General features: G+C 46.8%; 103 protein-coding genes and 2 pseudogenes (1 of these 105 running past the window's edge). 15 read left to right on the forward strand and 90 right to left on the reverse strand.

Translation table 11 applies throughout. The annotated features are described in order from the left end of the window. Window positions 1-241 precede the first annotated feature (241 nt). The 13 genes from uvrA to WKT10_RS00065 form a co-directional block, all read right to left on the reverse strand. Complete coding sequence (uvrA, locus tag WKT10_RS00005; RefSeq protein ID WP_066544053.1) at window positions 242-3067, reverse strand: excinuclease ABC subunit UvrA; 2826 nt, start codon at window positions 3065-3067, stop codon at window positions 242-244. A 93-nt stretch (window positions 3068-3160) separates the two neighbouring features. Further along, window positions 3161-3445 (reverse strand): DUF6809 family protein, encoded by a 285-nt coding sequence (locus WKT10_RS00010; protein ID WP_066544066.1) that lies wholly within the window; start codon window positions 3443-3445, stop codon window positions 3161-3163. Between the two features lie 124 nt (window positions 3446-3569). Continuing rightward, window positions 3570-5459, reverse strand: coding sequence for an ATP-dependent zinc metalloprotease FtsH (ftsH, locus tag WKT10_RS00015; protein WP_081422828.1), 1890 nt, complete (start codon window positions 5457-5459; stop codon window positions 3570-3572). Window positions 5460-5642: 183 nt separating this feature from the next. Continuing rightward, window positions 5643-6392 carry an amino acid ABC transporter ATP-binding protein gene (locus WKT10_RS00020; protein ID WP_066544067.1) on the reverse strand — a complete coding sequence of 250 codons (750 nt, stop codon included), beginning with the start codon at window positions 6390-6392 and terminating at the stop codon, window positions 5643-5645. Then, complete coding sequence (locus WKT10_RS00025) at window positions 6382-7074, reverse strand: amino acid ABC transporter permease (protein ID WP_066544068.1); 693 nt, start codon at window positions 7072-7074, stop codon at window positions 6382-6384. Before WKT10_RS00025 ends, WKT10_RS00020 begins: the two co-directional genes overlap by 11 nt. A gap of 181 nt (window positions 7075-7255) precedes the next feature. Beyond that, entirely contained in the window at window positions 7256-8098 is an 843-nt protein-coding gene (locus WKT10_RS00030) for a basic amino acid ABC transporter substrate-binding protein (protein ID WP_066544077.1), read from the reverse strand. A gap of 137 nt (window positions 8099-8235) precedes the next feature. Continuing rightward, window positions 8236-9081: a bifunctional 5,10-methylenetetrahydrofolate dehydrogenase/5,10-methenyltetrahydrofolate cyclohydrolase gene (locus WKT10_RS00035; RefSeq protein ID WP_179297072.1), complete on the reverse strand. Its 846-nt coding sequence runs from the start codon at window positions 9079-9081 to the stop codon at window positions 8236-8238. Between the two features lie 36 nt (window positions 9082-9117). Continuing rightward, window positions 9118-9747 (reverse strand): cyclodeaminase/cyclohydrolase family protein, encoded by a 630-nt coding sequence (locus WKT10_RS00040; protein ID WP_066544082.1) that lies wholly within the window; start codon window positions 9745-9747, stop codon window positions 9118-9120. A 236-nt stretch (window positions 9748-9983) separates the two neighbouring features. Beyond that, window positions 9984-10706, reverse strand: a complete 723-nt coding sequence (locus WKT10_RS00045; RefSeq protein ID WP_066544085.1) for a PHP domain-containing protein — start codon at window positions 10704-10706, stop codon at window positions 9984-9986. After that, on the reverse strand, window positions 10703-11035 hold the full coding sequence (locus WKT10_RS00050) for a hypothetical protein (protein WP_066544087.1): 333 nt from the start codon (window positions 11033-11035) through the stop codon (window positions 10703-10705). The genes WKT10_RS00045 and WKT10_RS00050 overlap by 4 nt, the downstream gene beginning before the upstream one ends. Continuing rightward, on the reverse strand, window positions 11032-12429 hold the full coding sequence (locus WKT10_RS00055; protein ID WP_066544089.1) for a [Fe-Fe] hydrogenase large subunit C-terminal domain-containing protein: 1398 nt from the start codon (window positions 12427-12429) through the stop codon (window positions 11032-11034). The genes WKT10_RS00050 and WKT10_RS00055 overlap by 4 nt, the downstream gene beginning before the upstream one ends. A 12-nt stretch (window positions 12430-12441) precedes the next feature. Continuing rightward, on the reverse strand, window positions 12442-12864 hold the full coding sequence (locus tag WKT10_RS00060) for an ATP-binding protein (protein WP_066544092.1): 423 nt from the start codon (window positions 12862-12864) through the stop codon (window positions 12442-12444). A 54-nt stretch (window positions 12865-12918) separates the two neighbouring features. Continuing rightward, window positions 12919-13266, reverse strand: a complete 348-nt coding sequence (locus WKT10_RS00065; protein WP_066544094.1) for a DRTGG domain-containing protein — start codon at window positions 13264-13266, stop codon at window positions 12919-12921. 220 nt (window positions 13267-13486) lie between these two features. Here WKT10_RS00065 and WKT10_RS00070 point away from each other — a divergent pair, with 220 nt between their 5' ends. From WKT10_RS00070 to WKT10_RS00090, 5 genes are read left to right on the forward strand one after another with little or no spacing between them, the layout of a single operon-like run. After that, entirely contained in the window at window positions 13487-13981 is a 495-nt protein-coding gene (locus WKT10_RS00070; RefSeq protein ID WP_066544096.1) for an NADH-quinone oxidoreductase subunit NuoE family protein, read from the forward strand. A 3-nt stretch (window positions 13982-13984) separates the two neighbouring features. Further along, window positions 13985-14542, forward strand: a complete 558-nt coding sequence (locus WKT10_RS00075; RefSeq protein WP_066544098.1) for an ATP-binding protein — start codon at window positions 13985-13987, stop codon at window positions 14540-14542. A gap of 35 nt (window positions 14543-14577) precedes the next feature. Beyond that, window positions 14578-14955, forward strand: coding sequence for a (2Fe-2S) ferredoxin domain-containing protein (locus WKT10_RS00080; protein WP_066544103.1), 378 nt, complete (start codon window positions 14578-14580; stop codon window positions 14953-14955). A 14-nt stretch (window positions 14956-14969) separates the two neighbouring features. Continuing rightward, window positions 14970-16760 carry an NADH-quinone oxidoreductase subunit NuoF gene (gene nuoF / locus WKT10_RS00085; RefSeq protein ID WP_066544112.1) on the forward strand — a complete coding sequence of 597 codons (1791 nt, stop codon included), beginning with the start codon at window positions 14970-14972 and terminating at the stop codon, window positions 16758-16760. Window positions 16761-16777: 17 nt separating this feature from the next. After that, complete coding sequence (locus tag WKT10_RS00090) at window positions 16778-18523, forward strand: NADH-dependent [FeFe] hydrogenase, group A6 (protein ID WP_340274627.1); 1746 nt, start codon at window positions 16778-16780, stop codon at window positions 18521-18523. A 102-nt stretch (window positions 18524-18625) separates the two neighbouring features. On the opposite strand, the gene WKT10_RS00095 is transcribed toward WKT10_RS00090, so the two are convergent. The 24 genes from WKT10_RS00095 to WKT10_RS00210 form a co-directional block, all read right to left on the reverse strand. Further along, window positions 18626-21154: a histidine kinase dimerization/phospho-acceptor domain-containing protein gene (locus tag WKT10_RS00095; protein WP_340274629.1), complete on the reverse strand. Its 2529-nt coding sequence runs from the start codon at window positions 21152-21154 to the stop codon at window positions 18626-18628. Further along, window positions 21126-21836, reverse strand: coding sequence for a response regulator transcription factor (locus WKT10_RS00100; RefSeq protein ID WP_296038482.1), 711 nt, complete (start codon window positions 21834-21836; stop codon window positions 21126-21128). Before WKT10_RS00100 ends, WKT10_RS00095 begins: the two co-directional genes overlap by 29 nt. Before the next feature lie 148 nt (window positions 21837-21984). Next, window positions 21985-24357, reverse strand: coding sequence for a right-handed parallel beta-helix repeat-containing protein (locus WKT10_RS00105; RefSeq protein WP_296038483.1), 2373 nt, complete (start codon window positions 24355-24357; stop codon window positions 21985-21987). A 22-nt stretch (window positions 24358-24379) separates the two neighbouring features. Beyond that, the gene (locus WKT10_RS00110; protein WP_296038484.1) at window positions 24380-25258 is read right to left on the reverse strand and encodes an alpha/beta hydrolase; all 879 of its coding nucleotides are present in this window, start codon (window positions 25256-25258) and stop codon (window positions 24380-24382) included. A 169-nt stretch (window positions 25259-25427) separates the two neighbouring features. Then, the gene (gene iadA / locus WKT10_RS00115; RefSeq protein ID WP_296038485.1) at window positions 25428-26594 is read right to left on the reverse strand and encodes a beta-aspartyl-peptidase; all 1167 of its coding nucleotides are present in this window, start codon (window positions 26592-26594) and stop codon (window positions 25428-25430) included. After that, complete coding sequence (locus WKT10_RS00120; RefSeq protein WP_340274633.1) at window positions 26591-28525, reverse strand: ATP-binding cassette domain-containing protein; 1935 nt, start codon at window positions 28523-28525, stop codon at window positions 26591-26593. Before WKT10_RS00120 ends, iadA begins: the two co-directional genes overlap by 4 nt. A gap of 236 nt (window positions 28526-28761) precedes the next feature. Continuing rightward, complete coding sequence (locus WKT10_RS00125) at window positions 28762-30180, reverse strand: serine hydrolase domain-containing protein (RefSeq protein WP_296038487.1); 1419 nt, start codon at window positions 30178-30180, stop codon at window positions 28762-28764. Further along, window positions 30177-31262: a dipeptide epimerase gene (locus WKT10_RS00130; protein WP_066544143.1), complete on the reverse strand. Its 1086-nt coding sequence runs from the start codon at window positions 31260-31262 to the stop codon at window positions 30177-30179. The genes WKT10_RS00125 and WKT10_RS00130 overlap by 4 nt, the downstream gene beginning before the upstream one ends. An 81-nt stretch (window positions 31263-31343) precedes the next feature. Then, the gene (locus tag WKT10_RS00135) at window positions 31344-32342 is read right to left on the reverse strand and encodes an ABC transporter ATP-binding protein (protein WP_066544145.1); all 999 of its coding nucleotides are present in this window, start codon (window positions 32340-32342) and stop codon (window positions 31344-31346) included. Further along, complete coding sequence (locus WKT10_RS00140) at window positions 32339-33331, reverse strand: ABC transporter ATP-binding protein (protein ID WP_066544148.1); 993 nt, start codon at window positions 33329-33331, stop codon at window positions 32339-32341. The genes WKT10_RS00135 and WKT10_RS00140 overlap by 4 nt, the downstream gene beginning before the upstream one ends. 14 nt (window positions 33332-33345) lie before the next feature. Then, window positions 33346-34254: an ABC transporter permease gene (locus WKT10_RS00145; RefSeq protein ID WP_096807389.1), complete on the reverse strand. Its 909-nt coding sequence runs from the start codon at window positions 34252-34254 to the stop codon at window positions 33346-33348. Window positions 34255-34261: 7 nt separating this feature from the next. Then, a complete protein-coding gene (locus tag WKT10_RS00150; protein ID WP_066544151.1) occupies window positions 34262-35194 on the reverse strand; it encodes an ABC transporter permease in 933 nt (310 codons plus the stop codon). 74 nt (window positions 35195-35268) lie between these two features. After that, window positions 35269-36879, reverse strand: coding sequence for an ABC transporter substrate-binding protein (locus WKT10_RS00155; protein ID WP_296038490.1), 1611 nt, complete (start codon window positions 36877-36879; stop codon window positions 35269-35271). 133 nt (window positions 36880-37012) lie between these two features. Beyond that, entirely contained in the window at window positions 37013-37438 is a 426-nt protein-coding gene (locus tag WKT10_RS00160; protein WP_296038491.1) for a hypothetical protein, read from the reverse strand. Window positions 37439-37444: 6 nt separating this feature from the next. Further along, window positions 37445-38380 carry an ATP-binding cassette domain-containing protein gene (locus tag WKT10_RS00165; RefSeq protein WP_066544157.1) on the reverse strand — a complete coding sequence of 312 codons (936 nt, stop codon included), beginning with the start codon at window positions 38378-38380 and terminating at the stop codon, window positions 37445-37447. Window positions 38381-38386: 6 nt separating this feature from the next. Next, a complete protein-coding gene (locus WKT10_RS00170; RefSeq protein ID WP_296038500.1) occupies window positions 38387-39427 on the reverse strand; it encodes an ABC transporter ATP-binding protein in 1041 nt (346 codons plus the stop codon). Window positions 39428-39452: 25 nt separating this feature from the next. Then, window positions 39453-40382, reverse strand: coding sequence for an oligopeptide ABC transporter permease OppC (oppC, locus tag WKT10_RS00175; protein ID WP_066544158.1), 930 nt, complete (start codon window positions 40380-40382; stop codon window positions 39453-39455). Continuing rightward, window positions 40382-41332, reverse strand: a complete 951-nt coding sequence (locus tag WKT10_RS00180) for an ABC transporter permease (protein ID WP_066544161.1) — start codon at window positions 41330-41332, stop codon at window positions 40382-40384. Before WKT10_RS00180 ends, oppC begins: the two co-directional genes overlap by 1 nt. A gap of 3 nt (window positions 41333-41335) precedes the next feature. Further along, window positions 41336-43315 (reverse strand): ABC transporter substrate-binding protein, encoded by a 1980-nt coding sequence (locus WKT10_RS00185; RefSeq protein ID WP_337434241.1) that lies wholly within the window; start codon window positions 43313-43315, stop codon window positions 41336-41338. 186 nt (window positions 43316-43501) lie between these two features. After that, window positions 43502-44194 carry a precorrin-2 C(20)-methyltransferase gene (gene cobI / locus WKT10_RS00190; RefSeq protein WP_340274644.1) on the reverse strand — a complete coding sequence of 231 codons (693 nt, stop codon included), beginning with the start codon at window positions 44192-44194 and terminating at the stop codon, window positions 43502-43504. A gap of 80 nt (window positions 44195-44274) precedes the next feature. Beyond that, on the reverse strand, window positions 44275-45726 hold the full coding sequence (locus WKT10_RS00195) for a 4Fe-4S dicluster domain-containing protein (protein WP_340274646.1): 1452 nt from the start codon (window positions 45724-45726) through the stop codon (window positions 44275-44277). 94 nt (window positions 45727-45820) lie between these two features. Continuing rightward, window positions 45821-46999, reverse strand: coding sequence for a SpoIIE family protein phosphatase (locus WKT10_RS00200; protein ID WP_337434046.1), 1179 nt, complete (start codon window positions 46997-46999; stop codon window positions 45821-45823). Window positions 47000-47002: 3 nt separating this feature from the next. Continuing rightward, on the reverse strand, window positions 47003-49006 hold the full coding sequence (locus WKT10_RS00205; protein WP_340274651.1) for a [Fe-Fe] hydrogenase large subunit C-terminal domain-containing protein: 2004 nt from the start codon (window positions 49004-49006) through the stop codon (window positions 47003-47005). A 2-nt stretch (window positions 49007-49008) separates the two neighbouring features. Further along, complete coding sequence (locus tag WKT10_RS00210; protein ID WP_066545236.1) at window positions 49009-49248, reverse strand: (2Fe-2S) ferredoxin domain-containing protein; 240 nt, start codon at window positions 49246-49248, stop codon at window positions 49009-49011. A 230-nt stretch (window positions 49249-49478) separates the two neighbouring features. Here WKT10_RS00210 and WKT10_RS00215 point away from each other — a divergent pair, with 230 nt between their 5' ends. Then, a complete protein-coding gene (locus WKT10_RS00215; protein ID WP_340274656.1) occupies window positions 49479-50336 on the forward strand; it encodes a patatin-like phospholipase family protein in 858 nt (285 codons plus the stop codon). A 101-nt stretch (window positions 50337-50437) separates the two neighbouring features. Here the strand turns inward: WKT10_RS00215 and WKT10_RS00220 are convergent, their stop codons facing one another. Beyond that, window positions 50438-51718, reverse strand: coding sequence for a TRAP transporter large permease (locus WKT10_RS00220; RefSeq protein ID WP_340274658.1), 1281 nt, complete (start codon window positions 51716-51718; stop codon window positions 50438-50440). 3 nt (window positions 51719-51721) lie between these two features. Next, window positions 51722-52210, reverse strand: a complete 489-nt coding sequence (locus WKT10_RS00225) for a TRAP transporter small permease (RefSeq protein WP_340274660.1) — start codon at window positions 52208-52210, stop codon at window positions 51722-51724. A gap of 294 nt (window positions 52211-52504) precedes the next feature. Between WKT10_RS00225 and WKT10_RS00230 the strand changes: the two genes are divergently transcribed. Then, the gene (locus WKT10_RS00230; RefSeq protein ID WP_340274662.1) at window positions 52505-53779 is read left to right on the forward strand and encodes an IS110 family transposase; all 1275 of its coding nucleotides are present in this window, start codon (window positions 52505-52507) and stop codon (window positions 53777-53779) included. A gap of 197 nt (window positions 53780-53976) precedes the next feature. On the opposite strand, the gene WKT10_RS00235 is transcribed toward WKT10_RS00230, so the two are convergent. Further along, entirely contained in the window at window positions 53977-55074 is a 1098-nt protein-coding gene (locus WKT10_RS00235) for a TRAP transporter substrate-binding protein (RefSeq protein ID WP_340274664.1), read from the reverse strand. A gap of 452 nt (window positions 55075-55526) precedes the next feature. Beyond that, complete coding sequence (locus tag WKT10_RS00240) at window positions 55527-55874, reverse strand: hypothetical protein (RefSeq protein ID WP_340274666.1); 348 nt, start codon at window positions 55872-55874, stop codon at window positions 55527-55529. Between the two features lie 139 nt (window positions 55875-56013). On the opposite strand from WKT10_RS00240, the gene WKT10_RS00245 reads away from it, so the two are divergent. From WKT10_RS00245 to WKT10_RS00255, 3 genes are read left to right on the forward strand one after another with little or no spacing between them, the layout of a single operon-like run. Beyond that, a complete protein-coding gene (locus WKT10_RS00245) occupies window positions 56014-56430 on the forward strand; it encodes a spore coat associated protein CotJA (protein WP_066544181.1) in 417 nt (138 codons plus the stop codon). Next, window positions 56427-56699, forward strand: a complete 273-nt coding sequence (locus WKT10_RS00250) for a spore coat protein CotJB (protein ID WP_066544183.1) — start codon at window positions 56427-56429, stop codon at window positions 56697-56699. Before WKT10_RS00245 ends, WKT10_RS00250 begins: the two co-directional genes overlap by 4 nt. Continuing rightward, a complete protein-coding gene (locus tag WKT10_RS00255; RefSeq protein ID WP_066544185.1) occupies window positions 56699-57316 on the forward strand; it encodes a manganese catalase family protein in 618 nt (205 codons plus the stop codon). Before WKT10_RS00250 ends, WKT10_RS00255 begins: the two co-directional genes overlap by 1 nt. 7 nt (window positions 57317-57323) lie before the next feature. On the opposite strand, the gene WKT10_RS00260 is transcribed toward WKT10_RS00255, so the two are convergent. The 10 genes from WKT10_RS00260 to WKT10_RS00305 form a co-directional block, all read right to left on the reverse strand. Then, window positions 57324-57911, reverse strand: coding sequence for an ABC transporter ATP-binding protein (locus WKT10_RS00260; protein ID WP_340274671.1), 588 nt, complete (start codon window positions 57909-57911; stop codon window positions 57324-57326). Window positions 57912-57923: 12 nt separating this feature from the next. Next, window positions 57924-58661: an ABC transporter permease gene (locus WKT10_RS00265; protein WP_417301358.1), complete on the reverse strand. Its 738-nt coding sequence runs from the start codon at window positions 58659-58661 to the stop codon at window positions 57924-57926. An 8-nt stretch (window positions 58662-58669) separates the two neighbouring features. Beyond that, window positions 58670-59785: an ABC transporter substrate-binding protein gene (locus WKT10_RS00270; protein WP_340274675.1), complete on the reverse strand. Its 1116-nt coding sequence runs from the start codon at window positions 59783-59785 to the stop codon at window positions 58670-58672. Window positions 59786-59985: 200 nt separating this feature from the next. Continuing rightward, complete coding sequence (locus WKT10_RS00275; protein ID WP_337434698.1) at window positions 59986-61713, reverse strand: carbon starvation CstA family protein; 1728 nt, start codon at window positions 61711-61713, stop codon at window positions 59986-59988. A gap of 104 nt (window positions 61714-61817) precedes the next feature. Then, complete coding sequence (locus WKT10_RS00280; protein WP_337434697.1) at window positions 61818-62261, reverse strand: type II toxin-antitoxin system PemK/MazF family toxin; 444 nt, start codon at window positions 62259-62261, stop codon at window positions 61818-61820. 150 nt (window positions 62262-62411) lie between these two features. Further along, window positions 62412-63893: an AMP-binding protein gene (locus WKT10_RS00285; RefSeq protein WP_340274681.1), complete on the reverse strand. Its 1482-nt coding sequence runs from the start codon at window positions 63891-63893 to the stop codon at window positions 62412-62414. A gap of 24 nt (window positions 63894-63917) precedes the next feature. After that, a complete protein-coding gene (locus WKT10_RS00290; protein WP_317438199.1) occupies window positions 63918-64151 on the reverse strand; it encodes an acyl carrier protein in 234 nt (77 codons plus the stop codon). Window positions 64152-64170: 19 nt separating this feature from the next. Then, window positions 64171-65586, reverse strand: a complete 1416-nt coding sequence (locus WKT10_RS00295) for a condensation domain-containing protein (protein WP_337434695.1) — start codon at window positions 65584-65586, stop codon at window positions 64171-64173. Further along, window positions 65583-66551: an alpha/beta hydrolase gene (locus WKT10_RS00300; protein WP_337434694.1), complete on the reverse strand. Its 969-nt coding sequence runs from the start codon at window positions 66549-66551 to the stop codon at window positions 65583-65585. The genes WKT10_RS00295 and WKT10_RS00300 overlap by 4 nt, the downstream gene beginning before the upstream one ends. Beyond that, the gene (locus WKT10_RS00305; RefSeq protein ID WP_337932424.1) at window positions 66548-67177 is read right to left on the reverse strand and encodes a 4'-phosphopantetheinyl transferase family protein; all 630 of its coding nucleotides are present in this window, start codon (window positions 67175-67177) and stop codon (window positions 66548-66550) included. The genes WKT10_RS00300 and WKT10_RS00305 overlap by 4 nt, the downstream gene beginning before the upstream one ends. Before the next feature lie 191 nt (window positions 67178-67368). Between WKT10_RS00305 and WKT10_RS00310 the strand changes: the two genes are divergently transcribed. The 3 genes from WKT10_RS00310 to WKT10_RS00320 are packed head-to-tail and all read left to right on the forward strand — an operon-like array spanning window position 67369 to window position 71105. Beyond that, complete coding sequence (locus tag WKT10_RS00310; protein WP_337932426.1) at window positions 67369-67986, forward strand: TetR/AcrR family transcriptional regulator; 618 nt, start codon at window positions 67369-67371, stop codon at window positions 67984-67986. Window positions 67987-67990: 4 nt separating this feature from the next. After that, entirely contained in the window at window positions 67991-70798 is a 2808-nt protein-coding gene (locus WKT10_RS00315) for a transglycosylase domain-containing protein (protein ID WP_340274688.1), read from the forward strand. Then, window positions 70791-71105 (forward strand): hypothetical protein, encoded by a 315-nt coding sequence (locus WKT10_RS00320; protein WP_066544217.1) that lies wholly within the window; start codon window positions 70791-70793, stop codon window positions 71103-71105. The genes WKT10_RS00315 and WKT10_RS00320 overlap by 8 nt, the downstream gene beginning before the upstream one ends. 82 nt (window positions 71106-71187) lie before the next feature. On the opposite strand, the pseudogene WKT10_RS00325 reads toward WKT10_RS00320, so the two are convergent. The 6 genes and pseudogenes from WKT10_RS00325 to WKT10_RS00350 all read right to left on the reverse strand — a co-directional run. Further along, a pseudogene (locus tag WKT10_RS00325) lies at window positions 71188-71724 on the reverse strand (shikimate kinase); the annotation flags it as partial. Between the two features lie 20 nt (window positions 71725-71744). Further along, window positions 71745-72326 (reverse strand): flavin reductase family protein, encoded by a 582-nt coding sequence (locus WKT10_RS00330; RefSeq protein ID WP_066544221.1) that lies wholly within the window; start codon window positions 72324-72326, stop codon window positions 71745-71747. A 19-nt stretch (window positions 72327-72345) separates the two neighbouring features. Then, window positions 72346-74016 carry a putative manganese-dependent inorganic diphosphatase gene (locus WKT10_RS00335; RefSeq protein ID WP_066544222.1) on the reverse strand — a complete coding sequence of 557 codons (1671 nt, stop codon included), beginning with the start codon at window positions 74014-74016 and terminating at the stop codon, window positions 72346-72348. A 316-nt stretch (window positions 74017-74332) separates the two neighbouring features. Further along, a complete protein-coding gene (locus tag WKT10_RS00340) occupies window positions 74333-75763 on the reverse strand; it encodes a cell wall-binding protein (RefSeq protein ID WP_340274691.1) in 1431 nt (476 codons plus the stop codon). Window positions 75764-75859: 96 nt separating this feature from the next. Beyond that, window positions 75860-77410: a 4-alpha-glucanotransferase gene (gene malQ / locus WKT10_RS00345; protein WP_066544224.1), complete on the reverse strand. Its 1551-nt coding sequence runs from the start codon at window positions 77408-77410 to the stop codon at window positions 75860-75862. 77 nt (window positions 77411-77487) lie between these two features. Continuing rightward, window positions 77488-78366 carry an AraC family transcriptional regulator gene (locus tag WKT10_RS00350; protein WP_340274694.1) on the reverse strand — a complete coding sequence of 293 codons (879 nt, stop codon included), beginning with the start codon at window positions 78364-78366 and terminating at the stop codon, window positions 77488-77490. Between the two features lie 132 nt (window positions 78367-78498). Here WKT10_RS00350 and WKT10_RS00355 point away from each other — a divergent pair, with 132 nt between their 5' ends. After that, window positions 78499-80769: a glycogen/starch/alpha-glucan phosphorylase gene (locus WKT10_RS00355; RefSeq protein ID WP_340274696.1), complete on the forward strand. Its 2271-nt coding sequence runs from the start codon at window positions 78499-78501 to the stop codon at window positions 80767-80769. Window positions 80770-80969: 200 nt separating this feature from the next. Next, complete coding sequence (locus WKT10_RS00360) at window positions 80970-81245, forward strand: type II toxin-antitoxin system RelB/DinJ family antitoxin (RefSeq protein WP_337434686.1); 276 nt, start codon at window positions 80970-80972, stop codon at window positions 81243-81245. Between the two features lie 72 nt (window positions 81246-81317). Here WKT10_RS00360 and WKT10_RS00365 read toward each other — a convergent pair whose 3' ends face one another. The 33 genes and pseudogenes from WKT10_RS00365 to WKT10_RS00525 form a co-directional block, all read right to left on the reverse strand. After that, entirely contained in the window at window positions 81318-82067 is a 750-nt protein-coding gene (locus WKT10_RS00365; protein WP_340274699.1) for a nucleotidyl transferase AbiEii/AbiGii toxin family protein, read from the reverse strand. Window positions 82068-82158: 91 nt separating this feature from the next. Further along, window positions 82159-82743, reverse strand: a complete 585-nt coding sequence (locus WKT10_RS00370; protein ID WP_340274701.1) for a type IV toxin-antitoxin system AbiEi family antitoxin domain-containing protein — start codon at window positions 82741-82743, stop codon at window positions 82159-82161. Window positions 82744-83051: 308 nt separating this feature from the next. Continuing rightward, complete coding sequence (locus tag WKT10_RS00375) at window positions 83052-83987, reverse strand: nucleotidyltransferase family protein (RefSeq protein WP_340274702.1); 936 nt, start codon at window positions 83985-83987, stop codon at window positions 83052-83054. Between the two features lie 15 nt (window positions 83988-84002). After that, the gene (locus WKT10_RS00380) at window positions 84003-86162 is read right to left on the reverse strand and encodes a hypothetical protein (RefSeq protein WP_340274704.1); all 2160 of its coding nucleotides are present in this window, start codon (window positions 86160-86162) and stop codon (window positions 84003-84005) included. 33 nt (window positions 86163-86195) lie between these two features. Beyond that, the gene (gene glmS, locus WKT10_RS00385) at window positions 86196-88034 is read right to left on the reverse strand and encodes a glutamine--fructose-6-phosphate transaminase (isomerizing) (RefSeq protein ID WP_340274706.1); all 1839 of its coding nucleotides are present in this window, start codon (window positions 88032-88034) and stop codon (window positions 86196-86198) included. Between the two features lie 29 nt (window positions 88035-88063). Next, window positions 88064-89416: a phosphoglucosamine mutase gene (gene glmM / locus WKT10_RS00390; protein WP_340274708.1), complete on the reverse strand. Its 1353-nt coding sequence runs from the start codon at window positions 89414-89416 to the stop codon at window positions 88064-88066. Window positions 89417-89433: 17 nt separating this feature from the next. Further along, window positions 89434-90618, reverse strand: a complete 1185-nt coding sequence (wecB, locus tag WKT10_RS00395) for a non-hydrolyzing UDP-N-acetylglucosamine 2-epimerase (RefSeq protein ID WP_340274710.1) — start codon at window positions 90616-90618, stop codon at window positions 89434-89436. 16 nt (window positions 90619-90634) lie between these two features. After that, a complete protein-coding gene (locus tag WKT10_RS00400) occupies window positions 90635-91855 on the reverse strand; it encodes a capsular polysaccharide biosynthesis protein CapF (RefSeq protein ID WP_340274712.1) in 1221 nt (406 codons plus the stop codon). A 104-nt stretch (window positions 91856-91959) separates the two neighbouring features. Continuing rightward, window positions 91960-92160, reverse strand: coding sequence for a hypothetical protein (locus tag WKT10_RS00405; RefSeq protein WP_340274714.1), 201 nt, complete (start codon window positions 92158-92160; stop codon window positions 91960-91962). Window positions 92161-92174: 14 nt separating this feature from the next. After that, a complete protein-coding gene (locus WKT10_RS00410; RefSeq protein WP_340274717.1) occupies window positions 92175-92726 on the reverse strand; it encodes a VanZ family protein in 552 nt (183 codons plus the stop codon). 10 nt (window positions 92727-92736) lie between these two features. After that, window positions 92737-93789 (reverse strand): polysaccharide biosynthesis protein, encoded by a 1053-nt coding sequence (locus WKT10_RS00415; RefSeq protein WP_340274719.1) that lies wholly within the window; start codon window positions 93787-93789, stop codon window positions 92737-92739. Between the two features lie 266 nt (window positions 93790-94055). Then, entirely contained in the window at window positions 94056-95000 is a 945-nt protein-coding gene (locus WKT10_RS00420; protein ID WP_340274721.1) for an acyltransferase family protein, read from the reverse strand. A 24-nt stretch (window positions 95001-95024) separates the two neighbouring features. Next, entirely contained in the window at window positions 95025-95405 is a 381-nt protein-coding gene (locus WKT10_RS00425; protein ID WP_340275165.1) for an NAD(P)-dependent oxidoreductase, read from the reverse strand. A gap of 216 nt (window positions 95406-95621) precedes the next feature. Further along, a complete protein-coding gene (locus WKT10_RS00430) occupies window positions 95622-97136 on the reverse strand; it encodes an oligosaccharide flippase family protein (RefSeq protein WP_340274723.1) in 1515 nt (504 codons plus the stop codon). Then, window positions 97120-98052 (reverse strand): hypothetical protein, encoded by a 933-nt coding sequence (locus tag WKT10_RS00435; protein WP_340274725.1) that lies wholly within the window; start codon window positions 98050-98052, stop codon window positions 97120-97122. Before WKT10_RS00435 ends, WKT10_RS00430 begins: the two co-directional genes overlap by 17 nt. Before the next feature lie 11 nt (window positions 98053-98063). After that, window positions 98064-99053 (reverse strand): hypothetical protein, encoded by a 990-nt coding sequence (locus WKT10_RS00440; RefSeq protein WP_340274727.1) that lies wholly within the window; start codon window positions 99051-99053, stop codon window positions 98064-98066. After that, window positions 99050-100279, reverse strand: a complete 1230-nt coding sequence (locus WKT10_RS00445) for a hypothetical protein (protein ID WP_340274729.1) — start codon at window positions 100277-100279, stop codon at window positions 99050-99052. The genes WKT10_RS00440 and WKT10_RS00445 overlap by 4 nt, the downstream gene beginning before the upstream one ends. Next, window positions 100276-101529 carry a glycosyltransferase gene (locus tag WKT10_RS00450; protein WP_340274731.1) on the reverse strand — a complete coding sequence of 418 codons (1254 nt, stop codon included), beginning with the start codon at window positions 101527-101529 and terminating at the stop codon, window positions 100276-100278. The genes WKT10_RS00445 and WKT10_RS00450 overlap by 4 nt, the downstream gene beginning before the upstream one ends. 16 nt (window positions 101530-101545) lie before the next feature. Beyond that, window positions 101546-102601, reverse strand: a complete 1056-nt coding sequence (locus WKT10_RS00455; protein ID WP_340274733.1) for an acyltransferase family protein — start codon at window positions 102599-102601, stop codon at window positions 101546-101548. 13 nt (window positions 102602-102614) lie between these two features. Further along, window positions 102615-103916 carry a hypothetical protein gene (locus tag WKT10_RS00460; protein ID WP_340274735.1) on the reverse strand — a complete coding sequence of 434 codons (1302 nt, stop codon included), beginning with the start codon at window positions 103914-103916 and terminating at the stop codon, window positions 102615-102617. Window positions 103917-103922: 6 nt separating this feature from the next. Beyond that, window positions 103923-104897 (reverse strand): glycosyltransferase family 2 protein, encoded by a 975-nt coding sequence (locus tag WKT10_RS00465; protein WP_340274737.1) that lies wholly within the window; start codon window positions 104895-104897, stop codon window positions 103923-103925. Further along, complete coding sequence (locus WKT10_RS00470) at window positions 104898-105830, reverse strand: NAD(P)-dependent oxidoreductase (protein ID WP_340274739.1); 933 nt, start codon at window positions 105828-105830, stop codon at window positions 104898-104900. It abuts the gene before it with no gap. A gap of 18 nt (window positions 105831-105848) precedes the next feature. After that, complete coding sequence (locus WKT10_RS00475; RefSeq protein ID WP_340274741.1) at window positions 105849-106985, reverse strand: glycosyltransferase; 1137 nt, start codon at window positions 106983-106985, stop codon at window positions 105849-105851. A 19-nt stretch (window positions 106986-107004) separates the two neighbouring features. After that, window positions 107005-107853: an aldolase/citrate lyase family protein gene (locus WKT10_RS00480; RefSeq protein WP_340274743.1), complete on the reverse strand. Its 849-nt coding sequence runs from the start codon at window positions 107851-107853 to the stop codon at window positions 107005-107007. Between the two features lie 14 nt (window positions 107854-107867). Continuing rightward, the gene (locus WKT10_RS00485; RefSeq protein WP_340274745.1) at window positions 107868-108470 is read right to left on the reverse strand and encodes an acetyltransferase; all 603 of its coding nucleotides are present in this window, start codon (window positions 108468-108470) and stop codon (window positions 107868-107870) included. Further along, on the reverse strand, window positions 108467-109129 hold the full coding sequence (locus WKT10_RS00490; protein WP_340274747.1) for a sugar transferase: 663 nt from the start codon (window positions 109127-109129) through the stop codon (window positions 108467-108469). The genes WKT10_RS00485 and WKT10_RS00490 overlap by 4 nt, the downstream gene beginning before the upstream one ends. A 22-nt stretch (window positions 109130-109151) precedes the next feature. Further along, window positions 109152-109505, reverse strand: a pseudogene (locus WKT10_RS00495) (DegT/DnrJ/EryC1/StrS family aminotransferase); the annotation flags it as partial. 250 nt (window positions 109506-109755) lie between these two features. After that, window positions 109756-111720, reverse strand: coding sequence for a polysaccharide biosynthesis protein (locus WKT10_RS00500; protein WP_340274749.1), 1965 nt, complete (start codon window positions 111718-111720; stop codon window positions 109756-109758). Window positions 111721-111942: 222 nt separating this feature from the next. Continuing rightward, window positions 111943-112623 (reverse strand): hypothetical protein, encoded by a 681-nt coding sequence (locus WKT10_RS00505; RefSeq protein ID WP_340274751.1) that lies wholly within the window; start codon window positions 112621-112623, stop codon window positions 111943-111945. A gap of 34 nt (window positions 112624-112657) precedes the next feature. Next, window positions 112658-113707, reverse strand: coding sequence for an LCP family protein (locus WKT10_RS00510; protein WP_340274753.1), 1050 nt, complete (start codon window positions 113705-113707; stop codon window positions 112658-112660). After that, window positions 113691-114452 carry a CpsD/CapB family tyrosine-protein kinase gene (locus tag WKT10_RS00515; protein ID WP_340274755.1) on the reverse strand — a complete coding sequence of 254 codons (762 nt, stop codon included), beginning with the start codon at window positions 114450-114452 and terminating at the stop codon, window positions 113691-113693. The genes WKT10_RS00510 and WKT10_RS00515 overlap by 17 nt, the downstream gene beginning before the upstream one ends. 3 nt (window positions 114453-114455) lie before the next feature. Next, window positions 114456-115202: a YveK family protein gene (locus WKT10_RS00520; RefSeq protein WP_340274757.1), complete on the reverse strand. Its 747-nt coding sequence runs from the start codon at window positions 115200-115202 to the stop codon at window positions 114456-114458. A 36-nt stretch (window positions 115203-115238) separates the two neighbouring features. Continuing rightward, window positions 115239-115343, reverse strand: partial view of a CpsB/CapC family capsule biosynthesis tyrosine phosphatase gene (locus WKT10_RS00525; protein ID WP_340274758.1) — the end only. The gene runs 618 nt beyond the window's last position; only the last 105 of its 723 coding nucleotides appear in the window; its start codon lies off the right edge, out of view; the stop codon is at window positions 115239-115241.

Below are 115343 nucleotides of genomic sequence, written 5' to 3' on the forward strand. Positions count from 1 at the left end.
CGTTTTTCATTTGTCAACAACTTTTTTAAATTTATTTTTTCTTTTTTTCAAACGCCCCTGCGCTCTCTCAGGCGCGAGATATATAATATCAAACATATCTTCATATGTCAACAACTTTTTTAAGATTTTTTATTTTATTTTTTCTCAACCAGGCGTTTCCCTGATTTGTGTGATCAAAAGCGAATATTTAGACAATTTCAGGCTTCCGAAGAAGCCTGAAACCCATCTGCGCCAAAGGCGTTTACAGAAGATATTTCTTTATATATCTCCCTGTATAGGATACCGGGCTTTCCGATACTTCTTCCGGCGTTCCCTTTGCGATCACCGTACCGCCCTTGTCTCCGCCCTCAGGGCCGATATCAATAATATAATCTGCCGTCTTGATCACATCCAGATTGTGTTCGATTACAACTACCGTATTCCCTCCGTCAGAAAGGCGGCGCAGAATCTCGATCAGTTTATGAACGTCAGCAAAATGAAGTCCTGTGGTAGGCTCGTCCAAAATATAGATGGTCTTTCCGGTTCCTCGCTTGGAAAGCTCTGTCGCCAGCTTGATCCTCTGCGCCTCACCGCCGGAAAGTTCTGTGGAGGGCTGTCCCAGACGGATATATCCAAGCCCTACATCATAAAGGGTCTGGATCTTTCTGGTAATGGAAGGTACATTTTCAAAAAACGTCAGGGCATCCTCCACTGTCATATTTAATACATCATAGATCGTCTTTCCCTTATACTTTACCTCCAGCGTTTCTCTGTTATACCGCTTTCCTCCGCAAACCTCACATGGCACATATACATCCGGAAGAAAATGCATCTCAATCTTGATGATCCCATCGCCGGAGCAGGCCTCGCAGCGTCCGCCCTTCACATTAAAGCTGAAACGCCCTTTGCTGTATCCCCTGGCTTTTGCATCACTGGTGGATGCAAACAGATCGCGGATCAGGTCAAATACTCCCGTGTAGGTGGCAGGATTCGATCTTGGAGTACGGCCAATGGGAGACTGGTCAATGGCAATAATCTTATCCAGCTGCTCTGCCCCCTCAATACACTTATGCTTTCCCGGTATGGTTCTGGCGCGGTTCAGCTTCTTCGCCAGAGCTTTATACAGAATCTCATTCACAAGGGAGCTCTTTCCGGAGCCGGATACACCAGTAACGCAGGTCATCACTCCCAAAGGGAAGGATACATCAATATTTTTCAGATTATTTTCCGCCGCCTTTCGCACTGTGATCCAGCCTGCTGGCGTCCGGCGCTTGTCCGGTATGGGAATACGGATGCGGCCGCTTAAGTAAGCCCCGGTAATCGAATCCGGATTTGCCATGATCTCCTCTGCCGTACCTACCGCTACGATCTTCCCACCATGTTCACCGGCCCTGGGACCGATATCCACAATACAGTCCGCTGCCCGCATGGTATCCTCATCATGCTCCACCACCAGAACACTGTTGCCCAGATCCCTCAAATGCAGCAGCGTCTTTAAAAGCTTGTCATTGTCCCTCTGGTGAAGGCCGATACTTGGCTCATCCAGAATATAGGCCACGCCTACCAGTCCGGAACCAATCTGCGTTGCCAGACGGATGCGCTGGGCCTCTCCGCCCGATAAAGTGCCTGTAGCCCGCGAAAGAGACAGATAATCCAGTCCCACATCAATAAGAAAGCTGATCCTGGCCCGGATCTCCTTTAAAATAGATTCTCCAATGGTCTGCTGCATAGGAGTCAGCTTCAGCTCATCCATAAACTCCTTAAACTTCACAATGGACATATTGGTGGCTTCATAGATATTCCTGCCTCCTACCGTTACTGCCAGAGATTCCTTTTTCAGTCTCTGTCCGCGGCACACCGGACAGGGCGTAATACGCATATATGTCTCATATTCCGCCTTGGACGCCTCAGAAAAGGTTTCCTTGTAACGGCGGCTGACATTTTCAATCAGCCCCTCAAAGGCCACATCATAGACGCCTTCGCCTCTCTGGCTCTTATAGCGTACCTTTACCTCATGTCCTCCGGTACCGTACAGCAGGATATCATGGATTTCCTTCGGATATGCCTCAAAGGGCGTATCCAGATCAAAGTGGTACTCTTTCGCCAGAGCATCAAGGATCGCCCTGGTAAAGCTTCCCTTATCCGTGCAGGACTGCCAGCCTAAAACCACGATGGCCCCCTGGTTAATGGACAGGGACGGATCCGGAATCATCAGGCTTTCATCAAATTCCATCTTATACCCCAAGCCAAAGCACTCCGGACAGGCGCCAAAGGGATTGTTAAAGGAAAAGCTTCTCGGTTCTACCTCATCGATACTGATATTGCAGTCCGGACAGGAAAAGCTCTGGCTGAAATTAACTGGCTCCCCTCCGATCACATCTACCGTCATCAGGCCGCCGCTTAAGGCCATAACCGTCTCAATGGAGTCTGTCAGACGATTTTCAATCCCTTCTTTCACTACCAGACGGTCTACCACGATCTCTATATTGTGTTTGATATTCTTTTCAAGATGAATCTCCTCAGAAAGCTCATAGAGATTTCCATCAATCCGTACACGCATATAACCGCTTTTTCTGGCCTGCTCCAGAACCTTTACATGCTCTCCCTTCCGTCCCCGGACCACAGGCGCTAACAGCTGCAGCCTTGTACGCTCCGGCATAGCCATAATCTGGTCTACCATCTGATCAATGGTCTGCTTGTGAATCTCCCTTCCGCACTTCGGACAATGGGGGATTCCCACTCTGGCATAAAGAAGCCTCATATAATCATAAATCTCTGTCACCGTACCCACCGTGGAGCGCGGATTACGGTTCGTGGATTTCTGATCAATGGAAATGGCCGGAGACAGGCCTTCAATGCTTTCTACATCCGGCTTTTCCATCTGTCCTAAAAACTGACGGGCATAGGAGGACAGGGATTCCATATAGCGTCTCTGTCCCTCTGCATAAATCGTGTCAAACGCCAGTGAAGATTTTCCAGAGCCCGAAAGGCCCGTCAAAACCACCAGCTCATCTCTGGGAATATCCACGGAAACATGCTTCAGATTATGTTCGCTGGCTCCCCGGATCTTAATGTATTGCTTTGCCATGGCGTAAACTCCTAAAATCATTTGATGCAATCAGTATATCACATCAAAGCCTGTTTTTCAAACATTTGTTCGATATTACAAAAAAGGAAATTCCTATCTGCACAGACATTCCCTTCCTTTAAAAACCTCGCACATAATTCCGGCTCCCAGACGAAATCCGTCACAGAAGGTCTGGCTTTTTTCTATATAAGTCAGCTCCAGATAATGCTCTAACAGCGCATCAAAACTCTTTCGGCTTTCATCGTCCAGCTTTTTTGAAAATTCCTCGATTTCCTGAACTGACTGTCTGCACAGCCGGTCATACTCCTCATTTCCCTGAATCACGTTTTCTGCCGGAGTTAAATCTCCCGCATACAGCTGCTCCAAAATACTGCTCATCTGTCTTACCTGCCTTTCTTAATTTAGTACATATGTTCGGGTATTTCATCATAACACAGCCCCGGAGCAAATGCAATCGAACAAAACCTTACGATTGCACCCGTCCGGGGCTGTAATCTTTCTTTTATTCTTCCTCTTTCAAGGTATTTTCCCCATCTGCGCTCTGTTTTTCAAAAATCTCCATAAACTCTTCCCCGGTGATCGTCTCCTTATCCAGAAGATAAGCCGCAATCTCATGGAGCTTTGTCTCGTTTTCCTTTAAAATGTGAATTGCCTTTTCATGCTGCTCCCGGACGATCTGAACTACCTTTTCATCAATCCGTTTGGCTGTTTCCGGAGAGCACATCAGAGAGGTATCTCCTCCCAGATACTGATTATTCACCGTTTCCATGGCAACCATGTCAAATTCATCCGTCATGCCATATCGCGTTACCATGGCTCTTGCGATCTTGGTTGCCTGCTCGATATCATTGGAGGCTCCTGTGGTAATAGAATGGAAAATAACTTCCTCTGCCGCCCGTCCGCCTGTAAAGGTGGCAATCTTATTTAACGCCTCATCCCGGCTCATCAGATACCGTTCGCCCTGATCAACCTGCATGGTATATCCAAGGGCTCCTGAAGTTCTTGGAATTATGGTAATCTTCTGAACGGGAGCGCTGTGGGTCTGACAGGCCGCTACCAGAGCGTGTCCCACCTCATGGTACGCCACGATCCGGCGCTCATCCGGCGGAATCACCGCGTTTTTCTTCTGGTAGCCTGCAATGACGGTTTCCACACTTTCCTGAAGATCCTCCTGGCACACCGCCTTTCTTCCAAAGCGCACCGCCCGCAGCGCAGCCTCATTGACAATATTTGCAAGTTCTGCGCCGCTGGCTCCTGCCGTAGCCCTGGCAATGGCATTATAATCTACATCATCGGACATCTTAACCTTCTGTCCGTGTACCTTTAAAATTGCCTCTCTTCCCTTTAAATCAGGCAGCTCTACCGGTACCCGGCGGTCAAACCGTCCCGGACGCAGCAGGGCCGGATCCAGGGATTCCGGACGGTTGGTTGCCGCGAGGATTACCACGCCCTTCTTTCCGTCAAAGCCGTCCATCTCTGTCAGAAGCTGATTTAAGGTCTGCTCTCTCTCATCATTTCCGCTCATACCGCCGCCGTCGCGCTTCTTTCCGATGGTATCGATCTCATCAATAAACACAATACAGGGAGCCTTTTCATTGGCCTGCTTAAAGAGATCTCTCACCTTGGCAGCGCCCATACCCACAAACATCTCTACAAATTCTGAACCGGAAATGGAAAAAAACGGAACATGGGCTTCGCCTGCCACAGCCTTTGCAAGAAGGGTTTTTCCCGTTCCGGGAGGGCCTACCAAAAGAGCGCCCTTTGGCAGATTGGCTCCGATATCCGCATATTTTTCCGGATTGTGAAGGAAATCTACAATCTCCTTTAAAGCGTCCTTGGCCTCTTCCTCTCCAGCCACGTCACGAAACGTAACGCCGGTTTCATTTTCCCCGTAAATCTTTGCATTGGACTTGCCAAAGGTCATGGCGTTTCCGCCGCCCATGCGCTTTGCCATCATCCGCGCCATAATCTGTCCGATGACTACAAACATCAGGATTGGGAAAATCCATGTCATCAGAAAATTAACCAGGGGGGATTCCTTGTGCGGGATCTGTTTGGTATAAACCTCCACCCCTGCCGCTGAAAGCTTGGCCTCCAGTTCATCTTCCGTAACCATATTTCCTGTCTTGTAGGTTATGGCAGACCACTGGGGTCTGGCTCCCTCCTCCGGCTTTAACGAATAAACAATCTCTGTATTGTCACTGCTTACATATGCCTCTTTGATATTTCCCGCATCCAGCTGAGCCGTAAACTCACTGAACGGCACCTCCATGGAGCGTTCCATCATAGACGGGAATACAAGTGCATTTAAAACCATCACGACCAGAAGGACGATGATGTAATAATAGAGAAACGGCTTTTTATTTCCGTCATCGCTGTTTTTTATACCCATACAGTTTCTTCCTTTCCCAGACCGGCTGCGCATATTTTACCACCGCCGCTGTATATAGCTAAGATAATACCAATTTTACCTTTTATCAATAGACTTTATCAAATATTCTCATAATTTATTGGAATTTAATCAAAAAATCCCGCAGCTGGCACATACAGCGCCGAAGCCGCAGGATTCCCTGTTTTATAATACCTTGCTTAAAAAACTCTTTAAACGCTCATTTTTAGGATTTGTGAAAAATTCCTCAGGAGCTGCCTCCTCCATAATATAACCGCCGTCCATAAACAGAACGCGGGTAGCTACCTCTCTGGCAAAGCCCATCTCATGGGTAACGACCACCATCGTCATCTTCTCTTCTGCCAGATCGCGCATAACGTTTAATACTTCTCCTACCATCTCCGGATCAAGGGCTGAGGTAGGCTCATCAAAGAGCATCACATCCGGCTTCATGCAGAGAGCTCTCACAATAGCGATTCGCTGCTTCTGTCCTCCGGAAAGCTGGCTGGGATAAGCATGGGCACGGTCTGCCAGCCCCACGCGCTCTAACAGCCGCATGGCCTCTTTTTCTGCCTCCTCCTGGCTGATTCCCTGAAGCTTTACAGGGCCGATGGTAAGATTTTTCATAATGTCCATATGAGGGAACAGATTAAACTGCTGGAATACCATTCCCATCTTCTGGCGATGCTTATCAATGTTTGTCTTTGGATCTGTGATATCGGTTCCCTCAAAGAAAATATGGCCTCTGGTGGGCTCCTCCAGACGGTTTAAGCACCGAAGGAAAGTACTCTTTCCGGAGCCGGAAGGTCCGATCACGAAAACCACATCGCCTTTATTGATATCTACACTGATATCCTTTAATACATCTACGGCTCCAAAGCTTTTCCCAAGACCCTGAACATGGATCAGCGCTTCTTCTTTCTTATTACCGCTCATTCTGACGCAGCCTCCTTTCCAGAATCTGGATCAGTTTTGTAAAGATCAATACAATCGTAAGATATACCAGCGCCACTGCGATCAAGGGCATAAATGCGCTGTAGGTCCTGCTTCGTATAATATCGCCGCCCTTGGTAAGATCCTGAATGGCAATATAACCCGAAACAGAGGTTTCCTTTAAAAGAGAAATAAACTCATTACACAGGGTAGGAAGCACAACCTTAAATGCCTGAGGCATAATGATGTAGCGCATGGTCTGAAAATAGTTAAAGCCAAGGCTTCGTCCTGCTTCCATCTGTCCCGGATCGATCGACATGATACCGCTTCGGAAGATTTCAGCTACATAAGCGCCGGAATTGATTCCAAAAGCCATAATCGCCACGATCACCTTGTCGATGCGTGCGCTGCCGAATACAACAAAATAGATGATCAGCAGCTGTACTACAACCGGCGTTCCGCGGATTACGGTCAGATAAATCTGACAGATCACATTGAGGAATTTAAGTTTTCCCGTTTTATCATGGGTGGAGCGGATCATTCCCACAATAAAGCCCAGCACAATACCCATAAGGCAGGCAAAGCAGGTGATGATCAGAGTTGTCTGCAGACCATCTGTAATATAACGCCACCGATCCTCAGATATAAAATTTAAATAAAATGCATTTGTAAAATTTTCCCACATTCCACTTTTCCCTTTCTTTTATGAATGTGTAAGCCAGAACAGTTCCTTCGTTCCGGAATCTGTCTCACCTCTGCTTGCTGCTCTGTGACGGGACGCAGACAGACAGCCGCCCGCAGCAGATTTCAGACAGGCTCCGGAAAAGACCCGGCCCGCACCTGGCGGACCGGATATTGGCTGATTCTTATTCTGCTGTGATGTATTTTGCTACGATCTCATCCAGAGTCCCCTCGGACTCTAACTCAGAAAGTGCGCCGTTGATCTTGTCAAGGAGTTCTGTATTTCCCTTCTTAACAGCAATCGCATATTCCTCCTCTGTAAAGGCCTCATCTAACATTTTGATGCCCTCAGTCTCAGCTACGAACGTCTTTGCCGGCTCGCCATCGATCACAACTGCATCGATCTTGCCCTGGCTTAATGCCTGAACAGCCTCAAAACCCTTGTTGTAACGCTCTACGGTCGTTCCCTCTGCCTCCAAATCGGAAACATAGATATCGCCGGTGGTTCCCAGCTGAACGCCTACTACAACACCCTTTAAGTCATCCGGGCCTGCAATCGCGCTGTCTTCTTTTACGATGATCATCTGGGATGCCTTTGCGTAAGTATCAGAAAAATCTACAGACACTTTTCTGTCCTCAGTTACGGTCATGCCAGCCAGACCCATATCGGCCTTTCCGGAAGTAATTTCAGGAATAACGGAATCAAATGCTACATCCTCGATCTCTAATTCCATGCCCATCTTATCTGCAATGGCTTTTGCGATCTCTACGTCAATGCCAACGATCTCGCCGCCGTCATGGTACTCATAAGGCGGGAACTCTGCGTTGGTTGCCATTACCAGAACACCGCCTGCTGCTTCGGTCTCTTCCTTAGCCGCTGTGGTCTCTTCTGCCTTTGGGTCCTCTGCCTTGGTATCCTCTGCTTTTGCCTCTGTCTTAGCTGCTGTGGTCTCTGCAGCAGAACCGCCGCAGGCAGTTAACGATGCTGCCATTAAAGCTGCTGTAAATGCAAGTACATATTTTTTCATAATGCTCTCTCCTCTTTCCGTTTTGCTTAATCATGCATATGTATGCATAAATATAAATTCAGTAACGTTTTATATTATAGACACTTTTTTCATTTTCGCAAGAGGTAATTTTTGATTCACCTCATTTTGTCCGGTTTTTACTGTAAAACATTGCTTCGGGCTGCCTGAATCAGATGCTTTGCCAGTACTGCAGTGGTTACGGCTCCTACGCCTCCCGGCACTGGTGTAAGGAGAAGGTTCCGGCTCTCCATGGATGCCTGATCCACATCACCGCAGAGTTTTCCGTTTTCGTCCACATTAATGCCCACATCGATCACCACCGCGCCATCTGATACCCAGCTTTCTTCCACCATTCCCGCCTTTCCTGCCGCAGCTACTAAGATCTCAGCCTGCCGGCAGATTTCAGGAAGCTCTTTGGTGCGCGTATGGCAGATCGTCACGGTAGCGTTTTCCTTAAGGAGCAGCATGGACAGCGGTTTTCCTATTACCATGCTCCGTCCGATCACTGCCGCACGCTTTCCTTCTATAGAAATGTTATTTGCTTTCAGTATCTCGATCACCGCCTCTGCAGTACAGGGTGCAAAGCCGGAAGGATCTCCTGAAAACACCTTTGCAATGTTTACCGGTGAAATACCATCCAGATCCTTTCCAGGATCGATCATGGCTTCAATCTCCTTCTCCTTTATCTGCCCCGGAAGCGGGCGCAGAAGCAAAATGCCCGTAACATCCGGATCCTTATTGATCTTCTGAAAGGCTTCTTTAAACTCTTCGTCTGAAATATCCTTCGGAAATACAAAGGTCTGCACCCTCAGCCCAAAGGCTTCCATCTTTTTTACAGCACTTCTTTCATAGGACATATCGTCCGGTTTTTCTCCTACCCGGATAATGGCAAGCTTGGGAACCGATCCCTGAAGCTGTTTTATTTCCTCCGCAGCCCACTCTCTGATGGCAGCAGAAACAGGAGCGCCCTTTAAAAATTCCATTTTCATTTCCTCCTCATGTTTAATGGTTCTGTGTCATCAGCCCTGAAGCTGCTTTACTATTTTTTCATAGATCCGATCCGCAGCGTCTGTCCCTTCTTTTGTAAGACGCTTCGCTTCACGGTTCAGTTCTTCTGCCCTTTTGCGATCCTTCATGGATCGGGTATTGATATACACGTTCATCACAGCCCCCAAAATGGCAGTACGGACAAACTGAACGCCTACTCCCACATCACTGACCGCCATAACGCTTCCCTTCTCTGCCAGCTCCTTTAAAATCCCCAGCATTTCTGCTGCCTTTTCCATGATTTCCAGAGGAACATAGCTGGCCTGTACAAGCCGTTCCTCCATTACCTTTTCCTTATATGCCTTTTCTTCCTCCGTTGATGAGGGGAGGCGGTAACATTCTGCCAGAGGGGCAAACACCTCTGCATCCTTATCTGCCAGCATCAGAAATTCCTGCTGAAGACGTTTCAGCTCTCTTTCATAGTTCAGCATATCCTGCTCTGCCTGCGCATACCTCTTCTTTCCCAGGGTCAGGTGTACCACCATCTGTCCCAGGCTGTCTCCCAGTGCGCCTGCAAGAGCAGAGGCTCCTCCGCCGCCCGGTACGGGGGCTTTAGATGATAATAATTCCAGATAATCTTTAATCTGTGCTTCTGCTGTCATGATCATATGCATCCTTTCTACTGTACTTTAATGCCTTAATCCTGTCCCCCATCATACCACGACCTGCCTCTGTGCCACAAGGACTTTTATACTTGAGTTTCCGCATTTTGCAGTGCGCTCTGGCATCTGGTGTTCAGGACGACTTTGAAGGCCATAAGAAAACCGGAGCCCTGAACACCAGACGCCGGAGTGCGGTGTAAAGTGTGGAAACTCAAGCTTTTATAAAAGAGATTTCCTTAAAAAAGCCCTCTGCGCAGTGTATCCACAACAGCCTTGGCAGACCGCTCTGCAGCCGGCAGCGTGAATCCCCGTTCGTTGATATGCTCCAGATAATGTGCGTCTGAATTACTGATGATGCGGCAGTGCTCCAGATAAGGGTGTTCCCGTTTCAGAGAATGAAGCTTCTTCATATCCTTCAGTTCCACAGTCTGAAAGGAGCTGTCCGGAGGAATAAAGCCCAGATTGGCAATGAGGCTGTTGGAATTTTTATCAATATGGGCCGGAAACATGACACCCCCGTAGGAAGCCGCCTTTTCCCACACCCCCTCAAAAGACAAATTAACGGCATTGATAAGCAGACAGGATTCTTCCCTGTAGACAGAATCATTTTCATCATAAATCTGCTGTTTTCCAAAAATTTCCGGGCGATTTTTTACCTTAATGAGACGGCTGTACACAAAGCGGTCAAATTCCATCGCCTGATAAAGCTCCGGAAACAGACAGACTGCGTGGACTTCCTCTGAAGTTGTCAGTTCCATCCCCGGAATCCCGATGATCCCGTATTCCTTCGCCGCAGCCAGGAACGCAGGGCAGTTTTTACAGCTGTTGTGGTCTGTGAGAGCCACTGCATCCAGCCCTTTTAACGCTGCCATTCCCGCAATATTGGCCGGCGTCATATCATCATCCCCACAGGGCGATAAGCAGGAATGGATATGAAGATCATATGCCAGCTCTGTCATTTTAACAGCTCCTTTACAGCCAGGGCCGTCTCAAATACCGGTTCCTCTGTCCGCAGCACCGTGATCCCCTGAAGAGCAGCCTTCTTCACAGCAGCCTCATCCAGCATGGCGCCCTCTGCCAGAATCACACAGGCCGCATCCGCAAGAGCTGCCACTGCCAGCGTATTTAAGTTTCCCATTACCGTAACCCAGGCACAGCCTGCCGGAGCCCGTCCCATGGCAATGCTTAAAAGATCGCAGCAAAAGGGCTTTGTGATGCTCCGGTCTGTATCGTCCCCTATATTAATCTCCTGAAAAACATTTTTATCAATCAGTTCCTGTACGGTCATTCTTCCTCCCCCTCTTCCCGGCTGTCCAGAGAAGACATCTCATCCGAAATCCGCCGTATGCACTCTTTTAATGTATTTAAGGTATCCTGGCTGCTTTTATCCTTGCTGTGAAGATCGTCTGCCAGTATGGCTACCTCCTCAGAAAGCCTGTGGAGATTTTCTCTCAGATAATACACGCAGTCGGTCTCACTGGCCTCTCCCCGGACAATGTCCTCCGCCAGGGCTTTACAGGTAGGAGCTCCGCAGGAACCGCAGTCCAGTCCCGGAAATTTCTTCACAAGCCGCTCCGCCTGATTTAAACGCAGAAAGCTTTCCATCATATTATTTCCCAGATTAAATACGGGTTCAAACTGGATCTGCGTTGTCCATTTTACCGCATCCAGCTCACCATCCTCCATATGGTTTCTGGCAACAGGCATATATTTGCGCAGGCGCTTTAGCTTCACCTCTGCCACATAGGGATTTTCCACCGTAAGCACACCGCCCACACAGCCTCCGTTGCAGGCGTTCAGCTCCACAAATTTCAGATTGGTAAACTTCTGATCTTCCATATCCTCTAACACACGGATCACATTTTCAATACCGTCCGCTGCCAGATAATTTTCCGTAAACAGCCCGCTGGCTTCCCCGCCGCTGTGCCCCCAGCTGATGCCGATTTTTCCGGAAGTTCCAATAGCTGGATAATCCTCTCCCGCTACCGACTTCATGGCTGCTAACAGTCTGGGATACACATCCTTGATAGCAAGCACCTTGTCCACCTGGCTCTTTTCCGTACCAAGAGGCGCTCTCACATAGGTTACCTTGGAGGGGCAGGGAGAAATAAACATAATTCCTATCTTCTCTCTGGGAAGCCCCGTTTTCTCCATGGCCCTTCTGGCCGCCAGAATAGCCGCTACCTCTACCGGGGGATTTAAAGGAAGCAGGTGAGGAATCAGGGATGGAAAACGCACCCGGATCAGCCGCACCACAGAAGGACAGGCGGTACTGATCAAAGGAAGCTGTTCCTCATGATCGGATATGTACTGTCTGGTGGCTTCACTGACCAGCTCTGCCGCCGCGCTGACCTCGAATACATCATCAAAGCCCATACGAAGAAGGGCCTTTAACACAATATTAGAGTCATCCAGATTGTTGAACTGGCTGTACAGAGACGGCGCCGGAAGCGCCACCGTATATTCGTACTGATTCATCGTATCCAGCTTATCGTAGGTTGCGTGTTTTGCATGATGAGGGCAGACGCGGATGCACTCTCCGCAGTCTATGCAGAACTTTTTATTGATGCTTGCCTTTCCCCCTCGGACGCGGATGGCCTCTGTAGGACAGCGCTTAATGCAGTTAATGCAGCCTTTGCACAGAGAAGGGTCAAGCCGCACGGAATGATAGAATTTATCCATTCCTCCACCCCCTCAGATATATACTGTCATGGTGATCTTTGTTCCCTCTCCGATCCGGGTATCGATCTCCATCTGGTCTGAATATTTTTTCATATTGGGAAGCCCCATCCCCGCTCCAAAGCCCAGAGAACGGATCTCATCCGGAGCCGTGGAATATCCGGCCTGCATCGCCAGCTCCACATCCTTAATCCCCGGCCCTTTGTCATCCAGGATCATATCGATCTTTTCCGGAGTAATCTCTACTGTAATCTCCCCTCCGTCTGCATGGATTACCATATTGATCTCCCCCTCATACATGGCGATGGCCACCTTCCGGATGGCCTCCGGATTCACCCCCATCTGCTTGAGCTTGCGCTTTACATCGCTGCTGGCTTCCCCTGCCCGTGTAAAATCCTCTCCGGATATGGGATATTTTAAAATAATTGCTTCTTCCATAGAAAATCTTTCCTTCCTGAATTTCCATATATCGTCGTATCAGCGCAGCACTCTCTAGATTGCCCCGCTGTTAAGCCCTGCCTGATAAAGCATTCCGCAGGAAGAAAACATCCTGTGTCCGGTGGCAAGAACCACAAGATCCCTCTCCCTTGCCATCTCAAGCATACTTTCATCCGGCTTTTTTCCTCTCACAAATATAATGCACACAATATCAAGCATCTCTGCTGTACGGATCACCTGGGGATTGCACAATCCTGTCAGCAGTACGGAATGATCCTTTGAAAATGCCAGCACATCGCTCATCATATCAGAGCCGCAGGCAGACCTTACCTCCCTGTCCAGATGCTCCTCTCCGGCCAGCACCCTGGCGCCTAATACCTCTCTTACATCTCTCACTGTCATACGCGTTCTCTCCTACCTGTTTGGTTCTGTGTTTCCGGCTACTGTCAGCATATCATTTATCCCCAATTCTTTCAATAAATATGTCTCTGTTTTTGCACATTTTATCCGCAATTCCACACAAAGTTTTTGACACATTTTCCCAGAAATGTAGATTTTTTTGACTATATGTGTTAGAATATTAACACATTGCATAATGTACAACGACGAGGAGGTAAAAACGATGGCGTGCAAAAAACAGACGGTTCCCTTTCGGGGAACACCTGAGCAGGAGGCCGCGCTGAAAGCGGTAATTGCTGATCTTAAAAGCCAGCCGGGCGCTCTGATGCCGGTGATGCAGAAGGCTCAGGAAATTTATGGATATCTTCCCATTGAAGTGCAGACCATCATCTCAGACGAGATGGAGGTTCCGTTAGAAAAGGTTTACGGCGTAGCGACCTTTTATGCACAGTTTGCCTTACAGCCCAAGGGACAGTATAAAATTTCTGTCTGTCTGGGAACAGCCTGCTATGTGAAGGGTTCCGGGGAAATCTTTCACAAGCTGGAGGAAATTTTAGGGATTACCAACGGTGAGTGTACACCGGACGGCAAATTCTCACTGGATTCCTGCCGCTGTGTAGGCGCCTGCGGACTGGCTCCTGTTATGATGATCAACGGAGAAGTTTACGGCCGTCTTACCCCCGACGACATTCCGGGCATTTTAGCCAAGTATAACTAGCCTATGATGCCGGAAATTTCCTTAAATATACTGGATGTAGCAGAAAATTCCACACGGGCAGGCGCCTCTCTTGTGACTATAAACGTCACAGCAGATACAGACGCCGACCGTCTGACCATACAGATCGGGGATAATGGCTGCGGCATGAGCGAAGAACAGCTTTCCCATGTAACAGACCCCTTTTACACCACCCGCACAACGCGGAAGGTAGGACTGGGCGTTCCTTTTTTTAAAATGGCTGCCGAAAGCGCCGGAGGGAGCTTTTCCATCCATTCCCAGATTGGAGAAGGCACAGAGGTGACTGCCGAATTTGGCTTATCCCACATTGACCGTATGCCTCTGGGGGATATAAACAGCACCATCCACAACCTGATCGTGTATCATCCGGACACGGATTTTTGCTATACATATACATACAACGGAGCTTCCTTTACCCTTGATACCAGGCAGATGAAGGAGATCCTTGGCGGTATTCCATTAAATACGCCGGAAGTATCCGCCTATATTTTGGAATTTCTGAATGAAAATCAGAAGGAAACCGACGGCGGCGCATCGCTGTGACCGCTGCCCCTTAGACAGAAGGAGGTTTATAACCCATGAAAACTCTTGCTGAATTACAGGCCATCCGCGAACGGATGCAGAGCCAGGTAAACCTGCGCGCGGAAGACCATAACCATACCCGCGTAGTAGTAGGCATGGCCACCTGCGGAATCGCCGCAGGTGCCAGACCTGTTCTCAATACCTTTGCCCAGGAGATCCAGTCCAGAGGCCTTACAGACCGCATCAGCGTAACTCAGACCGGCTGCATCGGGCTGTGCCAGTATGAACCCATTGTTGAGATCATGGAACCCGGCAAGGACAAAATTACATATGTAAAAATGAACCCTGACAAGGCCTTAGAGGTGATCGAGCGCCATCTGGTCGGCGGACACCCGGTTGAGAAATATACCATGGGCGCTGCAGGATTAAAATAAAGGAGGGACTATCTATGTATCGTTCACATGTGCTTGTCTGCGGCGGTACCGGATGTACCTCTTCCGGAAGCCCCCAGATCATGGATATATTAAAAAATGAATTAAAACGCCAGGGACTGGAGGAGGAAGTAGCGGTTGTAGAAACCGGCTGCCACGGCCTCTGTGCCCTGGGCCCGATTATGATCGTTTACCCGGATGCTACCTTTTATTCAATGGTACAGCCCGGAGACATCCCTGAGATCGTATCCGAACATCTCTTAAAGGGTCGTGTAGTAACCCGTCTTCTCTATCAGGAGACCGTAAGCCCCACTGGAGGCATCAAGGCCTTAAGCGACACAGACTTTTATAAGAAGCAGCACCGTATCGCCCTTCGCAACTGCGGTGTTATTGACCCTGAAAATATCGAAGAATACATCGGAACCGGCGGCTATCAGGCTCTGGGAAAGGTTCTTACGGAAATGACCCCGGAGGATGTGATCCAGACCCTTTTAGACGCAGGCCTGAGAGGCCGCGGAGGCGCAGGCTTCCCCACCGGCTTAAAATGGAAGCTCTGCCGTCAGAACGACGCAGACCAGAAGTATGTCTGCTGTAATGCAGACGAGGGCGATCCCGGCGCATTTATGGACCGTTCCGTGCTGGAGGGCGATCCCCATGCAGTGCTGGAGGCCATGGCCATCGCCGGCTATGCCATCGGTGCAAACCAGGGCTATATCTACGTCCGTGCCGAATACCCCATCGCAGTAGAACGCCTGCAGATTGCCATCAAGCAGGCCCGCGACATGGAACTTTTAGGCAAAAACATTTTCGGAACCGGCTTTGATTTTGATATTGACCTCCGTCTGGGCGCAGGCGCTTTCGTCTGCGGCGAGGAAACGGCTCTTATGACCTCCATTGAGGGAAAACGCGGTGAGCCAAGGCCCCGTCCTCCATTCCCGGCGCAGAAGGGCTTATTCGGAAAGCCAAGCATCTTAAATAACGTAGAAACCTACGCCAATATCCCTCAGATCATCTTAAACGGTCCAGAATGGTTTGCTTCCATGGGTACGGAAAAGTCCAAGGGCACCAAGGTATTTGCCCTGGGAGGCAAGATCAACAACACCGGTCTGGTAGAGGTTCCCATGGGAACCACCCTAAGGACCGTAATCGAGGAAATCGGCGGCGGCATCCCCGGCGGAAAGAAGTTCAAGGCCGCACAGACCGGAGGACCTTCCGGCGGCTGTATCCCGGCTGAACACTTTGATATCCCCATTGACTATAACAACCTGATTGCCATAGGTTCCATGATGGGCTCCGGCGGTCTGATCGTTATGGATGAGGATGACTGTATGGTAGACATTGCCAAATTCTTCCTTGAATTTACTGTGGAGGAATCCTGCGGCAAGTGTACTGCCTGCCGTATCGGCACCAAACGTATGCTTGAAATCCTCACAAAGATCACCAAGGGACAGGCCGATATGGCTGACCTGGATAAGCTGGAAGAACTCTGCTACTATGTAAAGAACAATTCCCTCTGCGGCCTGGGACAGACAGCCCCCAATCCGGTGCTGTCCACCCTGCGCTATTTCCGCGACGAGTACGAGGCCCATATCAAGGAGAAGCGCTGTCCTGCCGGCGTCTGCAAGGCGCTCTTATCCTACAACATTGACCGTGACAAGTGCCGCGGCTGTACTCTGTGCGCCCGCACCTGTCCTGCCGGAGCAATCATCGGCTCTGTAAAGAATCCGCACATTATTGATCAGAACAAGTGCATCAAGTGCGGTGCCTGCATGGAGAAATGTAAGTTCGGCGCAATCTACAAAAAATAAAAGGGAGGGAATAGACGATGGAAACGATCAAACTGAAAATCAACGGCATTGAAATCACTGCTCCCAAGGGCTCAACCATCCTGGAGGCAGCAAGACTGGCGCATATCGAGATCCCTACCTTATGCTTCTTAAAAGAGATCAACGAAATCGGCGCCTGCCGCGTATGTATTGTCGAATTAAAAAATGGAAAGCTGGTTACTTCCTGCGTATATCCTGCGGAAGACGGAATGGAAGTATTTACCAATACTCCAAAGGTCATGGATTCCAGAAAAAAGACCATCCAGCTTTTATTATCCAACCATAACCGCTCCTGCCTGTCCTGCGTACGCAGCGGACACTGCGAGCTTCAGGAGCTGGCACGAGAGCTTGGCGTAGAGGATGAGGGCTATTATGACGGCGAGACCACACCCTCTGAGATCGATACCTCTGCCGCCCATATGATCCGTGACAACAGCAAATGTATTCTCTGCCGCCGCTGCGTGGCAGTCTGCAGCGAGGTACAGGGGATTGGCGTCATCGGCGCCAACAACCGGGGCTTTGCAACTGAAATCGGCTCTGCCTTCGGTATGGGCCTTGGCGAGACCTCCTGTGTATCCTGCGGCCAGTGTATTGCCGTCTGTCCTACGGGAGCCCTTCAGGAAAAGGACTGCACGTCCGAGGTATTTGCAGCCATTGCAGATCCTTCCAAGCATGTGATCGTACAGACTGCTCCTGCTGTCCGTGCCGCTTTAGGCGAAGAATTCGGCCTTCCCATCGGCACCAATGTGGAAGGAAAGATGGCTGCCGCCCTGCGCCGTCTGGGATTTGATCGCGTATTTGATACAGACTTTTCCGCTGACTTGACCATCATGGAGGAGGCACATGAATTTTTAGACCGCGTGAAAAACGGCGGTGTCCTGCCTATGATCACCTCCTGTTCTCCCGGCTGGGTTAAATACTGTGAGCACTATTTCCCGGATATGACGGAAAATCTTTCCACCTGCAAATCCCCTCAGCAGATGTTCGGAGCCATTGCCAAATCCTACTATGCTGAGAAGATGGGCATTGATCCAAAGGATATCGTATCTGTCAGCGTTATGCCCTGTACGGCAAAGAAGTTCGAGATCGGAAGAGAGGACGAGGCGGCAAACGGCGTTCCGGATGTGGATATCTCCATCACCACCAGAGAGCTGGCCCGGATGATCCGCAAGGCAAGGATCCGCTTCCTGGATCTGCCGGATGAGAGCTTTGACGAGCCTTTAGGCCTTGGCTCCGGTGCAGGCGTGATCTTCGGCGCTACGGGAGGCGTTATGGAGGCTGCATTAAGAACTGCAGTTGAGACACTTACCGGCGAAGAGCTTCCAAAGCTTGAATTTCACGAGGTCCGCGGCGCTGCAGGCATCAAGGAAGCCACCTATCATGTGGCAGATATGGATGTAAAGGTAGCGGTCGCCTCCGGCCTTGGAAATGCCAGAGAGCTACTTAAAAAGGTAAAGTCAGGAGAGGCAGATTACCACTTCATCGAGATCATGGGCTGTCCCGGCGGCTGTGTCAACGGCGGCGGCCAGCCTCAGCAGCCGGGTTATATCCGCAACACGGTGGATATCCGCGGCTTAAGAGCTAAGGTTCTCTATGACAGCGATGAGGCAAATACCATCCGCAAATCCCATGAAAATACGGCGATTAAGGAGTTATATGCCACCTATCTGGGCGAGCCCGGAAGCGAAAAGGCGCACCATCTGCTCCATACCAGCTATGTAAAGAGAAGTATTAATCAGCACTGATCGGAACTAAAAACAGAGATGCCGGCGTCACTCCGGCATCCCCTTAAATAAAAAGCTTCCCCGCAGGACGGACCATCTGATCGTCTGCGGGGAAGCTTTTATTTATGGTTCATCCGTTTCCTTCTCTTCTTCCTGTTCCTCTAACATCTCATTTTTTTCAGGATCCCACCAGGTAAATGAGGCCGGAACCGGCGGACGTGAACCGGAAGGCTGCAAACCAGAGGGCTGCGAACTGACGGGCTGTACATCTGAAACCTGTGGATCGACAGGCTGCAAATCGGCAGATTTCAGGGAATCGGCTTCCTCCACTGGTTCCCTATGGACGGGAGGTTTTTCCATCTTCTCCTCCTTCCAGCGGACGGTAACCTTAAAGAGGTCATCCTCTGCTTCCAGCTTCATCGTACCGCCCTGGGCCTCAGTAAAGCTTCTTGCAATGGCAAGCCCCAGGCCGGAGCCTTCCGTATTGCGGGATTCATCCCCCCGTACAAAGCGCTCTGTGAGCTCATCCGGGGATACCGTTAATTCATGTTCTGAAATATTTCGCATAGAAACAGCCACATAGCCGTTTTCCTCCCGCCTGATCTGGATATAGGCTCTGGTTCCCTTCATGGCATACTTTGTAATATTTACCATGAGGTTTTCAAAGATACGGCAGGTTTTCTGACCGTCCAGATGAAGGTATATTTTTTCCTCCGGCAGCTGGAAACGGAAGTCCACACCGCTCTTTTCAATCTTGTCGGCCAGCTCGCAGCGCACCTGCTTTAACAAGCTGACAATCTCCACCTCTTCCAGGTGGAGGGTCACGGTACCGCTGTTTGCCTTGCTGACCTCAAAAAGATCTTCGATCAGCTCCTTCAAGCGCATGGCTTTGCGGTCTAGTACCTGGATATAGGAGCTGCGCTCCTCTTCTGACAGATTTTCCTGCTTTAAAAGATTGATATAAGTGATAATCGCCGTCAAAGGCGTCTTTAGATCATGGGATACATTGGTGATCAGCTCCGATTTGGTACGCTCGCTTTTTACCTCCTGGGACACTGCTTTTTTAAATCCGTCCCGGATATGGGAAAGCTGTTCCTTGAAAGGCTCAAAAATCCCCAGATCTTCATCAAACTCCACATCCAGATTTCCCTCTGCCATGGCATTAATGCCCTTTAAGAGAAGCTGATATTTTTCCTCCATTTTTCCCCAGTATTTCTTAAAAAGGAAAAACAGTACCAGAGAGTAGATTACTAACGCCCCAATCCCCCAGAACCACAGGCAGGAAATGAGAGCCAGAATAATAAAATTGGCAATCACAGCCTTTCCAATGATCCGCGTGGACTTTCCTTCCCAGTCTGTATTGGAAAAGAGATCCAGACCCTTCAGAGTCCAGCGCTTGCAAAAGCGCAAAAATCGTCCAAGCCAGGTGCGTTCCTTAAAATAGCGCCACAGTCCCAGAGTAAATACGGCCCGTATACAGGTAATTCCCCAGTAAAGAATACCGTAAATGATGATCCAGAACATGACATTGATCAGCAGCGTCATCATATGCGCCGCTCCATCTGTAAATCCGGCCTGCAGCCACTCTCTGGATAAACGGCCTTCCATGGTTGCATGGATCAGATCTACCGGAATACTGCTGATCACAGTAGCGAACCACAGCGTTCCACTGGCACATAGGGGTTCAAAGGACAAACGGCACAGTGCGCTGCGTCCTATCTCCAGGGAACGGATTCCCGGAAGTGCAAGAGCTGTGAGCGTAATCACTGCCGCGATCGCACATACAACGGAAAAATATCCGCCTCCGCTCTGGTAATCCCAGCTTCTAACCCCTGTTTTCTCTATATCACTGCCATAAAAACTGCTGCCCGCATTGGATAGATCACAGATAAAATGAATCTTCATATCCTTTGGCCCCTGAAACTCCACTCCGCTGCTGCGGTACTGGCTTCCCAGACGGGTCTCAATAGGATCATAAAACTCATAGGAGGTCATTGACTGGAACATACGGCTGCAGCTGTCCCCATCTCCCGCTATATCGGAAATACTTAATCTGCCTCCGGAAGCAAATTCCGCCGTAAACCGGATTTCATTCGCCCCGATTCCCCTTGAAAACACACTTTCTGCATCAATTACATTGCTGCGCAGACACTGTCCGTCAGGGCCTGTGACCATGTAACGGATCAGAGTTCCATTGTAGCGTTCATACATCTCTTCCCAGCGCCGTCCCAGTTCTTCGATCTGAGACTGGGCTTCATGCATCATTTCCAACTGATCCGTCTGCTCCGGGAGCTCATACTCACCCTCATAAGTGATGTCTTCTTCCATGTATGCGTCTTTCTCTGCTTTGGCTATCTTTTCATCCAGTCCCGGCAAAAAGGTCTGGGAATAGGTCAAAATCCCGCCCTTTTCCTCCTGCTTTTGCTGATGCCAGATCACATAGCTGAAATTCATAACCTGTGTTGCTAGATTGTCAAAGCGTCCGGTGTCATTTTCCCATTCCTGCCGGCTTAGGCTGCTCTGATTTACAGCTTTTTGTTTCATATAGGGATAAAATCCCACAGTTGCTGCCGCAGATACGATTACCAGTATCACGATCAGCAGTACGCCGATCCAGTGCCTGCTACGGCTGTTTTTCAATCTTGTATCCAACTCCCCACACCACCTTTAAATATTTTGGTTCTTTCGGATTTACTTCTATCTTTTCGCGGAGATTGCGGATATGAACCATAACCGTATCCGTATTGATGGCCCGTTCGTTCCACACCCGTTCATAAATCTCATCTGCCGGGAATACCCGGCCCGGATTGCGTATCAAAAGCAGAAGGATCTTAAATTCGATGGGCGTTACCTTTACCGGCCGGTCATCAATGGTAACGCTTACCGTATCCTCATTTACCTCCAGGCCTCCGGCCCGGTAAATCCGTGCGCTTTCTTCTGCCCTTGAATGCAAACGGTCCATAAAGCGGTGATAACGTCTCAGATGGGAATTCACTCTGGCTAAAAGCTCCATTGGCGTAAAGGGCTTTGTAATGTAATCATCCGCCCCCATGTTCAGCCCCAGTATCTTATCTACTTCCTCTGATTTTGCAGATAGGAAAAGTACTGGAAAGTCGAAACTTTCCCGCAGTCTTGCTACCATGGTAATACCGTCCATCCGCGGCATCATCACATCTACAATTGCAAGATCGATAGGCTGATTTTTAAGGATTTCCAGGCCCTCAAGGCCGTCGGCTGCCTGAAAAACCTCATATCCCTGGCTTTTTAAAAAGATTTCCACACCTTCCCGTATCTCTTTATCATCCTCCACTAACAGGATCCGATCCCCACTCATATCTGTTTCCTCCTTACATCCATATGATAAAATATAAAAACAAAAATAAGGTGTATAAAATATAAAAGACTTTCTAAAGATTGATTGTAGCATTTTAAAAGGACAGAGTCACCCCCTAAACAGGGATTCTCTGTCCTCTTTTTATGGTTTATTTTCTCTCCAGAAGTCCGTTTAACAGGAGGGAACCATCCTCTGCCCGTTTCGGCATCACAGTAGTATCCAGGGATACGAACCAGTCGTCCGTTACCTTCTCTCCCTTGCTGTTTTCGTAGGCCTTCGTGTCCTCATGATAGAAATAATTGGTTTCGCTGTAAATGCTGCTTTCATCCTGACCCTTCAGCTGAATGTCCTCACTGTGGCCTTCCCCTGTGCCATAGGAAATATTCCCCTCTGCCACATAGGCCGTATCTGCCCGGTTGGCGGTATAGATGGCAATATTAGGGCCTTCATTGTTAAAAGAAACATTATTGTAGATTTCAATATCCGGACAGCTGTTGGAATCAATGCCCTTTGCTTTGTTTTCGTAGGTAATGCTGTTTTTTAACACATGATGGCCACTGATGCCGCTGCCTCCCATTTTAAATCCGTTTCCGTTTCCAGCATCGATCACGCTGCCGGATTCATCATACACATAACCGTTTTTAAATGCCACGCAGTCCTCAATGGTCACTGCTCCGATTTTTCCTGTGGCGATCTTGGCAAAGAGATCCCAGCCGTCATCTGCATTATAGGCAGCAATGCAGCCCCGGAACACATTTCCTTCTCCGCAGGTCAGCTTGGCTGCAAAGCCATCTGCATCCTCCATGGCTTCATCGCAGTTATTATAGGAGGTACAGTTTAAGATCAGGTTGTCCGAAGGCCACATATCAATGGTCTCCTCGGATGTTCCGCTGACCTGAAGGCCGGTGTTTCCGTTATTATAGGTCTTAATTCCCTCTAAAATATTGTGATGGCCTGAAAGGCGGATTCCACAGTTTCCGTCGGAGGCATTGCATACGTCAATATTTTTAATATGCCAGTAATCCCCCCAAATCTGAAGGCCTGTGCCTTCCTTTGCAAAGTCCAGAACTGCCCTTTCTCCCTCTGCCGGAGCCAGAACAATGGGCGCATCCTCTGTTCCATCTACGCCGCGCAGAACGGTCAGCCCTTCCTTAAAAGTATAGGTACCTCCTTCCATTACAAAGCTCTGTCCGGGAGCCCCATACCAGAACGCCGTTGCCAGATCAATGGGAGCTTCCTTTGTTCCCGTCCCATCAGGTGTGCCGTCTTTGGAAATAAAGATGGTATCACCGGATAAGATACGGCAGCTTACTGTCTCATCAAAAGAAACAGTTCCGTAATTTGCAAGCTCTGTATATTCATTGATCTTATATCCCTCTTTGGGAGTAAATGCGATGATAAAATGATTTTCTCCCTCTTTTACCGGATAGGAAGCCTTTACCGGAACCTCTGCCTTTACTTCCAGAGTATCCAAAGCATTTCCTTCTTTATCGGAGATCACAGCCGTACCGTCTGCATTCGTCTTAAAGGAAAGGGGATACTCGCTGGAACCGGACGTATTGGAGGAAAGGAAGGTAAAGCTTACATTTTCCTTTTCTACAGGACGTTCCTCTGCAGGCGCATCTTTTGCCGGGTCTGTTACCTCAAATTCAATGTTGTTAAAAGTGGCATTGCAGCCTCTGGCTACAGCAAATCCTGCATAAACTGAATTATCAATTACATTCAGGTTCTCAGCACCATACAGGGTGCGGGAATATTCATTTCCCTCTTTGTCATAATAAGCTGCCTCATATCCTGTATTGGTCTTTCGCAGCTCCATGGTGTAGGTTTCTCCCGCTGTCAGCAGTGTTTCCTTGTCAAATGCCTCTGAATCCAGAGTCAGCTTTCCTGCCTCCGGCGGCGTAGTGTCCGATTCTACTCCTGTGATCATCCGGTATCCGATGCCGTCCTTCATGGAGGTCTTTGTGCCGTCCTCATCATAATAGCTTAAACTGCTTCCGATGACTGCCGCGGAATTTGTAAAAAAGGAGCAGTCTGCCACTGTATCCTCACCAATACTGTCTCTGGCAATAATGGCTACTCCCTCCTGGCCGTCCGGCTTGGGATTGATATAGTCAATGGTTACGTCTGCCTTTAAACGGAAATTCTCTGTTTCAGGGTCAATGACTGTATAATAAAAGGAAATGCCGTCATAGCCTTCTCCTGCTGCAAATTTTCCGCCTTTTTTGTCAATGCTTCCGTCTTCCTTTACCGTACAGGAGGTAAGAGAAATCCCATTTTTCAGGCTTCCTCCCTCTGCCATGGTATTTGACTTTTCGTTGGTAGATGTGCCGAAATATGTAAACTGCCAGGTGTGCTCTTCTGCTGTTTTCGTTTCAGAAGCTGCGTCCGTTTCTGCCTCTGTCTGTACCTGTGGTTTCTCTACGTCTGCCGCTGTTGTTTCCGCCGTCTGGCTGCAGCCCTGAAGGCCCGCAGCTGCCAGACCGATGAGTAGAAGCTTTCCTATGTCTCGTCTTTTCATGTCCTGTTTTATTTATCCTGTTCTAAAAATGCTCCAGCCATTTTTCCGCCAGAACGATCCAGCTCTGGCACTGTGGCTCTATATTGCTCTCCTGCCCGTCTGCCGTTTCCTCCGTCGCCAGGGCAAGTCCGTGGCGTCCAACGGGATAAAGGTGAAGCTCCAAAGAAACGCCGCTCTTTATCAGGGCCTCTGCCAAAACCAGAGCGTTTCTCACCGGAACCGTCTGGTCTGTTACGGTATGCCATAAAAACACAGGAGGTGTATGGGAACCGACCTGCTTTTCAAGAGAAATCAACTCTCTCAGCATTTCCTTTTCTTCCATCCCGCGCTCCGGGATCATCTGCTCCTCTTCCGTAAGCATCTGTCCCCACAAGAGACGTTCCACCGAGCCTCTGTGGCAGCCTTCTCCTGCCGTCACTACCGGATAGCAGAGGATAAGCCCATTAGGGCGGATCTGCTCAGGTGTTAATCCCAGAGGCCCTGACAGCCATTCCTTATCCCAGTGAGCCCCCAGGCTCAAAGCCAGATGGCCTCCGGCAGAAAAGCCAGATACGATGATTCCCTCTGAATCAATCCTCCATTCGTCTGCATGCTCCCGTATCTTTGCCGTAAGCAGAGCCAGCTCCCTTAAGGCTGTGGGAAACCGCTCCGGAGCCAGACTATAGTGAAGCACAAACACATGATAGCCCATGGCCAGATATTTCATGGCAATGGGTTCTCCCTCTCTGGGAGAAAGATGCTCATATCCGCCTCCCGGACAGATTATCACTGCTTTTCTCTTCTTTTCCTGTGTTTTTCCGGATTTTCCCAGAATCCAGGCTGTGTAGCTGGCCGGTTCCTTCTGCAGACGTTCCTTCCGCAGTTCTTCCGGCAGTACCAGATCCTCTGTCCACATGTTCATGGGTGTACCTCCTGTGTATGGATTCAGTGTTTTCTAAATATTCTGTATTGTAAGCGCTTACCTGAACTATCTTATATTTTTTTACATAAAAAGGAAACTGGTATCCTGCACAAAGATATGTTCTGTTTTTTGAGTATTTTGCCGGTAAGAAAAGACTTGACTTTAGAGATTAAAATGTTTCATACGTTCCCTTTACAAGCAGTTCTCCTGCCTCCATCATCACCCGCCCTCTGGCGATCACCGTATCCAGAGCAAGGGCTTCTCCCATTAAAAGCAGATCTGCGTCCGCTCCCGGCGCGATACAGCCTTTTTTCGGGAACAGCTCCAGGGCCTTTGCAGGATTGGAAGTGAAAAAGGAGAGAGCCTCTGAAAGTACAAACCCTCCGTTTAATACCAGCGAACGAAGCTGGGCATACATATTTCCCACATCCGTAACCCCCATTTCCACCAGGTTTCCATATTCGTCATAATTGGACCAGCTTCCCTGTCCGTCTGAGCTTAAAGTCATCCGCTCCATTGGAACACCGGCCCGGCGGGCTTCCTCTAAAAGTCCGATCACAGGATCCTTCCCGCCTTCGATCAAACCATGAGGAAAATCCTCACAGGTCAGATCAATGGTTCCTCCAAGCTTCGCCAGCTTAAGGCTGTCCAGAAACAGCTCATGATTACGGTTTACATGGGTGGGCTGAAAGGTTTTCACGGGAATCTCCGTCTCCTCCAGTGCCTCAAAAACCTGACTCAGCATCTTTTTTCCATCCCCCATATGAAGCACCACACAGCCGCACTTTCCGCTGATCATGCCTGCAGTCCGCACATCGCTTGCCAGACGGATCAGCTCCTCTGTGGAAATATTGGGTGCTCTGTGGTCGGAGACTGCCAGCTTTAAACCCAAAATCTCATCAATAAAGGCAATATCCTTCTTTATGCTTCCTGTAATGGCAGGGGAAGGCACACCATAAGCGCCGCAGAGGGCATACGCTGAAATTCCTTCCTCCTTTAAGGCCTTTACCTTGGCGATCAGATCCTCCGGCGTACGGCTTACATCATCTGTTCCCAGAAGGCCCACCAGAGTCGTGATCCCAGCTCTTATAACAGATGAAAGCTGTATCTGGGGCGTACGGGTATGAAAACTTCCTTCTCCGCCTCCTCCGGTCACATGGACATGGCGGTCAATCAGTCCCGGCGTCAGCTTTTTTCCCTCTGCATCTATGATCCGGCAGCCGCTTCCTCCTTCCAGCCCTTCTCCCACTGCCTCAATCTGTGCTCCGCATATCAGCACATCCTTAATCCCCAGATGCTCCGGTGCATATACGTCTGCATTTTTTATCAGTATCATTCTGCATCCTCCTTTGATTCCAAATCAGCGAACTTTTCCGGTTCAGGCGCCTCCGGCTCCGGGTGCAGCTCACTCCATATCTCATACCAGTCCATGCAGGCCTGATGCCACTTCTCCCACAGAGGCGCTATATCCTCCAACGGCTGGGCTTCCAAAGCGGAAGCTGGCTGCTCCTCGGCCTGCTCCCACAGACGTTTCAGACGGTTCTCCTCCCATACCTTCATCTGCTCCTCTGCCTGCCCTGCCGCCTCTTTCATGGCATCCTCTGCCATTTTAAGCCTCCACTGGTCATAGGCTTCTTCAGTGGGAATCTCTCTCAGCCTGTGGCGTTCCGCCCTGGGAACCGCCTTTAAGCCAGCGATCAGAGCCTGCTCCTCCGCCTGAATCCGTGCTGCCGGTGAAAGTCCTTCTTTTTCCTTTTCCAGCCGTTCCAGATAGTGCTCATATCCAAAGGGGTAATACATAGCCCTTGCGCCCTCAAATATAAGCACCGACTTTGCCACCTGCCGGATAAAATACCGGTCATGGCTTACAAAAAGAATGGTTCCCTGATAAGCCTGAAAGGCAGATTCCAGAGTTTCTCTTGCCTGTATATCCATATGGTTGGTGGGCTCATCCAGAATCAGGAAATTGGGGCGGCTCTGCAAAAGCTCTGCCAGCACCAGTCTGGCCTTTTCCCCGCCGGACAGGGAGCTTACTTTTCTGGAAGCCTCCTTTCCCAGAAAGAGATAGGAGCCCAGGATCGTCCGCACCTCCTTCTGGTTCAGGGACGGGAAAAGCTCTGAAAAATGCTCCGCTACCGTTTGTTCCGACTCAATGGCTGAGGAATACTGGTCAAAATAGCCGATGGTAATATTATTTCCAAGAGAGCAGACTCCATCCACCGGAGGAAGGAATCCGGCGGCTGTCTTTAAAAATGTAGTCTTTCCCGCTCCATTTTCCCCTAAAAGAGCGATCTTCTGCCCCTTTCTCATCCGTAGGCTCAGTTCCAAAAGCGGATGGCCTTCATAACCGATCTTTAAATGCTCCGCCTCAAGAACCCATTTGCTTCCGGGCACCGCAGGAAGGATCTCCCCGGTAAAAATGTGTGCCGTATCCTCTCTGGGCGCTTCCACCCGTTCCATGCGCTCTAACATCTTTTTTCTGGATCTGGCAAAGGAGGCCTTGGCCGGTTTGTTCTTAAACCGGCGGATCAGCTCCTCCTGCCGGGCAATCTCCTCCTGCTGGCGGATATAGGCCTTTTTCTGAAGCTCGTAATCCTTTCGTTTCTTCTCCCGGTAGGCTGTATAATTTCCCGGATATTTTGTAAGCTTCCTGTCCTCCAGCTCGTATACGATCTGTGCCGTACGGTCTAAAAAGAAGCGGTCATGGCTTACCATAACCACCGCCCGATCATAATTTCTTAAATACCCTTCCAGCCACTGAACTGTTTCCATATCCAGATGGTTGGTTGGCTCATCCAAAAGAAGGATATCCGGTTTCTCAAGAAGCAGTCCGGCCAATGCAGCCTTTGTCCGTTCTCCTCCTGAAAATGTGCTTAAAGGCCGCTTTTTATCTTCTTTTTTAAAACCAAGTCCTGTAAACAGGCAGTCATATTCCCGTTCGTATTCGAACCGCTCCCTGTCAAAAAGCCCTTCTGCCGGACAGCGGCTCATCAGGTATTCCTCCACGGTGCGCTCCTCATGGAGCAGCGCCTGCTGTCCCAGCATCCCGATCGTCAGTTTTCTGGAACAGCAGATTCCCGATCCCTGCCGTCTGTCATCCCGCTCCAGTTCCAGCTCTCCTGCAATCAGGCGCAGAAGGGTGGTTTTTCCGGCTCCGTTCCGTCCTACGACCGCAATTTTCTGGGCTCCCTGTATCTCAAAATCAATATGGGAAAGCACGGTTTCTCCGCCCAGAGAAACCGTTCCGTCTGTGATCTGGTATTTCATATGTATTCTCCGCATTAAAAATCTACAGCTGCCCCTTTACAGCCTGTTCCCATTATACAATAGCAGAAACCATTGTCAAGAAGCCCTGACAACGGGGCCAGGACCTTGGGAACAGCATACAAAAAGAGCCCCCATTCCAGCCCTCAGGCCGGGAACAGAAGCTCCTTTTTCTGTCTTTTATCTTTTTCAGTTGAATATGCTTTCTAAGTTTACGTCCTTCGTTCAGCCTGTAAATGTCAGGCCTTGGGGAAGATACGGCTTCCGTATCTGGCGGCAAATACCGTTCCGTTTTCATCTCTGAACGCGGTCAGATATACGTCGCTGTATTTCTTTCTTACCATTCCCTGCCATGGATAAACGGACTTCATCTCAATGGGCGTGCCGTTTACTTCCATGGAGAGCTCACCGTTTTCCAGCTCTTTGATGCTGAAACGGTCGCCTTCTCCGGAAATGTAATCGCCTGCAAGCTCACGTTTCTCCTCTTCACTCCAGAACCGTGGCATATGCTCTGTCCGCTCTGCCTCTAAAGGCAGGCCGCAGTACAGGCGGAGAGCCATAGTTCCGATGGAGTACACCGGCACATCCATAGTATTGCACAGTACGATCACTCCGATGCCCTTCTGGGGACAGAAGCACAGGTTTGAGGATACGCCCGGAAGGCTTCCGCCGTGCTCTACTAAAACCATGTCCTCCATCTGGCTCATTTCCAGACCGTATCCGTAGTAAACGCCCGGCTTTACGATCTGTCTGGGACGGCACATTTCCTCAATGGAATCACGGTCAATGACCTGGGTTCCGTCCTGGCTCTTTCCCTCGTTTAAGTACATGGAAACATACTTAAGCATATCGCCCAGAGTGGACTTTAAGGCGCCGCCTCCGTGGAGCACAAAGGCATCGTTTTCATAATCATGGTCTGCCCGCCATGTTCCATCCTCCAGAGTGTAAAGCGTGGCCGCATTTTCATCCAGAGAATTACGCAGAAAGCTGATATTGCTCCGCTCCATGCCAAGGGGCTTAAAGATACGCTCCTTCAGATATGCGCTGAAGGAACCGTATCCGGAATGGCGGCGTACAATATCGGACAGAAGGCCGAAGCCATCGTTGCAGTAGCTCATGCGCTGTCCGGGACGGCCGGTAAAATGGGTCTGGCTGTCCAGACGGCCTGCCACCCTGCGGATTCCTTCCTCCGCAAAGTCTTCTCTGTCCACCAGTTCCTCTTCCAGACTGTCTTTTATCCCCATTTCCTGAGCAGTTTTATCCACAACGATTCTTGGAAGGGGGAAGTAGCCGCCACTGTGGCTCATCAGATGGCTTAATCGCACCGGCTCCTTCTGGTTTTTATTGGTAAATTCTGGAATATAAGCGGATACTGCGTCATCCACGGACAGAATCCCGTCTTTTTGCATCTGCATGATGGAAAGAGCAGTAAAAGACTTTGTCACAGATGCCATTCCGAAAATAGTATCCCGGTTAATGGGAAGCTTCTTTTCCTCATCCCGGTAACCAAAGTATTTCTCATAAAGGATCCTTCCCGTCCGGTCTACCACGCCTACGGCAATGCCTCTGGCCTTTGCCTCCTCCATGATCTGGGCGGTATGGGCTTCCAGACGGCTGATCCCCTGTGTCATTTCTTCCTCTGTCACTGCCCTGCTCATTGGAACATTTCCTCCTTTAAGCGGACAAGTCCCAGTCCTGGATTCTCGGACAGAACCAGATCTTTTGTATTTTCAATGGTAAATCCACCCTCATAAGGAAGCGCCTTTAAAGAGAAGCTTGCATCCAGGTCTGCTCTTGTGATGTTGCCGAGAGCTGCGCCCAATGCCGCTGCTGCATTGATGGCGATTCCGCTCTCCTCTGCCATACAGCCAAGCATGATTTCTACGCCTGCTGCTTCAGCAATATTTACGATCTTCTTTGCTTCCCACAGGCCGCCGCACTTCATCAGCTTGATATTGATGAAATCCACTGCTCTCTCAGAGACAAGACGGAGGGCGTCCTTAGAGTCCCAGCAGCTCTCATCTGCCATAACAGGCACAGGGCTGTTGGCAGTTACATACTTTAAGCCTTCAAAATCAAAGCGGCGTACCGGCTGCTCTACCAGCTCAATATCGTATTCGTTAAGGCGTTTTAAAAGCTCTACAGCCTCCCGTGCATGCCATCCCTGGTTTGCATCCAGACGGATTTTCACATCATCGCCTACTGCCTCACGGATGGCCTTTACTCTGGCAATATCGTCTGCGATATTCGTTCCAACCTTGGTCTTTATCACACGGAAGCCTGCAGCCACATGCTCCTTTGCGGCAGCAGCCATAAGCTCCGGAGTATCAATTCCCACGGTCATATCCGTTTCAATGGTATTGGAAAGTCCTCCAAGAAGCTTGTAAAGAGGAAGACCAGCTGCTTTTCCCAGAATATCGTGGCAGGCAATATCCACTGCCGCCTTTGCAGTTCCCGCATAAGCAACCGCACGGTTCATCACAGCATTGATTCCCTCAATGTCTCTTGGATCCATTCCGATGAGCTTTTCACGGAACACACGCAGGGTCTCTACCGTCCCCGGCAGGTTTTCGCCTGTGATCAGAGGGCCTGGAGAACCTTCGCCGTATCCGGTGATCCCTGCGTCGGTCTCAATCTCCACCAGGCAGCTCACCGCATGGGTAATTACACCCAGAGAAATGCGGAAGGGACGAACCAGGGGAACCTGCATCATGTGAACCTTCATGTCCGTAATCTTCATAACTGTTGCCTCCTTCTTTGATCCGGCCCGTGCTTCCTGCTTCGGGTCGGTAATTTACATCATTTACAGCTTAAATCCATTTTATTTCTGGCATCCCCCGCAGAAATGACAGGCGCACATATGGCCGCCGCCGATATCTTTAAGCTCCGGCTTCTGCACAGAGCAGATTTCCTGAGCCATAAAGCATCTTGTATGGAACACACAGCCGGAAGGCGGATCTGCGGGACTTGGAAGATCGCCCTGAAGCAGGATCTTCTTTCTGGTGCTGTGGCGCTCCGGCATAGGAATTGCTGACAGCAGAGCCTGGGTATATGGATGGGAGGGATTGTCATATAACTGGTGTTTATCAGCCAGCTCCACCACATGGCCCAGATACATTACCATCACACGGTCGGAAATGTGGCGGATAACGCTTAAGTTATGGGAAATAAAAATATATGCCATTCCCATGGACTCCTGCAGATGGCGCAGAAGATTTAATACCTGTGACTGAATGGATACGTCCAGAGCGGAAACTGGCTCGTCACAGACAACTAAGGACGGCCCTAGTACAATGGCTCTTGCGATACCGATTCTCTGGCGCTGGCCGCCGGAGAACTCATGAGGATAACGGTTGTAATATTTCGGGTTTAAACCTACGACCTCCATCACCTCTAAAACATGGGCTCTCATCTCTTCCTTTGAAGCGAAACGCTTCTGGATCTTTAAGGGCTCCTCGATAATTTCACCGATGGTCATACGGGGATTTAAGGATGCGTATGGATCCTGGAAAATAATCTGCATTTCTGCACGCATTTTCCGGAGCTCCTGACCGGACGCCTTTTTAAAATCTTGCCCCTTATAGATGATCTCACCATCTGTAGGCTCGATCAGACGCAGTACGGAACGTCCCATGGTAGATTTTCCACATCCGGACTCTCCTACCACACCAAGGGTTTCTTTTGGGTTTAAGGTAAAGGAAACATCATCCACAGCCTTGATAAATGTCTTTTCTCCGGACCGGAATGTCTGTTTCACCGGGAAAAGCTTTCTTAAATGCTTTACCTCCAAAAGGGGCGTTTCATTTATATGTTCGCTCATTTGGCGCTTTCCTCCCATCCTTTCATATATTTAAAGCAACGCACCCTGCGTCCATTTACTTCCTCTAACTCCGGCATCTGCTTTCGGCAGATTTCCTTTGCATAAGGACATCTTGGACAGAAGGCACAGCCCTCAGGCATATCGTCAAAGCTTGGCACCATGCCCTCGATCACACTTAATTCCTTTGTGTCATCGCCGTCCAGTCTGGGGATACAGCTCATAAGGCCTGCGGTGTAGGGATGCAGCGGTTCATCAAAGATCTGATCGCAGGTAGCATGCTCTACTACCTTTCCCGCATACATTACCATTACATCATCCGCAACCTCGGCAATTACGCCCAGATCGTGGGTAATCATCATAACAGAGGTGCCTGTCTCTTCCTTCAGCTCATTGATCAGATCCAGAATCTGAGCCTGGATGGTAACATCCAGAGCCGTAGTAGGCTCATCGCAGATCAGAAGCTGGGGATTGCAGCATAAAGCCATGGCGATCATCACTCTCTGGCGCATACCGCCGGAAAGCTGATGGGGATACTCGTCAAAGCGCTTCTCTGCCAGAGGGATCTTAACCTTTTTAAGCATCTCAATCCCCTTTTCTCTTGCCTGCTGCTTTGTAACATTTTCATGGAGCAGAATGGCCTCCATCAGCTGCTGGCCGATGGTGAATACAGGGTTTAAGGAGGTCATGGGCTCCTGGAAGATCATAGCCACCTTATTGCCTCGGATCTGACGCATCTGATCCTCATTCTTCTTTAACAGATCCTCTCCCTCAAACAGGATCTCTCCTCCTGCATGGATTCCGGGAGGCGTCTCCACCAGTCCCATAATGGAAAGAGAAGTGATACTTTTACCGCAGCCGGATTCTCCTACGATCCCCAGGGTTTTTCCCCTCTCAACGGAAAAGGTTACGTCATTGACCGCCTTTACCAGTCCGGCATCGGTACGAAAATATGTCTTTAAATTTTTAACTTCCAGTATTTTATCTGCCATTGGGTCCTCCTTCATCAGTTTTTCAGCTTGGGATCTAATGCATCTCTTAAGCCGTCACCGAAAATGTTAAATGCGATTACCGTGATCATGATTGCCACACCAGGCATAATGCTGTAGACCGGACGGTAGCTGATAAAGGTCTGAGCTGCAGAAATCATATTTCCCCATGAAGGTGTAGGTGGCTGGATACCAATACCAAGGAAACTTAAGGATGCCTCATACATGATCGCATTGGGGATACCCAGAGTAACTAAAACAATGATGGTAGAGAGGCAGTTGGGAACCAGTCCCTTGGTGATGATCCAGAAGGTAGATGCTCCGCAGGCGCGGCTGGCCTCTATGTACTCCTTTTCCTTTAACTGCATCACAGAGCCGCGGATCATGCGGGCTGTGCGCACCCAGGTTAAAAGTCCCAGTGCGATAAACAGGTTTAAAACACCCTTTCCAAGGAAAGTCATAATCGCCATAGCAAAGATCAGATCCGGGAATGCCTGGAAAATTTCCATAATACGGGAAATCACACTGTCAATACGGCCGCCGTAGTAGCCTGCAACAGCACCCAGGGTAACTCCTACAATGGAAGCCACGATCTGAGCTACAATACCGATACTTAATGAAACACGGGAACCGTAAATAATTCTGGAAAGAATATCACGGCCATATTCGTCGGTTCCAAAGGGATGAGCCATGCTGGGCTCTGCCAGTACGGCAGAATAGTCCTGATAGGTTGGGTCATAGGGAGCAATGACAGGTGCAAAAATAGCAACCAGCACTAAAAGCACCAGTATTCCTGCACAGAACATAGCCATTTTATTCTTCTTTAAGCGGCGGAGGCTGTCTCCGTAAAAACCGGAGGAATACTGCATCCCCTGCTCCATCATATCCTGTTCAAACTGTTTCTGTTTATTAAAAAAACGTATCATCGCTTACTTACGCTGCTCCTTTCCCATATCGAATTCTTGGATCCAGGAATGCATAGGAAATATCTACCAGCAGATTCACGATTACGAATACGAACGCAATATACATAACCGTTCCCTCAAGAAGAGGAAGATCGCGGTTTGACATAGCGTCAACTGCCAGCTTTCCGATACCCGGAATTGAGAATACTTTTTCAATCAGCATGGATCCTGTCAGCATATAGCCGAAATCCGTTCCCACCAGGGTAACAATGGGGATCATTGCATTCTTTAATGCATGCTTGAGGATAACAGACCAGCGCTTTGCGCCCTTTGCCCTGGCGGTACGGATGTAATCCTGATTTAATACCTCCAGCATACTGGTTCTTGTGATCCTGGCCATACTTCCCGCATATCTGGCGCCTAAAGCCACGCTGGGAAGGATATAGGAAGCAGCAGAATCAAAGCCGGAAATAGGAAGGATGTTCAACTTTAAGCCAAACACGATCTGAAGAATGATCGCTACCCAGAAGGCCGGAGCAGAAACTCCTACGATGGAGAGGATCATCACTGCCGTATCAATGCCCTTTCCTCTCTGTACTGCGGAGAAAATTCCGCAGGGAATACCGATTACTGCTGCAAATGCAAAAGACATGCAGGCCAGCTTCACTGTCACTTTAAAGCAGCGAAATAAAGCGTCTGAAACGACTTCTTTTGTAAAATAGGAAGTTCCGAAATCAAAGCGGACCGCTCCCTTTAAGAAATTAAGGTACTGGACATGGTAAGGAAGATCCAGTCCCAGTTCGTGGCGAACCTTGGCGATAGTCTCGGGATCCGCACGTTTCTCCAGCATCATGGCAACCGGATCTCCCGGAACAACCTGCAGCAGGATAAAGGTAATAAGACTGATACCCAGAAGTACGAAAATGGTCTGGGCCAGACGTTTTGCCGTATACGAAAGCATAATTTCCTCCTGATATAAAAAATAGGGGGCGGGAGCATATTACGCGCTCCTTTTGCCCCCCTGTTTCACATGGATTACTGCTGAATATCCGCGTTCTTCCAGAACATACGGAAGGTAGCATTCATCTCAAAGCCGGTGATCTTCGGATTTAAAAGATAGAACTTTGTTTCATTGTACAGAGGTGTGGTTGCCCAGTCCTCTCTTGTCATGATGTGTTCTGCCTTTGCGTAAATCTCCTGACGCTCGGCCGGATCTGTAGTTGCGATTCCATCTTCCAGAAGCTGATCAAATTCTGCATTGTGCCAGAAGCTGGAGTTGGAATCTGTCTTAGTCATCGGATAAAGCATACTCTCAGGATCGGAGTAATCTACATACCAGTTGGCAATACCGCAGTCAACACCGCCGTTCTTCTTCATATCAGACCATGCAGCGGAGTCAACCTGCTCAACCTCAACCCGGATGCCGGCTGCCTTTGCCTGCTGCTGGAATGCAGTAACGATTGCAACGTTACCCTGATACTTGGTATTTACAGTCACACGCAGATCAATTCCGTCCGGATAGCCGGCTTCCGCTAAAAGAGCCTTTGCCTGCTCCGGATTGTACTCGAACTCAGGAAGAGTCTCGTCATGTCCGATGATGCCTGCCGGAATGTAGGAAGTAGGAACGGTTGCTGTTCCGTGAAGGATGCTCTCACAGATCGACTTGCGGTCGATAGAAAGAGCGATTGCCTGTCTTACCTTTGGATCCGGGAAGGTCTTTGCATTTAAGGTCAGAGTATAGTTTCCGGTAGGCTGGAAGCCGTGCATCTGATCCTTGATCTGGGGATTACTGGAGTATACGGGGTAAATGGAAGGATCCACATCTACATAATCTACATTGCCCTTCTGGTATTCCAGTACCTGTGTATTTACATCTTCGATAAATTTGTAGTCCAGTCCGTCTAACTTCACAGCGCCACCGTGGTAATCATCAAATCTTGACAGTACAACGCCTACGCCGCTCTGATAGCTGTCCATCTTGAAAGGACCGGTTCCGTATAATACCTGCATACCCCAGGTATCTCCAGCTTCCTCGCAGGCTGCCTCAGGATAAATCGCACAGTATCCGGTAGAAAGAACGGAAGTGAATGGCGCGTATGGCTTAACCAGCTTGATGGTAAAATGAGTATCATCCTGTACCTGAATACCGGACATCTCCTCAGCTGCGCCGTCAGCCAGTTCTTTATAGCCCTCTACATTCTCCATCAGAGTTGCCATCTTTGTAAGCTTTACCAGACGCTCAAAGGAATACTTTACATCAGAGGCCTTTAAAGTCTCCCCATTGTGGAACTTCACATCGGGAAGCAGCTCGAAGCTGTAGGTCATGCCGTCCTCGGATACCTCCGGAAGAGCGGTAAGAAGATTAGGCTCCAGACTTCCGTCTTCCATCGTAGTAATCAGAGACTCTGTTACATTGTCTGTGATCTTCATAACAATACTATAGGTATACTGCTGGGGATCCAGAGCCACCTGTGGATCAACTGCTGCGACTCTTACAACCTTGCCGCCAGCCGGTGCTCCTGCTGCCGGCGCCACAGTAGCGCTTTCTGCTGCTGCCGTTGTTTCCGTCTGACCGGAACCGCCGCAGGCTGACAAAGAAAGTGCAGCTGCAATTAAACATACGACTACCGCAAATCTCTTTTTCATAATTACATCCTCCTGTGCTTTTGTATAAACATTCGATTTTACACTTTTTTTAGTATAATATTTCACTGACCGTTTGTCAAGGACATATGTTGCAGAAACAGCGACAATTCTTTTTATTAAAAATTTCCATTTCTCACAAAAAATCTCCCAGGAACTTCACCAGCCAGGGAAGCATAAAAAGGGCGCCGCAGATTAGGCTGGCTGCCAGACTGCATACAGTCCGCTCCTCTTCTGATAATTCCTCATAGGACACAATATGCTCATCTGCAAAATCCACAATGTCCGTATAGCTTTTTCTCACCAGCTTCTTTTTCTTCCGCTCCTCCAGCATATGGTGGATTGTTACCCCGTCCAGATGGAGATAGGAAAACCAGGCCATACAGAAAAATAAAAGCCCTGCCGTGAGACAGCCGTCTCTAAGCAGCGAGAACCGCCCCGCTGTATTTATAAATCTGTCCCACAGAAGAAGGGCAGTTACAGCAAGGGCGGCTCTTGTTACGCATTTGTATAAAACGGGCCGTATCATATAAGTTTTAAATAACGAACCTTTTTTATTCATTGCATTTTATCCTTCGATCTCTTTCCGATATCCTTCCAGTTCTCTCTGATTGCCCCAGACAAAATGGCCAGGCAGAATTTCTTCCCAGACAGGCTTATCTGTGCTGTAATCATGGATGGACGGATCATAAACCAGAAGCTTCTTTTTCTTTTCCAGTTCCGGATCCGGGATCGGCACCGCCGACAGCAGCGCCTTGGTATAAGGATGGAACGGATGAAGGAACAGTTCTTCTGCCTCTGCCAGCTCCACGATCCTTCCTTTGTGGATAACCGCAATCCGGTCGGAAATAAACCGTACCACGGAAAGATCATGGGCAATGAACAGATAGGTCAGGCCTCTGGTCTGCTTTAAATGATTTAACAGGTTTAATACCTGAGCACGGATGGATACGTCCAGAGCGGAAATCGGCTCATCCGCCACCACAAATTCCGGTTCCATGATCAACGCCCTGGCAATACCGATACGCTGGCGCTGGCCGCCGGAGAATTCATGGGGGAAGCGGGAAGCAAACTCCGGCAGAAGTCCTACCTCACGGAGCGCATGCTCTACCTTTCTCTTTCTGTCAGTTTCATCCTTGTAAAGATGGAAATTGATCAGTCCCTCTGAAACAATGTAGTCTACCTTGGCCCGTTCATTTAAGGAAGCCATAGGATCCTGGAAGATCATCTGGCAGGACTTAACCACCTTGCGGTCCAGTTCCTTTGAAATTTTTCCGCTGATGCGCTCTCCCCGGTAAAGGATTTCTCCGCCGGATACAGGATTGATCCGGGTAATAGCTCGTCCGATGGTAGTCTTTCCAGATCCGGACTCGCCTACCAGCGAAAAGGTCTCTCCCTTATAAATGTCAAAGTTTACATGGTCAACAGCTACAAACTTCCTTTTGCCGCTTCCGAAGGTAATCTGCAGGTCTTTGATTTCTATCAGTTTTTCTTTCTCTGCCATTGCGTCTTACCCTCTTCCTTTCATTTTTTCACGGAGTTTGCGGATGGAATCCGGCTGTTCGATCTTCGGAGCCCTTGGATCCAGATACCAGGTCTTTGCCTTGTGGGTAGGACTCACATCGAAAAATGGAGGCTCCTCCTCAAAATCAATGGCAAGCGCCATACGGTTTCTGGGAGCAAAGGCGTCTCCCTTGATCTCATTAAACAGGTTTGGCGGCGTTCCCTCAATGGTTGGAAGCTCCTCTCCCTTGATACCCAGCTGAGGCAGGGCGGAAAGAAGCGCCCAGGTATATGGATGCCATGCATCATAAAATATCTCATCCACCTTACCATACTCTACGATCTGTCCTGCGTACATAACAGCCACACGGTCGGCCACATTGGCAACTACGCCCAGGTCATGTGTAATGTAGATAACCGTCATGTTCAGTTCCTTCTGCAGATCGCGGATCAGGTTTAAGATCTGTGCCTGAATGGTAACATCAAGAGCCGTCGTCGGCTCGTCGCAGATCAGGATCTGAGGGCGACAAGCCGCGGCGATTGCGATTACCACCCTTTGTCTCATACCGCCGGAAAATTCATGGGGATACTGCTGATACCGGCGCTCCGGATCAGGAATCCCTACCTTTTTGAGCATCTCCAGAGCCATCTTCTTTGCCTCCGGCCCCTTAATGCCCTGATTTAATTCTATACTTTCCTCAATCTGACGGCCAATCTTTTTAAGAGGGTTCAGCGAGGTCATAGGATCCTGCATAACCATGGAGATTTTCTTTCCTCTGATGGTCATCCAGTCCTTTTCTGTCTTATACTTTGCCAGATCCTTTCCCTCAAACAGGATGGAGCCGCCGGTAATGGAACCATTGGCATCCAGCATTCCCAGGAAGGATTTGGTAAATACCGATTTGCCGGAGCCGGACTCACCTACAATGGCAAGCGTCTCCCCCTGGTATAAATCCAGGGAGCATCTGCGGATGGCATTTAACTTTTTGCCCCGCAGGCTGAAGGAGATCTCTACGTCTCTGGCAGATAAGATCGGTTCTCTTTCCATATTTGCCATGAACATTTCCTCCGTTCTATACATGATTTCTTGGATCTGCCGCATCTGAGAAGGCGTTGCCCACCAGATAGAAGGTGATTGTAATAAGAGATACGATCACCGCCGGGAACACAAGAAGGTATGGATACTGAAGGAAATAGTTTCTGGCATTTCTTAAAAGAATACCTAAAGAAGGCGTATTTACATCCAGTCCCAGGCCCAGATAGGACAGTGTGGACTCAAGAGCAATGGTCTGTGGAATGGACAGGGCCAGACGAAGAATTACCACACTGATCAGATATGGGAAAATGTTCTTAAGCAGAATTCTCCATACGGGAGTGCCAAGACATCTGGAAGCCAGATTATATTCCCGGTCACGGTACATGAGCACCAGGTTCCGCACGTTTCTTGCCATTACCAGCCAGCCGAAGGCAATCATGGCAAGAGCCATATTGCGGAAGCTCTGTCCAAAGACAAGGGCTGCCAGAGTCATGTAAATAATAATCGGAATATTGTTAATTACATTGTAAATCTCGGTAAAGATGCGATCCAGGCTGCGCACATAGCCCCAGATACAGCCGATGATTACGCCGATGACGCACTCTCCTGCTGCAACGATCAGAGCCAGCTTAATGGAAACCTGAGCCGCATACCATACCTGACACCAGTAATCACGGCCCAGATTATCTGTTCCAAACCAGAATTCGCTGTTTGGCTTTGTAAATGCCAGAGACGAATTTGCCATGATCTGAGCCTCAGAGTAGTTATACTTTCCAATGCTCAGCGCAATAAAGGAAAAGATTACCAGTGCAAAGAAGACACCCGCCATAACAACGGCGGATTTCTTCTTGAAAAAGTTCTGAAAAACAGACTTCCAGTAGGAGTAATCGGAATAGCCGATTCGCTCTGCCGCATCTGCGGAATATTCCACAAACCGGAATTTATCCTTTTGTGTATCGTTGTTCATCAACGGCTGCCTCCTTTGTCTGTCAGTTTAATTCTCGGGTCCAGGGTCATCATCAGAATATCGCCCAGGAATACACCGATAATTCCCAGAGCGGCATAAATAATAACCAGAGTCTGAACTACATTTAAGTCGTAGCGTGTAATGGCGTCTGTCAGCAGGGGACCCATACCCGGAACAGAGAAGAAACGCTCTACCAGGAGAGAACCGCTGATGGTCAAAAGGAAAGACGCCGGAATATACTGTACCAGAGGGACAAAGGCATTTTTCAGAACATGTTTTACCATAATATTCTTAGAGGACATACCCTTGATCCTGGCAAGCTTAATATAATCCTTATTCAGCTCGTCTACCATATATCGTCTGGTCCACAGCGCATAGTGGGCAATGGAGGTTAACGCAAGGCATACGATCGGAAGGATGCTGGAGCGGGTGGCATTTCTGGTGGAATACAGCGCCGGAAGGTTCAGCAAATTGGCGCCAAAGGCCAGCACCAGCGAGTAGGATACCAGCGGCGGAACAGCATTTACAAAAACCGTGTACGCCGTTCCCACATGATCCAGCATCCGGTCCTTATTTCTGGACTGGATAATACCCATGGTTACGCCGATTAAAAGAGCAATCACCAGGGCAATACACCCCAGACGCATAGATACGGAAAATTTAGTTCCGATTACCTTAAGAACAGGAGCGCCGTTCTGAATTCTGCGGGATGTACCGAAGTCCAACCGCAGAAGCTGCCCATAAAAACGGCCCAGCTGCTGTTCCATCGGATCTAACAGGCCGGCTGCCTCCAGCTGCGCGTTCTTCTGCTCTTCCGTAAGCTTCATTACCTGATCCTCTGTAAAGTAGTAATCTGTGGGAAGCATACGCATAAGCAGGAACACGATGGTGGCGACAACCAGCACTGTAATCAGGGACTGAAGCAGTCGTTTGGCGGTATATTTTACCATATATTATTTCGCCTCAGATGCTGCCTGGAATTCCTTGTACTGTTCTGTAGTATAGGCGTCTACAGAAGTCTTCCAGTTCTTATACGTGTAGTTCTGAATACCGTACATGGCGTTCATCTTGGAGTAATCGTTGATCTTGGTCAGCTGCCACTGAATCTCATACTCCATAGGAATCGTAAGCGCATGCTGTAAGAGATATACCTCAGCGTCTACATATGCATCATAACGCTTGTCAGGTTCATCATAGATAGCACCTGCTGCCTCTGCCAGAGCGGAGAACTCCTTGTAGGTTGCAATCAGGTCTTCATCCGTTGCATTATTAATTCTGGAATAGTTGTTGGAGTAGTAAGCGCCGTCATAGCCGTAACGTTCCTGGTCAATGAAGTTTGCAGGATCACCGTAGTCAGCTCCCCAGCCGCTGATATAGAAGGAGCCCAGACCAGGCTGTACGACCTCCTTGGTCTGACTGGAAACAAAGGTTTTGATGTTTAAGTTCACATACTCTGCTCCCAGGCACTCAGCGAAGGTCTGCTTTAATACGGTTGCCTTATCAAGAGCATCCTGATTGCCTGCGATGATGTAGTAATCCATCTCTACCGGGAAGGAAACGCCCTTGGCAGCCAGTTCTTCCATCGCCTGCTTCTTATACGCTTCTGCCTTTGCAGCATCGAAACGTCTTGGGTTCTCGCCGTCAGAAGGGGCAAATCCCATCTTCTCCTCTACCTTTGCAGCATAATCGGTGCCGTCAGAGTAATACAGGAGACCCTTCATAGTGTAGCCCACATTCTCGCAGTGAAGAGGCTCGATAAAGTTAGTTCTTGACCAGTAGTTTCTCAGATCCAGTCCGTAGTATAAAGAAAGGCGGAAGGCTTCGTTTGCAACTGCCTTGTTCCAGTTTTCATCTGCTGAACCGTCATCCTTGAACTTGTCAAAATTAAAGTGCATCTGGTAGGAATACTTTTTCGGTCTTGTCTCGCTCAGATAGGGCTTCCATTCATTGCTGTCATCATTGTAAATCGTTCTTAAGTCAGCCTCTGCCAGAGCGATGTTGTCCAGCTCGCCATTCTGCCACAGCTGATATAACTGAGTGCCGTCTACCATACGGACGGTAACTGTATCAAACAGCTTTGCATCCTTATCAAAATAATTTTCATTCTTTGTAAGGATCTTTTCGTTGTTCATGGTAAAGGTTGTCTCAAAATAGGGACCTGTATACCACATGGTTTCGTTTGTCATGCCGACCATGTTATCAACGCCCAGCTCATCAATCAGAGCCTGGGAGATAGGATACATGCAGGCTGATGTACATACGGTATCAAAGTAAGGAGCGTTGAGCGCACAGTGATAGATCAGGGTATAATCATCCGGAGCCTCAATGCCTACCATCTCCAGCATCTTGGATGTATCAAGAGCCTTGGCCTCTTCTGCGGAAAGCTCCCTGGTATAATTGTAATAATCCTCAGCCCCCTTAATCAGAGCCAAAGGCATCGATGTGTTGTTGGATCCGTTCTTGTGGAAGTTTAATACCCACTCCATTGCGGTAATCCAGTCCTGAGCTGTACAGTCAGCCTTTACATTGCCGTTGATATCAACCCACTTAACATCGTCTCTCAGCTTAAAGGTCCAGGTAAGGCCGCCGTCCTCCGTTCCCCATTCCTTGGCAACTGCCGGTCTTAATTTACCGTTTTCATCTACCTCGATAAGTGGTGCATAGAGATTACAGAGTATATTTAAGTCAGCTGCCTTCTCTGTATTCAGAATAAAAAATCCTTCCTGCTCTCTATTTGGAGCTTCATAGGTTACCAGATCCTTAATTGCATTCTTATCACTTTCCTCTGCCTGAGTACTGCTTCCAGAACCTGCATTACCTCCGGCACTGGTGTTTCCCCCACCATTTCCAGTGCTCTGTCCGCCGCCGCAGGCTGTAAGAGCCATCGCTGCGCCCAGCATAAGAGCTGCAATTTTTGCTGCATTTTTTCTCATAGTGCATATTCTCCTTTCATAGATAAAAGACAAGGAGCCGTGTTCAAAAACTGTCAAAAACAGTATGACCCTCTGCCATCTAGTGATGTATTTTACCATCAAATACCGCCTTGTGTCAAGCACCGGCGTACATTTGACCGCCCACTATTTACCATCGCAGACATTTTAACGAAAACCACCCTATTTTTACCATTTTTGTTGTTCTTTTACCACAATAATCGAATAATACCCTGCCTGATCCGGAATTTGCTCTGTTCCTCTGAAAATCATTTCATTTTCCATGCCGCAGTTTTCCACCATAACTGCCCCTGCCTTCTGTTCCAGCAGCGTTTTTTTCACCGTATCCATTTTAGAGGCTGCCTTCATAAGTACCTTTGTGCCGGAAAGGGACAGAGTCTCCTCCACTCCGTAAGCAGAAGGAACGATATGAAGCTGCTCAGACCGATCCGCGAGGCTGTCTCCGAGACGGGCGCTGACCGCACAAAAGGAGGGAACGCCGCTTATGATCTGTGTTTCGTAGCCTCTGGCCTTTATGATACGGTGAAGATAAATATAGGTGCTGTATATTGTAGGATCGCCCAGGGTCAGGCAGGCTACGTCCTTTCCTGCTTTTAACTGCTCCTCTACCAGATCTGCGGCCTGCTCATAGGCTGCGTTTAAAACCGTCCTGTCCTTTGTCATGGGAACTGCGAGAGAAAGACACGCCTTTTGATCCAGCTCAGGCAGAAGCCCTCTGGCAATCTGGTAACTCACTGCCTGCTCTCTTGTCCGGGCAGGGACAGCCAGAACCTCACATTTTTTTATAGTTTCTGCCGCAAGAAAGGTCATAAGCCTTGGATCTCCCGGTCCTACGCCTACGCCGTATAAAATTCCATGCATAAATAATCATTCTTCCTTTCTCTTGTTTTTATTCTTTTAAAAAGAAATCCGGGAAGCATATCCGCCTCCCGGATTTCTTTTTAATGTCTGTGCATAGAGAACTGATCCATGGGATATTTATTCAGATTTTCCAGAATTCTTCTGTCATCTGCCTCTCCGATCAGCTGGTCTCTGGCCTTCTTTGCCTCTGTCTCACCCTTATGCTTGCTGGGGCCGCCGACACAGCCCCCTGCGCAGACCATGCCCTCAACAAAGTCCTCAGGCAGACGGCCTACCTTCATGAGAAGAAGCGCCTTTTTACACTCGGCTCCTCCATTGCAGCGAAGTACCTTTGCGTCAAAGTTTTCTTCTCTCTCCTTCATGCACTCTACAACAGCCGCCGTTACGCCTCCGCCGTTTCCAAAACGCTTTCCGAATACAGAGCCTTCCTGATACTCGTTCGTTGCGGGCTGCAGCTCTACACCCTTGGCGCGCATCATGGCGCGGATCTCGCCAAAGGTCATAACATAATCTGCATTTCCCTCAATATTCAGATCCAGGCTCTCACTCTTTTTCGCAATACACGGGCCAATAAATACAGTCACTACATCATGATCCTGGCTCTTTAACAGTCTGGATACGGCGCACATAGGTGATACGGTAGTTGACATATTGTCAAGAAGCATAGGGAAATGCTGCTTGATCATATTTACAAATGCGGGGCAGCAGGATGTAGTCATCTTCTTGCCCTCTTTGTAGGCCTCTGCCCACTCCTCTGCCTCATAAGCTGCCGTCATGTCGCCGCCCAGAGCCACTTCAACCATGTCTGCAAAGCCCATCTGCTTTAAGGCCACGCGCCAGCTCTCCATGGTGATATCCGATCCGAACTGTCCTTCCGTCGCGGGCGCCACCATGGCGACTACCTTCTTGCCTGCCTTGATCAGACGGATCACATCTACCATAAAGGTCTTGGAACCAATAGCTCCAAAGGGGCAGCTGTGGATACAGGCGCCGCACTGGATACACTTCTTTTCATCGATCACACAGATGCCATACTCGTCATATGTGATCGCATCTACCGGACAGACCTTTTTGCATGGGCGCTCCAGATGGGCGATCGCATTATAAGGACAGGCCTGTGCGCACTTGCCGCACTCCTTGCACTTATTTGGATCAATATAGGCATGGTCGTGACCCATGGTGATGGCTCCAAAATTACAGGAATTCTGGCAGGCCTTTCCCATACACTTGCGGCAGTTATCTGTGACAATATAGGACGCAATGGGACACTCCTCGCAGGCTGCGTTAATGACCTGAACCACATTGGAACTGTCTCTTCCTGTAGGGCACTTGCCTTCTGCCAGACGGACTCTCTGCTTGATGATCTCACGCTCCTTGTAAATACAGCAGCGGTAGCTGGCCTGAGGGCCCGGAATCATATCATAGGGGATCTCATCCCTTTTTTCCTCCAGATTTCCCTCCCATGCAGCTTTCGCGACCTCATAGAGCACGTCATGTTTCAGGCGCAGGATCGTTGCATCATTTGTTACCATTTTTCATTTCCTCCATTCATAATCCCGGACGCCTGTTCTAAGCGTCCAGACAGCAAATATATATCTTGGAAGGCCCAAAGGGCCCATTGCCAACTTAATAATAGGTGATAACCACCTTTTTTCCCATATCCTCGATCAGATGGCGCAGCTGCTCCACCAGATTCTGGCGGATTCCCAGATCAAAAGGAAGACCCGGATTCTGATAGGCACTGTTGATGGCCTTTCCCACATACAGATGAACCTCCGTACAGTCCTCGATCAGGATCTTTGCCACCATGGAGCCGCCATTGGGCTTATCCAATTCCTCAAAAAAATCCTCCGATACGGTTTCATTCTTTACATACCGCCGCAAAAGCTGCAGCACGCGGTTCAGCGTAAGGACGCCTTCTGTCACCAGATCTACTCCGTCCATATAGGCAATGGGCGGAATCTCCGGATCCACATAGTCCAGCGATACATCCAGCTTCCGGTTCAGAACCCGTGACACAATGGTAGCGCTGGTGCCGCCGCATACAATGGTCGCGGCATTGGGATCGGACATAAAATCCTCTACCATGGCTGTATCATCCTCTGGATTTCGGGCCGGACCAGTCATCAGATGAACCGGCTTGCTGTTTATGATGCGCATACAGGCCACTGTGGTATCGTCTCCCGGATGAAACTGGTACAGCTCGTCACAGGCACGGCTGATGGATGCAGCCAGACGCATGGCGGAAACGGTGATCTGATACTGGCGCACCGCATAGTCCGCTATATCCTTCCACAGCCATCCAAAGTTTAAAAGATCGCCAACTCCCGCATGAATGGTGCCGTCGCTCATAAGGATTAAAGCGTCTCCCTTCTGCACCTTAAAACGGTATTCATTGATCCGTTTTCCCTGAAGTTCCCGGATGTTCTGGGGAATTTCCATCAGTTTTCCGTCCCGGATAAAAATGCAGCCCGGATTGTCATACTCTACCAGATAGGCGTCTCCATTATGGAAAACCTGCAAAATGCTGAAGGTAGAGTAGGCCACCTGGCGCACCTGGCAGATGGGAAGGGTCTCACTGATGGTATCCACACATTCCTCCAGGGTAGCTCCGTTTAAAAACATGGTTCCCAGGATTTTTGAGGTAAGAGTAGATAAAATATTGGCCTTGACCCCGCTTCCCATACCGTCGGCCAGAATCATAATATTGGAATCCTCTGTCTGAAGAATTTCCACCTTGTCGCCGCAGAGGATCTCACTGTACTTGTTCAGGCTTTTGTAAGCAACATCTACCGTTATCTCCATGCGCTACCTCCCAAAGCCCGGAGGCTTAGGCCGGATGCTCCCCAGATGGACATAGCCCGCCGGCTTCTCTGCCGTTTCAGAGCTGTCCGCCTTGGAGGCGGATGCTCCCGATGCTCCCGGCCGTATACCCGTCGCTCCTGAAATGACAGCCTGTGCTCCTGCCTGCCTTGGAGCACCGCCTCCCAGGGAATCCCTTGTCATCACACCGCTTAGTGGAACCGCCCCGCTTCCCATATGGACATTTCCCAAAGGCGGTTCCATTTCATCCTCCTCATGGAGAGAGGAATCGTCTAACAGAGAACGGCACAGTTTGCTTAAGGTAGTTTTGGTTTCCGCCGTCGTTTCTCCCAGAAGGCCTGCAATCTCCTGAGCCACCATCATCTGCTTGTGGATCACCTTCTGAGCCAGATCAATAGTTTCCAGCTTCTTCTCATAATCCTCCTGAGCCAGTTCCTCCTCACGGGTGATATCAATAAAGGTAGCAAGCACTGCATTTTCCTTTTCTATGTATACAATGTTCTGGAGTGTGGACAAATGGTACTCCGGATAGCTGACCCGCTTTCCATGGATATTCTGATGGGTATCGAATACCCACTGGAAATCCACCGGATCAATAAATTCATACAGATACATCTCAAGAGCCTCTGAGCGTGTCTTTCCAAAGTATTTCTCTCCCACATCGGAATACTCTAAAATCCGCATATCCGGCCCTACAATGAGCACAATATTGGGAGAAGTTTCCATTACCAGATTAGACATGGATTCTGCCTTTTCATGCATATAGGGAATGCACATGGAAACCTCTGCCTTGTGCTGGAATACGGCGATCGCCTTTTCCCGACAGGTAGGATAACCGCAGGCTCCGCAGTTTAACTCATCCTCTGGCTTAAATTTATTCGTCATGCGCAGGATCTGGCGGATCTGCTCCTCCGTCGGCATAGGATCTTTAGGCGAACGGTCTAAAAACTCTTTTCTGAAAGAAACTGCCTCAACCGCATGCTCCATCTGGGAACGGTCGGCCGGCTCCCTGCAGATCCGTTCCTCCATATCCAGCTTTACTTTAAAGCGTGAAATAAACTCCTCATCATCTACCGTCGGCCCCTTAATACAGCCGCCGGCGCACATATTCATTTCAATAAAGCACCCTTTGATCTCTCCCCTGGCCATGCTCCTGCACAGGTCAATACAGTTTGTCTCCCCATGGACATAGAACTTGCGGTAGCCGTCTCCCCTGCTTTCTTCCTCAGCCAGTACCGAATTTACCACTCCGTTTGTAACAGGATACAGGCGGTTTACCTTGGGATCAAAGGCCGTAAAGGGCATATCCTCACAATCCTCAATGGAAATTTCCTCCTGATCCAGCCATTTTTTCATATCCCGGAAATTCAAGACCGCATCAATGCAGTTATCATGGCGAGGATCGTTTGCCTCCTTCTTTTTTGCAATACAGGGGCCTAAAAATACTATCTTCACCTCACGCCCCAGTTCTTCCTTTAAAATGCGTCCGTGGGCGATCATGGGAGATACCACCGGCGCAAGGTATTTTACCAGCTCCGGATAGTAAATCTCGATCAGGTCATTGACACTGGGGCAGCAGGTAGTAATGATATTTTCCATCTGATGCTCCTTAAGCAGTCTGGCATACTCTGCCGTCACATAGGCAGCGCCCTCGGATGTTTCCCTCACATCCTCAAACCCCAGACGGATCAGTGCCCCACGGACCTGGCCGATGGTCTTATATTTTAACAGACCCATATAAGAGGGTGCAATGGAAACCACTACCCTCTCGCCGGCTGCGATCCAGCCCTTCACCAGCTCCAGATCGCTTCTGAGCGTCTTTGCAGACTGCGGACATATCTTCAGGCAGTGGCCGCAGAGAATACATTTATCAGGCATGATCACGGCTCGTCCATCCTTGACCTGGATGGCCTTTACCTCGCAGTAGCGGACGCATTTATAGCAGTGCTTACATTTTGTGGCCTTGAAATCAATGATTTCCATGCCCATAATCACAGTCTCCCTTTGATCTCGTTTTCAAAAAACGCTTCTGTGTCCTCCGGCTTCAATGAATATAACTCTCCGTCCACAGTCACACATACGCCGTGGTCGCAGTTTCCGGAGCAGAAAGCTCCGTTTAAGTCAACCTGTTCCGACAGGCCGTTTTCATTTACAAGCTTCTGAAGCTTTTCAATAATCTCTCTGGAACCCTTTAAATGGCAGGCGCTTCCAATACATATTGTTACTTTCATTTTCACTTCACCCTCCGTTATTCGTTTCACTCTGTCTGTATGTTCTTTATCCTTTATACAGGGGTCTCCCCACATGTAATGCCATTATCTCATATTGTCATATTTTTATCAATAATATTTCTGCAAAAACAAAGGTTTTCCGATGGAAAAGTGTGGTATACTGGATATATTTCAAACGATATGCCTGCCGGACAGAACCGCCCGGCAAAGCCAAATGGAGGAATCAGAAAATGGAACAAAAGACAGGACTTGTGCTGGAAGGCGGCGGAATGCGCGGGATCTATACAGCCGGCGTGCTGGATCTCTTTATGGATCAGGGAGTAACCTTTGACGGAGTGATCGGAGTATCCGCAGGAGCCATCCACGGCTGCAGCTTTCTTTCCGGACAGCGCGGGCGGAACATCCGATATTATAAAAAATACTGTCAGGATCCTCGCTTTATGAGCGTTAGAAACCTTATCCTCACCGGAGACATCGCAGGAGAACGGTTCTGCTACCACACGCTGCCGGAAAAGCTGGATCCTTATGACTATACAGCCTTTAACAATAATCCGGCCGAATTTTATGTAGGCTGCAGCAATGTAGAAACAGGAAAACCGGAGTATCTGCATCTGACCGACATGAAACAGCAGATCGACTATCTGCGGGCCTCTGCATCACTGCCTCTGGTATCAAAAATCGTACATGCCGGAGGGAAAAAGCTGCTAGACGGCGGCTGTACGGACAGCATCCCGGTAAAAGCCTTTATGGAGCTTGGATACCCAAGGAATGTTGTTGTCCTTACCCGCCACAGGGGTTACCGGAAAAAAGCAGAGGGAACCCGGCTTACCGAACTGTGCTACCGCCATTATCCTGCCTTTGTAAAAGCCATTAAAAACCGGCCATCCGTGTACAACCGGACGCTGGATGAGATCGAGTCTCTGGAAAACAGCAGCCAGGCCTTTGTGATCCGCCCCAGCAGGCCTCTTACCATCGGACGAATGGAAAAGGATCCGCAAAAACTTCAGCTTGTTTACGAGCTTGGGTATCAGGACGTAGCCAGATGCCTTTTAGACCTTTTATCCTGGAAACAGGGACCGGCCAGATGACCGGTCCCTGTTCATATCTTTCTTTTTCATATTTTATCAAAAAATCACCGGGTCGAAAAATCAATCCAGTGATTTTTATATACATTTTCAACTGCACAGCCTTAAGCGCCCAGAAGCATCTCTGCAATACCAGATGTCAGGAACGGTACAAATGTAACAAGTCCTAATACGATGAAATTGGAAATCAGATAGGGAATCAATTCCTTAACAACTCCTGTCAGCTTTGTCTCACCAATATTGGTGGCTGCAAACAAACATACCCCCACCGGAGGAGTACACAGACCAAGAACCAGATTCAATACAACCATAACACCGAACTGAATTGGATCTACGCCTACCATAAGAACCAGATTTAAAAGAACTGGAAACAGAATCAGGATTGCTGCGATGGTTTCCATAAACATACCAACAAACACCAAAAGCAGGTTAATCAAAATAAGAATGATATATTTATTGCTGGTCAGAGACAACATTGCATCTGCTACCATCTGCGGAATCTGCTCTTTGGTCAGGATATATGCAAATACGTTCGCCATACCTACCAAAACCATGATACCTGCACTGGAGGTAACTGTAGATTTCATACTCTCAATCAGACGCGGGATCGTCAGTTCTTTATAAATAAAGAAGCCAACAAAAATACCATATACAACTGCCAGAATAGAAGCCTCTGTCGGCGTTACAAAACCAAAGCAGATACCGGATAGAATAATCAGAGTCATCAGAATTGCAAAGAAGGATTCCTTCGCAGATACCAAAACTTCTTTTAAAGTAGACCGCCTCTCTGCTTTTGGATAATGGCGCTTCTTGGAAATATACCAGGAAACAAAAATCATACCAAGTCCCATCAAAATTCCAGGAACCATACCTGCAACAAACATCTTAGATACGGAAAGTCCTGTCATGGTTGCAGCCATAATCATAGGAACAGACGGAGGAATGATCGGTCCAATACAGGAAGATGCAGCAGTTACCGCACAGGAGAAATCTGCATCATAGCCTTCTTTTTTCATAGACGGAATCAAAACACCTCCCACACTTACCGTATCAGCTAGAGCCGTACCGGAAATACCTGCAAACAGCATGGAGGCAACAACGTTCGCAATTGCCAGACCGCCAGTAATATGACCAACAATTTTATTACAGAAACCAATCAAACGCTCTGTGATACCACCCTGATTCATCAGAGATCCTGCAAATACGAAGCCCGGAATACAAAGCAGTGTAAAAGAATTCAGACCTGCAAAAAATCTCTGGGCAAACATATACAGAGACATATCATTTCCTATAAAATATACTAGCGAAGAAAGCCCTAGGCTGAATGCAACTGGCACACCCAGTCCCAAACATACAATGAATGTAATAAATAATACAGCTACCATACCCTATGCCTCCTCCTTTTCAGTAAATAACATATACAGTCTCATCAAAAAGCTAAGCATATAAAAGCCAAACAGAATTACTTCCGACATATAAACATATTTCATCGGAATTTCCAACGCTGTGGAAACCATCGCCGGCGGTGTAATTGCAATCAAACCCTTACTGCTCATCACACATTTCAAAAATACAAATGCAGAAAACGCTGTTAGCGCTACCAATACAAGTGTTTTAATTCCTTTCTGAACACTCTTTGGAAACATCTCTGTCAACATTTCTACACCAACGTATTCATCTGTAATAACTGCAGCATTTCCTCCAAAAGCAACCATATAAATAAACAAGAAACGTGCAGCCTCTTCTGTCCAGTTCGGAGCTGTAGGAAGGAAGGTACGAGCAGTAACCTGAATCAAAACACTTCCAATAAAACCAACTAAACCAATAATTCCGATATAAGTCATAATAAGCTTATATTGGTTAATAATTTTATTCATACTAATCTCCATTCCGCCGCCTTCGGCTGGCGGCACAAATAGTAATGAAAGTGTTCCAACTCTCTACACTGTGCTGTAAAATAGTTTGCAAGAAGCTACACTACAAAGCACGGGAGGAGGAGTTGTAATAACTTCCTTCGTTTTAGACAGCATATTAATCAGTGTAAGTTCTGCCTTTTCAAGCACAAATAAGTGGCATCATGAATCCGTACACTAAGAATTGTTTAAGCCTTTCGTTTAATTGTGTGGCAGTTCAGTCAATGGCTTCTTATCATTCACGAAAGGAGTCTGACTATGAAAGTTACTTATCAAACCTGTTGTGGTGTCGATGTTCACAAATCTTTTCTCGTTGCCACAATTGTAAAAACTACCGGCGGCATTGAGCCTTCTTATCAAAAGGAGCGTTTTTCCACCTTTAACAATTCAATTCTTGAATTCAAGCAATGGCTTCTCGACAATGATTGCCATGATGTCTGCATGGAATCCACAGGTAAATACTGGGTTCCTGTCTTTAATCTTCTGGAAGATGATATCAATGTTGTCATTGCCAATCCTAAATGGGTAAAGGCGGTGAAAGGCAACAAAGATGATACAAAAGATTCTAAATGGATTGGGGATTTGTTCCGTCTTGGACTTGTCAAAGGCAGTTATATTCCCTGCAAGAAAGTCCGTATTCTCAGGGAATACACTCGCTATCGTTACAAGCTTGTTTCCTGCCGTTCAAGTGAAAAGAATAGATATCAGAATGCTCTTACTGTTTGCAATGTTGCATTAGATTCTGTTGTTTCCGATATCTTTGGGAAGTCATCCACATCCATTATCGACTATCTACTTGAACAATCGGGTTCATCCATTAACCACGAAGAAATCGCATCAAAACTTCTTCGGAGCCTCAAATCCAAAGAAGATGCTGTTATAGAATCCGTCGAAGGATATCAGATGACTGATGCCCAAAAATACCGTATGCGCCTTGTCCGCGCACATATGGATTATATCACAGCCGAAATCAATGATGTTGATAAAATGATAGAAAATATGATTTCTTCTAACACTGATTTTGAAAATGCTGTCCAGTTCCTCTGTACCATTCCGGGTGTCAAACGTGATAGTGCAATCACTATCATCTCCGAAATTGGCACTGATATGTCTCAGTTCTCAAGTTCCAGACGTTTATGTTGCTGGGCTGGTTTAACACCTGGCAGCAATGAATCTGCTGGTAAGAAGAAATCTGTCCGGATTACACGTGCCGGAGTCTACCTCAAACCTGCATTAGTACAGTGTGCTCATGCAGCCGTAAAATCTGACAAATCTCCTTACTACAAAAAGAAATATGAATCTCTTGTTAAACGTCGTGGCAAGAAAAGAGCCATTATCGCTATTGCCCGTATGATTCTTACCGCCATCTACCAGATGCTGTCTACTGGTGAGCAGTGGAATCCGAGCGATCTTTACAAAATCGACATGCCTGTAGCTCTTGTTGAAAAACAAAAGGCGAAGGCTATCAAACAAGCCAAGAAACTATTGCAACGAGAAGGGTTACTTCCTCCTGATGAACCATTAGCTTCTTGAACTAATTTCCTAACTCTATAACACTTCAAAAAGTTGCCTGCTTTAGACAGCTTATTCAAGTGCGCCAATCTATGGCTTTCCTCTACTTTCTTTCACACTACCTCCTGAATTAATCTCAGCATACTTTTAATAGCAGCGCACATAATGAATGCCGGTTCCTGTCTAACAGGAAACCGGCATTGCCTTATATCTCTGAATTATTTTGCCGGATCAGCAGCAACCATCTTCTCATAGATTGCTTTCTGTTTATCGGATAATACCTCAAGCACACCAGAAACAGCTTTCTCCTTAAATGGAGTCTGGTCAACCTCAATGAAGGTCATCCCTTTCTCTTCAAGAGTGCTCTTTAACTGAGCTTCGTCCGCTAGGAACAGCTCATGCTCATAAGCAATGGCCTCAGAAGCACACTCCTGAATCATAGCCTGCGCTTCTGGAGAAAAACTTGAAAATCTTGCTTCGGAAATAGCCATATAAACCCACGCTCTCAGATGCTCTGTTTCAATAACATAATCCTGAACTTCGTACAGAGATGCGTCATAGATATTTGCAAGAGGATTCTCCTGTCCATGGATAACGCCCTGCTGTAAGGATGTGAAAATCTCAGAGAATGCCATCGGAGTTGGCTTTGCACCCATAGCTTCAAATGCTGCCATAGTCATTTTTGACTCTGGAGTACGAATAATAAAACCCTTCAAATCATCTGGGGTGTGAATTTCCTTATTAGAAGTAATGTTACGTGGTCCACGCTTAACAGCGCCTAAACTTCTAAGACCTGCCTTTAGCATCAGATCCTCCAGTTCTTTACCTACATCACCCTCCAGAACCGCATCCATATGTTCATCACTGGTAATAGCATATGGCATACCAATGATACCCAACTCTTCAACATAAGTCTGCATAGATTCGCCAGTCAGAACAATATCGCAATCCCCCATACCAGCAATTGCAGACTGTACTGTTTCAATCTCAGAACCAAGCTGGTTATTTGGATAAATAGTAACTGTAATATTTCCTCCCGATTTTTCTTCAATCAGTTCTTTGAATTTCTCAGCCATCTTATGCCAGGTATGAGTCTCTGCATTGATATGACTGAATACCAAATCGATTTTCTCCACCTCTGTTGATGCCGCTTCACCAGCAGGCTCTTTTTCCTTTTCTGCTTCTGCAGACACCGGAGCAGCATTTTCTTTTTGCGCTTCTGTTGCTGCCGATCCGGAACCTCCACATCCCGCCAACATGCTGGCCGCCATTACAGCTGCAGCACCAAGAGCCATAAATTTTTTCACCTTTCTCATAGTTGTAACTCCTCCTCTTTTTAATGTTTCTGTAGTCTTAACACGTTATTTGCAGATTTATATAAAATCTTAACGTATTATTAACACCCCGCTTGTATATTAGCACAAAAATACAGAATATTAAATACTCAATTTTATACGATTTTCTTCTATGTTTTTTGTTTATCTTTAACATAAGTACAAATTTTGCACAAAAAATATTGACAATAAAAAACTATATGTAATCCATCTTACATATCAGTTAATTAAAAATACAATTATTTTGTTTTTATTTCCAACAAAAATATGTATGTTTGATTGATTGAATTATTATATAGTCTTCCATATTTTTGTATATTATACAAAACCACCTGTTTGCAAACAAATATCCCCATCATGTCAAAACAGTTACAAATGCAGAGAAGTCCCGGTAAATGCCGGGACTTTTCCTGCAATTTGAATTTTTATACGTTTTAATCTCCGCAGCTATTTCTGTCTCTGCCATTCCGGCCCCAGACAGCATCATTCCAGCCCTGCCAGTACCCCCAGTTCCAGCCGTCGCGGTATCCCTGACGGTATGCCCGGCGTTCCCTGTCCGCTGCCTGTGTTCCGCCGCAGCCGCAGGAACCGGTCGTTCCGGTACCGCCAGACTCCGTATTGCAGTTTCGGCAGCCGCAGCAGCAGCCGGAAATCCTGCATCCGCAGCCGCATCTGTTTTGGCATCCGCAGCCACATCTGTTTTGACATCCACAGCCAGAGCCATTTCCATTCTGTTCTGCATTTCTGCATCCATTATTACAACAGCATAAAAGACAACACATAATCTCTACTCTCCTTTTTTAATTGGTTGTACCATATCATATGGGACAGTGAGACAAAGTGTTCCTGCGCAAAAACCGTCACCTGTTATGTATCTCTTCATAAAATAATAAAGAAAGAATAAAAAGGAGATTTCAAACAATGGAAGCATATATGGATGCAAAAGCTTCGACCTGCAGCTGCGGATGCGGATGCAGAAGCCGTGTCGTTCCCGGCGTATCAGACAGACCGGCCGCACAGCCGGAATATTCCGGACCATCCCCCCAGATGTGGCCCGGATGGGATATGAATCAGTCCCTTCCTTATGGAGAAGCCGGATATCCCCAGACAGGATATCCTCAGATAGGAACAAATATGAATCAGGGAAGTACCGTATGGCCCATCGTGAACTGCCCGGATACCACAGCCGGTTATCTGGAGCAGCATCACCCCGTAGCTATGGCCTATGTACCGTGGCAGCAGTGGCAGACTGCCTATGCGCCTGAACGCGGCCTCATGCAGGGAACCATCTTCCCTGACCTGGATCTTCCATTTAATTACGGGAGGTGCGGACGATGACAGAACATCTTCAGAACCCATCAAGAGGAGCCATGCTCCAGGCAGTAAACCAGACCAGCTTTGCCGTGGTGGAGGCCAATCTCTATCTGGACACTCATCCCTGTGATATGGAAGCTCTCTCCTATCTCAATCAGATGATGGAAGCCTACAAAAACGCAAAAGCCGCCTATGAGGCCCAGTTTGGCCCCTTAAATGCGGGCAATGTGACTGAAAATGCCTACTGGACCTGGGTCAGTGATCCCTGGCCATGGGAAGGAGGGAATTTATAATGTGGATTTATGAAAAACGTCTCCAGTTTCCGGTAAATATTAAGGAGCCGAATGCCAAACTGGCGCAGTTTATTATGAGTCAGTACGGCGGCCCCGACGGCGAGATGGGCGCATCCATGCGCTATCTGTCCCAGCGCTACGCCATGCCTTATAAAGAAGGCAAGGCTGTTTTGACCGATATCGGCACAGAGGAACTAGCACATCTGGAAATGATCGCCGCCATTGTCCATCAGCTGACCCGGAACCTCACAGCCGAGCAGCTGGTAGAACAGGGCTTCGGACCCTATTATATTGACCATGCCACCGGAATCTGGCCTCAGGCCGCAGGCGGCATTCCCTTTAATGCCTGCGAATTCCAGTCCAAGGGCGATGTGATCACAGACCTTCATGAAGATATGGCAGCAGAACAAAAAGCCCGGAGTACCTATGACAACATCCTCCGGGTAGTAACAGACTATGACGTATGCGAACCTATCAAGTTCCTGAGAGAACGTGAGATCGTCCATTACCAGCGGTTCGGTGAAACCCTCCGAATCACCCAGGAAAAACTGGACAGCCGGAATTTCTATGCCTTTAATCCGGCCTTTGATCCGGATCAGGCGCCCCAGCCCCGATAAGCAGCCCTTAATCCAGCTGTATCCGGACTCCGCCAAGGAGCTTTACGTCTTCCTCCTGATGGGTTGTGATCAGGAGGAAACGGTTCCGGCGGTTTTCCAGAATATAGCGGATCACCTCCAGTTTAAGGGCCTCATCAAGCCCGGTAAAGGGTTCATCCATTACAAGCATATGGGAAGGCGCAAGAACGGCCCGCAGAATGGCGGTGCGCCGCTTCATCCCTCCGCTCAAGGTGGACACGGGGCGGGTAAGGCATTCTTTAGGAAGTAAGCAGGTCATGGCCTGAGCCAGTTTTTCTTCCTTCCATTTTTCTTTTAATGCCATCTGCACATTTTCCATAGGGGAAAAGGAAGGACAGAGACGATCCTCCTGAAAAACTGCCGAAATCCTCAAAGGCCACCCAGGGCCCCCCTGAGTAAAAATCCTTCCGCTGTCAGCCGTTTCAAGCCCCATGAGGATCCGAAGAAAGGTTGTTTTTCCTGAGCCTGAGGGCGACATCAGGCAATAACAGGCATCCTGCTCCAGCGTCAGGCTCAGATCCCGAAGGACCTGCAGTTCTCCGTATTTTTTAGAAAGATGCTCGATGCAAAGCTTCATACAACCTCCTCATCAGTGGCGTACCCGCATAAGCAGGCTCAGAAAAAAGCGCTCAAAGACAGCGCTGATCACAATAATGGCAAAGGTCCAGGCAAACAGGCCCGCTGTATCCAGATAGAGCTTGGAATAGTAGAGCTGCTCTCCGATCGACGCCTGAGGTATGCCGATCACCTCTGCCGCAACTCCTGATTTCCAGCTCATCCCAAGAGCCGTACGGCAGCTGCTTAAAAGATAAGGGTGAACGGCCGGAATATATATATATCGAAGGCGTTTGAAAAAGGAAAACGAAAAAACTCGGCTCATTTCCAAAAGCTCCCTGTCCGTATGTTCCAGACCGGTCAGCGTTCCCGTATAGATCATAGGGATCACAACCAGAAATGAAATAAACACGGACAGGCCGTCAGAGCCGATCCAGATCAGTGCCAGGATCACAAAGGAGGCCACGGGAACGGAACGGATCAGCAGCATGGGAGGTTCCAGAAGATCCTTTACAAAGGAACAGGCGTAACTGGCCCACCCCAGGAGAATCCCCAGAACAAAAGCCATGAGAAAGCCGGCGCTGATCTTAAAAAATGAATGAAGCAGCGTCTGCCAGAAGGAAACTTCCGGTAAAAGCTGCCAAAGGGCCCCAAGCATATCGAAGGGCCCCACAAAAATCACATCATTCTGGATGGCTAAGTGAGCGGCCTGCCAGAGAACCGCCCAGAAAAGCCATATCATATATGTTTTTAAATGCGAAGATATTTTCATGTTTTTCATTATGGCAGATAGTAGAAGTCATCTCCGGGAAGCGTTCCGCCGATGGACTTGGCATCCTGTCCGGAAAGCACCTCCAGATAGCCGGAAAGGGCCTGTTTCATTTCTTCACCGGTAATGCATACAATATTGCAGAGAGGCATCGCTTTCTGGGCCATAGCAGCCTTTTCTACGATCCCAATATCAGCTACCAGCTGTGCGGCCTTTTCAGGCTCAGCAGATGTATACTCCGCAGATTCTGCATGATCCTTTAAAAACCGCTCCACAGCAGCCTCATGCTCCTCTAAAAATCCGGTGCGGACAATGGTAACTCCCGTAACCATCCGGCTGTTTCCTTCCTTATTTAAAAGATCCCACTGCTCGGTCAGATCCATCACTGTTTTCAGCTCCGGATTCTGCATACAGGCCGCTGAAGCAAAGGGCTGAGGGAGCACGCCGATGGCAGACGGATCTTCCTTTAATATAGAAGCAACCTCTGCAGCCTCGGATTTAAACTCCATGGTTACATCCCCGGAGCCAAGGCCGTTTTCAGCCAGAAGATAATTCATGGCAAATTCCGGCGTGGTTCCTTTTCCTGTCATATATACGGTTTTACCCTTCAAATCTTCCATTGTGGAAATGGAATCATCCGAAGCCACTACATACAAAACTCCCAGTGTATTGATATCAATGACCTTTACCTGCCCCTGCGTCTTATTGTAAAGCACGCTGGCTACATTGGCAGGCACCAGCGCAATATCCAGGCTTCCGTTTGCAATATTTCCTACCAGCTCATCTGCCTTCCCTGCCATGGTAAATTCATATGTATTGGCAGTTTCTCCGTTTTTGGCAGTTTCCATCAGATAGGCCAGTCCCATAGAGGTAGGTCCCTTTAAGGAGCCCACACGGACAGCGGATGCGCCGGAACCTTCCTTCTCCTCTTCTGAAACCGCCTCAGAACCGGTATTTTCTGCCTCAGTGGATTCTGCCTCTGAATGTTCCGTTTCCTCTGGAACCTCCTGAGAAGCTGCCTTGGAAGAAGCGGAAGGAGCCGCGTTATCGCCAGCTGCGCCGCAGCCGGTTACAGCGAAGGCTGCTGCAGTTAAGAGTGCAGTCAATACAGAAATTTGTTTTTTCACAGTACATTCTCCTCTCTGGCACCCTCTGGATGCCATCCCTTACTATAGCACATTTTTTCCTGTTTTTCCATCCTCACCGCCGGAAAAACAGAATCGCCTCCAGCGTTCGAACAGCTCAAATCCATAAAAACGGACGGCCCTCAACGGGATTCCGTCCGTTTTTCTTATTTTCTTAAATACTCATTTTTCCCCTGGATCATTTATGCGCCTGCCTGAATACCGGTCTTTCCCACGCTCTTTTCCCGAACCTCCTTTTTCCGAAACAGCTCACGACCGGAGGTATACACGATGATCACACCGAGAACCATTAAAAGAGCGGCAATGATCAGCTGCAGTCCCTCTACCATAAATACGGCGCTTCCTGCGCCAAAAGCATGAACAAGTGCAATGGAACGCTCAATTAAAGCGGTAAAGGTAACGCAGAGCATGATAATAAGCGGAGGGAACAGCGTTCTGTTTTCTCTGCCCGTAACCTTTAAAAAGACGCACAGCGTAATGAGAACCAGAGCACTCAAAAGCTGATTGGCGCTTCCAAAAAGAGGCCAGATATTGGAATATCCGATTTTTGTCAGGATAAAGCCGCAGGCTAATGTGATCATAGTTGCAAAATATTTATTGCATACCACCTGCCTCCAGTGCTCCGCCTGTTCCATATCATCTGTACTGAACAGCTCCTGAAAGGACATACGGCCGATTCTTGCAACGGAATCAAGGCTTGTAAGAGCCAGAGCTGATACACACATGGTCATAAAGCACTGGGCTACATACATAGGGATTCCAAACATTTCCAGAAATCCTGCCACACCGGCTGAAAAGATCTGGAAGGGAGTACCCACAGCAGGCGTTCCGTCTGCTCCTGCAGCAGCGCCTGCCACACACAGGGCCAAAACTGCCAGAAGACTTTCCAGAACCATTGCTCCATATCCCACTTTCAGCATATCCTTTTCATTGGAAATGGTCTTGGATGAAGTTCCTGATGATACCAGGCTGTGAAATCCGGATACAGCTCCGCAGGCTACCGTAACAAACAGAATAGGAAACATATCTCCCATGGATGCATTTTTAAAGCCTGTGTATGCAGGGAGGTTCATGGACGGATGCGCCACTGCCAGACCCGCCGCAGCACCAATGATCATGCCGGCAAACATAAAGGTTGTCATATAATCCCTGGGCTGCATCAGAAGCCACATGGGGAGCACGGCTGCCATGAAGATATATGCAAAGGTCAGATAGGACCAGGTATCCTTTCCTGCTGCCAGCGGAAATGCCATTCCAATCCCAAGAGCAGCCGCCGTACAGGCCAGTCCCGCTGCCGTTTTCTTCCAGCCCTTTAACTGTAGTTTTTTCTGGATCACTCCAAATATCATCGCAAATACAATAAACAGAAGGGAAATACTTCCTGCCGCTCCATTGGTCTGTGCGGCCGGAGAAAGAACTGCCGCTCCGTCAGCCACGGTATATGCGTTAAACGTACCTGCCACCATATCTGCAAAAGCTGCGATTACGATCAGGGTAAAAAGCCAGCAAAATAAAAGAAACAGTTTTCTCCCTGTCTTTCCAATATACCGCTCGATCAGAAGCCCCATGGACTTTCCTTCATTCTTTACACTGGCATACAGTGCTCCGAAATCCGTAACTGCTCCAAAGAAAATGCCTCCCAGGATCACCCACAAAAGCACGGGCAGCCATCCAAAAGCAGCGGCCTGGATCGCTCCGGTCACAGGGCCGGCCCCCGCAATGGATGAAAACTGGTGGGCGAATACCGTCCATCCGTCTGTAGGCACATAATCCTGTCCGTCTTCCAGTGCACAGGCAGGCGTTTTGGCCTTGGGATCTATGCCCCATTTTTCTGCCAGCCAACGGCCATACAGGGTATATCCCGCCAAAAGACATACCGCTGCGATCATTACAATTACAAGTGTGTTCATACTCTTATCTCCTTCCTTCTGGAATAACTGTCATTATAATCCCTTTTATTCGGAAGTCAATCAGATAGAACATACCGTATTTTCATATTTTTTATTCTTTCAGGTTATGTTTGTGCCATAATCTCATAACTGCCAGACATATTTCTGCCAGACCGGAAATACCATTCCAGCCCCAGGCTAGCTGCCATGGCGCGGTCCACACCGCCCATCTGCCGCCGGTCCAGGTGCCCTATGTATTCCTTTAAGCGGCTGCGGTCAATGGTGCGGATCTGCTCTGTAAGCACCGTAGAATCCTGTTTTAGTCCGCACAATGTCTTATCCAGGCTTACATGGGTAGGAATCGCCGCCTTGGTGGTTCGGCTGGTAATGGCAGCTACGATCACCGTCGGGCTGTGGCGGTTTCCCGTGTCATTCTGGATGACTAAAACTGGCCGGATCCCTCCCTGCTCCGATCCCCTGACCGGTGAAAGGTCTGCATAAAAGAGGTCTCCCCGGATCACCGGGCGGTACGTCTGTCTATTTCCATTCCAGTCTGAATTTCGTTCCATGGCTTGTCTCCTTATTTTGAGTTTCATCACTTCATTCATACACTCATAGGATTCCCAATTCCGGAGATTTCAAACATTTCCTGAAAAAAACATGAAAAAGCCCCATCCTCAGAGGACAAGGCCATTCATTTTCCTTTATTCTGTTTTGCTTTAAAACCGCTTGATTTTTCCTGCGGCTGTTCGTTCAAAAGGTACTTCTCTCACGATCAGCCTGGCAATGCGCTTATAGACAGGCATAGACCCATTCAGGCGGTCAACCAGCTCCTGAAGAAGCGGCTCTGGCTCTGTAATCGTATGCTTTTCCATATATTCCGGATCCGGGAAGATCTCTGCCTCGATGACCTTCTCATGCTCGCGCACCAGAATCTCTTTTACCAGATCATTGCGTCCCAGCTCATTTTCCAGCTCCTCAGGAGATACATTTTCCCCGTTTGCAAGGATGATCAGGTTCTTTCTGCGGCCGGTAAGAAATACAAAGCGATCCTCGTCCACATAGCCTAAGTCTCCTGTCTTTAACCAGCCGTCCTCCAGAGCGGCAGCCGTTTCCTCAGGCATCTTGTAATATCCCTGCATCACGCTGCTTCCCCGTACCCAGAGCTCGTAATCCACGGTCTTTGCCTCGCAGTTTGGCAGAAGTTTTCCTACGGATCCGATCTTATTTTCCCACTCCAGATTGGTGCTGATCACAGGAGAACACTCCGTCATGCCGTATCCCTGAAGAATGGTGATGCCAAACTCCTTAAAAAGACGGATACAGTCCGGATCGAGGTAAGCGCCTCCGCTGCAGATGGTCTTAAGCTTTCCGCCGAATATGGCCGCTGCAGCCTGTTCCTTTGGAACAGACGGATCGATCTCCTTTAATTTTCCTGCCAGCGATTCGATGATCATAGGCACCAAAAGCACGATTTCCGGCTGGAACAGCTTTAAATTTCTCTGGAACCGCATGATCGAATCATTGATGCAGATGATCATTCCAATGGAAATGCCCTTTATAATGTCCATGGTCAGACAGTACACATGGTTAATGGGAAGAACGGTCAGGGATACGGTTCCCTGAGGGATCTTCATATCCAGACACAGGGCATTGTCCGCCAGATTCCGGTGGGTCAGCATAACGCCCTTGCTCTTTCCTGTGGTTCCTGAGGTAAAAAGAATGGTACACAGATCCTCCGGTTTTACCTCACAGTGAAATTCTCCCCGGTATGCCTCTAAAAGCTCGGGCAGAGACTGGATGGAAAGAAACTCACGGATCTTTGGACAGGAAGAAGCGGCCGCCTCTGCCACATCCATCCTCACCTCATCAAACACCAGCATTTCCACATCTGCCCGGTTTAGGAGTTCACAGACTGCCTCTGCAGGAAGCTGTACATCAATGGGAACTGCCACACTTTTACTGTTTGCCGCGCCAAAATATGAAGTGATCCATCCATAGCTGGTAGGGCCGATGACAGCAATATGCTTTCCTCTCATCCCCTTTTCTTCCAGCATACGTCCAAAGGCCATGGTATCCCTGTGCAGATCTTCATAGGTCTTTTCCTCAAGCTCCCGCTTTACCTTATAGCGGAACGCGGTCTGGCTGCCGTAAGAATCAGCCGCCCGGCTTATGATCTCCTGTAATGTATTTGCTTCCATTCCTTCTCCTTCCTCGTTCCCGCCTCAGACAGCCTGCTGCAGGGACTGGATATACTCCATGGCGTCCTTTACTGTCTTTACATTGACCACTTCCCGCTCGTCCACTTCAACGTCCCAGTGCTCCTCGATCTCTCCGACCATACTCATAAAATCATAGGAATTAAAGCCCAAGTCCTCCACAAAACGGGAATCCTCCCGGATTTCTCCCGGTTCTACATCTACATACTCACAGATCATCTCTTTTAACTCTTCAAACATATCCTTTTTCTCCCTCTTTTTATACCATGTCAATAATCTCTCCTACCGTCCTGCTGCAGTCCTCCACACCTCTGAAAATGATCCTGCACAGATAGTAGTATACCTCTTCCAGTTTCTGGGGCGTCACAATACCGGTCTGGTACTCAAAGCAGAAATCCAGACCATCGTCCAGAGCGCGGTGGCTCACAGTCAGATACAGCGGCTGTCCTGCCACACCATTGGAGTAACGGGCTGTATCATAGCGGATCCCGCCCATCTTATCAAGGCCCGGCCCCTCATATTTCATAGCCAGAGGCTGATAGGTCAGAGCCAGGGGCTCATAGGTCAGGCCGTCTTCCAGGTTATAAAATTTCTTTCTGTAATTAAAATACTCCGTAGGGCTGTAGCTTGCGTGCCGGAAATACTGATTCTGTGTATCCCGGATGATCTCCATTCCCTCTAAGAAGGTCTTGTCCCGTGAAATAATGGTCCTAAAGGGGAAGCAGTGGATCCTGGTACCGCCGCATCGCTTCTCGGTCAGAGTGGCCCTTCTTGCAATAGTGGTCGTAAGAGAAACATCCTCATTTCCGTTCTGCTTCTGAAGATAGGTCCTAAGGCCCATGAGCAGAAGGCAGGTCATGGAGATCCTGTGTTCCTCACAGAACGTTAAAAGCCGTTCCGACGGCTCCGGTTCCAGCCGGAAAGTGGTAATATTGGCTGATACATCCTCCGGAATGGTGCGGGCCGCCCTCTGATCCGGGTTGCCGGAAGCCTTTCTCTGCTGTTCAAGAAGCCCTGGACCGTAGATGCTGTTAAAGATCGGCTCCGATGTGCCGATCAGCTTTTCAAAAAATTCCCGGTCTCTCTGGCTGGATGTACTTCCCGCCTCATAAGCCAGATCCTTTTCCAGCTGCTTTATGTAAGAGGTCATGGCCTTTGGATAAGCAATCACCTCGTCTCCAAACATCTTATGGCTGTAGATTTCAATGATATCCCTGTAAAACAGGATCAGGGACTGGGCATCCATGGTCATGTGGTCTACGCACACATAGGTTCCCTGAAAGCCGTTTGGAAGGCGGATCATCACAATGCGGTGCATGGGAGAATCGTAACGCTCAAAGGGAAGCTCGGTCCACTCCCTCATCTTCGCCTCTGCGTCCTCCATTTTCCAGCCGCAAAAGTCAAAGTGTCCGATCTCAGAGTGATCCTCCTTTACCACATACTGGTACTCTTTTCCCTCTTTTTTGTCATGGGCAAAACGGATCCGCATTCCCTCGCAGCGGGAAATCGCTTCCTTAATGCTCTCCCGCAGCACCTCCCAGTCCAGATCGATCTCAATAGTCAGGCTGGAGCCGATATTTAATACCTGCTTTTGGGGACAGTATTTCAGACAGTAAAAATGCAGCTTCTGCGCCTCGGTCAGCGGATATACCTTACAGCCCCTTCTCGTTTTCATTCCTCACATACCCCTTTCGTAAATGCACGTTCCATCAGTTTCCTTACAGCCGCCTCATAAGCCGGACGATCCTTATAATATGCCTCTGCATGGGAAGCTCCCTCTATGATCAGAAGATCCTTTGGAGCAGCGCAGGCTTCGTAGAGCTCATGCACCATAGAGCAGGGCACAAAGGTATCCTTTGATCCGTGGATAAACAGCATGGGGATCTTAGCCTTTTTTACCTCATCTCTGGCATTGCACTCATCCAGGCCATATCCGGCTTCCTTTTTTGCCATCCGGTCGGACAGATCCATTAAGGGAAATGCCGGCATATGATAGGTTGTCTTAAGAACAGAGGTAAATACCTCTTTGGCAGAGGTAAAGGCGCAGTCGGAAACAGCCCCCTTTACCTGCGGCGGAAGCTCAAGTCCTACTGCCATATCCACCGTAGCGGCTCCCATGGAAATGCCCTGAAGCAGAAGCTCACAGTCCTCTCCCAGACGCCCTGCCATGTATTCCATCCATTTTTTTGCATCCAGACGGTCCAGACAGCCAAAACCGATATAGGTACCCTCGCTGTCTCCATGGGCTCTCTCATCCACCGTCAGGACGCCCAGCCCGCATCCCATATAAAACCGGGCCAGGGACGGGTAATCATTCAGTCCCCGGCTGGTATAGCCATGAAAGCAGATCACGGCCCGTTTGGGATCCTTTCCCGGAAAGTATGTTCCGTGAAGCTTTAAGCCATCCTCAGACTGTATGTACACATCCTCATGGGGCTGGCTTAAAAACCACTGGCGGTTTTCCTCCATAAAGGGCAGATAGACGCTCCAGTCCGTACCTGCCATTTTCTGGGTCCGCTTATTATCCGCCTTTCCCCGCATCAGCGTCCGGCGCAGAAAATAGCGCGCCAGCGCATACTCTCCCGCAGCAAGCAAAGCTGCCGCTCCGGCTCCCATTCCCAACATCCACTTTATTTTCATCCTGCCGCTCCTTTTTTATCCGGATCCGTATCCCTCATACAGACCCCTATATGATACGCATCTCCCAGCTGGGCCTCAAAAAAGCGCCAGCCGGGGATATCTGCTGTAAAACCGTGGCGATCTCCCAGATCCAGAGGAAGTTCAAAGGAAGCTGTCCCATAAAAAATACACTCCGGCTCTCTTTCCAGCCTGTTTGCAAATGAAATCTGCCGAAAGGGAAAGGCAAGTCCCCTGCCGTCTGCCTTTGCATAGCTTTCCTTTAACGTCCACAAACGGAGCGCAGTTTTCTCTGCCTCTTTCTCCTTCTTTTCACAAATCCATCTATATTCTTCCGGAGAACATATCCTCCTGACCAGCCCTTTGCTGCAGGGCTTTCGGACCTGGATATCAATCCCTACTGGATGGCTGCAGACCGCACAGACGGCCATTCCCTCTGTATGGCTGATACTAAAAAAAACTCCTGGACTGTCTTTTAGAAAGGGTTTTCCATTTTCCGGAGCTATCACCTCCCAGGTTCTCCCATATTCCTGCAAAAGCCCCCGCTCAAGAAGCCTTCTTCCCAGGATATGTTCTCTGGACCGGTCGCATTTCCTGCCCTCCGGCCGGTATGCGGCTGCGTAGATCATACTCCCCCTCCTGCTGCGTTCCCATGGTTTTCCCTGGTTTTTCCGTGTTTTCGACCGCTAGTCGAATCGTTTCTGCCTTACAATATCATATTTTCGACCAGTGGTCAAGTGTGGATTTTTTATATCACATATGCTATACTCGAACCATTCTGAAAACCATCCATATGACACTAAAAGAAAGCAGGAACATCATGCAGTATCTGAATAAACGCGAAAAAATCCTGGATGCCATGCAGCAGCTGATGACAACCGCTGATACCCGTTCCATTACGGTCAGTGAGATCGCTCAGAAAGCCGGCATTGGAAAAGGAAGCATCTATTATTATTTTCCCTCTAAAAATGATATTCTGGACGGAGTCATTGAGCGGGCCTATTCCCGCGTTCTGGAAAAGGGAAAGGCTCTGGCCGCTGCCTCAGACATAGATGCCTTCTGTAAAATGGAGATCATCTATCACGCCTGTCTGGAAGCCTCTAAGGAGCTGCGCCGTCAGGAGTCCTTTAACGCCGCCCCCGACGGCCAGGAGCGGGCCTTCATCCATCTGAAATTTGCCAAAGCCATTATCACCCATTTAAGACCTATTCTTGCAGATATCCTCCGGCAGGCTGTGGCAGAAAACGGTGCGGTCTGCGAATATCCGGAGGAAACAGCCTATATCATCCTTCTGGTATTAACCACCACTCTGGACAACCGTCTGGTACCCATGAAGGAAAGCGACGTAAGCCGGATTCTCACTGCATTTACCCAGATGCAGGGCCAGGGGCTCAATATTCCGCCGGAGGTTCTGCATTTTCTGATCCGGGAGGTATAGCGCCATGAATATTAATAAGAAGCAAAAACTCCAGACTCCCGGCTCACGCCGCCGTCTGGTTACGGCTCTAGGAATCACCGGCTGGCTTTTTAAAGGAGTTCTTTCTGTCTTTACCGCTGCCTTTCTTATCATGGCGGCAGCAGGACTGATCCTCTACGCAGCAGTCAAACCGGAGCTTGACAAATGCCGGGAGATTGCCTATGACAAGCTTGCTCAGATGGACCGTTCCGATTTTTCCATGCTGTCCGATACAGTAATCTACGATAAGGACGGAAAACAGATCGGTCTGATCAACGCGGGTCATTATCAGTATATGGATATTAACCACATCAGCATGAACCTGCAGAACGGTTATATCGCCCAGGAGGACCGGAGATTTAAAAACCATAACGGCGTAGACTGGATCGCCACCTTCCGGGCCGGTCTTGCCCTGATCAAGCATGGCGGGGAAGTGACTCAGGGCGGCAGTACCATTACCCAGCAGGTGATCAAAAATACATATCTGACCCAGGAGCGCACCTTTACCCGCAAGATTGTGGAAATCCTGCTGGCTCCCGAACTGGAAAAGAAATACTCCAAAGCCGATATCATAGAGTTTTACTGCAACACGAATTTCTACGGGCACCGCTGCTACGGTGTTGAAGCTGCCAGTCTGTATTACTTTGGAAAACACGCCGAAGATCTGGCCCCTGAGGAAGCGGCTGTGCTGATCGGCATCAGCAACAGCCCCTCTGCCTATGACCCGGTTTCCCATCCGAACGCTTCCAAAAACAAACGGGATGATGTATTAAAAAGCATGAACGAGGTAGGGTATCTGTCAAATGAAGACTATGAAAAAGCCGTCTCTTCTCCTTTAAAAATCGTACAGAAGGAAACAGAGGGCACGGATGAAAATTATCAGAGCAGCTATGCCATTCACTGCGCTGCCCTGGAGCTGATGAAAATGGACGGTTTTGAATTTCAGTATACCTTTGATAACAAAGAAGATTACACCCTTTACTCCGAACGCTATACTACAGCCTACTCCGAGCAGTCAGACCGGATACGGGCAGGCGGATTTCAGATCTACACCTCCTTAGACAGCGGACTGCAGGCTGTGCTCCAGACGCAGATCGACGCCAGTCTTTCGGGCTTTACAGAGCTTCAGGAAAACGGAAAATTTGCCCTTCAGGGAGCCGGTGTGATCGTAGACAACAAGACCAACTATGTAACGGCCATTGTAGGAGGACGCGGGGCGGATGATCCCTTTAACCGGGCCTATTTAAGCGCCAGACAGCCCGGAAGCACCATTAAGCCCCTCATTGACTACGGACCCGCCTTTGACACCGGGGAATACTATCCCACGCGCATGGTCAATGACCACAAATGGGAGAAGGGTCCTTCCAACAGCGGCAGGCGCTACTTTGGCAATGTTACCGTAAGAGAAGCCTTAAACCGCAGCTTAAACACTGTGGCCTGGCAGATCTTAGAGGATATCGGCATTGATTTCGGTCTGAGCTATCTGGGAGAAATGGAATTTCAGAAGCTGAGCTATGTGGACAATCAGGTGCCCTCCTTAAGCATCGGAGGCTTTACCAACGGCGTCCGGGTAGTTGATATGGCAAAGGGCTACAGCACACTGGCAAACGGCGGAGTATACAATGACCGCACCTGCATCGTGAAAATCCTTCATGAAAAAGAGAGCGAGCTCACAAAGGATATGACGCCTTTTGCAAAGCAGGTTTACCGCAGCGATTCTGCCTTTATGCTCACAGACGTCTTAAAAGGCACATTTACCTCCCCCTACGGCACCGGACGGGGACTTGGCCTGGAAAATGATATGCCCGCTGCCGGAAAAACGGGAACCACAAACAGCAGCAAGGATACCTGGTTCTGCGGCTACACCCCTTACTACACAGCCGCCGTCTGGGTGGGTTACGATATCCCCCGTAATATGCCGGGAATCTACGGAGCCACCTACGCAGGAAAAATCTGGAAAAATGTAATGGACGAAATCCACCAGGGGCTCCCCCCTCTTGACTGGGAACAGCCCGATACCGTAGAGCGGCGTTCAGATGAAACCAATGGGATCGAAGATTATTTCAGCACCACGGCTCAGTTCCGGGCTCAGCAAAGCCTTCATGAAAAGGAACAGGCTGCGCTTTTAGAAGAGCTGACCCAGGAAGCAGAGGCGTTCTGTGCCAGAGAAATCCGTTCTGTGGAAGATACCTATACGGTAAAGGATGAATATGCTTCTATCACTTCCCGTCTCCCCCTGTTGGACGACGGAGAGCAGCGGGCACTGCTCTTAGAGCAGACGGAACAGCGGTATGATTACTTTGTCTCCATCATCAGCCAGATGGGTGATGAAATCCGGCGCTATGAAGAGCAGAAAGCGGCCGAAGAGAAAAAAGCCAGAGAAGAAGCTGCCAAAGAGGCAGAGAAGCAGCGTCTGGAAGAAGACAAGGCCACCAAAAAGAACAGCTTCCTTCTGGCCCTTGAAACGGTAGAGGAGCTGGAATACCAGAGAGAGGACGCGGAACGCCTGGTAAACGATGCCATTGACAAGCTTTCCCTCATTGCAGGAGATCCGGAAGCAAATGCTCTCTCCGACCGGCTTCAGACAGCCATCAGCCGCATTTCCACGCTTCCCACCGCAGAAGAATGGGAAAAGCTTCAGGCACAGGAAGCCGAACAGGAGGCGAAAAAGGAACAGGAGGCCCAACTGGAAATCCAGTCCAGCCAGGCCCGTCTCCGTTCCTCCTTAAGCCGGGAACGCTTTAAGTGGAACAATATGGAATACTATGGACCAGGAGGACGGGGCGATGAATAAACATAACACAGCTTCCATGCAAAACGGCAAAAAAAGGCCCTCATTTTCCATTTTACCGGAAAAACCGGACGGGGCTGAGGACTGGTTCTATACCTTTATGTGCATGAACATCCCCTTCTACGGATGGCGGTACCTAAAGCAGCTTGTTTATCAGGAGCCCAATGACAGCCCCAAAAGCCAGTTTGCCAGAGCGTATCTGTACTATAAACGGGTATTTCTCAGGATTTCTCTGGCAATCGCAGCCCTGCTTGCTGTAATAGGCTTTGCCGGGCTGCATCTGCTGATCCGATATATGGAAATGCTGTAGCACAAAAACAGGCGGCAGACTGCCGGAGCCCTCTTCTAAAAGGCCCGGCGTCTGCCGCCTGTATGTATATACTATAAAATCATTTCTCCAAAGCAGCCTGCAGCTTATCCTGATCCATCATTCCCTCAATGACCCGGCGAAGCTCATCCACTGTATCTCCCGGCGTCTTTCCCGCCTCGTCGATAACAATATCCGCATATTTTTCATACAAAGGCACCCGCTCATTATAGAGATCTCTGAGCGTAAATCCCGGCTTTAAGGCAACGCCCCTGTCCACTACATTTCCGATGCGCCGTTCCATTTCCTCATAGCTCATCTTTAAGTAGACCACCTCGCTGATCTCCTTTAAATGCTTCATGGCTTCTTCCCCGTAGATCACGCTGCCTCCGGGAGCGATCACGGAAAGCCGTACATCCAGCCCCGCATTGATCCGGTTTTCTACCTCTAAAAAGCCGTCCATTCCCTCATCTGCGATGATTTCCTTTAAAAGGCGTCCTTCCTTTTCCTGGATCACGATATCTACATCCACAAAGGAAAAGCCCAGACGCTTGGCAAGCAGCACGCCTACAGTACTTTTACCCGAAGACGGCATACCGATCATAGTAATATTGGATTTCATCCTGCACATCCTCCTGTTCTTCAGCGCTTCTTCTTTTTCACCGGTTTCTTTACAGAATATCCGAAGCTTCCCAGCTTCTTTCCCAGTTCAAAATATTCACCGTGGGAATAGGATACCAGACCGGAGGAATTTAAGTTAAATTTCCCCTTTGCATCCATGTACTGATTGTCAATGGTTACTCCCACTACCTGAGCCAGAAACAGGTCATGGCTTCCCAGTTCCTTTACCTCAGTTACCTTACACTCAATATTTACCGGACTTTCTGCGATCCCCGGAGCCTTGATATATCGGGAGGGCTGAGGCGTCAGACGCATTTCCTTAAACTTATCCACATCCCGGCCGGACTTTACGCCGCAGTAATCCGTCGCCCGCACCAGAGGGCGGTTTACCAGGTTGATCACAAACTCCCCTGTATCCTTAATGATCCTATGAGAAAAACGTTCCTTTCGCACAGAAATCGATACCATGGCAGGATCAGAACAGACCGTGCCTGCCCAGGCTACGGTGATAATATTGGGAGTTTCTCCCTCCCTGGCGCAGCTCACCATCACTGCGGGCACCGGATAAAGCATATTGCCCGGCTTCCAGTATTCTTTGCTCATAAAAATACCGTCCTTTCCTTTACTCCTGCTCTGCCAGCATCAGCGCCGGGATCAGCTGCTTCTTTCTGGATACCACTCCCGGCAGACGTACCAGAGGCTCTGTCTGTTCTCCGGACTCATCCGGCTCTGTATGAAAGGCCTTTTCCGCCAGCTGCAGCGCTCCGTTTCCTTCGCAGATCAGGTCTGTCGATTCGGTTAAAATATTTGTCAGCATGAAAAATACAAGATCCAGGCTGTTTTCCTGTCTGGCATTTTCCATATAATGGATAACCCTTGGGCGGATGCTTTCCAGCTCATCTCCATTTAAAGAGGTGATCTGTCCAACGCCGATAGCAATCTTTCCTGAAGTAAAGCGCTTAAAGTCCTGATAAAAGATCTCCTCGTCGCTCTTTCCCTTCAGATTGCTTCCCGCACCAAACATTTCCATGGCGTATTTTTCTATCTCAATTCCCGCAATCTCTGCCAGCGATCTGGCAGCCATCTCATCCATAGGCGTACAGGTAGGAGAACGGAACAGCAGGGTATCGGACACAATGGCGCTGCAGAGAAGTCCTGCGATCTTTGGCTCCACCTTTACTCCGGCTTCCTGATACATCTGATAAATAATGGTAGCCGTACAGCCTAAAGGCTGATTGCGGAAAAATACAGGAGACATGGTCTGAATGGTTCCCAGCCTGTGGTGGTCAATGATCTCCATAATCTCTGCATTTTCGATTCCGGCCACTGCCTGGTTCTTTTCATTGTGATCCACTAGCACAACCCGCTTCCCCTTAGCTCCCAGCAGGTTTCTTCGGGAAATCATACCCAGATAACGGCCATCCTTATCCAGAATCGGGAAATCCCGGTGACGCTTATTCGCCATGACGTCACGGATCTCATCAATATAATCATCGCTCTCAAAGGTAATCAGGTGCTCTCGCGTCATAAAGTAGCTGATGGGCATACTCTGGTTAATGAGACGGGCTGCCGTGTAGGTATCATAGGTTGTGGCAATAATCGTACAGCCCCGCTCCTGAGCAATCTTTTTGATAGTCATGGACACTCCCGCGCCTTCACAGACAATGATGCAGTCCGCGCCCATTTCAATGGCACAAAGCTGGGATTCATACCGGTTTCCCAGAATCACCAGATCATGGGGCTCGATGTAAAACTCCATCAGATCGGGATTTGCCGCCGCGATCAACACCTTTCCCTGGCTGAAATAGGCATCGGCCGTACCGATCACCAGATCTGCCTCCAGTGTCTCAATAATATTGGAATACTGGGTATTGGCCTTAGACAGAATGCTGCTATCATAAATATTCATGTAGGTCTTTGTAATATCGCCTACCGTAATCAGTCCCTCCAGAGTGCCGTCCTCCCGCACCGCCGGAATGGTGACTACATTATTTTCCTGCATGATATTCCAGGCCCGCTTTAAGGAAATATTGTCCGCAACGCCCTTTGTCTTTCGGATTTCAATGTCTCTTACCTGCGTCCGTACGTCCTCCACCAGAGCAGGCTCCTCCATGCCGAAATAATCCAGCACGAACCTTGTTTCCCCATTCACATGGCCCGCCCTGGCAGGAATATACTCCTCTCCTGTTACTGCCCGTTTCAGATTGGCATAGCATACAGCCGAGCAGATTGAATCCGTATCCGGATTTCTGTGGCCAATCACCAGCGTTTTTCTCTTTAATTCCTGATCCATCTTCTCTCCCTCTTTACCCCAGAGATCTCTTTTAAAAAATCCCCTTTGATTCATAATCTATTTACATTTAGTTCACAATTCGTTCATATCCTTTTCTTATACTTTTTATATAAATAAATCATGTTTTTCGCATTGCTTACTAGTATATTTGCACATAGATTTTTCATAATTGCCCCGGCTTAAAACAGCCGGGGTCTCCTCATTTTTAGAGCAATTTAAATCCGGAAAGAGCCGCCGCAGCGGGCGGCTCCTGCCGGATTTATTTATATTTTTTGTGTATCAAGTATAGCAGATGAGGATATGTTTGGCAACCTCTTTATCTCACATACGATATCTCCCAGCCTGCTGCCGGAAGCGCCGCCGTCTCTGCCTTTCTCATCTTACCCTCTGTCTGGATCCGCCCCTTTTCATCCGCCGTCCAGATCCTGTCTCCGATCTTAAAGGACGCATAGCCGGTTCCTTTCGGAGCAGCAGCCAAAAGACCGTTATAATAAAGGAAACCGTCCTTTTCTCCGTTTACCCCTGTTCCCTTTAAGGAACCGGAGGTTTCTGCACAGAAGGCAAATGTTTTGCCGTTTTTATCCCTTACGGCTTCCGCTTTTCCTGTCAAAAGAGCGCCATCCTTATCCGGATCAAACCAGGCCGTCTCGGTTTTTCCTCCTGAGGTCATGCGAATCAGCCCGCTCTGCTGTACTCCGTAGGAATCAAAGAAATAATAGGATCCATCCAGCTTTGTCACTGCATCCCAGATCTGCACGGCATCTGCTGATAAAAAAGTAGGAGTACCGTCATGCTGCAGATAGAAACGGCGTGTCATATCTTCCTTTGTCTGTGCCGTCTCGGAAGCATTTTTTGCACGGCGGGCTTCTTTTGATAAGGCCTGCTCCCATTCCGGGCTGTCCCAGGGCCGTTCCTCTGTTTCAAGCCACTGGCTCTTAAGCATCCCTTCGTCTTTTCCGCCCAGATACACAAAACGGCTAATCCCTGTGCCGTCTCCAGGTTTTGCCTGTTCCCTTACGCAGCGCCATCCGGTCGCCATCACGCCGTTGGCATCAAAATAGTAACGATGGCCGTCAATCTCGCTTTCCTTATAGGAGCCCACCTCTGCCCGTCTGGCCTTTCCCGAAGAGTTAAAATAATACCACTGTCCTCCGGGTTCTCCGGGAGCCAGCGCTTTGGAAACAGAGCCTTCTGCCGGCCCCTTCTTCCCGTCGCTTTCCAGATAACGCCAGCCGATCTGGGTATATCCCTGGTTTTCATCTCCCAGATAATAGATATCCCCATTTTCATAATGCCAGCCTGTGCGCATCCGTCCCTGGCTGTCAAAGCTGTACCGGACATCTCCCAGTTTTTTCCAGTCATTCTTTTCTGCTTTTCCACTGGGGCCCAGATAGTACCAGCCTTTCGCCATCTGGGAGGAACCATCCTCATAGATCCATGTTTCCTTTTCCATGGCTCCTGTTTCATCTACGTGCCAGGTTCCCTGGATCCAGGCGTCTGCTGCGATCTCACCGTTTTCATCCAGGTAATAAGAGTTTCCGTCCCGGTGTTTCCACTGCTCCGTAACGATGCTGCCAGTCTCATCCACATAGCGCTCTGCTCCGTCCACCATCTGCCAGCCTTTTTCTGCTCCCAACGCTCCAAAGGGGAGGGCAGCTGCCAGAAGAAGGCCCGCTGCTGCTCCTAAAATAAAGCGATTCCGTCTGATATAGCATCCTGTTCTTTTTACATTCGTTTCCTTCTTCATAGCCGCCACCTCCTGATTATTCTTATCTTTATTTTATCAGAAAATGACACAAAATCCATGAATTTTTACCGATTATAATCAGAAGATTTTATTAATTCAACTGTTTTTTGCCAGTCTTCCGTAAATCTTTGCCAACCTGCGGCATTTTTCAACCAAGGTCTGATCCACTTCTCCCGGAAGCAGCCTCCATTTCCAGTTTTTCCCTAATGTGGAAGGCTCATTGATCCGGGCTTCTGTGCCGAGGCCCAGATAATCCTGAATGGGGATCACAGCCAGTCTAGCAGGGCTTTCCAGAGCCAGACGGATAAACTGCCAGTGAAGCTCCTTCTTTGGAACCCGGCGACTTCCCATGTACTCTCTGGCAAAGCTCCGGTTCTTTTTGCTCATGGAGTCAAACCAGCCTGCAAGCGTATCATTGTCGTGGGTTCCCGTATAAACTACACAGTTTTCCGTATAATTATGAGGAAGATAGCTGCTTTCCTCTGAATCGTCAAAGGCAAACTCCAAAACCTTCATCCCCGGAAATCCTGTTTTCTCCAAAAGTTCATAGACCTCAGGGGTAAGAAATCCCAGATCCTCTGCGATCACCGGAAGCTCATCCCCAAAGTGCGCCTCCAGCGCCTGAAACAGCGCCATTCCCGGCCCCTTTTCCCAGTGTCCGAACTCTGCTGTCGCATCGCCGTAGGGAATGGAATAATAGGCTTCAAAGCCTCTGAAATGGTCGACCCGCACTACGTCATACATCCGAAGGCTGTATTCCATCCGCCGGATCCACCATTCATAGCCGGTTTTCTCATGATATCCCCAATCATAAAGAGGATTTCCCCAAAGCTGCCCCGTCTCTGCAAAGGCATCCGGCGGACAGCCCGCTACTGCCTTTGGCAGATTTTCCTCATCAAACTGAAACAGCTCCGGATGGCACCAGCTGTCCGCGCCGTCAAAAGCTACATAGATGGGAATATCTCCGATGATCCGGATCCCCTGTTTATTGGCATAATTTTTTAACGCTGTCCACTGCTCTTCAAATTTCATCTGCTGAAACTCATAAAACCCGATCTCATCGGTGAGAAGGCTGCCGTAGGCTTTCAGCGCCTCCGGCTCCCTAAGACGGATCCCGCGCTCCCAGAGATTCCAGCTTTTTGACTGGAAATGATCCTTCAAAGCCATATAAAAGCAGTATTCCCTTGTTTCCGGCCCAAGAGTTTCAAGGGCCAGACCGTGAACCTGCTCCAGAACGCCGCACGTATTCTCTGCAGATTCTTTCCCCGCAGTCCCCTTCCGAGCCAGCCCATCCTTCCACCGATCATAGGCCTTTCTAAGCAGCGGAAACCGCTCCCTGTAGATCCGGTCATAGGAAATATACCGCCTGGAATCCCCAAAATCAGCCTTATCACACTCTTCCTTTGTCAAAAGGCCCTCCCGGATCAGTTGCTCCAGGTCGATAAAATACGGATTTCCTGCAAAAGCGGAAAAGGACTGGTAGGGCGAATCCCCATAGCCCGTAGGGCCAAAGGGAAGCACCTGCCAAAAGCCCTGTCCCGCCTGCTTTAAACGGTCAATCCATTCATAGGCTTCCTTTGAAAAGGCTCCGATGCCATACCGTGAGGGCAGGCTTGCCACAGGAAGCAAAATTCCACATTCGCGCATAAAATAACCCCCTTTTTGCAATCCACATCATTATACGGAAAAACGGATACAAAATCAATCGCTTTGGACTGCCGGCCTTAAGACTCCCGATACTCCTTCGGGGTCATACCGTACTTTCTGCGGAACAGGCGGTTGAAATAGGACAGATTATCAAAACCGCACCGGACTGCAATCTCCGTCACCGTGTCTCCCGTGGTTCTTAAAAATCCGCCTGCACGGGAAAGACGGTAATCGTTCAGATAGCTCACAAAGGGCTGTCCCGCATACTGCTTAAAATATTTCATAAAATGAGACTGGCTGTAAAAGCACATCCCGGCGGCCTGGCTGATATCAAACTCCTCTCCGTAATGCTCCTCAATGTATCCCAGCACCTGCTTAATCCGCTCCCTGGCCCGTCCGGGCCGTTTTTCCCACAGCGTCAGGCCGGACTGAAAGGCCAGATAAAGAAAGGTATAAAGCTGCCCCTTCACTGCCAGCTGATACCCGGTTCCCCTCTCCTCCGATACACAGTCCAGCGCCTGAATGCATCCTGCAAACGCCTCATATCCCTCCATTCCTCTCCGTTTAAAAAGCGGCTCCCTCACCTGCTCTCTGGCAAGAGGAAAAAGGAACCGTTCCGTACAGAGATCCTCCTCTGCCCCCATGAGAAGTGACAGGCTGAAAATGATATTTTCGTAATCCATTCTCTGATCCTCAAATCCGTAAATTGCATGAAGCTGGCCGGGAAAGACAGCCATCACATCCCCTTCCTCCACCTCATAAACCACCCGGTCTACAACCACGTTGCCCTGGCCCTTTTTTATGGAAATGATCTCCATTTCCTCATGCCAGTGGAGAGCCACATTCTGAAAATCCCCCGGAATGGAACAGGGATAGATATTAAAAGGGAATTCGCGCAGTCCGTGCTTCTTGGTTTCATGGTACTTTTCCTGCCTTATCATATCGCCTTTTTCCATGCTGCCTTCCATCTCCTTTTGATCGTATTGTACTATATTCTCCCATCATTCTGCAAGATTTTTTCCAAGCCACCTGATAGAATAACTGTAATATAAATAACTCCTGCACCGAGCAGAAAGGATGGATCTGATATGACAAAAAAAGAACTTGAAACAGCACTGTGCACCGCCTGTCCCAAGGCGATCGCCGACTGTACGGATAAAGAACTCTATACAGCCCTTCTTGCCATTTCCCAGAAGGCCGCTGCAAAAAAAGAAGAAAACTCCGGAAAGAAAAAGCTGTACTATATCTCTGCTGAATTTCTCATCGGAAAGCTTCTTTCCAACAACCTGATCAATCTGGGCCTTTATGATGATGTAAAGGCGATTCTGGAAGAAAATGGCAAATCTCTGGCAGCAGTCGAGGAAGCAGAGCCAGAGCCATCCTTAGGAAACGGCGGCCTGGGACGTCTGGCAGCCTGCTTTCTGGACTCCATTGCCACTCTTGGCTTAAACGGCGACGGCATCGGGCTGAACTATCACTTCGGCCTTTTTAAGCAGCTCTTTAAGGATAATAAACAGGAGGAGGCTCCCAATCCCTGGATTGAAAACACCTCCTGGCTTACAAAAACCGATGTGACCTATCAGGTTCCCTATAAAAACTTCACCCTTACCTCCCGCATGTACGATATCGCGGTAACAGGCTATCACGGCCGTACCAATCATCTCCATTTATTTGATGTGGAATCCGTGGACGAATCCATTGTAGAGGACGGTATTTCCTTTGACAAAACGGATGTGGCAAAAAACCTGACTCTGTTCCTCTACCCCGATGACAGCGACAGGGAGGGACGGATCCTGCGCATCTACCAGCAGTATTTCATGGTAAGCAACGCCGCAAGGCTGATCCTGGAAGAGGCTGCTGCAAAAGGCTCTGATTTCTATGATCTGCCCGACTATGCTGTCATCCAGATCAATGACACCCATCCTACTATGGTAATCCCGGAGCTGATCCGCCTGCTGACCACAGAGCATGGCATGGAAATGGACGACGCCATTGAAATCGTCAGCCGCACCTGCGCCTACACCAACCACACTATCCTTGCTGAGGCCCTGGAAACCTGGCCCATGGAATTTTTCAAGGAGGCGGTGCCCCAGCTGATCCCCATTATGGAGGTGCTGGATGACAAGGTACGCCGTAAATTTGACGATCCTTCCGTCTATATCATTGATAAGGACGACCGGGTTCACATGGCCCACATTGATATCCACTACGGCTTCAGCGTAAACGGAGTTGCCGCTCTGCACACCGATATTTTAAAGGAAACGGAGCTGAACCATTTTTACAAAATCTATCCTGAAAAATTTAATAACAAAACCAATGGGATCACCTTCCGCCGCTGGCTCCTCCACTGCAATCCACAGCTCTCTGATTTTATCACCAGCTTTATCGGGGAAGGCTATAAAAGGGATGCAGATGAACTGAAAAAACTGGATCAGCCTGCCATTTCCTGCAATTTAAAGCACCTGTACCGCCTGCTTTCCATTAAGGATCAGAAAAAAGCAGAGCTGGCACAGTATTTAAAGGAAACACAGGGACTGGAAATCAATCCCGATTCCATCTTTGACATCCAGATCAAGCGCCTTCACGAGTACAAGCGCCAGCAGTTAAACGCCCTGTACCTGATCCACAAATATCTGGAGATCAAAAAAGGCCATAAGCCCACTACTCCCATCACGGCCATCTTCGGTGCAAAGGCTGCGCCTGCCTATGTGATCGCCAAAGACATTATCCATCTGATCCTCTGCCTGCAGCAGATCATAAAGGAGGATCCTGAGGTAAGCCACTGCTTAAATGTAGTGATGGTAAATAATTACAACGTGACTCTGGCAGAAAAGCTGATCCCGGCCTGCGATATCTCCGAACAGATCTCCCTGGCCTCCAAGGAAGCCAGCGGCACGGGAAATATGAAATTCATGCTGAACGGAGCCGTCACCCTGGGAACGGATGACGGAGCCAATGTGGAGATCCACGAGCTGGTAGGCGACTCCAACATCTATATCTTCGGCGACTCCAGCGATACGGTCATCCGCCGCTATAAGAGAGGGGACTATCATTCCAGATCCTACTACGAAAACTCCCCTGCCTTAAAGGAGGCCGTAGACTTTATCATCAGTAAGAAAATGCTTGCTGTGGGCGATAAGGAAAATCTGGAACGCCTTTACAATGAGCTTTTAAATAAGGACTGGTTCATGACCTTCCCTGATTTTGCCGCCTACTGCCGTACCAAGGAAAAGGCCTTCTCGGACTATGAGGACCGGGCCTCCTGGGCGAAGAAAATGCTGGTAAATATCAGCCGGGCAGGATACTTCTCCTCAGACCGGACCATTGAGGAGTATAACAGGGATATCTGGAAGCTGTAAATAAAAACGCCCCCTCACAGCCGGGGTTCCGATTCGTTCGGAGCCGGTTGGGAGGGGGCAATCTGTTTTTCCGGGGGTTCCATGAAAAAAATGCAACCGAGGCTTGCCAGCAAATTGCAAATTTTCTGTCTAATACCTTGATATTGCATTGTATATAGCATATAACATAGGTCAACAGCAATGAAAGGAGTTGACAATATATGGCTACCACTACTAATTTCAGCGTCCGCATGGACAGCGATATTAAAAAGCAGTGCGAAACTCTGTATGGTGAATTGGATATCAATCTGACCACTGCTATCAATGTGTTTCTCCGTCAGTCGCTCCGGGGCGGCGGTTTTCCTTTTGATATTCGCATAGAACAGCCGAACAAGGAAACGATTGCGGCAATGCTGGAAGCAGAGCGCATTGCTCGTGATTCATCGGTAAAACGCTATTCTAATGTTGAAGACGCGTTAAGGGCGTTAAAAGAATGAACAACACACACTACAACATCATCTGGACAAATCCGTTCAAGAAAGACTACAAGCTGACAATAAAACTGCCAATTATTGAATTTTACTCCACAAGAGCTGTGTACTTTCTATTATATCCTCATAGCTGATATCAACTGCATACGGATATTTCTTCTGATAAGATTTCCAAAGTGTATGTAACTGCACGTCATCACTGACGGCAGCCATAATTTTTGGTGCTTCCTCTTTCAGATTTTCGGTGCTTCTTTTCTTACAGGTTGCCTCAAATGCCTTTTTCAGTACATCAGCATCGATGTCCTGCTCGTAAATAGAAAGCAAGGTCTTGATATCGTAGAAATCTCTCATTCTGGTATTCAAAAGACCTCTTGCTAGAACCGTCTGAAGTTTTTCTGCCAGAATTGTTTCCAAATTATACGACCAGAGGCTGATGGAACGGTCATCCAAGAGTAATTTATATTTGTACTCGATTGCCCTTGGTGTAATAACATCTCCTGTAGAAATATCAATCTTCATAGGTGTCACGAGTTTTCCCATCACGGCATTCATGATAAACCGAATACCCGGATATTCCATTTCATCCATGATGTTGGAAACTTCCTTGACTTCAAAGGTCACCCCATCCCCCAGATTGATGTCTTTGATATCATCCACAATCCGTTTGGCATCTTCCGCCGACAGATTCTGGTTTTTGATGCTCGTATCAATGTCCATTGTAGAGCGGAGTGCCACACCTACCATTGCGGTCACCAGCATTCCGCCTTTAATGATGAAATTGTCTTTATACTGCGAACTGGCAACTCTTTCAAGGAAACGCTCCATCATATAGATTCACATGAGCGTTCTATCATCTGCCTTGTTTTCTTTTGCTACGTTCTTAATTCTTCCCTTAACCTGTTCTGGCGTCAGCTGCATTTTACAATAATACCCCCATATATCTGCGGATCACATTGTCGACCCGAAACAGCTTTGCATATTCCATAAGTCGGTTCAAATCTTTATCTTTTCTGGAAACATATGTCTTCAGAACGGAATTGAAATCCTGTGCTTCAATACTACTCCGGCTTCTCATCAGGTCACAAATCGTCCGTTCCAGATCATACATTGGAATCATATTCCCGTCATTGTCTTTCACAATGATCTTTCCGACATCCAATAATTCCCGTTTTACTGTATATACTTTACAACTTCCATCCGCTGTAAGCCGGTGTGCATTGTAACCGCTGTACATGGTAAGTGTGTGGACAAACGGTTCTCTGTCTATCAGACCATGATAATAAAAAGCCTCGTCATGTGAAAAAACAGCATTCGGGCATCTCTTATAAAGCACATACAACTCATCGACCCAATCCGATCCCGTAGAATAAACACCACGGCTGACCGGCTCCAATCCGTTTTCTCGGACATATTTGTAAAACTTAAATTTTGAAATTCCAGATTTTTCCGCAATTCTCAGCGTAAGGTAATCATGATTTTGAACTAATCTTATCATCTCATTCATAGAATCACCATCCTTCCGTGCTTATATTGTAATCGAAATAAGCACAGTAGTCAAGCAAAACCAAACAATCGTGCTTATTTTATATTTAATATATGCACGGTCGTCGAATTTTATTCTGTCAAAATTTGTCAAAATCAGCTTGCGAGGCCAGCTCTTTGTACGGATAATCATCGTTCTACCGCTCCGTGAACCTATCATTGACCAACCCAATGGTCAGCAGGTCCAGGTCGGCGATGCTGATACCGAGCTGTACACAACGCAGTAAAAAGAGCGGGGTGGTCATTTCCCGCTCACTTTTTCGAGTTTCTTTACACCTCCCCAAACAACCTCTCCCCATACACTCCATTTTTGATCAGCTGTTCAAAGGACTTCACTACAAATTCCTTATCTTCCTTATAAGTCACGCCAAACCATTTGTCATGGGACTCCAGGACGCGGACGGATACCTGACCCTTTTGGATCAGTTCATCAATACAGCCCGGCAGGAGGTATTCCGCCTTTAAAAGCTCCGCCTCACTATGCTTCTTAAAGAACTCTTCAAAACCGGTCTGGAGCAGCTCCATAAATTCAGGTGTCAATCCCCACATATTCATGGATACGCAGGAATCTGCATCAATGGAAGCAAGAACGCCATCCGCCTCCACTGCCGCCCCCTCTGCTGTCTTTACAATGCCTGAGGTCTCATGAACAGCTGTCAGATATCCGTTCTCATTTGTCTCGCAAATGCCCCTTGTCACAGCTCCATTCTCACTGAGCGTATTTTTTAAAATAAAACCGGCCATACAGTATGCGTTTGGCTTTTCTGCTGAATACTGTGTCAGAAAATCGTGAACTTTCACAAATGCTTCTTTTCCATAATAATCATCCGCATTGATGACTGCAAAGGGCTCATGGAGCACCTTACGGCAGGCCAGGACCGTCTGGCCCGTTCCCCAGGGCTTTGTACGGTCTTTGGGGCAGGACACGCCCTCCGGAAGCGCCTCCCGCTCCTGATAGGCATATGCGATCTCCACACCCAGCTTCTCACAGATCTTCTCAATCCGGCTGCCGATTGCTTCCCTGAAAGCCTCTTCAATATCCCTGCGGATGATAAACACAATCTTGTCAAACCCGGCTTCAATGGCATCATGAATCGAGTAATCCATGATAATCTCCCCATTCATTCCTACCGGTGCCAGCTGTTTTATCCCACCGCCGAACCGGGAGCCAATCCCGGCAGCCATGATGACCAATGCTGTTTTCATACTCATATTCTCCTTTTAATACGTTGCAGTTGCTTCCGGCACTGCCAGCTCTGCGATCTCATCGGATCCGTATACCTTGATTGTTCCATTGCCTGCAACTTCCCATTTCTGGTCATTTCCGTCTGTAACTTTTGTATTTTTCATTACCTTTCCGGATGAATTCACCAGATACTTCTTTCCGCCCGCTTCCAGCTGGAAGACTTCATATTTTGCAGCCTTATCTGCTTTCTGCAGCTTTCCTTCATAGTAAAGATAACCGTCCTTTGTTCCGGTATAGCCTCTTCCATCATTGTCAAAATAGTACTGAGACTTCCCGCTGCTTATACCATCATCAATCATTACCTTTCCGGTCACACACTTGCGGTCTCCCTCTGCAGAGCCGCAGTAGTAAAATCCATCCTCGCTGCTGCTCACACCGGAAATCTCCACCAGACCATACTGGGCTGCGCCGTACATATCAAAGACGTACATATCATTGTGGATTTCTTTTCGCTTGTATTTATTTTCTGATGCATGAACCGGCTCTCCCGAATTATCAAAATAGTACCATTCCTTCTGTCCGCTGCCGTCCAGGTCTGCAGGCCCATTGATGTACAGCCAGCTTCCTTCCACCTTCTGCCCTGCAATGAACTTCTTATCTGTTTCAGAGGTGGGCTGATAGAAATAACGGTAACCGGAAATTTCAGGCGTTTTGGAGCTTAACTTCACCCAGCCCGGATACATGATTCCATTGCCGTCAAAGCAATAGGTTACTCCATCTACATTCGTTTCCTTTTTGCCGCCGGAGGAACGGCGTTTTTTACCCGTGGACTGATTAAAATAAAACCATGCATACTGTCCGTTGTCGTGAACGTAATCCGTTACATCATCGCTGTCATCGATCCAGTTCTCCGGAATCTCCAGCCATTGCCAGCCCAGCGCCCTTGCACCATCCTCACCACAGTAATAATAGGAATTGTCGCTGTCCCCATTATCATCCAGCTTACTGTCTGTCAGCCAGCCTGTACGCATCACGCCGCCGGAATTAAAGCCATAGTTCTTTCCATCGATCTTATACCAGCGGTCCATGGCAATATTTCCATTATCCAGGGCATAATACCAGTTATTGTAGTCGGAATCTCTGGAATCAAGACCGCTGATCACAAACCATTCATCCCGTTTCATCACGCCGTCTTCTCCCAGATAACGTCTGTCACCGCTGGGCAGTGTGATCCAACGTTTCCGGTAATTATAGCCATTCACGTCAAAATAGTAGGTTTTTCCGTCAATGTCATGATAGCCGTCCTTCAAGACTGCACCGGAGGTCTGGGCGTAATACCAGCTTTCCGTCACAACCTGAGTAGCAGCATTTACATTTTCAATCTTAAACCAGCCGTCATCCTGTAGAATGCCTTCCTCATCCAGATAGTAGCGTTCCTTCTTCGGATCCACATACCAGCGCTTTCTGTAATTCAATCCATTGGCGTCAAAATAATACCAGTTTCCGCCTATCTGGGACCAGCCATTTCTGGCAATCACTCCATTTACATCCGCATGATACCAGTTGGCATACTCCTGCCCAGCGGCATTTGTTCCGCGGATAGCAAACCAGCCGGTCTGGAGCGCACCGCTTTCATCCACATAGTAACGCCTGTCTTCCTGAGTCACCCACTGCTTTCTGTAATTTCTTCCACTGGCATCAAAATACATGGTCACACCGTCAACCTCATGCCAGCCATCGGTAAGCAGAGAGCCGTCCTCCTGCTGGTAATACCAGTTAGAATAGGGCTTTCCATTGCTGTATGTACCTTCTATCACAAACCAGCCATTGGCTCTTTTTGCGCCGTTTTCATCTACATAATAGCGTTTTCCATCCAGGACAAAATTGCTGTTTACAGCCGCATTGCCGCCTGCATAGAAATAGTAGGTCTTACCGTTAATCTCATACCAGCCGTTTACATATATTTTTCCGTCTTCCCCGGCATAATACCAGGCAGTGGACGGCTTACCTGAAGGCAGACTGGGATTATTGGTCACGCTGAACCATTCACCGGCATAATAGGTTCCATCTTCCTTTACACGGTATCTGCCGCCGTTTTTGCTCTCCCACTTATCCTCTGCCAATACGGTTACAGGAGTCAGCAGCAATATGCCTGCGGCAGCCGCAATCACTCCCAGCTTCTTTCTTCTGTTCATTTTCAATCTCCCTTGTAATCGGATCTGCGCCCTTTACTCTACCGTAACAGATTTTGCCAGATTTCTCGGCTTATCTACATCCAGTCCTTTTGCCACACTGACGTAATATCCAAGCAGCTGAAGAGGGATCACAGCCAGACTGGCAGAAAAATGTTCATCGGTTCTGGGCACATATACCGCAAAATTTACCGCATCCTCTATATCATATTTTCCATAAGAAGTCAAGCCCATCAGATAAGCCCCCCGGCTTTTGCACTCGGCCATATTGGACAGCGTTTTTTCATAAAGCTGACTCTGTGTGAGCACTCCGATCACCAGCGTACCGTCCTCGATCAGGCTTATGGTTCCGTGCTTTAACTCCCCTGCTGCATAAGCCTCCGAATGAATATAGGAAATCTCCTTCAGCTTCAGGCTTCCCTCCAGGGAAACTGCGTAATCAATCCCTCTTCCAATAAAGAACGCATCCTTTGCCATTGCGTATTTCGATGCAAACCACTGGATCCGTTCCTTATCCTCCAGGATTTTTTCCATCTTCCCAGGCAGAGACTGCAGCTCTGCGATCAGCGCTGCGCAGTCTTCCTCTGAAAGCTTTTTCCTCACCAGGGCAAACTGGAGAGCCAGACAGTAAACGGCGGTCAGCTGGGTGCTGTAGGCCTTTGTCGTTGCAACGGCAATCTCCGGTCCCGCCATGGTGTAAAACACATGGTCTGCCTCTCTGGCAATGGAAGAACCGATCACATTTACAATCGCAAGGGTCTTTACCCCATATTCCTTCGCTTCCCTGAGAGCGGCCAGACTGTCCGCCGTCTCTCCGGACTGGCTCACTACGATCACCAGCCCATTTTTATCCAGAAGAGGTTTTCTGTAACGGAATTCGGAAGCCACATCCACACGGACCGGGATCTCTGCCAGATCCTCCATCACATACTGAGCCACCGCCCCCACATGATACGCAGAGCCGCAGGCCACAATATAAATCCGGGATATGGCGCAGATCTCTTCTTCTGTCAGCCCCATCTCCGTCAGATCCAGACGGCCGTTTTTCAAAACAGAATTCAGGGTATCTGAAACTGCTTTCGGCTGCTCATGGATCTCCTTCATCATGAAATGCTCAAAACCGCCCTTTTCAGCCGCTTCTGCATTCCATTCGATCTGCGTCATCTCCCTGGTTATCTCATCCCCATCCAGGTTGTAAAAGGTAATCTGCCCTTCCTTCAGGCGGGCCATCTCCATATTTCCGATATAATATACATTTCTCGTATATTTTAAAATCGCAGGCACATCAGAAGCCACATAGCACTCACCGTCCGTGACTCCCAGGATCATGGGGCTGTCCTTTCTGGCCACATAAATTTCTCCCGGATACTCCTTAAACATCACTGCCAGAGCATAGGATCCCCGAATCCGCACCATAGAATGATTGATCGCATCAACGGGAGTTCCCTCATACTTTTTATAGTAATAGTCAATCAGCTTTACAGCGACCTCCGTATCGGTTGAAGAATAAAAGGTATATCCTTTTTTTACCAGCTTATCACGCAGCTCCTGATAATTCTCAATAATTCCGTTGTGGACGCCTACTACATTTCCATCATCCGAGCAGTGAGGATGAGCGTTGGTTTCCGAAGGCTCTCCATGAGTCGCCCATCTGGTGTGCCCGATACCGCAGGTGCCCTTTAAGGCCTCTCCGTCATTCGTCTTCTCTGCCAGCGCCTTCAGGCGCCCTTTTGCTTTTACGATCTGAACCGGGGCGTCTCCATCCCGGACAGCCAGACCAGCCGAATCATAGCCTCTGTATTCCAGTTTTGATAATCCATCCAGAAGGATCGGGGCCGCCTGATGATCTCCTATAAATCCAACGATTCCGCACATACGCATCTCTCCTCACAATTCAATCTATTTTACTCTGCATGGCCCTGTGCTTTTAAAACCTCGATCACAGAATCCACATATTCCTCACAAAGCGTCCTGTCCATGGCCTCCACCATCACACGGATCAATGGCTCTGTACCGCTTTCTCTCACCAGGATCCGGCCGTCATTTCCAAGGGCATCTGCAGCCTTTTTCACAGCTGCCTGAACTGCCTCATCTGCCTGAGCCAGCGCCTTATCCTTTACACGGACATTTTTCAGTACCTGAGGATACATCACTACCGGCTCTGCCAGCTTTCCAAGGGTGGTTTTCTTTTCCAGAACTACCTCCATCATCTTGATTGCTGTCAGGATTCCGTCTCCGGTCGTGGCATACTTACGGAAAATAATATGACCGGACTGCTCACCGCCAATGCGGTAGCCGTTTTCATTCATATTTTCATATACATACTTATCGCCCACAGCCGTCTTTTCATACTCAATCCCAATCTCATCCAATGCTTTATACAGGCCGAAATTGGACATAACCGTAGTGACAACCTTATTGCCCGCCAGCTTTCCTCTTTCCTTTAAATAACGTCCATAAATGTAGATAATCCGGTCGCCGTCTACCACATTTCCATTTTCATCCACACAGATACAGCGGTCTGCATCTCCATCAAAGGCAAAACCCATATCAAGCTGATTTTCCTTCACATACTCCTGCAGAACCTGGATGTGAGTAGAACCGCAGTTCATATTGATATTGGTTCCATCGGGCTCATTATTGATCACATAGGTTTTGGCTCCCAGTGCGTCAAATACGCTTTTTGCAATCATCCAGGAGCTGCCGTTGGCACAGTCCAGTCCCACCTTCATGCCCTTGTAGGAACGGGTTGCCAGAGAAATGAGGTAACCAATATACTGATTTCTTCCAATCGCATGGTCAATAGTACGGCCAATATGATCTCTTGTGGCAAAAGGAAGCTCCTCTCTCTTTCCGTCCAGATAATCTTCGATCTGTAAAAGAACCTCCTCCTCCATCTTTTCCCCATAGTAATTGATCAGCTTGATCCCGTTGTCATAGTATGGGTTGTGGCTGGCAGAAATCATAATTCCGCAGTCAAAATCTCCGGTGCGGACCACATAGGATACGCTGGGAGTGGTCGTCACATGGAGAAGATATGCGTCTGCGCCGGAGGCTGTCAGTCCGGAAGCCAATGCGTACTCAAACATATAGGAGGAACGGCGCGTGTCCTTTCCAATTACAATTTTACTGCGCTTGTCCAGACGTGACTTTCCATAGTACCAGCCGATAAAACGGCCGATTTTGTATGCGTGTTCTACGGTTAAGGTTACATTTGCTTCTCCGCGGAAGCCGTCAGTGCCGAAATATTTTGCCATTTGTTTTTCCTCTTTTCTTACATTTTTCTCCAAACCATTTTATTTACAACACCTGTATAGCTCTGGATAATTTTCACTACCTTGGTACTTACATTCTCTTCCACATAATCCGGAACAGGAATTCCATAATCTCCGTCCTGATTCATCTGTACTGCAGTATCTACCGCCTGAAGCAGGGACTTTTCATCAATTCCTGCAAGGACAAAACAGGCCTTATCCAACGCCTCCGGACGCTCTGTAGAAGTGCGGATGCACACTGCCGGGAAAGGATAACCCTGAGAGGTAAAAAAGCTGCTTTCCTCCGGCAGTGTTCCTGAATCAGAAACCACCGCAAATGCATTCATCTGCAGATGATTATAATCATGGAAGCCCAGCGGCTCATGCTGAATCACCCGCTTATCCAGCTCAAAGCCCGAAGCTGCCAGACGATTTCTGGAACGGGGATGGCAGGAATAAAGAATCGGCATATCATATTTCTCAGCCATCTTATTGATTGCCGTAAACAGAGAAATAAAATTCTTCTCTGTATCAATATTCTCCTCCCGGTGAGCAGAAAGGAGTATATACCGTCTGGGTTCCAGTCCCAGCTTTTTCAAAATATCCGATGACTTAATCTCATCCAGATTCTGATGCAGTACCTCTGCCATGGGAGAACCTGTTACATATACTCTCTCCTTCGGCAGTCCACACTCATGGAGGTACTTTCTGGCATGCTCTGAATATGCCAGATTTACATCTGAAATAATGTCCACGATCCGACGGTTTGTTTCCTCCGGCAGACATTCGTCCTTACATCTGTTTCCTGCTTCCATATGGAAAATAGGAATATGCAGCCTCTTTGCTGCTATCGCGGACAGACAGGAATTCGTGTCTCCCAGAATCAGCAGAGCATCCGGTTTAATCTGATTCATCAGCTTATAGGAACAATTAATAATATTTCCTACTGTCGCGCCCAGATCATCTCCCACCGCATCCATATATACATCCGGATTATCCAGCTTTAAATCGTGAAAAAAGATCCCATTTAAATTATAATCATAATTCTGTCCCGTATGAGCAAGAATACAGTCAAAATACTTTCGGCATTTATTAATCACCGCACCAAGGCGGATAATTTCCGGACGGGTTCCTACAATAATAAGCAGCTTTAGCTTTCCGTTATCCTGAAATGAAATATCTGAATAATTTGTTTTTATCTCCATGTTGTGCCTCCCTATTTTACTCTACAGGTTCAAAAAAAGTATCCGGATGTGACGGATCAAAAGCTTCATTTGCCCACATAACTGTCACCAGATTTTCTGTGTCAGACAGATTAATAATATTATGGGTGTATCCCGGCAGCATATGAACTGCCTCAATCTTATCTCCCGACACCTCAAAATTGCGTACCGGATAAGGATTTCCATTTTCATCCAGCCCAATACGGCGCTCCTGAATCAGCCCATGGCCGGAAACTACAATAAAAAATTCCCACTTGCTGTGATGCCAATGCTGTCCTTTCGTAATACCCGGCTTGCTGATATTTACAGAAAACTGACCGCAGTCCATTGTCTTTATCAGCTCTGTGAAGCTGCCCCTGTCATCACAATTCATCTTCAGCTCAAACCTTACAGCATTCTCCGGCAAATAGGAAAGATAGGTAGAATACAGCTTCTTCGCAAATGAGCCCTCCGGAATCCGGGGCAGCACCAGCGTTTTCGTCTGTGCCTTAAAAGAATCCAGAAGCTGTACGATCTCTCCAAGGGTCACTTTATGAGTTATCGGCACATAGCAGTATCGTCCATTTTCCTGACCAATTGCCTCTACCCCCTCAAATTCACAATGATGCTCCTTTCCTTCCAGTCCATCCAGCATTTCCGCTATCAGATCGTCAATATAAAGCAGCTCCAGCTCCACAGAGGGATCATTTACCTGAATTGGCAAATCATTCGCATAATTATTGCAGAAGGTAGCAACTGCAGAATTATAATTAGGCCGTCCCCATTTTCCAAACAGGTTTGGGAAACGGTATACTAATACACGCGCGCCAGTTTCTTCACCATATCTGAAAAACAGCTCTTCTCCTGCCAGTTTAGACCTTCCGTAATCCGAATCCGCATAGCGTCCCAGAAGGGTAGCCTGAATGGAAGAAGCCAGCATCACTGGACAGGTATTTCCATGCTTTTTTAAAGTCGCAAGCAATGTATCTGCAAATCCAAAATTCCCCTCCATAAATTCTGCATTATCCTTCGGACGATTCACTCCTGCAAGATTAAACACAAAATCCGCATCCTGACAATATTTGTCCAGAAGCTCTGGAGCTGTATCTACATCATACTGATAAATCTGACCTATCTCCAAAGCAGGCCGCGTTCTGTCCTTTCCATCACGGATCGTTTCCAAAGCGGCTGTCAGATTTTTACCTACAAAGCCTTTTGCACCAGTGATCAATATGTTCATTTAGCTTGATTCCTCCTGAGTTCTAAAAATTTATAGCAAGAAAAAGAAGCTATATGTGCATCAAACTATATAGCTTCTCAATGTTCCGTTTTACTTCTATGATTCTATCGTATGCCTACAATACACTTAGCCGCAGCATGCATACTTGCGGCCCGTTCCCTCTCATTCTGCCTAATCTTAGGTTCTATGGTTTTATTTAATGCTGCAACATCACTGCGTGTAATTTTGCAAACTACTCTTTCCCCATGTTCCACAGAAGAAGATTTTTTTACAAAAGAATGTACTCTCTCTTCTAAAATTGCCATAATCTCTCCCTGCCTTAATCAACTATACTTTTCCATCTACTAATTCTTTCCCATACCCAATTCGCCAATAAACAGCCAAGCATACATCCTAAGCTATTGTGAATGATATCATCCCATTCAAATAATCCACATTTTAATACAAGCTGGCAGATTTCAATTACCGATGATATAAAAAGCCCAAACAGCAATCCCCTGTGAAGCCGAACTTTATGATTACAAATAAATGGTAATAGAAAACCTGCAGGCATCAATAAAAGACAATTAAGGATATTTTCCAATAAAAGCGAAATATCTCCCTCAACAATCACTCCATACCATGACCAGAACGGTATCAGCTTATAGCTCCTCACGCCCGGTCTTCTCGTTAAAATAGTAGACGCCGCCACTATTTCCAAAAACAAAATCAGCAAAAACAGCGCCACAGCCTGTGACACTTTCATACGGTGATGACGGATGCACCAAATCAGAAGCACCGCCATCACCACAGCTATCCCTGTAAGGCAGATCGTTTCTGCCTGTGACCAGGGTCGATTATGAATAATAAAAATTTGATATAAAAAATCCATTCAAACATGTTTACTGCTTAGATTCGTTCCAAGCTGCAACCTCATCTCTGATATACTGAAGAGTCAGAAGCTTTTCCTTCACCTGTTCCACCGTAAGCAGCTGAGTATTGTTAGAGTTAAACTCTGTCAATTTTGTTCTCTCCGTATCTCCTTCTTTAAAATACTTATCATAATTCAAGCCGCGCTTGTCACAGGGAACTCTATAAAAATTCCCCATATCAACTGCATGGGAACATTCCTCGTTCGTCAGAAGGGTTTCATACATTTTCTCACCATGGCGGATACCAATCACCTTAATCTCATCCTCTGACTGGAACAGTTCCTTCACCGCCTGAGCCAACACTCTAATTGTGCAGGCCGGAGCCTTCTGTACCATAATATCACCACTCTCGCCATTTTGGAAGGCGAAAATTACCAGATCTACTGCTTCCTCCAGACTCATGATAAATCGGGTCATCTCCGGCTCTGTAATCGTAATAGGCTTTCCAGATTTGATCTGATCGATCCACAGCGGGATAACGGAACCGCGGGAACACATAACATTTCCATATCGGGTACAGCATATTTTGGTTTTCTCCGGAGATACGGTCCGAGACTTGGCCACAATTACCTTTTCCATCATAGCCTTGGAGGTTCCCATGGCATTAACCGGATAGGCAGCCTTGTCCGTAGACAGGCAGATCACAGCCTTTACTCCCTCGTCAATGGCCGCTGTTAGCACATTGTCGGTTCCGATTACATTTGTTTTTACTGCTTCCAGAGGGAAAAACTCGCAGGATGGAACCTGCTTTAACGCTGCTGCATGGAAAATATAGTCCACCCCATGCATTGCATTCTTCACAGATGCCAAATCCCGGACATCTCCGATGTAGAATTTAATCTTATCTGCTACTTCTGGCATTCTGGCCTGGAAATCATGACGCATATCGTCCTGCTTCTTTTCATCTCTGGAAAAGATACGAATTTCTCCGATATCTGTGTTTAGAAAACCGTTTAAAACGGCATTGCCAAACGAACCGGTGCCACCGGTGATTAATAAGGTTTTTCCTGTAAATAAAGACATTTCCCATACCTCATTTCTATTATATCTAAGTTTTGTAATTACTTTTTTTAGAAAACCAAGTAAAAAAGTTTTCAAAACACTGCCTTTTCAAATAATATCGTCTATAGCTTTAATACAAAAATTATCTCTTACGACTGATTATTATGAATCAATTTATTTCCTATTACCATTAAAGATAAAATTAGTAATCGGTATTTTTTTCATCATGAATGCTCCACAGACAGTAATGCAAGCCACAAGGAGAAAACCATACTCATTATAAAATGCTACTCCAAATTACACTTAGCCGCTATCTTCTTAACAAACAAAAGACATATATACAGCACACAAATAACCATAACAGAAACCACCATAGTTGGCAACACGCCCACAGTTAAGCGATTTGTCACAAGGCCAATTACAGGAATGTGTAGCAAATAAATCGGTAAACTTGCTTTTCCAACTTCATAGCCATGAATCCTCACCAAAATACGAGACAAATAAAACAAAAGTACGATCCACGCAAATTGCGAGAAAACATCGAAATAGGACCAATAGTCCAACCGAGTTGTATGCATCAAAGTATCTAGGTATGCAAATGCAACGATTGCAACGATTGCTGCAATTGGTATGAATACAGGAATTTTTTTTCTTTTATTCTCCACTGTATTGGCATACATTCTAAAAAGTATGCCTGTAGCAAAGAATCCAATCCAATTCAATGGATTCAAAAAAGCCTGATAACCGGACAGCCCCAAACAGGCAGTAGCTATTCTGGATACCATCATGACCGAAATACACAACACCAAGCTTCTTTTTTTACTCATTCTCTGAATGTAAAATGCAATTTGCAGGATCACATAAATCGACAAATACCACAGATAAGTATTCTTTCCCACTAGCCACAAGAGCCAGCCCGACATGGAAAAACCAGTTTTCACTGCCCCCACTGCGTACACTAGCGATCCCAGTAATATCCAAGAAGGAAGCAGTCTAACAATGCGCTTCCAAGTAACTGAAAAAGGGTTCCAGCTCCAATATGCGCCAGCCGCAAAAAAGAAAACTGCAACACCGCAATCCAAGAAGGAGGCAAGCAATCGGTCTAACACCTGCGAATCTGGATGAACAAATGTTGCATGTGCCATCACAACGGCAATCAGTGCAAATGTTCTCATCCAATAAAATATCTTACTGTCCGTCTGGCTATCTAACAAAAATTGTAAATTTTTCAATATTAACCGTCAACTCCTCCTATATTATTTTCTTAAAATAACCTTGTTTTCTAGTTCTTGTCCTAATGCATATTTCTGAAATTGTGATTTATATAATGATATAAGTCGATTGCTATTGTTATTTGAATAAAAGCTTGAATGATTTATCAATAACACTCTTCTAGTAAATCGGTACGGATGCCATAATGGAACTGGTTTCGGTTCAGAAACATCAATGACTGCACCAGATATTCGCCGATGGTTTAATGCATATTGTAAGTCTTTAAGTACAACAACTCTACCACGCCCAACATTCAGAAAGATGCAACTATTTTTCATCCGCTCAAATCGGGTTCTGTTCCAATAATGTATCGAATCAGGGGTCTTTGGCATTGCAGATACGATAAAATCACAGCATGGAAGAATTTCTTCACAATAGTTCCTTTTTCTTCAAACACATATGCCATAGTGAACACAATGCAATACCTAATAATAATCCCAACGATATTGCTGATAATATCATTCCATTCAAAAAAGCCTAGGTTCAACACATATTACATAATCAATAAACCAATAGAGCAATTCTTTTATCGCCTTGTCATTTTTGATTATACCCCTATACTTTGCTACTACTTCCAACTTTTATATTTTCAAACGTTTTCTAATGATACTAGTAATCTGAGCTTTTTCTTCTTTACTAAACCCTATCATAAAAAGTAGCATCAGATATACCGTCGTACAAACAACGATTTTTACCATCAACCATAACCAATTGCTATACGTAATATATCGAAGAATGAATTGCGTAATTATAATTGCCAGAAATATCGGTGGTACATATCGAATATATACTACTTTGTAGAACTGTTTTAGATTCAGATGCAGCACCTTATGATAAACAATATTCAATAACACTAGGTTTACAAGAAACGCCACACAAATAGAGATGGACGATCCAAGTGCCCCTAACTGGGGTGTCAGTACAAAAGACAAGACCACGTTAATTGCCCCAATAATTAGTGCACTCATTGCTTGATATTTTACCTTGTTCCGTATAGACAACAATGTATTCGCAATCTGCTGCGGATACAAAAAAATACTCGGAGCTATGAGTAAGACAGTGCAAATACCACTAATCCAATATTCACTTCCCATCCACAATTCGATAAACTCTGTTCCAACAGTGCAAATACCCACAAACAGTAAGCCAAGTACACATACCTGATATTTTCCGACCTTAATCATGATATTTTCTATACCACGATTGTCCATATTGTAATCTAATCGTGCTACCATAGGCATAAAAAGTCCATTGATTGCATATGCAAACGTAAAAAAATATCCTTCTAATTGAGATGCAGGTGCAAATCTGGCGATTTCAATACTAGTAGATGTAATTCCGAGAATTGATGGCGCAATATTGAAAATCAACCGCTGTGCCAACGCTAAAACAGTCACCCAGATTGAGAAACCAAACAATTCTCTCAACAGTACTTTATCGTGAATCCAAAAATTTGGTCGAATCATTTTTTCTTTTCCAACAATCCATAACTTGAGCAATATCGTGGCAATTCCAGACACAGCATTCATCAGCACTAAAGCAACTACACCGTAATCTATTAGCAGTGCTACAACTGTCAGGAAGATTGCAAACAGTTTCTGAAATAACTCGCAAATTTTCAGCCATACAAATTTTTCATATGCATTCAACACCCCAGATAATGGCGTAAACGGAAATGCTAAAACACTGTATGTTGCAAAGATAAGAAATATCTTCTTTAACGTATCACGTTCAGAAATACTCAAGCCAACATATATATTATCAATCAACAGATATACAATGATCAGTACGATAGAAATAACCACATCAATGGCAATATAAAGCTTGAACACATAACCCATCACATTGTTTATCTGTATCTCATTGTTTTCTGCTCTGTATTTTGAGATAAAACGTGTTACTGAAGTGCTTAGGCCAAAATCCATCAAGAAAATAGCAACGAGAGAACCAACAAGTGTGTATAAACCATAATTGGCATCACCAATCTGATTCTTCATCCACGGTGTGTATAAGAGCGATGCAACCGTACTGATAATTATGCCCGCATATGAAATGATTGCTCCAGATTTTATCTGCGAATTATTTTTCTGCCGCATTTTCAGCCTCCCAAAGCATATTTTCATAAGCATGTGGGTATGCTTTCACCAGTTCTTCGAAAGTCTTCATATACCTGCCCTGATATATCGCCTCACGCCCCAATTGAACAGTCTGCTGTTCTTCACTCAGAATAAAGGTTCTATGGTACTGGTAAGTTCGCATAATAGGCGTATTGTTCTGCACTGCCATGAACATCAACCAGATATCGCCTGTCTTAATAGCATATTTCTGAATCAGCTCCGGATTGCAGGCATCTGCATACAGGGCATTAGGAGGGATCAGACATCCACCTCCAGGAGATGCAAGAATACGAAAAGAAGGTTTTTTTAATCCTATTTTGCTATTAGTTGTCCATCTTCCCGGATTTAAAACTTTCTCTCCATCAAATGTCAACAACTGCCCACGATCACACACAATACAGTTCCGATGCTCTTTCCAAACATCATAGAGCCGTTCTACCATATATTTGGGAAATAGGATATCATCATCAAACATCACGATACATTCATCAGACTTTTGTTCTTCAACCAACTTATAATAACGTTTATGTCCAAAGAGATTGTCGCAGTATCGTATTTCTAATCCAACTTTTTGCAATTCTTGAATGCTTTCCGGAAATTCAAAATTCTCAAATTCATCCTTTGCGAGCCAAAGAATTATACGATCTGGCTTCATTGACTGCATAAAAAGCGTCCGAAGAGTATATTGCACAGAGTCAATCCGGTCTGGAAAAGATGTTAGTGTAAAAACCAGCTTCGTTTCTCTTTTCTCCCGGTTTAGAGAAAGGGATTGTATAGGGATATTTCTAATTTGTTCACGTTTCCTTTTGCACAAATAACGATACCAGATACCCCCAAGCACGGGAATCCGTACTCGCTCTGGTAACATCATCCTCTCTGAAAGTTCCATTTTCATATCAATACACCTCACGATCTTTTGAGTCTTTTTTTCATCATATTGAAAAATTCTCGCATTCCATAATGTCTAAAAATATTTACAGATATCTCAATACGGTCGCAAAACCGTAACCATACTGATGTTGTCATCGTTTTCTCATTCTGTACGATATAATTCATCTCCGGAACTACATATTTAGGGTGCCGAATCGGAAAATCGAGTTCTTTGCCAGGGATGTAGAATCTCTTCACACGTTGAGGGATCAACAATGGATTTGAAATAACACTGTGGGTTGCATTCTCACTAACACCAAGATTTTGTACAAGATTTATACGCGGTACAATAGCCATCCGGGAATTCACATGTGCTCCCATTCCGATGATGGATTCCCAATGTGCAATTCCGCTCTCTTTATGTCGCTTGGCATAAGCGATCCACTTATCCGCACGATCTCCATATTGCATTCTTACGTTATTCAAAGTTGCAGCATCATCAATATAAGCATATGTTTCATCCCAAGTTTCCGCAGTTCTTCTCCAACTCGCCCATGCACCTGTTCCCGTAAAAGAAAATAAATAATCGTATGGATAATTATTATACTCACCCAAATAGTTATACCCACAAATATGGCTAATCCGTTCATCAAATTCATATTTATCCAGTAATTCTTTACAATACAAATAAAATGACTGAACTGGAGCCTGATCATCCTCCAAGATAATGCACTTGTCCACCAAGGAAAAAGCCCACTTATCCGCATAAAATGTAGACGGATCACATCCCATATTTTCTTCGTGATAGTTTTTAATCACTTCACAGTCCCAATCGATATTCTCTACGATCTTTCTGCACTTCATAATTCCCTGCAAATCATCAGGTCTACCCTTTCTAGGACCATCCTGCCACAATAGAAGTTTTCTAGGGCGTGCAACTTTCACGCTATCAAATACTTTCTGCAGTGTATCATCTCTGACAAAGAAGATGATCATCACCGCCACGTCAATTTCCCACGGTTTCATTTTTTTAACCTCCATTCTGTATAATTATTGCCGCGACTTAGTTGTTCAATTACCAGTGGGGTCAAAAACCAGGTAACAAACATTAATGGAAGTGCAGCATCTATTGGATTAGTAAAGCCAACAAAAAGTAAAATAGCAAAAATTGGCATGAATTGCTGGCCATTTTCTCTTAGGCTTTTTTTTATCTTTTTATAGCTGTGAAAATATATGTAATAGAACGGTATTGCGCCCAGTAATCCCAACATCGCAGGTATCACTAAAAAAGTAGCATGTCCATAAAAGTCCAAGCTCCTGTTACCCCAAATTGGCGAACGCAAAAACGCTATTATTGATTTTCCATAGAGTTCCATTCGTCCCGACAAATTGTATCCAGAACCATCTCCAATTGTAAAAAGAGAATATACCTCATATAATCTAATAGACATAGACTCTGATGGAACTGCATCTGCTGCCAACTTAATCAACGATGGAACTACGGGCAACAAACAAATCATGACCATGCATATAATTACTATTTTCTTAGAACCTGAATAATGAATCATCAAAAAGAGCGACATTCCAATGATGGTAGCAAAAACAGCCAATGTATATTGTGCAATCAATAAGAAGCCCATTTGTGTTACAATCAGCATAACTATAATTAATTTTATTAATACAGATCTGTACCTGAAAAAGGCAATCAACATAAAAGTAATCACTGCCGGAATACTGTATACAAACCCATAATGTCCTATATTTTGACTCCTCAATTCGTCACTGTAGTTTCCCCAAGATCTTGTGACATTTGCATTAATCTCCAGTGCAGTTCTTGTTGTCATCTCGACATACAAAATTAAAAGGAAAATCATTATAATCAGGATATTCTTCTGATGATTTGTCGCCTTCAATCTCACTATCTTAAGCAGATATAATGGAAAAAACATCATGAATAACTGATAAAACTTACTGTAAAACTTTTTTAAAAATAAATTCGATGCAGTGCTGCTAATGTCAGCAGCATCCACAAGTAAAGCATATAACAGACCGATAAGTACAAAAACAACAAAATATCTCAATATTTCTTTAGATACTTTGAACTGTGTACTAATAAGGATATATACGATACTTATGAAGATAATCTGTAAGATTCCAACTTTAACAGAAACAGATGGTAATACATAATAGGACGCAATTCCGACCAGTACAATCCAATCCAACAAAGATAGTTTCTGGTTGCTGTATATCATTCCCGGTCTCTCCTTTCTTCCTCACTTATCTGAGATATATCCTTATCTACCATTCTCTTATAAAGAGAAAGATACTTATCTAGCTGGGCATGCTTTTCAAATTTGCGTATAACATTTTCTACACACTCTACAAAATAATCCGTTTTCGAACGTGAAAGCACATATCTTACTGCCTCTATCAACATTTCGACATTTTGATTTTCAACCAATACACCACATGCTTCAATAACCAATTCCGCAGTCCCTGTGTTTCGATATGCTACAACAGGTGTACCACAAGCCATTGCTTCAGCTGTAACCAATCCAAAGGTTTCAAAAGAGGAAGGATTCACAAAAAGATCTGCTGCAGCATATAACTCAGCGAGTTCTCGCTGGTTTTTCGTGTATCCCACAAATCTTAAATTATCATCTGATTGAAGTCCATTATGATTACCAACCAACACAACTACCGCTTCTGCAGACAAGAGGCTGCTAAGCTCCCTAAACTCCTGGAGACCTTTTTCATCAGACCATCCCTGTGCAACGCCTAGCACAATCTTTTTCGAAGCCGGAATATCATATCTGAGGCATACTTCAGCACGATTAGAATACGGTTTAAAAATGTCGGTATTGATCCAGTTGTAGATGCAGGAACAGTCCCTAAGATTGAACATAGGCGAGTTCTTTCCATCCTCTGTTGTCCACTGGGATACACCATTACAGTACAGATATTCTATTTGGAAGAAAATGTCTCTTTTTCGTTTAAAAATCTTTTCAATTCGACTTTGATATATTCGTGAAACAGCTGGACAATGCGAACAGCCATCTCGCCACCGTTCACAATCACCATATTTTTGATAATATGTACAGTATCCCGTATAATACCAGCAATCATGGAGTGTAAGCAATACGCTTATTTTTTCATCTCCCAGACATTTCATCAGCGTAGGCAGATGAATATAGTTACTATGCAAATTATGCAGATGAACAACATCTGGCTTTAGCAATTTAATTTTTTCACAAGCTGCTTTCGTCGCAAGTTTTGAATGCCATCCCTGGTCTTTTCCAATACGTCTTCGGACAGCATGTATTTTGTGATCCAATTGGGAACCAATTTGATAGAAATATGCCGGATCATCAGCATTCGCACATCCCGTCGCCCAAAATACATAGGACTCATGTCCTTCGGCGCAAAGCATCTCATGGATATCCTGCACAATATGTCCCGTACTTCCCACACCATATACAGCATTAATCTGAAGTATTCTCATGTATTTCCTCTTACTATCAATATAAAAGTCGTATGTAATGCTCTGACTTTGAAATTTGCATAACCAATAATGAAAATAAAACTGTTCCTCCACACATCACTGCAAAACACATAAAAGGATTTACAGTAATGTAGGTATTGAATAACGCTGGAAAAATTCCAGGCAAAACAGTTAAAAATAACCTCTGACTCATGAAAATCAATGTACTCATGTTTCTCATCCACTTTGCATATTTTCCATTCGGTAAACGGATGGAAATCAGAAATCCCAAAATACTGAATACCGTTGGAATCATCATAAATGTTAAATCAATTCCTGTATGTCCTCCGGATATTTTTCTAAGCAATAAGGCTTCTGCTAACATTGCAAGAGTGAAACTGCATAATGAACACGCCATAGGCAGGGGCTTCATTTTATCCTTACAGGTAACCATATATTTCCCTACCAAAATCAACGGAAATGCATAAAAAATCCAGCCTCTTGCTCCACCTAGCCACAAGTTCTCAAATTCAACAAAACATATGAAACCTGGAATCTGATTTCCTATAAATTGATAGGTGAGAGAAAGTGACCCAATTACCCAGCACAAAACACCTAATATAGTTACAATGACATGAGGAAGTTTTTCAGTCAGCCAAAATGTTATCAGTGTACCGATTGCTAACATTGGCATAAACCAGATTGTATAAAAGGTTGAGCTAAAAAACCATCTCTGAACTTCCCAAATAATAAAGCTAACTGAAATGGAGTTCCAATCCCAGCGAAAAATTGTATAAAGCAGATAGGGAATACTCCACAAAAGGTATATTCTGTATATTCTCAAAACCTGTTTCTTGACGATACTCCAACGTTCTTCTCTGCTATCAATGCCCTCAAGCTTATTATAGAGAAGAAACCCACTGATGGTCATAAAGAGCGCCACTGCTACCGCATATAATGAAAGCACTTCTCCCAATAGACCAGGTAGTGAACCATGTTCGCTAAAGTAATGGTAAAAGAGGATTAAGAATGCACATATAAGTTTTCCGATATCAATTCCTGGATATACGGATTTTGTGATTTTCTTTTCCACTATCGTTCCCCCTCTATTTCAAAGTTGCCTGTTCGATTGTATGAATTAAAACGCTATCCATACGTCCTCGTTCATGGTGTTCCACTCCGCAGGCATATGCTTTCTTTGCATACTCTAATACCATATCTGGAACATTCACCAGCTCAGTCAATTTATCCTGAATTTCTTCATAAGTTGTTGCCGTTATAGCAGAATCATACCGACTAAAGTAATCAATCGGTGCAATATCCTTATCTCCGATTGCAAAAATACACTTTCCACTTCTCAAATAATCTGTAATCTTCGTAGAAAAAGAAAGCCTAGCTGTATTCTTGAATTTTTCCTCAAGGCTTTCCACAAAAACAAGAGTATCTGCTTCTTTCTGAACTATCTTCACTTGTTCCAGTGTCAAAGCACCTTTAACAGAACATCCATTACGATTAAGCAATTTATTCTGCTCATCCGTCAAAGAATCTGTAGTGTAAATATCAAGTGTGATCCTAACACCATTCCGGTTGATTTTTTGAAAGGTTTCTGCAATAGCTGCAAGGGATTTCCAACGACCAATAATTAGCTTACCCGTGTATACCAGCTTAATCGGATTTCCGACTTGATAGGGCTCAAACTGTTCAAAATCAATTCCTTTCGTCATAACAACGCTATCTACACCAAAAATTCTGTCATACTCTTCTTTCTGTTTTGGTGCAATCACCATTAGCTTTTTGCTGTGTTCAACAATGTACTTCACATATTTCCGTAAAATATGCCGATGTATTAGAGAAATAGGGTCTTTATGAACAGACTTGTATGTATAATTATCATCTGCCAAGTAAGACACCACAGGTTTTTGAGTTCGAGTAATAATATATTTCTGAATCCTCCCCATATATATTGTTGGATAAATCGGAATAAATAGAACATCAGCGTCAAATTCGTCAATAAAATGATCTAGCTCTGCCGTTTTCCATTTTCCTAATTTCCATACAATTTCTCTACAGATAGACAATAATTCCCTCACTTTACCTTTATAGAAAGAATATATTTTTTGTTCTACTTCTGCTGAAGGATTACTAATTGTAGAATTAACAGTCTCGTTTTGAACTTCCCTTCCGGTTGTAATCCTCCTGTTAATTACGCTTCTCATAACAGCATTCTCTGAAATACTGAAAAACCTATTACACACTGTCGTCTTAGGAAGCGTGGATTTTGTATAAATCTGCGCAATACGATCTGGATTCCAGCATTTAAAAAACTCAATTAACGTATTAATTCCCGTATTGTCCCTCCAGGCATTCGTTGAAACAACCAATACCTTCGGTAAAGCTTTCTTCTCCATCTAAAACTACCTCAACTTACAAATTATCTTCAGTACTGTCATTAATGCAGTAAAACCACCAACTTTATAAACCTTATAGAAAGTATTGACTCTAGGATTTGCATGATATCTCATCAAACCAGCCAGCTTTTTCAAATTATCATACTCACCTTTCTTATCAGGATTTGAATATCTTGTATATCCAATAAGTAAATTGCAGTATAATTTCGCTATTGAGTTCAAAATTGCGCGCTTATAATCGTCTGGCAAATTAATTTTCCCGATTTCCATTCTCCAAAACGATATTATGTTAATTGTGTCTTTAAGATTTTTCATTGTCCAAGATACTGACGTAGAACTTTTGTGCTGCCTATATATAATATAACTTTTATCAATTCCAACGATAGAGTTTGCCTCAATCAAAACGTGATAATACCACTCCTGATCTTCACTCAATAACCCTTCTTTAAAACGAATTTTTCTATCCGCCAAAATTTCCCTGCGAATAGTTTTTGTCCAAGGTGCACAGTAGAACGCATCATATTTCACAAGCCTATCAACATATCCACCAATCGTTTCGTTTTCTTTTGGTACTGGCATTGAAAAATTACAGGATGTCATTTCGTCCGTGTCTTCATAATATTTTCTGAACTTATAACAAATGACATCATATCCTTTTTCTGCTTGTTCTTTTATATCAGCCAGAAACATTGCATCTTCAATATAATCATCGCTATCAATGTAAACAATATAGTCTCCAGATGCCACACTAGTTCCTGTATTTCGAGCTGATGCAGCCCCTTGCCCCTGTTTGCGGTGAATTACATGAAATCGTGTATCTTTAGCGCAGTATTGGTCACATATTTGGGGACTACCATCTTTTGATCCATCATTAACTAAAATAACTTCGAAATCCTTATGAGTCTGCATCAATATACTATCTAGGCACTGTTTCAGATATTTTTCTGAATTGTGGATTGGAATTATAATACTAAAAAACATTTATTCTCCCTCATTAACTATACCTGTTACCTTTTTTCCTTCTATAGCAGATGCTATATTCGTTTCACAATACATTTTTAATCGTCCATTTACTTCCTGTGAAATAGCAGAAACTCCAGGCAATACAATAACGTTACGAAGCCTTCTAAATCTATTCGTAATAGGATTGGGAATACGTTCAAACATATCCAGAACTGCACCTCCAATAGATTTTTCCTTTAATGCCACAAAGAGATCATCCTCTTTGAACACTGCCTTTCGTCCAACATTCACAATTACAGAAGTCTGTTTCATTTTGCTGATCAACTCTATATTAAAAAAGTCTCTTGTGTTTTCATTATCTGGAAGAGTAGAGATCACATAATCATAATTCCCAATTTCTTCGGCCAATTTTTGTCGTCCGCAAATAACACGTTTAAAATAAGGTCTTTCTCTGTCACTCTGCGCATATCCAACGACAGTCATGCCGAATCCCAAAAGACGTTTCGCAATTTCCATCCCAATACTGCCAGCTCCCAGAATCATGACCTTCTTCTCAAACAGTTCCTGAATTTCGTCGTAGTGGCGCTGAAGCTTTACGTGGCGATTATTCGGATTTGAGTGAAGTTTTTTTGCCATCAGAAGCATTCCCATCACAACAGTTTCTGCAATCGGAACACTATATGTACTTCCGGCATTGGCGACCATTATGCCTTTATTCTTGAATTCTTTCAATGGCACGCCATCAAATCCAGCGCTTGTCAACTGGAAAAATTTCAAGCTAGGGAAATCCATCTTTTCAGCTTTGATTGCCATTGCTCTTGAACCAGCAATGGCAACAACATCGCTATTATGGTTAAAGGCTTTCATGGTTTTGTATGTAATTTTTATCACCTGCACATCAGAGAGAAAAACACTATTATCTAAATCCTTATCTGTTAATACAATTCGCATGGTGCCTAAATTCCTTTCTCATTTACTCAAAATCTTTTCATAATCTACCCTCTGGTTTTCAAGCATAATCGGGCGAGCATAATACCTCTTTGTTCTTTCGTATGCCGCCTGTCCAATTTTCTGTGAGTATTCTCTATCAGCAATCAACTTTTTCATAGCAACTTCCAATTGCAAAACATCTTTGGGTTCTACCAGCAAACAGGAAACACCCTCCTCCATCACCTCAGAGGCTCCGGGAATCTTTGTTGTAATTATTGCAATCCCAAGTGCGCCAGCTTCCTGAAGCACCATTCCGAATCCCTCTCTGTATGTCGGATGAACAAGCACATCCATTGCCGAATAGTATTCATTCATCTTCGTTCCGTCAACCATTCCGGTCATAACAATCTGCTCTGATTTTCTCGCCCACTCCAAAATTTCAGCCGGAACACCACAATTATCTTCCATCGGTCCTACAATTAGCAGCCTTGCACCAGGCACAGATTCTGTAATTTTTTGAAATGCTGTCAGCAACTCTGTACAGCCCTTATCTGCCGAAACACGACCAGCAAAACCATATACAAACGCATCATCAGAGATATTGTATTGATTATGAATCAACAAACGATACTCAGCCTTTTTTGAAATATCATACCGTCGCATATCAACACCAATCGTACCGCCTTTTCCTACAACAACAGCCTTTTCTTCTGGATATAGTCCTTCTGATACTGCAAACGCCTTGTTCATTGGGCTAACCGCCCTAATATCCGTTGAATTTCTACATACCATTTTCTCAATGGCTTTAAAGATTTTGCGTGATATTCCACTCATTCCAACATAGCGTATACCCCACTGACAGTATAATCTAACAGGAACCTTCGCTATTTTTGACGCAATACTTGCATAACAGGCAGCATTCGGCGTAGAATACTGTACCATATCAAACTGCTGCTCTTTGAAGATTTGTATAAACTGCTTAATGGACTTTAGGGCAGAAAGGTCAATGCCCCTTCCCATATGTACGGGAATATAATGTATATAATTTGGTAATGAGTTTTTAAATTCTTCATCATCATCGCAAATCAGGGTTACATCATAACCACATTGTTCATGTAAATATTTAGCTGTTTCTACAACAAAAACCTTAAGTGTCAATGACACTGTAGTTATCATGCAAACCTTTCTCATTAAATCAACCTTTTCCCTTTTTATTTTCCACTATTACTGAAACTTTTTCTCGAATGATATTCAAGTTGTTTTGATACTGTTCTTCACTGTATTGAGCAACCTCAAGTTCCTTCAATCTTATATTTCTAACGCCATCCGCAAAAATAGATTCAATTTCCATAGGATCTTTTACAACATTCGCATCGCAGAACCCTCTTGATAGGATAGCCGCTGTTGAGCCAAGATGGTAATGCTCTGCGATAATGTGTTCTGCTGGAAGCATTCCATATCCAACTCGTGCAATTCCACCGAATCCATATTTAATGCCTTTCTCTTTGATTTTATTGCAAAGATATGAAACTGTGTCATCGCAAATCAATTCAAACATGAAAGTTTTGTGCATAGCAATGTGTAAATCATTCAATCCTATGTGAACTTCATCAATTCCCGGAACTTCTAAAATAGAATCAATATTTGCCGCTGCCTCGACTGTTTCCACAAGAAGCTGTACTTTTGCTCTGCCATCGACATAACTCACAAATTTCTTAACATCATCCACAGTTTTAAACATAGGAAGCATAATTACATCCGCACCTGCTTTGATTGCCTGATTGATTTCAACCTCAGAGCTACAATAATCTGCCGTAGCTGTATGTAAGGGATTTACCCTTACCATAAGTTCCGCATTCGTAACAATCGGGCGAAGTTTCTTTATATCATCAATTGTATGATGATTTTTGACAGTATCCATCCCCCCCTGTCTCTCATCTTTGCCTATGTACTCCATATCAATCCAAATACGATCAACACCTGCTTCCTGAGCAATCTGCGCTATTACAGGATTATTTGTAATATACATTAATGTTAATCCCATCACCATACTCCTTCTTATCGAATCCTTTTCGCCGGAATTCCCGTATATGTTCCAGCTATATCAATATTCTTCACAATTACTGCTCCTGTTCCAATCATACAGCTTGGACATAGAGATATGTTATTACTAACGATTGCCCCCGCACCGACCCATGTTTGGCTACCTACAACAACCGTTCCGCATAAATGACTTCCTACTGCAATATGAACATAATCTCCCAGTATACAGTCGTGATCTACAGAAGAACAGGTATTAATAATGCATCCACTTCCTATCCGCGCTCCCGAATTGATCACTGCACCAGCCATAACCACGGTTCCTGCGCCTAGTACTACATCCTCTGCAAGAACTGCTGATGGATGAATGAGAGTTGCCAGTCTTTCCTTGGGAACAGACTCCTGTATCCGCTTCCGAATATCTGCATTGCCAATTCCAATGATTAAATCGGCATCCAAATGGCCTGCTTCTGAACTTTGTCCAATTACTGAATAACCTCCACATTCACGAATATCGTCATTGTCATCCAGAAAAACTATATCTGTATATCCATTCTTTTTTGCAATATCTGCAATTACTTTTCCATGGCCGCTGGCACCAATAATTGCTAATTTTTTCATATACATGACCTCTCACTACAGCCAGTCTCTATCATTTTACTTCCCTTAAACTCTTCCATCGTAACCGATGAACTCGAACTGATTCCTTCCCTCTTGATTACAGTTTTTAAAGTCTGAAAAATAATCTTCCAATCCCCTAAAAATGTAATGTGATCCACATAGTAAACATCTTTTTCAAACTTTTCTTCCCATGTAATCGCATTACGGCCATTGACCTGTGCATATCCTGTAAATCCCGGTCTTACCTCGTGTCTTCTGGCCTGATGTTCATTATACAAAGGAAGATATCTTACCAGAAGCGGCCTTGGCCCTACTACAGCCATATCCCCCTTCAGCATATTAATCAATTCAGGTAATTCATCTAAGCTAGTTGACCGAAGCATTTTTCCAAATTTTGTAAGGCGCACATCGTCCGGAAGAAGATTTCCATCCTTATCTTTTGCATCTGTCATAGATCGAAATTTATACAGCGTAAATATCTTACCATGAAGCCCCGGTCTTTCCTGCTTAAAAATCACCGGCGATCCCAATTTGATTCGCACCAGCACAGCAGTCACTGCCATAACTGGCGAAAGAACAATAATAGCTGCCAGCGCACAGCAAAAATCCTGCGGACGTTTGATATATCTTTCATAAAAGCTCTTTTTTCTTTTCTTCATCCTATTTATCCTTAAATGCTATTTACTCAAAACAGCTTCTTATCATCTCAATGACTACTCTCTGTTCTTCCTCTGTCATTTTATTATCACTGGGCAGACACAGACCTCTGTGGAACAGATCCATTCCCACATCCAACGGTTTTCCATCCATTCCCACTGCTCCGCCTGCAATATAGGCATTTGTTTTTGCCCGTCCGTTTCCTTCTCTGGTAACAAAACCATTCATCCGGTAAATCGGCTGCATATGCATCGGTTTCCAGATTGGACGGCCCTCTGCATTATAGCTGGCCAGTGTTTCCAGAATCTCTGTGGGACAGGTCTTTCCTGCCTCCGGCACATAGAGTGCCTCCTGTTCTCCGCGTACCTGTTTACACATAAAGCACTCCTGCAGTATCTCTGAATCTATGACATGTCTGCACATACAGGCTGTTTTTTCTTCTTTTCCCGTCGTTACCTGAACTGCATACCAATTGAACATTTATAGCTCCATTCCTGTATCTGCCAAAAGGGCAGGCTTCGCCATCTCACCGGTTTATTCGACCCGTAAGTCGTGCCTTCCCTTTATGACAGATCCATCCTCAAATGCGACAGGGCGACAATTCGATTCCTGCATCCTTTGTATCTCTTTATGAATTAGCCGGATGATATGTAGTCACAACCCTCTGTACTCTCTCCCTCATATCATCCTTATTTTTATAAGCAGCCTCCAGAAGCTCGTCCAGCTGCTGTAAAAACTCCTCGATATCAAAGGGGATTGGGCAGCCAATGTGGATCAGCTTATTTTGTGTCTTTTTTAAGCCCTCTTCCGCCATAAGCTTTTCTTCAAAGAGCTTTTCTCCGCTTCTAAGGCCGGTGTACTGCAGCTTTATATCCACATCCGGCGTGTAACCGGATAAACGGATCAGATTCCGGGCCAGAGTGTCTATTTTTACAGGTTCTCCCATATCAAGAACGAAGATTTCTCCTCCCTTTGCATAGGTTCCTGCAAGGAGGACAAGGCTTACTGCCTCGGGAATGGTCATGAAATACCGGACAATATCCGGATGCGTAACCGTCACTGGGCCTCCGGCTTCAATCTGCTTTTTAAAAAGCGGAACTACAGAGCCGTTGCTTCCCAGTACATTACCGAAGCGCACTGCCACGAATTCCGTTTTTGTGGTCTTTAAATCTTCCATCAGCTGCGGTGCTGTGATTACCTCACGCATTCCGTGGGTAAATAACTGCGGGATTTCGTAGGCTTTTCCTTCCTTTATCTTGGCGTCAAAGGCCTGGATGATCATTTCGCACAGGCGCTTGGAGGCTCCCATGATATTGGTCGGGTTTACCGCCTTGTCCGTACTGATCAGGACAAACCTCTTACAGCCATGGGCCATGGCAGCATAGGCTGTCTTATAGGTTCCCATTACATTATTTTTAATCGCCTCACAGGGGCTGTCCTCCATCAGGGGAACATGCTTATGAGCGGCCGCATGGTATACGATATCAGGTCTGTATTCCTCAAAAATCTGGAATATCTTTCTGCTGTCCCGTACAGATCCAATGATGGTATCCAGCTTCAGATTTGGAAATTTCTTTCTCAGCTCTAATTGTATGTCATAGGCATTATTTTCATAGACGTCAAACAGGATTAAATGCTTTGGGCTGTGGGCTGCGATCTGTCTTGCAAGCTCAGAACCGATGGAACCCACTCCTGTTACCAGCACGACCTTTCCGGTTATGTATGCAAACACGTCCTTCATATCCGTCTTTATGGGATCGCGGCCCAGCAGGTCTTCGATTTGAATGGGCTTCATCTTGCTGACGGATACCTGTCCGGTATACAGCTGATACATTCCCGGCAGGTTCATCAGTTCGCAGGAGGTTTCATTGCAGATCCTGAGAATTTCTCTCTTGTCCTCCGGTCTGACGCTTGGGAGCGCAACGTATATTTTCTCAATTTTGAATTTATCCACCGCCTCCATAATGCGGTCTCTTCCGCCAAAAACAGGCACATCATCGATGTATCTGTCCCATTTATTCTCATCATCATCGATAAAACAGTAAACCTTCTCATCGATCTCTTTTGTATTTCTGATGTCGCGCAGGATCATCTGGCCTGCGTTTCCTGCGCCGATCAGCATAACTCTCTTTTCGATCCTGGCATCATCCTTTTTCGCTCTTAAAAGCAGGATAAAACGATAGGAAAAGCGGACTCCCAGTGTCAATGTAAACTGAATCAGAAGACCGGACAGATAATAGGATACAGGCATCCGTAAAATAAAGCCGGTTACGGATATTGTATACACCATACTTGTGACTGCTGTGGCAAAAATCATTCTGAGAAGCTCTGAATAACTGGCGAACCGCCAGATACTCTTATAAAGCCGAAAGCACCAGAACACAATGATGCAGAACACGGCATAGATCAGAATCGTGTGATAATATACCTGTAAATACGGCAATTCAATTTCATTAAACTTACAGTCAAACCGCAGCCATAATGCTGCAAAATACGATAAAATCACTGCCAGGAAATCGTATACAATCAGTAAAAGAGTAACGACCTTCCAGTGTTCCATTTTCTTTTTCGTTCTTCTTAATTTTTCACTCATTTGTCTTTCCCCTATAATTTCATCCTATATGTACTATTATGGAAAATATATATAACTGGCAGGAAGAATTAACCTCCAGTCTGAATTCAATCTAATAAAAACACAGCTTTTTTCATACTCACAGACTTCATTCCTTTATCCCCGTTTCCTTTGAATCTAACTTTGACCAGCGCCGGCCCTGACTGTCTAAGGCAGCCGGGGCCAGCGCTGACAGTCTGTGTATCAGCGCTTATAAATAACTGAAAATGTTCCCGAGTTCGGGATGGTCACATGGATCATCTTCTTTGCCACATCCACAGATGTAGGCGTGATCAGCTCCCACTTGGAAGTCATGTTGTTGTAGAAGAGCACCTGTACGGTTCCCAGGCCCTCTACCAGATTTGGGACATACACAGGCATATTAGTAGCTCCTGTTTTTTCCACTCTGGTTCCGGCCTGATAGGTCATAACTGCGGTGGTTCCTACCAGTGCATTGTAGCCGCTTAAGTCCAGACCGGTTCCGGCCTCTGCCAGACTGTTTCCGGTATTAATGGCATTAATGGTGGATACAACGGTTTCCGGAAGTCCGCTTACCGCGCTTTCGCTTCCCTGTACAAACTCGATGCCTGTATCTCCTACTACGGCCTGGCCGCCGCTCTGGCTGGCTGTTCCGCTTTCAGTGGGAACCGTAATCTGGGCTGCGGTCTGTCCTCCCGGCGTGGCGGCTGAGGAATTTCCTGTGCCTGATGCTGAGGAAGATCCGCCTGTTACCTGATCCACGCGCTCTCCGATGTCATAATCGCCGTCGCTGTCCTCATTGGGAATCACAACTCCGGTTCCCGGACTGTTTGCCGCAAATACGGCTGCATACTGTGAAACCGCAAGAGCTGCTGCCATTGCAATAACTACTGCCTTTTTCTTCATGATCGTTCACCTTTCCTTTCCTGATAAATTTGTTCTATTCTTCAACCCTGTAAAACAGGTCTAGAACCATTTGTGTTACTCCTTCCGGATCCGGATGGTATTCGTCATAGATCCTTGTCTCTGCTCCTTCTCCCGGAAGTGTGCGGATATCATCTCCCCCCAGCTGCTGGCTGCTTCCAATAAATGCCATCATCATATCCAGATACTGATCCTTGGAAAGATTTGTTACCATATAGGGAGCTGCCGTTTCCAGAAGCTTTAATGCAACTCCCTCTTCCCGTGAGGCCTTTTTCTTCACGGCCTCCGCATAACCGGCGATATATCCCTTCTGGCGCTCCAGACGGGCTACGGCGCTCTGGCTTTTTCTTGTATCCCTGTAGCGCAGGAAAGCTTCGGCCTGATCGCCCATCAGGGTTACGGAGGCTCCGGGTTTAAAGGCCGGATCTCTTTTTTCCAGCTCCGGATCGTCAATGGTTACGGTTACGCCGTCTACCGCGTCATTAAGAGGTTTCAGCGCTCCCATGCTTACAGCCATGTATCCGTCGATCTGAAGGCCGTCCAGAAGCTCTGTCACCGCTTGGCACATAAACTGGCAGCTTTTTTCTCTTCCGTCCCCATAGGCATAGGCCAGTGTGAGATGCTGCGTATCATAGCCCAGGATATTTCCGCTCAGATCTGTAAGGGGAATGGGGGTCATGGTGTCTCTTGGTATGGCCAGAACCTGCACCCGGTCTCTGGCCGTGTCCTGGGCGACCAGAAAGATGCCGTCGGACTGTCCCCCCGCTCCCGCTGTTTTCGTCTCTGTCAGAGGTTCCCTCCGGTCGATCCCCATGCACAGAATGGCTTTTACATAGGTATTCCGGCGATATGTTTTTCCTTTGTATTCGATGGTGTTTTGTACCTGTCCGTATCCGGCTTTCCCCTCTTTCTGTGATGTACCGGCCTGCTCTCTCCAGAGCTGTGCCTCGGCGGCAGCCAGCTTTTTTTCCTGATACAGATTCCAGGAAACAGCTGCAAACAGGATTGCCAGAATAACCGCTGCTGTAACCAGCCATTCTCTCTTTTTCTTATCTGCTTTCTTCAATGTTTTCTCTTTCTTTTGGGGAATCGTATCCGTAACGCTCGTACTTACCGTATTTTCCGTAATATTTCTTATAATATTTGCCGTAATACTTCTTATAGTAGCCTGAGCCGTACTCTCCTCCCACCCGGTTTAAGACTGCCCCCAGGATCCGGCATCCGCTCTTTTCCAGCTGGGCTTTTACCTTCTGGGCCATACGGTAGCTGATGCCCCCGCTTTCCACTACGATCACAGCTCCGTCACACTGATTTGCGATGATCGCGCCGTCAATAAGGTTTAACATGGGAGGGGTATCGATTATGATGTAATCATACAATTCCCTTGCATTTTCCAGCAGGACTTTGAACAGTTCATCCTCTAACAGCTCTGCCGGATTGGGAGAATAGGGGCCTGCCAGGATCATGTCCACATTTTCCATATTTGTGTGGTAAATAACTTCTCCAAGCTTTTTCTGGCCGCTGAGATACTGGGACAGGCCGTTGGGACGACCGCTGATCTCATGACGCTTCACCAGTACGGATTTGCGGATATCCGCGTCTACCAGAAGAACCCTTTTCCCGATACTTCCCAGAGAAGAAGCTACGGCTACTGTAGTAGCGCTTTTTCCTTCTCCCGATACGGTACTTGTAAAGAGAATGGTTTTTAAGCTGCTGCCGCAGAACTGGATATTGGTACGCAGTGTCTTAATGGCTTCTTCATAGTAATAATCATTTCGTTCCGTATTTTTTAATTCCAGTCTCATCTCCATTTTTTACACCGCTCCCTTCGTTTTCTTCTTTTTTCTTCCCTTTTCGTTTTCTGATTTGCCGGTTTCATCCACATCCGGAATAGAAGCCAGTACAGTAAGTCCCAGATATTTCTCCACGTCTTCTTCTGTCTTTATAGTGTCGTCCATGATCACTCCCAGACAGATAATTCCGCTGATCAGTACGGCTGCTGCCAGACCGCCCATAGCCGCATTCTTTTTCACATTTGGAGAACTTGGTTTTTCTGCCGGTACGCCTTCCTCGATGATCTTGGGCGGAACCATTTCCATAATATCGCCTATGTAATCGGAAGAAGTCTTTGCTACCTCTTCTGCCAGCGCCTGGGCGCGGATCGGATCTGTATCCGATATGGTAATAGAAAGCACACGGGTATCTGCCGGGTTTCCAATGCTGATCTTGCTCTTCAGCTGATCCACGTTCATATCCAGCTTCTGTTTTTCAATCACCTGCTCTAATACCGGACGGCTGGTTACCAGTACGCTGTAGTCCTTGGTAAGCTGGCTACCGATCTGCAGGTCTGCCAGTGAGGTAAGAGTTGTTTCCTTTGAAAGTACATAGACCATTGCGGTGGATTTATAAATGGGCGTCAGCAGGATCTTGCTGTACAGCCCCGCTCCGAAAGCTCCTACGATCAGCCCCAGGATGATCAGCCACAGCTTCTTTTTTAAAGCATAGGCCAGTTCCAGCAGATCGATCTGTATCTCGTCATTGTCATCAAACTTCTTTTCCATGGTATAACATTTCCTTTTCTTTTCATAATAGTTTTGCTACAGTACCTTGTTTTCCAGAATATATCTCTGATTTTTCCCAAATATGGTGGCCGCATCCGGACAGCCGCGCTTTTTTGACAGTTTTTTAAATGCCTCTTCCAG

It is taken from the genome of Enterocloster sp. HCN-30185 (assembly GCF_037890305.1).
GTDB lineage: Bacteria > Bacillota > Clostridia > Lachnospirales > Lachnospiraceae > Enterocloster.

Bases quoted from the DNA above. Each gene is read 5' to 3' on its own strand.
- glmM (WP_340274708.1), bottom strand. From the start codon at position 89,416: ATGGCAAAATATTTCGGCACTGACGGCTTCCGCGGAGAAGCAAATGTA.
- WKT10_RS00400 (WP_340274712.1), bottom strand. From the start codon at position 91,855: ATGAACATATTGATCACTGGTGCAAAAGGCTTTGTAGGTAAAAATCTG.
- WKT10_RS00275 (WP_337434698.1), bottom strand. From the start codon at position 61,713: ATGAACACACTTGTAATTGTAATGATCGCAGCGGTATGTCTTTTGGCG.
- WKT10_RS00265 (WP_417301358.1), bottom strand. From the start codon at position 58,661: ATGAAAATATCTTCGCATTTAAAAACATATATGATATGGCTTTTCTGG.
- WKT10_RS00215 (WP_340274656.1), top strand. From the start codon at position 49,479: ATGGAACAAAAGACAGGACTTGTGCTGGAAGGCGGCGGAATGCGCGGG.
- WKT10_RS00135 (WP_066544145.1), bottom strand. From the start codon at position 32,342: ATGAGCGAACATATAAATGAAACGCCCCTTTTGGAGGTAAAGCATTTA.
- WKT10_RS00280 (WP_337434697.1), bottom strand. From the start codon at position 62,261: ATGGAACGAAATTCAGACTGGAATGGAAATAGACAGACGTACCGCCCG.
- WKT10_RS00080 (WP_066544103.1), top strand. From the start codon at position 14,578: ATGAAAACTCTTGCTGAATTACAGGCCATCCGCGAACGGATGCAGAGC.
- WKT10_RS00295 (WP_337434695.1), bottom strand. From the start codon at position 65,586: ATGAAAACGAGAAGGGGCTGTAAGGTATATCCGCTGACCGAGGCGCAG.
- WKT10_RS00380 (WP_340274704.1), bottom strand. From the start codon at position 86,162: ATGAACAGAAGAAAGAAGCTGGGAGTGATTGCGGCTGCCGCAGGCATA.
- WKT10_RS00405 (WP_340274714.1), bottom strand. From the start codon at position 92,160: ATGGCAATTTTAGAAGAGAGAGTACATTCTTTTGTAAAAAAATCTTCT.
- WKT10_RS00020 (WP_066544067.1), bottom strand. From the start codon at position 6,392: ATGAGCGGTAATAAGAAAGAAGAAGCGCTGATCCATGTTCAGGGTCTT.
- WKT10_RS00470 (WP_340274739.1), bottom strand. From the start codon at position 105,830: ATGCGAATTGTATTAACAGATAAGGATTTAGATAATAGTGTTTTTCTC.
- WKT10_RS00150 (WP_066544151.1), bottom strand. From the start codon at position 35,194: ATGCTTTCGTATACGGCAAAACGTCTGGCCCAGACCATTTTCGTACTT.
- WKT10_RS00165 (WP_066544157.1), bottom strand. From the start codon at position 38,380: ATGGCAGAGAAAGAAAAACTGATAGAAATCAAAGACCTGCAGATTACC.
- iadA (WP_296038485.1), bottom strand. From the start codon at position 26,594: ATGATACTGATAAAAAATGCAGACGTATATGCACCGGAGCATCTGGGG.
- WKT10_RS00520 (WP_340274757.1), bottom strand. From the start codon at position 115,202: ATGGAAAAGAAGTTTGATGACAATGACGAGATACAGATCGATCTGCTG.
- WKT10_RS00130 (WP_066544143.1), bottom strand. From the start codon at position 31,262: ATGAAGATTACGGACATGAAGGTTCACATGATGCAGGTTCCCCTGGTT.
- WKT10_RS00435 (WP_340274725.1), bottom strand. From the start codon at position 98,052: ATGAAAATGGAACTTTCAGAGAGGATGATGTTACCAGAGCGAGTACGG.
- WKT10_RS00090 (WP_340274627.1), top strand. From the start codon at position 16,778: ATGGAAACGATCAAACTGAAAATCAACGGCATTGAAATCACTGCTCCC.
- WKT10_RS00340 (WP_340274691.1), bottom strand. From the start codon at position 75,763: ATGAAGAAGGAAACGAATGTAAAAAGAACAGGATGCTATATCAGACGG.
- WKT10_RS00415 (WP_340274719.1), bottom strand. From the start codon at position 93,789: ATGTCTTTATTTACAGGAAAAACCTTATTAATCACCGGTGGCACCGGT.
- ftsH (WP_081422828.1), bottom strand. From the start codon at position 5,459: ATGGGTATAAAAAACAGCGATGACGGAAATAAAAAGCCGTTTCTCTAT.
- WKT10_RS00110 (WP_296038484.1), bottom strand. From the start codon at position 25,258: ATGAACATGTGGACAGAGGATCTGGTACTGCCGGAAGAACTGCGGAAG.
- WKT10_RS00205 (WP_340274651.1), bottom strand. From the start codon at position 49,006: ATGGGCATGGAAATCATTGATTTCAAGGCCACAAAATGTAAGCACTGC.
- WKT10_RS00305 (WP_337932424.1), bottom strand. From the start codon at position 67,177: ATGATCTACGCAGCCGCATACCGGCCGGAGGGCAGGAAATGCGACCGG.
- WKT10_RS00240 (WP_340274666.1), bottom strand. From the start codon at position 55,874: ATGTGTTGTCTTTTATGCTGTTGTAATAATGGATGCAGAAATGCAGAA.
- WKT10_RS00335 (WP_066544222.1), bottom strand. From the start codon at position 74,016: ATGGATCAGGAATTAAAGAGAAAAACGCTGGTGATTGGCCACAGAAAT.
- WKT10_RS00475 (WP_340274741.1), bottom strand. From the start codon at position 106,985: ATGATAACTACAGTGTCATTGACACTTAAGGTTTTTGTTGTAGAAACA.
- WKT10_RS00035 (WP_179297072.1), bottom strand. From the start codon at position 9,081: ATGGAATTTTTAAAGGGCGCTCCTGTTTCTGCTGCCATCAGAGAGTGG.
- WKT10_RS00360 (WP_337434686.1), top strand. From the start codon at position 80,970: ATGGCTACCACTACTAATTTCAGCGTCCGCATGGACAGCGATATTAAA.
- WKT10_RS00040 (WP_066544082.1), bottom strand. From the start codon at position 9,747: ATGACAGCAGAAGCACAGATTAAAGATTATCTGGAATTATTATCATCT.
- WKT10_RS00230 (WP_340274662.1), top strand. From the start codon at position 52,505: ATGAAAGTTACTTATCAAACCTGTTGTGGTGTCGATGTTCACAAATCT.
- WKT10_RS00365 (WP_340274699.1), bottom strand. From the start codon at position 82,067: ATGATGGAGCGTTTCCTTGAAAGAGTTGCCAGTTCGCAGTATAAAGAC.
- WKT10_RS00070 (WP_066544096.1), top strand. From the start codon at position 13,487: ATGGCGTGCAAAAAACAGACGGTTCCCTTTCGGGGAACACCTGAGCAG.
- oppC (WP_066544158.1), bottom strand. From the start codon at position 40,382: ATGAACAACGATACACAAAAGGATAAATTCCGGTTTGTGGAATATTCC.
- WKT10_RS00480 (WP_340274743.1), bottom strand. From the start codon at position 107,853: ATGGGATTAACATTAATGTATATTACAAATAATCCTGTAATAGCGCAG.
- WKT10_RS00060 (WP_066544092.1), bottom strand. From the start codon at position 12,864: ATGGAAGAAGCAATTATTTTAAAATATCCCATATCCGGAGAGGATTTT.
- malQ (WP_066544224.1), bottom strand. From the start codon at position 77,410: ATGCGCGAATGTGGAATTTTGCTTCCTGTGGCAAGCCTGCCCTCACGG.
- WKT10_RS00310 (WP_337932426.1), top strand. From the start codon at position 67,369: ATGCAGTATCTGAATAAACGCGAAAAAATCCTGGATGCCATGCAGCAG.
- WKT10_RS00105 (WP_296038483.1), bottom strand. From the start codon at position 24,357: ATGAAAAGACGAGACATAGGAAAGCTTCTACTCATCGGTCTGGCAGCT.
- WKT10_RS00250 (WP_066544183.1), top strand. From the start codon at position 56,427: ATGACAGAACATCTTCAGAACCCATCAAGAGGAGCCATGCTCCAGGCA.
- WKT10_RS00465 (WP_340274737.1), bottom strand. From the start codon at position 104,897: ATGTTTTTTAGTATTATAATTCCAATCCACAATTCAGAAAAATATCTG.
- WKT10_RS00155 (WP_296038490.1), bottom strand. From the start codon at position 36,879: ATGAAAAAGAGATTTGCGGTAGTCGTATGTTTAATTGCAGCTGCACTT.
- WKT10_RS00210 (WP_066545236.1), bottom strand. From the start codon at position 49,248: ATGAAAGTAACAATATGTATTGGAAGCGCCTGCCATTTAAAGGGTTCC.
- WKT10_RS00125 (WP_296038487.1), bottom strand. From the start codon at position 30,180: ATGAGCAGGGCAGTGACAGAGGAAGAAATGACACAGGGGATCAGCCGT.
- WKT10_RS00290 (WP_317438199.1), bottom strand. From the start codon at position 64,151: ATGTTTGAAGAGTTAAAAGAGATGATCTGTGAGTATGTAGATGTAGAA.
- WKT10_RS00320 (WP_066544217.1), top strand. From the start codon at position 70,791: ATGAATAAACATAACACAGCTTCCATGCAAAACGGCAAAAAAAGGCCC.
- WKT10_RS00255 (WP_066544185.1), top strand. From the start codon at position 56,699: ATGTGGATTTATGAAAAACGTCTCCAGTTTCCGGTAAATATTAAGGAG.
- WKT10_RS00030 (WP_066544077.1), bottom strand. From the start codon at position 8,098: ATGAAAAAATATGTACTTGCATTTACAGCAGCTTTAATGGCAGCATCG.
- WKT10_RS00010 (WP_066544066.1), bottom strand. From the start codon at position 3,445: ATGAGCAGTATTTTGGAGCAGCTGTATGCGGGAGATTTAACTCCGGCA.
- WKT10_RS00485 (WP_340274745.1), bottom strand. From the start codon at position 108,470: ATGAAAAAATTAGCAATTATTGGTGCCAGCGGCCATGGAAAAGTAATT.
- WKT10_RS00355 (WP_340274696.1), top strand. From the start codon at position 78,499: ATGACAAAAAAAGAACTTGAAACAGCACTGTGCACCGCCTGTCCCAAG.
- WKT10_RS00065 (WP_066544094.1), bottom strand. From the start codon at position 13,266: ATGACAGTGAGAGATGTAAGAGAGGTATTAGGCGCCAGGGTGCTGGCC.
- WKT10_RS00450 (WP_340274731.1), bottom strand. From the start codon at position 101,529: ATGAGAATACTTCAGATTAATGCTGTATATGGTGTGGGAAGTACGGGA.
- uvrA (WP_066544053.1), bottom strand. From the start codon at position 3,067: ATGGCAAAGCAATACATTAAGATCCGGGGAGCCAGCGAACATAATCTG.
- WKT10_RS00180 (WP_066544161.1), bottom strand. From the start codon at position 41,332: ATGGTAAAATATACCGCCAAACGACTGCTTCAGTCCCTGATTACAGTG.
- WKT10_RS00410 (WP_340274717.1), bottom strand. From the start codon at position 92,726: ATGGATTTTTTATATCAAATTTTTATTATTCATAATCGACCCTGGTCA.
- WKT10_RS00515 (WP_340274755.1), bottom strand. From the start codon at position 114,452: ATGGAGATGAGACTGGAATTAAAAAATACGGAACGAAATGATTATTAC.
- WKT10_RS00225 (WP_340274660.1), bottom strand. From the start codon at position 52,210: ATGAATAAAATTATTAACCAATATAAGCTTATTATGACTTATATCGGA.
- nuoF (WP_066544112.1), top strand. From the start codon at position 14,970: ATGTATCGTTCACATGTGCTTGTCTGCGGCGGTACCGGATGTACCTCT.
- WKT10_RS00460 (WP_340274735.1), bottom strand. From the start codon at position 103,916: ATGGAGAAGAAAGCTTTACCGAAGGTATTGGTTGTTTCAACGAATGCC.
- WKT10_RS00300 (WP_337434694.1), bottom strand. From the start codon at position 66,551: ATGAAAATAAAGTGGATGTTGGGAATGGGAGCCGGAGCGGCAGCTTTG.
- WKT10_RS00440 (WP_340274727.1), bottom strand. From the start codon at position 99,053: ATGAAACCGTGGGAAATTGACGTGGCGGTGATGATCATCTTCTTTGTC.
- WKT10_RS00200 (WP_337434046.1), bottom strand. From the start codon at position 46,999: ATGGAGATAACGGTAGATGTTGCTTACAAAAGCCTGAACAAGTACAGT.
- WKT10_RS00445 (WP_340274729.1), bottom strand. From the start codon at position 100,279: ATGATATACAGCAACCAGAAACTATCTTTGTTGGATTGGATTGTACTG.
- WKT10_RS00195 (WP_340274646.1), bottom strand. From the start codon at position 45,726: ATGGTAACAAATGATGCAACGATCCTGCGCCTGAAACATGACGTGCTC.
- WKT10_RS00430 (WP_340274723.1), bottom strand. From the start codon at position 97,136: ATGCGGCAGAAAAATAATTCGCAGATAAAATCTGGAGCAATCATTTCA.
- wecB (WP_340274710.1), bottom strand. From the start codon at position 90,618: ATGGAGATAAAAACAAATTATTCAGATATTTCATTTCAGGATAACGGA.
- WKT10_RS00120 (WP_340274633.1), bottom strand. From the start codon at position 28,525: ATGAAATACCAGATCACAGACGGAACGGTTTCTCTGGGCGGAGAAACC.
- WKT10_RS00330 (WP_066544221.1), bottom strand. From the start codon at position 72,326: ATGAGCAAAGAATACTGGAAGCCGGGCAATATGCTTTATCCGGTGCCC.
- WKT10_RS00500 (WP_340274749.1), bottom strand. From the start codon at position 111,720: ATGAGTGAAAAATTAAGAAGAACGAAAAAGAAAATGGAACACTGGAAG.
- WKT10_RS00140 (WP_066544148.1), bottom strand. From the start codon at position 33,331: ATGGCAGATAAAATACTGGAAGTTAAAAATTTAAAGACATATTTTCGT.
- WKT10_RS00350 (WP_340274694.1), bottom strand. From the start codon at position 78,366: ATGGAAAAAGGCGATATGATAAGGCAGGAAAAGTACCATGAAACCAAG.
- WKT10_RS00075 (WP_066544098.1), top strand. From the start codon at position 13,985: ATGATGCCGGAAATTTCCTTAAATATACTGGATGTAGCAGAAAATTCC.
- cobI (WP_340274644.1), bottom strand. From the start codon at position 44,194: ATGCATGGAATTTTATACGGCGTAGGCGTAGGACCGGGAGATCCAAGG.
- WKT10_RS00505 (WP_340274751.1), bottom strand. From the start codon at position 112,623: ATGAAGAAAAAGGCAGTAGTTATTGCAATGGCAGCAGCTCTTGCGGTT.
- WKT10_RS00170 (WP_296038500.1), bottom strand. From the start codon at position 39,427: ATGGAAAGAGAACCGATCTTATCTGCCAGAGACGTAGAGATCTCCTTC.
- WKT10_RS00050 (WP_066544087.1), bottom strand. From the start codon at position 11,035: ATGACCGTACAGGAACTGATTGATAAAAATGTTTTTCAGGAGATTAAT.
- WKT10_RS00375 (WP_340274702.1), bottom strand. From the start codon at position 83,987: ATGAAAACAGCATTGGTCATCATGGCTGCCGGGATTGGCTCCCGGTTC.
- WKT10_RS00260 (WP_340274671.1), bottom strand. From the start codon at position 57,911: ATGAAGCTTTGCATCGAGCATCTTTCTAAAAAATACGGAGAACTGCAG.
- WKT10_RS00100 (WP_296038482.1), bottom strand. From the start codon at position 21,836: ATGAGTGGGGATCGGATCCTGTTAGTGGAGGATGATAAAGAGATACGG.
- WKT10_RS00055 (WP_066544089.1), bottom strand. From the start codon at position 12,429: ATGGATAAATTCTATCATTCCGTGCGGCTTGACCCTTCTCTGTGCAAA.
- WKT10_RS00370 (WP_340274701.1), bottom strand. From the start codon at position 82,743: ATGAATGAGATGATAAGATTAGTTCAAAATCATGATTACCTTACGCTG.
- WKT10_RS00025 (WP_066544068.1), bottom strand. From the start codon at position 7,074: ATGTGGGAAAATTTTACAAATGCATTTTATTTAAATTTTATATCTGAG.
- WKT10_RS00490 (WP_340274747.1), bottom strand. From the start codon at position 109,129: ATGAAGAAAAGAAAAAAGAGCTTTTATGAAAGATATATCAAACGTCCG.
- WKT10_RS00285 (WP_340274681.1), bottom strand. From the start codon at position 63,893: ATGGAAGCAAATACATTACAGGAGATCATAAGCCGGGCGGCTGATTCT.
- WKT10_RS00235 (WP_340274664.1), bottom strand. From the start codon at position 55,074: ATGAGAAAGGTGAAAAAATTTATGGCTCTTGGTGCTGCAGCTGTAATG.
- WKT10_RS00185 (WP_337434241.1), bottom strand. From the start codon at position 43,315: ATGAGAAAAAATGCAGCAAAAATTGCAGCTCTTATGCTGGGCGCAGCG.
- WKT10_RS00160 (WP_296038491.1), bottom strand. From the start codon at position 37,438: ATGAATAAAAAAGGTTCGTTATTTAAAACTTATATGATACGGCCCGTT.
- WKT10_RS00220 (WP_340274658.1), bottom strand. From the start codon at position 51,718: ATGGTAGCTGTATTATTTATTACATTCATTGTATGTTTGGGACTGGGT.
- WKT10_RS00045 (WP_066544085.1), bottom strand. From the start codon at position 10,706: ATGACAGAGCTGGCATATGATCTTCATATCCATTCCTGCTTATCGCCC.
- WKT10_RS00315 (WP_340274688.1), top strand. From the start codon at position 67,991: ATGAATATTAATAAGAAGCAAAAACTCCAGACTCCCGGCTCACGCCGC.
- WKT10_RS00245 (WP_066544181.1), top strand. From the start codon at position 56,014: ATGGAAGCATATATGGATGCAAAAGCTTCGACCTGCAGCTGCGGATGC.
- WKT10_RS00145 (WP_096807389.1), bottom strand. From the start codon at position 34,254: ATGATACGTTTTTTTAATAAACAGAAACAGTTTGAACAGGATATGATG.
- glmS (WP_340274706.1), bottom strand. From the start codon at position 88,034: ATGTGCGGAATCGTTGGATTTATAGGAGATCATCAGGCGGCCCCGATC.